Below are 113,415 nucleotides of genomic sequence, written 5' to 3' on the forward strand. Positions count from 1 at the left end.
GCCGTACCAGCCGGCGACGATTGCCGCAGGGGTTGCCGAACTTCTGGCATCTTCTGTGAATCGGGCCACCCGACCGAGGCGGAAATGCCGGGGCGATCCGTACGGCGTAGCCTGGGACTCGTCTGTCCGTTCTCCTTGATCGGCGTGACGGACACCGCGTGACACACAAACCCGCGTGAAAGAGGCGATTACCGGCCGTGTCGACCCAGCAGACTTCGCAGGAGAACCCACTGGCGGGTTTCGGCCCGAACGAGTGGATCGTCGAGGAGATGTACCAGCGGTACCTCGCCGACCCCACGAGCGTCGATTCAGCCTGGCACGACTTCTTCGCCGACTATCGACCAGCGCCCGGCGCCGCCACACCGCGCCCGGAGAGCGCCGGCAAGCCGGCCGCCGCCCCCGAGCCGGACGGCCAGCCGGAGGCCGCGGCCAAGGTGACCCAGCCCTCCGCCACGAAGCCGGCCACTGCCGCGCCGGCCAAGCCGGCTGCCGCCGCGCCCGCCCCGGCCAAGAGCGCCCCGGCGCCGGCCATCCAGGCCCCGGCCAAGCCGGCCGCGAAGGCGCCCGCGCCGACCGCCGACGGCCCGCAGACCACGCCGCTACGGGGTGTCGCCGCGAAGATCGTCCAGAACATGGACGCCTCGCTGAGCGTGCCGACCGCGACCAGCGTGCGCGCGGTCCCGGCGAAGCTGCTGGTCGACAACCGCATCGTGATCAACAACCACCTCGCCCGCGGTCGGGGCGGCAAGGTCAGCTTCACCCACCTCGTCGGCTACGCGATGGTCCGCGCGCTGGTCGAGCACCCCGAGATGAACAACTCGTTCGCCGAGGCCAACGGCAAGCCGGCCGTGGTCCGCCCGGCGCACGTCAACCTCGGCATCGCCATCGACCTGGCCAAGCCGGACGGCACCCGCAACCTGGTGGTCCCCTCCATCAAGGGTTGCGAGCAGATGGACTTCCGGCAGTTCTGGCAGGCGTACGAGGACGTCGTCCGACGTGCGCGGCGCAACGAGCTGACCATGGAGGACTACGCCGGCACCACGATCTCGCTGACCAACCCGGGCGGCATCGGCACCGTGCACTCGATGCCGCGGCTCATGCAGGGGCAGAGCGCGATCATCGGCGTCGGCGCGATGGAGTACCCGGCCCCCTACCAGGGCATGTCCGAGGCCACCCTCGCCGAGCTGGCGGTCAGCAAGGTCATCACGCTGACCAGCACGTACGACCACCGGATCATCCAGGGCGCGCAGTCCGGCGAGTTCCTCAAGGTGATGCACGAGCTGATCCTCGGCGAGCGCGGCTTCTACGACCAGATCTTCACCTCGCTGCGCATCCCGTACGAGCCGGTGCGCTGGATGCGGGACGTCGCCGTCAACTCCGAGGGTCAGATCAACAAGACCGCCCGGGTGCACGAGCTGATCCACGCGTACCGCGTGCGCGGTCACCTGATGGCCGACACCGACCCGCTCGAGTTCAAGATCCGCAAGCACCCCGACCTGGACGTCCTCCAGCACGGGCTGACCCTGTGGGACCTGGACCGCGAGTTCCCGGTCAACGGCTTCGCCGGCCGGCAGCGGATGAAGCTGCGCGAGATCCTCGGCGTGCTGCGCGACTCGTACTGCCGCCGGGTGGGCATCGAGTACATGCACATCCAGGACCCGGAGGAGCGGCGCTGGATCCAGGAGCGGATCGAGCGCAAGTACGAGAAGCCGTCCGCCGACGAGCAGAAGCACGTGCTCAACCGGCTCAACGCGGCCGAGGCGTTCGAGACCTTCCTACAGACCAAGTACGTGGGCCAGAAGCGCTTCTCGCTGGAGGGCGGCGAGTCGTTGATCCCGCTGCTCGGCGAGGTGCTGGAGTCCTCCGCCGAGAACGGCCTGGACGAGGTCGTCATCGGCATGGCCCACCGGGGTCGCCTCAACGTGCTGGCCAACATCGTCGGCAAGCCGTACGAGAAGATCTTCTCGGAGTTCGAGGGCCACCTGGACCCGCGCTCCACGCAGGGCTCGGGCGACGTGAAGTACCACCTGGGCCAGAACGGCAAGTTCACCACCCCGGACGGCGAGCACGCGGTCAAGGTGTCGGTGGTGGCGAACCCGTCGCACCTGGAGGCCGTCGACCCGGTGCTGGAGGGCATCGTCCGGGCCAAGCAGGACCGGATCGACCTCAAGCTGGAGGGCTACACCGTGCTGCCGCTGGCGGTGCACGGTGACGCCGCGTTCGCCGGGCAGGGCGTGGTCGCCGAGACGCTCAACCTGTCGCAGCTGCGCGGCTACCGCACCGGCGGCACCGTGCACGTGGTGGTCAACAACCAGGTCGGCTTCACCACCGCCCCGGAGTACAGCCGGTCCAGCCTCTACAGCACCGATGTGGCCCGGATGATCCAGGCGCCGATCTTCCACGTCAACGGTGACGACCCGGAGGCCGTGGTCCGGGTGGCCCGGCTGGCCTTCGAGTACCGGCAGACGTTCAACAAGGACGTCGTGATCGACATGGTCTGCTACCGCCGGCGCGGCCACAACGAGGGCGACGACCCGTCGATGTCCAACCCTCAGATGTACAAGATCATCGACTCGAAGCGCTCGGTGCGCAAGCTCTACACCGAGGAGCTGATCGGTCGCGGCGACATCACCGTGGAGGACGCGGAGGAGTTGCTGCGCGACTACCAGGCGCAACTGGAGAAGGTCTTCAAGGCCACCCGGGACGCCGCCGCCGCGCCGCGCCAGCTCAACCGGCCGCGCCGCGAGGAGGAGCCGGAGCCGGCCGTCGACACCGCCACCGACGCCGCCGTCGTCAAGGCGATCGGCGAGGCGCACGTCAACCTGCCGGAGGGCTTCACCCCGCACAAGCGCATCCAGCAGCTGCTCGACCGGCGGGCCAAGATGTCCGTCGAGGGCAACATCGACTGGGGGTACGGCGAGATCATCGCGTTCGGGGCGCTGCTGCACGACGGGGTGACCGTCCGCCTCGCCGGTCAGGACTCGCGTCGCGGCACCTTCGTCCAGCGGCACGCGTCGGTCGTCGACTCCCGCACCGGGGACGACTATCTGCCGCTCAAGTCACTCACCGGCGACGGCGAGCGCTCCCGGTTCTTCGTGCACGACTCGCTGCTCAGCGAGTACGCGGCGATGGGCTTCGAGTACGGCTACTCGGTGGAGAACATCAACGCGCTGGTCGCCTGGGAGGCCCAGTTCGGTGACTTCGTCAACGGCGCCCAGTCGGTGATCGACGAGTTCATCTCGTCCGGCGAGGTGAAGTGGGGTCAGCGCTCCGCGGTGACCCTGCTGCTGCCGCACGGCCACGAGGGCCAGGGCCCGGACCACACCTCCGGTCGCCCGGAGCGGTTCCTGCAGATGTGCGCCGAGGACAACATGCGGGTCGCCATCCCGACGACCCCGGCGAACTACTTCCACCTGCTGCGCCGCCAGGCCCTGTCGCCCAAGCGCAAGCCGCTGGTGGTGTTCACGCCCAAGTCGCTGCTGCGGCACAAGCTCTGCGTCTCCTCCGTGGAGGACTTCACCACCGGCACCTTCCAGCCGGTGCTGCGCGACACGGCGGCGCCGGCGCCGGAGGCGGTGAAGCGGGTGCTGCTCTGCTCCGGCAAGGTCTACTACGACCTGTTCCAGGCCCGGCAGGAGCGCGGCGTCACCGACACCGCGATCCTCCGGATCGAGCAGCTCTACCCGCTGCCGGTCGAGGAGATCCGCGCCGCCTTGGCGCAGTACCCGAACGCGGAGGACTTCGCCTGGGTGCAGGAGGAGCCGGCCAACCAGGGCGCCTGGTCGTTCGTGGCGCTCAACCTGCTGGAGCACCTCACCGACGTCCGGCTGCGGCGGATCTCCCGCCCGGCCGCGGCGGCCCCGGCGGTCGGCTCGGCCAAGACCCACGAGGTCGAGCAGACCGCGCTCATCGAGGCGGCACTCCCCCGCCCGTGATCTGACCGTATCCGCGAGCCGGGGCAGGGCCGTTTCCCGACGGTCCCTGCCCCGGCTCGTGTCGGCCCACCGCCCGGCCCGCGCCGGGTCGAGCGGCCGGAACAACCCGATCCAGCCGCCCGGCCCGCGCCGGGCTGGGCCGAGCAGAGGACGTACGCCGTGTACTTCACCGACCGTGGCATCGAGGAACTGGTCGAACGCCGGGGCGACGAGCAGGTGACCCTGGAGTGGCTGGGCGAGCGCCTGCGCGACTTCGTCGACCTCAACCCGGAGTTCGAAACCCCCATTGAGCGCCTGGCAACCTACCTGGCCCGCCTGGACGACCCCGACGACGAAGACGCCTGACAGTACGAAGACCCCGCGGCCGTCGGCGGGGACGGGCTCGACGCCGCCGGCGGGGGGCACCTGCGACTTTCCTCCTTTGCTCTGCTTCAGCGGAGGAAACAGCGAGCGTCCGATATCCGGACACCGGGTGTTGCGCGGGTTGAAGCAGAGCAAAGGGCGACCTCAACACCCTCACCGCCCGGCCGACCAAACGCGCGATCCCGGGTTCCCTTCTCGGCCCACGAGGCTCGATCCACTCGCGATCTTCTAGGGTGGGGCTGTGGCTCGCAGCGTGTACCTGACCAGCGTGGGTTCGGGCGGGGGTAAGTCGACCATCGCTCTCGGGCTGGCCGAACTGCTGTCGCGGCAGGTGGGGCGGATCGGCGTGTTCCGGCCGCTGGTCGCCGACACCGGCCCCGATTCGATCCTCGCCCTGCTCAGCGAGCGGTACCGGGTCGAGGTGCCGGTCGCCGAGCTGGCCGGGGCAACCTACGCCGAGGCGGCCGCGCTGGTGGCCGACGGCCGGCGTGAAGACCTGATCTCCGCGATCGTGGAGCGCTACCGGGCGGTCGAGCGGCAGTGCCCGGCGGTGGTCGTGGTGGGCAGTGACTTCGACGAGCCGGGTGACCCGGCGCACCCCCGCGAGCTGGCCTTCAATGCCCGGCTGGCCACCGAGTTCGGCAGCGTGGTGGTCCCGGTGGTGGACGGCTACGAGCAGGAGCCGGCGGCCGTCGCGGCGGCCATGCGCGGGGCGTACCACGACCTGGCCGACCTCGGTGCGACAGTGCTCGCGGTGATCGCCAACCGGGTGCCCGGGCCGATGACGCTGCCCGAACTGCCGGTGCCCGCGTACGCCATCCCGGAGGTGCCGAGCGTGTCGGCGCCGACGGTGGCCGAGGTGGCGGCGGCGCTCGGCGCCACCCTGCTGGCCGGAGACGACGCCGCGCTCGGGCGGGACGTGCTGGACTTCGTGGTCGGCGCGGCGCACGTGCCGACCCTGTTGGGCCACCTCACCGAGGGGGCGCTGGTGATCACCCCCGGCGACCGGGCCGATCTGCTCGTCGCCGCCAGCGCGGCCCACGTGGCCGGACAGGTGTCGGTGGCCGGGTTGGTGCTCACCCTGGGCGAGCAGCCCGATCCCCGGGTCATGCGGCTGGTGGAGGGGTTGAACACCGGCCTGGCGGTGCTGTCCGTGAGCAGCGACAGCTACGACACCGTCGAGGCGTCCAGCCGGATCGAGGGGCGGCCCAGCGTGGCCAACCCGCGCAAGGTGGAGGCCGCGCTGGGCGCGTTCGAGCGCTGCGTGGACACCGACGACCTGGCCCGCCGGCTCCGGGTGAGCCGCTCGACGCGGGTCACCCCGCTGATGTTCGAGAACGAACTGATCGACCGGGCCCGCTCGCAGCGCCGCCACCTGGTGCTTCCCGAGGGCACCGACGACCGGATCCTGCGGGCGGCGGAGATCCTGCTGCGCCGGGGCGTGGCCGACCTGACGCTGCTCGGCCGTCCCGACGACATCGCCCGGCGCACCCGCGAGCTGGGCATCGACCTCGGCGACGCGCGGCTCGTCGACCCGACGAGCAGTGGGTGGCACGACGAGTTCGCCGCCGAGTACGCGCGCCTGCGCGCCCACCGGGGCGTCACCGCCGAGCTGGCGTACGACATCGTGGCCCAGCCCAACTACTTCGGCACGCTCATGGTGGCCACCGGGCACGCCGACGGCATGGTCTCCGGCGCCACGCACACGACCGCCGCCACCATCCGACCCGCCTTCGAGATCATCCGTACCGTCCCGGACGTCTCGGTGGCCTCCAGCGTCTTCTTCATGCTGCTGCGGGACCGGGTGCTGGTCTACGGCGACTGCGCGGTGAACCGCGACCCGGACGCCGCCCAACTCGCCGACATCGCGATCTCGTCGGCCGACACCGCCGCCCGGTTCGGCATCGAGCCCCGGGTGGCCATGCTGTCGTACTCCACCGGCAGCTCCGGCGCGGGCGCCGACGTGGAGAAGGTCGCCGCGGCCACCGCGCTCGTCCGGGAACGCCGGCCCGACCTGCTGGTCGAGGGGCCGATCCAGTACGACGCGGCGATCGACCCGGCGGTGGCGGCGACCAAACTGCCGGAGAGCAAGGTCGCGGGGCACGCCACGGTCTTCATCTTCCCGGACCTCAACACGGGCAACAACACGTACAAGGCGGTGCAGCGCTCGGCCGGGGCGGTCGCCGTCGGGCCGGTGATGCAGGGCCTGCGCCGGCCGGTGAACGACCTGTCCCGGGGCGCGCTGGTACCGGACATCGTGAACACGGTGGCGATCACCGCCATCCAGGCGGCCGCCGGGGAGGCGTCATGAGTCGGGTTCTGGTGCTCAACTGCGGGTCGTCGTCGGTGAAGTGGCGGCTCTACGACGGGGACCGCACGCTCGGGCAGGGCACCGTCGAGCGGGTCGGCGAGGCCGGCGGCGGCCCGGCGGACCACGCCAGCGCGGTCCGGCAGATCCTGGACGGGCTGGACCTGAACGGGCTGACGGCCGTCGGGCACCGCGTGGTGCACGGCGGCCGGACGTTCAGCGCCCCGACGCTCGTCGACGACGCGGTGCTGGCCGCGATCCGCGACCTGGTCCCGCTCGCCCCGCTGCACAATCCGGCCAACCTGGCCGGCATCGAGATGGCCCGGACGGCCCTGCCGGACGTGCCGCAGGTCGCCGTCTTCGACACGGCGTTCCACCACACCCTGCCCGAGGCCGCCGCGACCTACGCGATCGACCGGGACACCGCCGAGCGGTACGACATCCGCCGGTACGGCTTCCACGGCACCTCACACGCGTACGTCTCCCGGCGTACCGCCGAGCTGCTGGACCGCCCGTACGAGCAGCTCAACACGATCACCCTGCACCTGGGCAACGGGGCCAGCGCCTGCGCGGTGGCCGGCGGCCGCAGCGTTGCCACCTCGATGGGGATGTCGCCCCTTCAGGGGCTCGTGATGGGCACCCGCAGCGGCGACCTCGACCCGACGGTGATCTTCCACCTGCGGCGCGAGGGCGGACTATCGGTCGACGAGATCGACGACCTGCTCAACCACCGCAGCGGCCTGCTCGGCCTGACCGGCGCGAACGACATGCGCGAGGTGCTGCACCGCCGGGCCGACGGCGACCCGGCCGCCGCCCTGGCGTTCGACGTCTACTGCCGGCGGATCACCGGGTACGTCGGGGCGTACTACGCGCTGCTCGGCCGCGTCGACGCGATCGCGTTCACGGCAGGGGTGGGCGAGCACGCCGCCGACGTGCGGGCTGCCGCGCTGGCCGGCCTGGACCGGCTCGGCATCAGCGTGGACGACACCCGCAACGACGGCCAGGGTGACCGGGTGATCTCACCCGACGGCGCCGAGGTGAGCGTCTGCGTCATCCGCACCGACGAGGAACGGGAGATCGCCCGGCAGACCCGGGACGTGGTGGGGAAGGCCTAGGCGAGCCAGACGACCAGGGCCACCAGCAGCACCACGACCACCGCCGCGCCGACGATGAGGGGCAGCCGGGACGGCGCGTCGGCCGGGCCGGTGGCCTCCGGCGTCTGGGTGAAGGCACGGAACGCCTCGGTGTTGCCGCTGGGGTCGGTGTAGTTCTCAGCCATGCCGGTGACCCTAGCGAAGCGCCGGCCGACGCACCGCCCCCACCTCCCGCAGTCGCGTCGGGTCGGGCCGGGCGGCGGAGGCGACCCGACCGGGTGGCGGGCAGAGGCAGGCCGGACGGCGGGGTCGTCGCGCAGGTCCCGACGCCTACGGTGAGACAGTGGGGGCGGGACGGCTGGTCGCCGTACTGGTGACAGCGCTGCTGGCGGGGTGCGCGCCGGCCTCCGCCGTGGCTGGCGGGTCCACCGGGCCACCGGCCGCGCGCCGAGCGCCCGAGGGGTCGTACACCGTCGGCGTGCGTACGCTCACCCTCGATCCGCGCTCGGCGCGCCCCCTGCCGGTGACCGTCTGGTATCCGGCGGGCACCGACGGTGTGGCCGCCGGGCGATTCCCGGTTGTCATCTACAGCCATGGGCTGCACAGCCGGCCCGAACTGCACGCCGGGTTGACCACCCGCTGGGCGGCGGCCGGGTTCGTGGTGGCCGCGCCGGCGTACCCGCACACCCGTTCGGACGCCGCGCGCTTCACCCGGGCGGACGTCCGCAACCAGCCCGCCGACGGTTGGCGGCTGATCCGGCACCTGGGACGCCTCGACCGCGACCCGGGTGATCCGCTCGCCGGCCACCTGGATCTCGCGTCGGTCGCCGCCGCCGGTCACTCGGCGGGAGGCTTCACCACCTCCGGCATGTTCACCGAGGGCCACCCGACCCGGCTGCGCGCGGGCATCGTGATCGCCGGCGGCGGACTGCCCGGTAGTTTCGCCGGACCGACCGCCCCGGTGCTGTTCGTGCACGGCACGGCCGACCCGGTGGTGCCGGTGACGGTCGGGCGGGCGGCGTACGCGCGCACCCGGGGTCCGGCTGCCTTCCTCAGCGTCGTCGGGCAGGGGCACGGCGAGTACCTCACGCCGGACCGTCCCGGGTTCGCACCGGTGCTGACCACGACGACCGACTTCCTGCGCTGGACCCTCTACGGCGACAGCGCGGCCGGCGCACGCCTCCCCCTCGACGCCCGCACGGCGCTGACCCGCTACGAGTCACGCCCGGCCCGCTGAGGGACACGAACGGGACGTACCGTGGCCCGATGGACGACCTCGCGCGGCGTCAGTTGGCGAGCATCGCCGAGCTGGTCGAGGTGAGCACGTCGGCTGGTGTCGCGGTGTGGCTGCGCGGCGGCTGGGCGATGGACTTCCACCTCGGCGCGGTGACCCGCCCGCACGTCGACGTCGACTGGTACTGCTGGCGCGAGGACGCGCCGCGACTCGCCGCACTGCTGCTGGCCCGGGGCTGGCGTCCCGACCCGAGGATGCCGGCGGAGCTACAGCTCGAACTGTTCACCCGTGACGTGGAGGTCAGCGTCGCGTACCTGGGCCGGGACGACGGCGGTCGGCCGACCGTGGGCGCCGGCCCCTGGGCGGGCACCCTCCTGCCGGCCGGGATGCTGGACGCGCCGCCCGGCCGGATCGGCGCGTTGGTCGTACCGGCGATCTCGGTGGCGGCCCAGATCGAGTTCAAGCAGATGTACCCGGTGTGGATGCCGGAGCGTCCCCGCCGTCCGAAGGACGCGGCCGACCTGGCTCGACTGCGCGCTGGGCCTCGTCGAGCAGATCCTCGTACAACCCGACCTTGAAGCCGATCAGGTCCAGGCACTGCGTGAGCCTGCCGATCTGGCTGGTGACGTGCTCGCGGTGCTCGCGCAGAAGCGCGAGCCGTTCCTCCTCGTTGCCGACGCCCGCCCGGACGAGGTCGGCGTACCGCCGGAGCGCGGGCAACGGCATGCCCGAGGCACGGAGAATGATGCAGACGGTCAGCCAGTCGACGTCGTTCTGGCTGCACACGCGACGCCCACCGGGCCCTCGGCGTACCGGATCGACGAAGACGCCCTCCTGCTCGTAGAAGCGGAGGGCGTGCACGCTCAGGCCGGTGCGTTCGGCGACCTGCCCGATGCTCAGACTCGCGATGTCCTCGGCCATGTCGAGCAGGGTAGCGAGGCTTGACCTAGAGCCGACTCGAGCTCCTAGGGTCCCCCTGATCGTTACGACACCGCCAGGGGAGCATCGGCATGCGCTACCGCACGCTCGGCGGCACCGGCATCGAGGTGAGCACCCACTGCCTCGGAACCATGATGTTCGGTGCCGTCGGAAACCCGGACCACGACGAGTGCGTCCGCATCATCCACACCGCGATCGACAGCGGCATCAACGCCGTCGACACCGCCGACATGTACGGCCGGGGTGAGTCCGAGCAGATCGTGGGGAAGGCACTGCGGGGGCGTCGCGACGACGTCGTCCTCGCCACCAAGGTCCACTTTCCGATGGGCGAGGGGCCAAACCAGGGCGGCAACTCGCGGCGGTGGATCCTCAAGGCGGTCGAGGGGAGCCTCCGGCGTCTGGGTACCGACTGGATCGATCTCTACCAGGTCCACCGCCCCGACCCCTCGACGGACATCGAGGAGACACTTTCGGTGCTCACCGACCTGGTGAGCCAGGGAAAGATCCGCGCCTTCGGATGTTCGACGTTTCCCGCCGAGGAGATCGTCGAGGCACACCAGGTGTCCGAGCGTCGCGGCCTCGGCCGGCTGCGCACCGAGCAGCCGCCGTACTCGATCCTCGCCCGTGGGGTGGAGACTTCGGTTCTTCCGGTCTGCCAGCGCTACGGCATGGGGGTGCTGGTCTGGAGTCCGCTCGCCTTCGGTTTCCTCAGCGGCAGGTACCGCAAGGGCCGGGACGTCGACCTGTCGACCGGGCGGGCGGTTCTCCGGCCGGCGCAGTTCGATCCCACGATCGCGGAGAACGCGGCCAAGCTCGACATCGTCGAGCAACTCGTCGACCTCGCGGCGGACATCGGGTGCACGCTGCCACAACTCGCCATCGCCTTCACCGTGGCCCATCCGGCGGTCACCTCGGCGATCATCGGACCACGGACCATGCAGCACCTGGACGACCTGCTCAAGGGCGCGAGCCTCGCCCTGGACGACGCGACCCTCGACCGGATCGACGAGATCGTGCCGCCCGGGACCAACCGGTACGAGCCCAACGCCGCCTTCCGCCCGCGCTCCCTGACCGACCCGGCGCGACGGCGGCGTCCGCTCTCCGAACGCGCGGCGGCCTGAGACGACCGGTGACAGCGTGGGCCGGACCGCCCCGAGCCACCGGCGCGGCACGGCACAATTGAGGCCATGTCGCGTCGTGTCACCCCCACGCTGCTGGCCAGCGCCCTGCTCCTGGCCGGTCTGGTCGGCTGCTCCACGGACGCCCCGAAGAAGGAGACCGCGCCGGTCGCCGTCGAACCGCCGCCGGCCGCCACGCCGACACCGCGGGTACCCGCCGGGTCCGCGCCCGAGAAGGCCTTCGGTGTCGGCGTACGGCAGCTCAAGCTGAACCGGGACGGCCGCGCGCTGCCGGTGACCCTCTGGTATCCGGCGGCCGGGAAGGCCGGCGGCGCGGCCCGGCGGTCCGTGGCGGCGGCGGACGGCCGGTTTCCGGTGGTGATGTTCAGCCACGGCCTCGGCGGGCGGCCGGAGGACTACGCCGCGCTGCTGACCCGGTGGGCGGCGGCGGGCTTCGTGGTGGCCGCGCCGGCCTTCCCGCACACCTCCAAGGGCGGCGACGGCAACGTCCTCGACGTGCTCAACCAACCGGCCGACGTGTCGTACGCGCTGACCCAGGTGCTGGCGCTCGATGGCAAGGCCGGCGACGGGCTGCGCGGCCGATTGGCGACCGACCGGGTGGCTGCGGCGGGGCACTCGGCCGGCGGGGTGACCACCATCGGCCTGTTCACCGCGAGCCGGGACGAACGGCTGGACGCCGGCGTGGTGTTCGCCGGTACCGCCGTCGGCGTGGGTACGGCGTTCGCGGGCGCGACCGCGCCGCAGTTGTTCGTGCACGGCGAGTTGGACGAGGTGGTCGACTACGCGGCGGGCAAGGCGGCGTACGACAAGGTGCCGTGGCCGAAGGCGCTGCTGAGCCTGCCCAAGGGCGACCACGGCCGGGCGCTGCTCGGCGACGCCGCGTCACTGCGGGTCGTCTCGGACACGTCCGTCGAGTTCCTGCGCTGGTCGCTGTACGGCGACCCGAAGGCCAAGAAGCGCATCGCCACGGACGCGACCCGCGACGACATCGCCACCTTCGACGATCACCTCTGAGCGTCGCCCCCTCCCCTGCGCGATCTTGCACTTACTGTCGCGGCATAGCGGGACATTTTTCGCGAGACGACAACAGAAAGTGCAAGATCGCGGGGCGGGCGCGGGGCGCGGGGGCGGGCGCGGGGGCGGGGTCAGGCCGTGTGGTCGATGACGACCTTGCCGAAGGCCTCGCCGGAGTGGAGGCGGGTGAAGGCTTCCTCGACGCGGCTGAACGGGACCACGCTGTCCACCACCGGGCGGACCTCGTTCTCGGCGCAGAACGCCAGCAGCTCGTACAGCTCCCCGGGGGTGCCCATCGACGTGCCGAGGATCTCCAACTGCATGGCGAAGACCCGGCGGAGGTTGACCGTCGGCTGGTGGCCGGCGGTGGCGCCGGAGACCACGATCCGGGCCATCGGGGCGGCCGACTTCATCGAGTGCTCGAAGGTCGCCGCGCCGACCGTCTCGATCACCACGTCGACCCGCTCCGGCAGCCGGGCGCCGGGCTCCACGGCGGTGGCCCCGAGAGCCGCTATCCGCTCGCGCTTGGCGGCGTCGCGGCTGGTCGCGTACACCCGCTTGCCCATCGCGACGGCGAGCGCGACGGCCGCCGTCGCGACGCCGCCGCCCGCGCCCTGCACCAGCACGCTGTCGGCGTCCGCGACGCGGCCCTTGGTGGTCAGCATCCGCCACGCGGTCAGCCAGGCCGTGGGCAGGCACGCGGCGTCGGTCGCCGCCATGCCGTCGGGCAGCGGGACCAGGTTCGACCGGGGTACGGCGACCCGCTCGGCGAGGGTTCCGGCGAAGTGTTCGGAGAGGATGGAGACACCGCGCGGGTCACCGGGAGTGACGACGACCGGGTAGACGACCACGTCGTTGCCCTCGGGGTCCACGCCCACCGCATCGCAGCCGAGGATCATCGGCAGCTGCGCCTCGGTGAGCCCCACCCCGCGCAGCGACCACAGGTCGTGGTGGTTGAGCGAGGTGGCGCGCACCCGCACGGTCACCCAGTCGTCCTCCGGGTGGGTCGGCTCGGGTCGCTCACCGACGGTGAGGGCGGTGAGCGGATCGGCGTCGTCGAAGCGGGAGACGAAGGCAGCACGCATGATCGGCACCGTAACAAGCTGAGCGCTCGTTAAGAAGGGCCGGCCGCCGGGCCACGCCGGTCACGCCGTCGCGGTCACCACGCCGGGCGCGGCGTCGCGGTCACCGCCGGGCCACCCCGTCACGGCGGGCGGCCTCGGCCACCGCCTCGGCGACGGCCGGAGCGACACGCGGGTCCAGCGGCGACGGGACGATCGCCTCGGGAGTCAACGACTCGGCCACCACCCCGGCGATGGCGTCCGCCGCGGCGACCTTCATCGCCTCGGTGATCCGGGTGGCGCCGGCGTCCAGCGCGCCCCGGAACACCCCGGGGAACGCCAGCACGTTGTTGATCTGGTTGGGGTAGTCGCTGCGGCCCGTGGCGACCACCGCGACGTGCCGGGCGGCCACCTCCGGGTGCACCTCCGGGGTGGGATTGGCCAGCGCGAACACGATCCCACCGGGCGCCATACCGGCGATGGCGGCCTCCGGGATCTCGCCTCCGGAGACGCCGATCAGCACGTCCGCGTCGCGCAGCGCCTCGGTGATGTCGCCGTGGCGGCCGTCCGCGTTGGTGCTCGCCGCCAGCTCGGCCTTGCCACCGGTCAGCTCGGTGCGGTGCGCGCCGATGATCCCCTTCGAGTCGCAGACGACGACCTGGTCGGGGTTGACGCCACCGGCGATGAGCATCTTCGTCACGGCCACGCCCGCCGCGCCCGCGCCGCTCACCGCGACCCGCAGGTCGCCGAGCTTGCGGTTGAGCAGGGTGGCGGCGTTACGCAGCGCCGCGAGCACCACGATGGCGGTGCCGTGCTGGTCGTCGTGGAAGACCGGGATGTCCAGCGCCTCGTCGAGTCGCCGCTCGATCTCGAAGCAGCGCGGCGCGCTGATGTCCTCCAGGTTGATCCCGCCGAACGAGGGGGCCAGCGCCCGCACCACCGCGACGATCTCGTCCACGTCCTGGGTGTCCAGGCAGATCGGCACCGCGTCCACCCCCGCGAACTGCTTGAACAGCACCGCCTTGCCCTCCATCACCGGCAGGGCGGCCCGCGGGCCGATGTTGCCGAGACCCAGCACGGCCGAGCCGTCGGTCACCACCGCGACAGCGTGCGACGCCCAGGTGTACTCATCGGCCAGGGCGGGGTCGGCGGCGATCGCCTCGCACACCCGGGCGACCCCCGGGGTGTACGCGAGGGAGAGGTCCTCGCGGCTGGTGAGCGGCACCGTCGAGGCGACGGCCATCTTGCCGCCGACGTGCAGTTGGAAGACGGGATCAGCGGGGTCCACGGTGGATGAAGACATGGCGGTGACTCCAGGATCTGTCGAGCAGATGTGAGGCGGCGGGCCCGGCCGCGAGGTGGGCGGCGAGCGATGGCACGCGGCGCGGGGGGTCACCCGGCACTTTCCGAGCATAGTGTCGACCCTGCCCCTCGGATGTGAGCAGGGTCATATAACCCGACGAGGCACCCGTCCGGGGCGCGGCCAGTAGCGAGCCACCACCCGACCGCGCACGTCGGCCACGCCGTACGCCCGGGAGTCGTCGGTGATCAACTCGTTGTCACCGCGCAGCCACCAGCCGCCATCCTGCGGCCGGACCGCCCGCTTGACGACCAGCAGTTCCGGCCGTGTCCGGAAGACCGCGACCACCACGTCGCCGGGTCGGATGGGACGCCCGCCCGAGCGGACCAGCACCGCGTCGCCGTGCCGCAGCGTCGGCGCCATGGACGGGCCGGCCACCGCGACCGCCGTCAGCGGGCCGCGCAGACGAGGCGGCCCACTCGGGTGATCGGCGCGCACCGGTTTCACCTCCACCCGGTTCGGGGAGCATTCCCAGGAGTAATGTCGCCTTTGATCATCGCAAACTTCCCATGGAGGATCCCGATGCGACTTCCACGCATCCTTGCGCCCCGCGTCACCGCGAGCGCTCACTGCGACCTGCCGTGCGGCGTCTACGACCCGGCCCAGGCCCGGATCGAGGCCGAGTCGGTCAAAATGATCTGCGAGAAGTACCAGGCGAACACCGACCCGGAGTTCCGCACCCGGGCGGTCATCATCAAGGAGCAGCGCGCCGAGCTGGTCAAGCACCACCTGTGGGTGCTCTGGACCGACTACTTCAAGGCGCCGCACTTCGAGAAGTACCCGAACCTGCACACCCTGTTCAACGAGGCCACCAAGCTCGCCGGCGCCAGCGGCGTCAAGGGCAGCCTCGACCCGGCCACGGCCGACCAGCTCCTCGCGAAGATCGACGAGATCGCGAAGATCTTCTGGGAGACCAAGAAGGCGTGACCAACCCGGTCACCCCGACGATCCGGCCGGTACGTCCCGCGGACGTACCGGCCGTCGTCGCCATGGTGCACGAACTGGCGGCGTACGAACGCGCCCCCGAACAGTGCCACCTCACCGCCGACCAACTCTCCTCGGCGCTGTTCGGGACTGCTCCAGGTCAGGGCGCGGTGTCAGAGGCGCCGAGCTGGAGCAGTCGTCCGACCGCCCCGGCGCTCTTCGGTCACGTCGCGGTCGACGAGCACGACGCGCCGGTCGGCTTCGCCCTGTGGTTCCTCAACTTCTCCACCTGGTCCGGCGTGCACGGCATCTACCTGGAGGATCTCTACGTCTCCCCGGCGGCCCGGGGCACCGGCGCGGGTCGACTACTGCTCGCCACGCTGGCCGGCATCTGCGTACGTCGGGGTTATCGCCGGCTGGAGTGGTGGATGCTCGAGTGGAATCCGGCCGCCGGCTTCTACGCCTCGATCGGTGCCGAGCAGCTGAACGAGTGGGTCCCGTACCGGCTCAGCGGTGACGCCCTACGGGTTCTGGCCGCTCAGGCGGAGGCCGCCGACACGCGCTCGGGCGACTGACCGGGTAGAGTCCCCGACCGGGGGGATGAGCGTGACTCAACTGACCGGCCAGCCAACGACCGACGACGACGTGGTGCACCTAACGGTGCCCGCCGACGGCGGTTACCTCGGCGTGCTCCGTACCGCCACCGCAGGTCTCGCGGCCCGGCTGCAGTTCGCGCTCGACGAGATCGAGGATCTGCGGATCGCGGTCGACGAGGCGTGCGCCATGCTGCTCGCCATCGCCACCCGGGACGCCGAGTTGGAGTGTCGGTTCGCTGTCACCAACGACGCGCTGACCGTCGAGGTGACCGTGCCGACCGTCCGCGGCGCCACGCTGCCCGCCGAGTCGTCCTTCGCCTGGAAGGTGCTCACCGCGCTGACCACGTCGGCGTCTGCCACGGCCAGCGACGGCCGGGCGACCATCTCGTTGCTGACCCGCCGCTCCGGCGGTTACTGACCGGCAACGCCCCGCCGGGCCGCGAGGCGCCGGGCGGCGAGGCACGGCGTCGCGGGCGGGGCCGCCGCTCACAACAGCGTGTCGCGACGGGCTGAACCGCGCCCGCCGGTCGACGTCACTCGAAGCCGAGGGCCTTCGTCGTGGGCGGGCTGACGAGCAGCCAGCCGACGCCCAGGCCGAGCGCCATCAGTGGAATGCCCAGCCAGCCCATCCCGCCCTGGATCATGAACCAGCCGATCGGCAGCAGCATCAGCTGAAGGACGATCGCGGGGGCCCGTGCGCCGGCCCGGCGGCGCAGCAGCGCGCGGCCCAGAGCCCACAGCGCGACGGCCGCCCCGATGGCGAACGCGGTCACCAGCAACGCCGACGCGAGATCGGTGGTGTCGGCGGTCAGGTCGGCCCAGACCAACCAGACCGCGATCAGCCCGACGGCGACCGCCTCCGCCCACAGCAGCCGCACACCCCAGCGAAGCGTGCTGGGAATCCGGGCCGAGTCGATGGTCACGCGCGCCACGATACCCGTGCTACCGAGAGGTACAGTGCCGCCCATGCGGGCCGTCCTGGTGGTCAATCCGAAGGCCACCACCACCAGCGAACGCAGCCGAGACGTGCTTGTCCGTGCGCTGCGCAGCGAAGTCGACCTCAGTGTGCGCTACACCCGCCGCCGGGGGCACGCCATGGCGTTGGCCCGGGAGGCCGCCGCCGAGGGCGTCGATCTCGTCGTCACCCTGGGTGGTGACGGCACCGTGAACGAGGTGGTGAACGGCCTGATGACGGCCGAGCCACCGGCCGGCGTCGGTGACGCGTCGATGGCGCAGCGGCTGCCCGCGTTGGCCACCGTTCCGGGCGGTTCGACGAACGTGTTCGCCCGCGCGTTGGGTCTGCCCCGGGAGTGGCCGGACGCCACCAGCATGATCCTGGAAGGGCTGCGGCTGGGCCGTCAGCGCACGGTCGGGCTGGGCCGCGCGGACGACCGCTACTTCACCTTCTGCGCCGGGTTCGGGCTGGACGCCGCCGTGATCCACCGGGTGGAGCAGGCCCGGCGCAAGGGGCGGGTCTCGACGCCCGGGCTCTACTTCCGCTCGATCATGAGCCAGTACTTCTTCGCCTCGGACCGGCGGCATCCGGCGATCAGTCTGGAGCGACCGGGTGAGGAGCCGGAGGGCGAGCTGGCCACCGTCATCATCCAGAACACCGCCCCGTGGACGTACCTGGGTGATCGGGAGGTCAACCCGAATCCGGAGGCGTCGTTCGACCTGGGCCTCGACGTGCTGGCGCTGCGTCAGCTCCGGGTGGCTAGCACAACACGGACAGTCACTCAATTCATAGGTCGGCGGCCGGATCCGAACGGACGTCAGGTGTTACGCCTCCATGACACTGCGGAGTTCACCCTGGTCTCAAGCCGCCCGCAGGCGTTCCAGCTCGACGGCGACTATCTTGGCGAGCGGGAGAAGGTCAGATTCACCTCCATTCCGGCCGCACTGAGAGTAATCTGCTAGGTCTCGGGTACTGCCCTTGGTCGACGCGGCGCCGCAACCGCTTCGGCTGGCGCCGCCACACCGAGGGGCAGGTGCCGGAAATGTCAGCAATGTCACGCGGACTGTACTATATTGATCCTCGACTGTGGCACGGCGGGTAACCAGGAAGGCACTGGAACCCGGACAAATGGGTTGTGGGCTTGCTCACCGCGCGGAGTTTTTCCGAGCGTCACCCTTGACATCGCGAGCGTTCGTGAAAGTATTCACAAGCGAACTTGAGTTACCGGGACATTGCCTGGATATGCTCGTCAGGTTGAGCTGTTCCAGCAGGTCCCCGGGGCTGACTGCCTGCTCACGCACTGCCGAATGGTCAGACGCGAACGGTCACCATAGGTACTGCGGATGCATATAGGAAAAGCACTACCCGCAATAAATTGCCACCCATCCAGAATGAGGAGTGTTGCCGCCATGGACTGGCGTCACCATGCTGTCTGCCGCGACGAGGACCCGGAGCTGTTCTTCCCGATTGGGACGTCCGGACCGGCTCTCCTTCAGGTCGAGCAGGCCAAGGCCGTCTGCCGGCGCTGCTCCGTCACCGACCAGTGCCTCCAGTGGGCGCTCGAGTCGGGTCAGGACGCCGGCGTCTGGGGCGGGATGAGCGAGGAGGAGCGGCGCGCTGTCAAGCGGCGCGGCGGCCTCCGGGTGCTGCGCGCTCACTCCGCCTGATCCCCCAACGACACACCAGTACGCCCCGGCGGGTCCGCCTGCCGGGGCGTACTGCTGTCCAGCAACGACCGGGGCGGACGAGCGGTCAGGCCGGCTCGTCGACCCGGTTGAGCACCAGCTCTGCCAGCTCGGGCGCATCCGTCAACGGGGCCGCCACCGCCACCGCGCCGGCCGCCCGCGCCGAGGCGGTCACCGCGTCGTGGAACAGGCCCGGCGCGAGGAAGTACGCGGACACCGCGACCCGACGCGCGCCCGCCGACCTCAGCCGCGTCACCGCCACACCCGTCGCCGGTGGAGCCGCCGAGGCGTACGACACCCGGCAGGGCACCCCGAACTCGACGCCGAGCGCGTCGGCCACCCGCCCCACGGAACCGCGCGCACGCGCGTCCCGGGTGCCCGCGGCGGCCAGCACCAGGGCGTCGAAGCGGCCCGGAGCGACCTCCGCGAGCCGACGGCGCAGCCCCGCCAGCAGGGTTGGCGCCACCGTCCCGTCCGCCGGGCCGAGCACGTCGGTCACCCGTACCGTCAGCGCTGCTCCGGCCGTCGTCGCGGCGGTCACCGCCGCCGGAATGTCCACCCGACGGTGGTACGCGGCGGTCAGTAGCAGCGGCACCACCACCGCGCGCCGGTGCCCCGCCTGGGCCAGCGTGCGCAGCACCTCGGTCGGCCCCGGCTCGGTGTGGTCCAGCCAACTCGCCCACACCGACAGGCCGGGCCGGGCGGCCGACACCGCCCGGGCCAGCGCCCGGGTGGCCTCGGCGGCTCGTGGATCCCGGCTGCCGTGCGCCACCAGCACCACCGGGGCCGCCCCGCCGGCCACACCGGGGCCGGTCGGGGTCGTCGACGACGAGGTCAGACGTGCAGCCCGCACTCGGTCTTCTCGAACATGGCCCAGCGGCCGGCGCGCGGATCCTCGCCGGCCTTCGTCCGGCGGGTGCACGGCCAGCAGCCGATCGAGCCGTACCCCTGCTTGAACAGCTCGTTGACCGGCACGTTCCAGCGGGCGATGTAGGCGTCCACGTCCCCCTGCGACCAGGCCGCGATCGGGTTGACCTTGACCTTGCCGCGCCGCGCGTCGAACGTCACCACCGGCGTGTTGGCCCGGGTGGGCGACTCGTCCCGACGCAGACCGGCGGCCCAGGCGTCGTACCCGGACAGGGCCCGCTCCAACGGCTCCACCTTGCGCAACTGGCAGCAGTCGTCCGGCGACTTGTTGAACAGTCGCGGACCGTACTGGCCGTCCTGCTGCCCCACGGTGAGCCGCGGTCGGATCGACCGGACGTTCACCGGCAGCGTACGGGCGACCTCGTCGCGTACGCGGAGCGTCTCGGGGAAGTGCAGACCGGTGTCGAGGAAGACCACGTCCACGCCCGGGGCGACCCGGGACACCAGGTGGGCCAGGACGGCGTCGGCCATCGAACTGGTGACGCAGAACCGGTCGCCGAAGGTCTGCGCCGCCCAGCGCGCGATCTCCAGCGCGGGAGCGCCCTCCAGATCCCGGCCGGCGTCCTCGGCCAGCGCGCGCAGCTCGTCCGGGCTACGCAGGGACGCGTCAGCGGGCTTCGGACCACCCGGGCCGACCAGGCGCAGGCTTGCGGCGGAGACGAGGCTCATCGGGTCACCGTCCGGGAGAGCAGCCCGGTGAACTTCACCGAGAAGACCCGGGCGCAGGCGTGGCACTCCCAGGCGCCGTGCCCCGCCTCGTGCGGCCGCAGGTCCTCCTCGCCGCAGTACGGGCAGTACAGGGGTGCCGCTCGGTTCTCGCTGCTCACCGCAGTTCCTCCTCGTCGACTCTGATCACCCAGTTGGCGAACGTCTCGCCCTCGCCCCGCCCGGCCAGGTAGCGGCGGGCCAGCCGTTCCACGTACTCCGGAAGCTCGTCAGCGGTGGTCTTCAGACCCCGCAGCTTGCGGCCGAAACCGGCGGTCTGGCCCTGCGCCATGCCGAGGCCGCCGCCCAGGTGCACCTGGAAGCCCTCGACCTGCCGACCGTCCGGGCCGACCACCAGCTGGCCCTTGAGACCGATGTCGGCCACCTGGGTGCGGGCGCAGGCGTTCGGGCAGCCGTTGATGTGGATCGAGATGTCCGCGTCGAAGTCGCGCAGCCGCTGCTCCAGCCGGGCCACCAGCTCCTCGCCCCGGGCCTTGGTCTCGACGATGGCCAGCTTGCAGTACTCGATGCCGGTGCACGCCATGGTGCCGCGCCGCCAGGCCGACGGCCGGGCCTCCAGGCCGATGCCGCGCAGCGCGTCGACGAGCGACTCCGTCCGCTCCGACGGCACGTCGAGCACCAGCAGCTTCTGGTACGGGGTGAGCCGCACCCGGTCGCTGCCGTGCGCCTCGACCACGTCGGCCAGTTGGCTGAGCTGCGCGCCGGAGACCCGCCCCACCACCGGGGCGGCACCCACGTAGTGCCGCCCGTCGGCCTGCTCGTGCACGCCCACGTGGTCGACCGGCTTCGACGGCAGGGTCGGCGCGGGACCGTCGAGCAGCGTACGACCGAGGTAGTCCTTCTCCAGGACCTCGCGGAAGCGCTCGACGCCCCAGTCCGCGACCAGGAACTTCAGCCGGGCCCGGTTACGCAGCCGGCGGTAGCCGTAGTCACGGAAGATGCCGACCACCCCGGCCCACACGTCCGGTACCTCGGCCAGCGGCACCCAGACGCCGAGCCGCTTGGCGAGCATCGGGTTGGTGGAGAGACCCCCGCCCACCCAGACGTCGAAGCCAGGCCCGTGCTCGGGGTGGTCGACACCGAGGAACGCGATGTCGTTCGACTCGTACGGGGTGTCGACCAGCCAGGAGATCGACGTCTTGAACTTGCGGGGCAGGTTGGAGAACTGCTTGTCACCCACGTACCGGGCGACGATCTCGTCGATCGCCGGGGTCGGGTCGAGCAGCTCGTCGCGGGCCACCCCGGCGACCGGGCTGCCGAGCACGATGCGCGGGCAGTCGCCGCACGCCTCGGTGGTCTGCAGGCCGACCGACTCGAGCCGACGCCAGATCTCCGGCATGTCCTCGACGCGGATCCAGTGGTACTGGATGTTCTGCCGGTCGGTGATGTCGGCGGTGTCCCGGGCGAACTCCCGGGAGATGTCCGCGATGACCCGCAATTGGGCCAGGCTGAGCTGGCCGCCGTCGATGCGGACACGGAGCATGAAGAACTCGTCCTCCAGCTCGTGCGGCTCCAGCACGGCGGTGCGCCCGCCGTCGATGCCCGCCTTGCGCTGGGTGTAGAGGCCCCACCAGCGGAACCGGCCGCGCAGGTCCTGCGGGTCGATGGAGGCGAAGCCACGGTGCGCGTAGATGTTCTCGATCCGGGCCCGAACGTTGAGCGGGTCGTCGTCCTTCTTGATCCGCTCGTTGGGGTTGAGCGGCTCACGGTGCCCGAGCGCCCACTGGCCCTCGCCCCGGGGCCGGCGCGGCGGCCGGGCGGGCCGGGCCGTCGGGTCCTCGGGCCGGGCCGGGATGCTGCTGACCGCCATCGCGGCGTCCTCCGTTGTCTGCTGTGCCTCGGGGCACGCGCGGGGCGCGACGGCCGGCCCGACGAAGCGGGCGGGACAACGGTGTCTTCAGACAGCCGGCGCGGAGCGCGCCCGAGACAGATTGGTCGGGCGTCGTCAGTGAGCCGGACAGATGGCGCTGCGCACGCGGCCGTAGTCGACGTGGCGACGAGCCACGAAGCGGCGGACGACAGCGGCGGTCATGCGCCCATGCTGCCACACCGCGTAGGGCCCGGCCAATGTCCACGTGCGGCATCCCACATCACGGGCCAACCCGCCCCCCTCCCCGCGATCTTGCACTTTCTGTTGCGACACAAGGGGCACCGCGCCCATATTGGCGACCGAAACTGCAAGATCGACGCGGGTTGGCGTGGCCAGGTCAGCGCGGCACTTCGCCGGGTGGGCCCGGAGGCCTTGGCAGCGTGGCAGGCTCGGGGCTGTGGGCGGATGGTCCGGGAAGGCGATCGGGGTCGCGCGGGGCGTGCCCGTCTGGCTGCTTCCGGCGCTGCTGACCCTGGCGATCACGCTGACCGGGATCGGCTCGGCCCAGCTCTGGCGCGACGAGCTGGCGACCTGGAGCGCCGCCACCCGGTCGACGGGCGAACTCGCTCGACTGGCCGGGACCATCGACGCCGCCACCGGACCGTACTACCTGTTCATGCACGTCTGGGTCCTGGCCGTCGGCGACTCCACGGTCGCCCTGCGGGTGCCTGCCGCGCTCGCCATGACCGTCGCCGCGGGGCTGCTGGCCGTGCTCGGGGCGCACCTCGTCGACCGGCGCGCGGGTCTCCTCGCCGGGCTGCTGTTCGCGGTGCTGCCCAGCACCTCCCGGTACGGGCAGGAGGCCCGCCCGTACGCCCTGGCCACTGCCCTCGCGGTACTCGCCACGCTGTTGCTGGTGGCCGCGCTGCGCCGGCCGGGTTGGGCCCGCTGGACCGGGTACGGCGTCGCCGTGGTCGCGCTCGGGCTCACCCACCTGATCGCGCTCACCCTGTTGGCCGCGCACGCGCTGGTCGTGCTGATCTGCTGGTGGAGAGGTCCCGCCGTGGGGGGCATCGCCGAGCCCGGCGGTCGGGATCGGCGGGTGTGGCGCTGGGCGGTCGCGCTGGTGCCGGCGGTGCTGGTGGTGACCCCGCTGCTGCTGCATGCCCGTGGGCAACGCTCCGAGCAGTTGAACTGGGTCGACCCGGCTCGGCTGGACGACCTGAGCGCGCTGCCGGGCGGCGTGGCCCAGAGCAGCGTGGTGGGCGGCCTGCTGGTCGGGGTGGCGGCGCTCGGCGCGGCCCGACTCCGACGGCGCGCCCTGCTACCGCTGAGCGCGGTGCTGCTGCCGGTCCTGCTGCTCTTCGGGGCCGGCGCGGTCGTACCCCTGTGGGTTCCCCGGTACCTGGTGTTCGTGGTGCCGTTCGCCTGTCTGCTGGCCGGCGCGGCGCTGGGGTCGGTGCCCGCGCCGGCCGCGCTCGCCGTGGTGGTCCTGGCCGGGCTTCTCGGCCTCCCCGACCAGGCCGCGTTGCGGCGGACCCACGAGTGGCCGCGCAGCGCGCCGGTGGACTACGCGGGCGTGACCCGGGTGATCGCCGACGGTCAGCGCCCCGGGGACGCCGTGGTCTACTCCCCCCGGCACAGTTGGCTCTTCCTCGATCTGGGCATCGAGTACCACCTCGACGACCCGCCACGGGACGTGCTCGTCACCGAGGACGAGGTCGCCCGGGGCGATCTGTGGGCCGCCGAGTGCCCGCGACCGGCGCAGTGCCTGGCCGGCACGGCACGGGTCTGGCTCGTGGTGGCCGGCCGGCACGCCGAGCCGCTGGCCTCCGTGCCGGACGCCAAGGGCGACGCGCTGCGCGCGCAGTTCACCGTCGCCCAGGTCTGGCAACGCCCCGGCCTGACCGTCGCCCTGCTGACCCGCCGCTGACCGACCGGCCACCGCGCGGAGCCGCAAGTCGACCGTCGGCCTGATCGCTCCCAGCGAGGCCGACCACGCGAGGTCGACCGCGGGCCCGACCGTCCAGCAGGCGAGCGGAACCACGGGCGTCGGCTGACGACCTCATCGCCCAAGAGGCGTGGCCGGCCCACTGCGATGAGCGTGATGCCGGTGAGTCATCAAGATGACTCACCGGCATCACGCTCATTCACATATCCGCTCCCCGGAAGGGCCCGCGGGCAGCGGACGGCTCAACCCTGGGAGCGGCCGTCCGAGGCGCTACGGCCGAGTGGGACGACCAGCAACGCCTCGGTGCCTCCGTTGACGCCCGCGCGCAACTCGATGGTGCCGCGCAACTCCCCCGTGACCAGTGCCCGGACGATCTGGAGGCCGAGTCGGCTGCCGCGTTCGGCGTCGAACTCGGGCGGCAGCCCGCGTCCGTTGTCGGTCACCGAGACGTGCAGCATCTTGCGGAACCGGTGCGCCGAGACGACCACCTCGGGTCGCAGCGACGGATCGACCTCGGGTGCGGCCACCGGCACCAGGCCCGAGGCGGCCGCGCTCGCGACTGGCTCCTCCGCCTCCTCCGCCTCGTCCGCCGGCGGGAAGCCGTGCTCGACGGCATTGAGCAGCAGTTCGTTGAGCACCATCACCAGCGACGTGGCGATCTCGGCCGGCAGTACTCCGAAGCTGCCCTGGCGGCGCATCCCGACGCTCACCTCGGTCGCCGCGACCTCGGTCGCCGCGCTGGCGACCCGGTCGACGATGCCGTCGAACTCGACCGCCTCGTCACTGGACATCGACAGCGTCTCGTGCACGAGGGCGATCGAGGCGACCCGGCGGACGGACTCCTCCAGGGCCACCCGGGCCTCCGGCATGGCCACCCGGCGGGCCTGCAAGCGCAGCAACGCGGCCACCGTCTGAAGGTTGTTCTTGACCCGGTGGTGGATCTCCCGGATGGTGGCGTCCTTGGTGATCAGCGCCCGATCCCGGCGGCGGACCTCGGTGATGTCCCGCACCAGCACCAGCGCGCCGATCGGTACGCCGGCGGGCATCAACGGCAGCGCCCGGGTGAGCATCGTGGCCCCGCGCGCGTCGATCTCCCGGCGGGGCGGGGCCTCGCCACGCAGCGCGGCCAGGATCCCGGTCGCCGCCTCGGTGCCGTCGAGCGGGTCGCCGGCCAGTCGGCGGTGCAACGCCGCCAGGTCCTCACCCACCAGGTGCGAGGCGTAACCCAACCGCCGGTACGCCGACTGGGCGTTCGGGCTCGCGTAGGTGACCTTGCCCCCGGCGTCGAGGCGTACCAGGCCGTCACCGACGCGGGGCGCGGACGTTGTCTCGCCCGGGTGCCGGGGCGGCGGGAAGGTGCCGTCCGCGATCATCTGGGCGAGGTCGTCGGCCGTGGTCAGGTAGTTGAGTTCGAGCTGGCTGGGCGTTCGCGCGGTGGAGAGGTTGGTGTCCCGGCCGACCACGCCGATCACCTCGCCGGCCTCACCGTCGGCGGTGCGCAGCCGGACCGGGATCGCCTCGTGCCGGGCGGGCACGTCGCCGTACCAGACCGGGTCGCCCTCGCGCCAGATCCGCCCCTGGGAGTAGGCGACCGCCAGGTGGGCCACCTCCGAGCCGCCGATGATCCGGCCCACCTGGTCGTCCTGGTACGCGGTCGGCGCGGTGGTGGGGCGCACCTGGGCGACGCAGAGGAACGTGCCCTCGGCGTCGACGGGCACCCAGAGCAGCAGGTCGGCGAAGGACAGGTCGGAGAGCAACTGCCAGTCACCGGCGATCCGGTGCAGGTGGTCGATGTCGGCCGGACGGAGGTGGGTGTGCTCCTCGGCGAGGTCGCGCAGCGTGGACACGGTGACCAGGGTGCCACGCCGCGCCGCGCCTCACATCGTCGCGGTGACCTTCTTCAGGCCGCGCGGCGCGTCCGGGTCCTCGCCGCGGGTCAGCGCCAACGCCAGCGCCAGGCGCTGCAACGGCAGAATGTCCAGCAGCGGGGCGTACCGCTCGTCGACCTCGGGGACGGCGAGCCGCGCGGTGCCCGGCACGTCGGCGGAGCCGACCACCACCACGTCGGCGCGGCGCTCGCCGAGCCGGGGAAGCACCTCGCCCATCGACCGGCCGCCGGGGCCGGAGCCGACCACGGCGAGGACCGGGACCTCCGGATCGGTCATCGCGAGCGGGCCGTGCAGCAGGTCGGCGCCGGAGAAGGCGAGCGCCGGCAGGTACGAGGTCTCCATCAATTTCAGCGCCGCCTCGCGGGCGGTCGGGTAGGCGTACCCCCGGCCGGTGGTGACGAGTTGGCGGGCGAAGCGGTAACGCGGTGCGAGCTGGGCCGGGGTGTCGTCGGCAAGGGTGCGGGCGGCCAGGTCGGGCAGCGCGGCGAGCGCCTCGCGCTCGGCCGTGGGGAGTACGCCGTCGCCGGCCCGGATGCCCTCCACCAGCATCAGCAGGGCGAGCAGCTCGGCGGTGTACGTCTTCGTCGCCGCCACCGCGCGCTCGTGCCCGGCGGCGATGTCGATGCTCAGCTCGGCCGTCTCGACGAGCGGGGAGTCGGGGGCGTTGGTCACCGCGAGGGTGAGCGCGCCGGAGGCCCGCGCGGCGCGCAGCACCTCGGCCAGGTCGGGCGAGCCACCGCTCTGGCTGACCCCGACGACGAGGGCGTCGGACAGGTCGGGGCGTGCGCCGAAGAGGGTGACCACGCTCGGCGAGGCGAGCCCGGCGGGCAGGCCGAGCCGGATCTCGGTCAGGTACGCCCCGTAGAGGGCGGCGTGGTCGGAGGTGCCCCGGGCGGTGAAGACGACGTGCCGAGGTCGACGCTCGGCGACGGCGGCGGCCACCCGGGCGATCGCCGCCGCGTTGGCGGTGTCGAGCAGGCGCGCGTAACCGGCCGGCTGCTCGTCGATGTCGGCGGCCATTCCGGACCCTGCACGTGACACGGACACTCCCCTCCTGCGCGATTGCCGCGCGTTTCCTGCTCAGTCTTGCACCCTTCTGCTGACCAGAGCAATTATTCGAGCACGAGTGCGCAGTTGATCACTTGATCATCTCAATATCAACTACGCTGGCCCCGCCGAGAAACTGCGACGAGAGGACACCGTGCCCGAGGGAAGGGACAACCCCGCGCTCTCCGCGACGGAGGAGCTGGCCCTGGCCCGGCTGGCACTTGACGAGGGTGACCTCCACCACGCCGCCCGCCACCTCGCTGGCGCGTTGGCACGAGCGCCCACCCTGCCCGAGGTGCACGAGACGCTTGCCCGCCTCGCCACGGCCGACGGAGGAGGCCTCGATCTCTTTCCGATCAACCACCACACCTTCGTGGGCGCGGTCGTCGCCCGTGCGCACCTCCTGGCCGCCGCCGGCCGCCCCGCCGAAGGGCTGGAGCTGCTCGCCGCCGCGACCAGCCACGCTCCCGGCGCCGAGTGGGCGGGCGTGCCCTGGGTGACCGCTCCCGAACTGGCCGAACGGCTGGACCCGGACCGCCTGGCCCGCGTCCTCATGCAGGTCTGCGCGGCGCTCGGCGACCCCGTGCCGCGCGCCGGCCGGGCCGCCCTCACGCCGTACCTCACGCTGGCCCGCAACGCCGTCACCGTCCATCCGGAGAACGGGACGCTGCTGGGCGCGGCGTCCGCGCTGGCCCGGCGTCTCGGCGAGGTCGCGCTGGCGATCCGCTGGGCCAACCGAGGGGTACGGAGCCAGCCGTCGAAGATGGGCGAGGTCTGGCTCGGGTACGCGTACCGCAGCGCGGGCCGGACCCGAGACGCCCTCGCGGCCCTGTACCGGGCGGTCGACCTGGACCCCGACGACCTGGCCGTCTATGCCGACATCGCCGGCACCCTGGCCGACATCGGCCGGCTCGACGACGCGCTGGAGTGGACCGAGCGGGCGCTGGCCCGGGACCCGACGTTCGACTGCGCGGTGCACACGACGCACCGCCTGCGGCACCTGCGCGACGGCGACGTGTCCCACCTGGTCGCGCTCGCCGACTTCATCCGTGACCACCCGGACGACAGTCACGAGCACGGCGACCTGGCCCAGTGCTGTCGTGCGCGGCCCTGGCTCGGGCAACTGACGCCGGCCGGCGGGCCCCTGCTGGACGCGCTGCGCCAGGCGGTCGCCGACGACGACAACGGCATCGGCGGCGTCGTACACCTCACGGCGGCAGCCCCACCGAGCGCCCTGCGGACGGTGACGTCCGTGGCGCCCGGGCTGCGCGTCGAGGTGGAGGGCGCGGTCGAGCCGGACCCGCGCGAGCCCCGACGCGCGTCCGCGCGGCGGCTCTGGACCTTCACGGGTCACCTGCCGACGCCAGCGCTTCCCGGGCCCTCGGCGGTGGCGGTCGAGCGGATCGGTCAGGTGGCCCAGCCGGCGTGGCCGCACCCACCGGCCGCCTACGACGCGGCGGTCGGCCTGGCCGGTCTCGACGTGGACGACCTGCTCGGGCTGCTGGTGCGTCCGCCCGCCGCGCCGGCCAACGCGCTGGGCCGGTTGCTGGCCGCGCAGGATCCGTCGATCTGGGTACGCGCCGTTCAGGTGTGGGCCTGCCTGGGGCTGCTGCACCAGCGCACCGACGAGCCCTGGGACGGCTCGACGAGACGACAGGTGCTGCTCGACCTGGTCTGGGGCGTGGAGGACTGGGTCACCGAGGCGGCGCTGTTCGCCCTGGTCACCGCCGCCTGGGTGGACCCGGCGGCGCGGTCGGACGTGGCCCGGGTGGTGGCGGAGCGGTTGGCCGACGTGGCGACGGTGGCCCAGACGCGGCCGGTGCCGATCGCGACCTCGCTGGCCCACCTCGCGCTGGCCGCCCCCGCCGTCGATCCGGCCACCACGGCCCTGGCCACCCGGATGCTCGGCGAGCGGGCCCCCCGACTTCCGCGCCCACGCAACCCGCTACGCCGTCTCTGGCAGCGCCTGACCCACGGACGCTGAGTTTCCCGCGCCCACGCGAGAAGCGCCCCGCCGAGGATCGGCGGGGCGCTTCTTCGGGGGAGGGTCAGGCCACCGGGGCCTTGCCGAGGGCGACCTCGGCCTCTTCCTCCGGTGTCGCCTGCGCCGGCGCCTCGTTGGCGGTGCGCAGCGGAATCTCCTTGATGAACCAGGCGAGCACCGGGATCGCCACGGTGAACAGCACGGCCCAGAGGAACACGTGCGAGATCGCGTCGGCGAGGCCACTGAGGACCAGCTCCTGCGCCTGGGCGGGGAGCTGCTTGAGCTTCTCCAGGTCCATCCCACCGCCGCTGGACTCGCCGCCGAAGGCCGCGCCGGCGGCGGAGTCGGCCAGCCGGTTGGCGAAGATCGCGCCGAACAGCGAGATGCCGAACGAGCCGCCGATCGACCGGAAGAACGTGGCCGCGCCACTCGCCGCGCCCAGGTCCTTCTGCTCCACGCTGTTCTGCGCGATCAGCATCGAGGTCTGCATGAGGAAGCCCATGCCGACGCCGAGCACGACCATGTAGAGCGAGGACGTCAGCTTGCTGGTGTTGGTGTCGAGCATGGACAGCAGCGCCATGCCGCCGGCCATCACCACACCACCGACGATCGGGTACGCGCGGTACTTGCCGTTCTTGGTGATCGCCCGGCCGACGGCGAGCGAGACGACGAGCATGCCGAACATCAGTGGCAGCAGCAGCAGACCGCTGTTGGTGGCCGAGGCCCCCTGGACGGTCTGCTGGTACAGCGGCAGGAAGTTCATGGCACCGAACATCGCGAAGCCGAGCAGGAAACCGACCACCGAGATCAGCGCGAAGTTGCGGTTGGCGAAGAGCGTCAACGGCAGGATCGGCTCCGGGACCCGACGCTCCACCAGGCCGAACGCCACTAGCGACACCAGCGCCAACGCGGCGAGGCCGAAGATCTGCGGCGAGGTCCAGTCGTACTCGTTGCCGCCCCACGTGGTGATCAGGACGATCGCGGTGATGCCCACCGAGAGCAGCCCGGCACCGAGCCAGTCGATCCGGTGCTCGGTCCGGTACTTCGGCAGGTGCATGGTGGTGATGAGTACGAGCAGCGCGATGCCACCCAGCGGCAGGTTGACGTAGAACGCCCACCGCCAGGAGAGGTTGTCGGTGATGAAGCCGCCGACCAGCGGGCCGGCCACCATGGCGATGGCCATGATGCCGGCGATCATGCCCTGGTAGCGCCCGCGCTCGCGGGGCGGGACCAGGTCGCCGATGATCGCCATGACGCCGACCATCAGGCCGCCCGCGCCCAGGCCCTGCACGGCCCGGAAGGCGATGAGCTGCACCATGCCGTCCCCGGGCCCGCCGAAAATCCCGGAGCCGGCCATGCCGCAGAGCGCCGAGCCGACGAGGAAGATGACGACCGAGGTCAGGAAGACCGACTTGCGGCCGTAGAGGTCACCGAGCTTGCCCCAGATCGGGGTGGAGACGGTGGTACCCAGGACGTACGCGGTGACCACCCAGGTGAAGTGGTTGAGCCCGCCGAACTCGCCGACGATCCGCGGCAGCGCGGTGCTGACGATCATGTTGTCGAGCATCGCGAGCATCATCGCGATCATCAGCCCGAACAGCACGACCCGTACATTGGGTCGCACGTCGGCCTGGGTTGCCTGAGTCATGGGTAAGCTCCCCCCGAGGTTTGTCGTACTTACTTGCCGCCCGGCTAGTCACCTTACTAGCCGCACGGTAAGTTGGATACCGGCACGCGGTCAAACGAATTGGAGGGCGTGGGTGAGGGAGAGCACAGGCGGCACCCGGGAGCGGATCAAGGCCGTCGCGTTGGAGCTCTTCACCGAGCAGGGGTACGAGAAGACCTCGCTGCGGGAGATCGCCGAACGCCTCAACGTCACGAAGGCCGCGCTCTACTACCACTTCAAGAGCAAGGACGACATCGTCGCCAGCTTCGTGGAGGATCGGCTCGACCAGATGGACGCGCTGACCACCTGGGGCGAGTCACAGCCGGCGACCCTGGAGACTCGGCGCGAGCTGATCTCCCGCTACGCCGACACGATGTTCGGCGGCGACATGCCCTCGGTGATGCGCTTCTTCGAGCAGAACCAGACCGTGCTCAAGAGCCTCTCCTCCGGCCAACAGATGCGCGGCCGGATGATGCAGCTCGCCAACGCGCTCTGCCGCGGCGACGACTCCCCCGCCGCCCAACTCCGCGCCGCGCTGTCCCTCTTCGCCGTGCACACGAGCTGGTTCGCCGTACGGGCGCCGGGCATCACCGACGAGGAACGCCGCCGGCTCGCGCTGGAGGTCGCCGACGAGTTGCTGGCTGCGATCGGCACTCCGCGAGACGGGGACGCCACCCCGACCAGCCCGGCCACCGCTCGCGGCTGACGGGCCGACGGTCAGCCGCGGGGCAGCTCCAACCGCAGGCCGAGCAGGGCCACCCCGGCCGCCGGCGACCAGTCCTTCTCCGGCGTCCGCACGAAGCCGAGACGCTCGTAGAGCCGGTGGGCCGACACGGCCATCCCCGCGCGGACGCAGATCACGACGGCTGTGCAACCCAGCTCGGCGGCCCGGTCGACGCACGCGCGCGCCAGCGCCGCGCCGACACCCCGCCCCTGGGCGGCCGGGTCGACGGCCAGCATGCGGAACTCCGCCTCGCCCGGCCCGGACAGCTCGGCGAACGGGGTGCCCGGCAGCACGAAGGTCACCGAGCCGAGCACCGCGCCGGTCGCCTCGTCCACCGCGACCAGCACCTCGCCGGCGGCGGCCCGGGTCGACACGTCGGCCAGCACCGCCGCGTACCCGTGCTCGCCCTTGAGCTGACCATCCGCCTCGTACGAGGCCACGGTCAGGCGGGCGATCGCCGGGAAGTCGGCCGGGCCGGCGAGCCGGACCAGCGGGCCGGTCAACCGATCACCGCGATCAGGTCGCCGTCCTGCACGACGTCGCCCTCGTGGACGGCGAGCTGCTGGACCACGCCGTCGGCCTCCGCGACGACCGGGATCTCCATCTTCATCGACTCGAGGATCACCAGGGTGTCGCCCTCGGACACGGTGTCGCCCGCCGACGCGACGACCTTCCAGACGTTCGCCACCATCTCGGCGCGGATCTCCTCGGCCATGTCCACGGCCCTCCCTTTTCGCGATGTACCTGCCGACGTATCCAATCACGCGAGGCTGGGGCATGGGTGCGCAGCGGCGCGGATCGGCCCCGGCGGCAGGGACGGGGGGTCGGTCGCACTACCATCAGCGGGTCGGACCCGACGCCGGGCGGCGGCGTGGGTGCAACCGGCGCGAGGCCGCGCGCGAGACGGATCCGACCCATCACGAGGAGGTCAGCATGGCGAAGAAGGCCCGGAAGAAGAAGGCCCGGAAGAAGAGCAGCGCGAACCACGGTAAGCGCCCCAACTCCTGAACGTGCCGACGGGCCGACAGCCCGTCGACGGTCAGCTCAGCCCGGCCGAGGCCGGGTACACCGGTGGCCCAGGTCGGTATCGACCCGGGCCACCGGCGTGTGTGCTTCGTGCTTGGTACGCCGACGCTCAGTCGGCCAGTTCGCGGGAATCGCTCGTCTCGAAGACCACCAGCTCGGTGAGCTTCACCCGAAGCCGCTCACGCAGCTGGTCCGGCGCGGTCTCGTTGCCGCAGCAACGCGCGACCAGCGCCCGCACCTCCTGCTCGAGCCCGTACTCGCGCAGGCACGGCCCGCACTCGTCGAGGTGGTGCCGGATCAGCGCGCGCCGCTCGTCGGCGCACTCGAGATCCAGGTAGAGGTAGACCTCCGCGAGCACCTCGCGGCAGTCCGTCTCGTGCGGCTCTCCACAGCTCACGTCACACCTCCCGGCTGGCAGCGGCAGCGGTCGAGCCCTTCGCGGACCGGGCCGGGCTGAAGCCCCGCTCCGCGGCGTACTGCTCGAGCAGCTTGCGCAGATTACGACGGCCGCGGTGCAGACGCGACATCACGGTGCCGATCGGCGTGCCCATGATGTCGGCGACCTCCTTGTAGGAGAAGCCCTCGACGTCGGTGAGGTAGACAGCCAGGCGGAACTCCTCCGGCAACTGCTGGAGGGCTTCCTTGACGTCGCTGTCCGGCAGCCGGTCCAGAGCCTCGGTCTCGGCCGAACGCAGACCGCTGGAGGTGTGCGACTCGGCCTCGGCGAGCTGCCAGTCGGTGATCTCCTCGGTCGGCGCCTGGATCGGCTGGCGCTGCCGCTTGCGGTAGGAGTTGATGTAGGTGTTGGTCAGGATCCGGTAGAGCCAGGCCTTCAGGTTCGTGCCCTGCTCGAACTGGTGGAAGGCGGCGTACGCCTTCAGGTACGTCTCCTGGACCAGGTCTTCGGCATCCGCCGGGTTACGCGTCATGCGCAGCCCAGCAGCGTAGAGCTGATCGACGAATGGCATCGCGTCCCGTTCGAACCGGGCCCTGCGCTCGTCCGTCTTCTCGGTGGTCAACCGCACATCCCCTCGCGTCGGATGCTTTCCCGCCGAGGATACGCGCACGGACCTGCCCACAGATTCACTTCCGGCCGGTGTGCTCGTGCTCACCGCACCCACCCCGCCCGGTCCCGCTGTCACGGGCCAGTCCGGGCCATCCAGCAGCCGCCGTAGCTGCCGGGCGTCCCGCTCGTCCCGTTCCAGGCTTCGTGTCTCGGTCGGCACCGGTCACCCCCCTCGCAGAAAAGTCGTCCGGGGTTAGTAACGCGAGATGACCACTGGGGCATTCCGTCCGGCTCTCCCGTTCCTGGTCCCGGCGCCGGTGACGCCGGCGCTGGGACCAGGAAGGGCCTGGGAGGACTGGTGACACCTGTCCGGTTCGGGCGGGCGGCACCATCGGATGCAACGACCCGCGCCCAGCAGCGGAAACGGTCCCCGAGGTCAGTCGGCCGTCCAACCGTGGGAGCGCAGCCAGTCCCGGACGACCACCGCCGTCCCGGCCGGGTCGCGTCGCAGGTCGTGCGTCTCCCCCGGCCGGGTCACGACCTGTACGCCCGGCCCGGACCCGGGCACGCCGAACGGATCCCGGTCGCCGTTGACGACGAGCGTCGGCAGGCCGGTGGCGAGTTCGGCCGCCCGGGACCGCTCCGGCTTGCCGGGTGGGTGCAGCGGAAAGGCCAGCGCGAGGACGCCGGCCGCGCCGACCGCGCCGGCCGTCCGGCAGGCGACCCGCGCGCCACTGGAACGGCCACCGACCAGGATGGTGGGTACGTCGGTGTGCCGCTCGCGCAGCGCGGTCAGCACCGCCGTCCACGCCTCGTCGAGGTGCCCGGCGGGGGCCGGCGCGCGACGGCCGGCGACGCGGTAGGGCTGCGTCACCCGGATCACCGTCAGGCCGGCGGTGACCGCCGCGTCCCGAACCGCGAGCAGGTCGGGGCGTCCACGCTGCCGCCCGCCCCGTGGCCGAGCACCAACAGGGCGGCCGGGGCGCGAGCCGGCGCGACGCCGACCGCCCGGCCCGGCGCAACGGTCGGACCGGCCGGTGGGTCGGTGTCGATCCGCGCCGGACCGCGCGGGGTGTCGATCTCTTCGCTGGGCAGCACCGGCCCATTCTGCGCCGACCGGGCCGGTCACCGGGATCGGTTCGCCGCGCTGGTCGGCTCAGCTCAGCGGCACGCCATGGTCAGCTCAGCGGCACCAGCGTGAGCAGGCGGTCGCGGACCGGAGGGCCGGCGTCGTCGACCGCGTCCGGGTCGGGTTCGACCTCGCCGCGCCACGCGACGAGCATCGCCCGCCGCTCGCGCGGTGTGGTCGCCCCCCAGACGCCGTGACAGTCACCGACCTCCAACGCCCACGCCAGGCAGGAGCCCTGCACGTCGCAACTGCGGCAGAGTGCGACGGCGGCGTCCGCCGGTTCGTTAGGTGCCGGAAAGAACGTCTCCGGATCGACGCTCTGGCACGTTCCTCTGGTGCGCCACGCTTCGTCCTGTCGACGTTCTCGTAGGGCCCTGAGCAGCCGCGGATCTCTACGTGCCGCAGCCACCTCGTGCGGGCGGGGCATACGCGCCCGTGTCATTTCACCCACCTCCCCCGTGGGACCGGCAGGATCGGTGAAGTCGTCCGCCCCGTGCGAACCGACAGCCACTACCGGCGCTGTGTTGTATCGCACTTTCGGACACCGGGACAAGGGGCTTTCAAGAACATGGCTGAACGGCCAGGCGACGAATCGATCAGAACCTGGCAAATCGGCGCTCGACGATGCCTCTCATTCTCAGAACAGGGTCAACTCCGGTGGGGACGAGATTGACGAAACAGACACGCGAGCGGTCAACTCCGGGCCGTCGTTGCGCACGTCGCCCACCGCCGGCCCGACCGGACGGATCTCCAAGCCGGCGAGAAGGTCGGACGACGCGGGCGCGAGCAGACGCTCCGGCTCGTCGCACGGCGTCAGCCACGACGACCACCGCTCGGGGGCCAGCAGCACCGGCATCCGGTCGTGCACCTCGGCCAGATCGCCGAGCGCCGCGGTGGTGAGCACGCTGAAGGTGAGCCGGCTTTCCACCCCGGACTCCCAGAACGACCAGATCCCGGCCAGGGCGAGCACCGATCCGTCGGCCGGGGTCATGAAGTACGCCTGCCGGCCGCCATCGGGCCGACGGACCCACTCGTACCAGCCGTCCGCCGGGACGAGGCACCGGCGGCGGGCGAACGAGCCGGCGTACGCCCGGCTGGTCGCCACCGTCTCGGCCCGTGCGTTGATCATGCGGGCGGCGCCGGCGGCGGACCGCGACCAGTGCGGCAGCAGACCCCAGCGGGCGACGCAGAGACTGCGGTGCTCCTCGGGGCTGAGCCGGACCAGCGGGACGCGATCGGTGGGCGCGACGTTGTGATCCGGCCGGAGCACCCCGTCGGTGTCGTCGGACGACTCGAACAGGGCGCTCAGCTCACCGGCGCCCCGGGTCGTCGCGTACCTGCCGCACATGCGCTCACGCTAACCCGCCGAGGGCCCCGCCTGCTGTCCCGCCAACCGGGAGTACGCAAGCCGGCCGACGTCAGCCACCCGCCGACAGGGCAGAATGTGACCGTGGGGAATCTGACCGCGACCCGGCCGCCACAGCCGTGGGCCGCACCGACCGCGTCCGATCCGGTGGTGGCGACGCTGCGCCTACCCGGCTCCAAGTCGATGACCGCACGCGCCCTGGTGCTCAGCGCCCTGGCCGCCGGGCCGTCGACCCTGGCCGAGCCACTGCGCGCCCGGGACACCGAGCTGATGTCCGCCGGTCTGCGCGCGATGGGCGCGCACGTCTCGATCAGTGACGACGAGCGCTGGCTGGTCCGGCCGCACCCGCTGGTCGGCCCCGCCCACGTGGACGTGGGGCTGGCCGGCACCGTGATGCGGTTCCTGCCGCCGGTGGCCGGCCTGACCGACGGGCAGGTCACCTTCGACGGTGACCCGTACGTCCGGACCCGGCCGCTCGGCCGACTGGTCGACGCGCTGCGCTCGCTGGGCGTCCGGATCGACGTCGCCGGCACCGGCAGCCTGCCGCTGACCGTGCTCGGCACCGGTCGGGTCACCGGCGGCGAGGTGACGATCGACGCGTCCGTGTCCAGCCAGTTCGTCTCCGCGTTGTTGCTGGCCGCCCCGCGCTTCGACCGGGGCGTGGTGGTACGCCATGTCGGCCCGCCCGTGCCCTCCGCGCCGCACCTGCGGATGACCGTGCAGATGCTGCGGGCCGCCGGCGCCGCCGTCGACGACAGCACCCCCGACGTGTGGACCGTCGAGCCCGGCCCCCTCACCGGGCGCGGCTGGGACATCGAGCCGGACCTCTCCGGAGCGATGCCGTTCTTCGCCGCCGCCCTGGTCACCGGCGGTGAGGTGACGCTCCAGGGCTGGCCGCACCGCAGCGCGCAGCCGGTCGAGCAACTCCGCTCGCTGTTGCAGCGGATGGGCGGCGAGGTCACCCTCTCCACCGACGGGCTGACCGTCCGGGGCACCGGGGTGGTGCACGGCCTGACCGCCGACCTCTCCGACGTCAGCGAGCTGACCCCGGTGCTGACCGCGCTGGCCATGCTCGCCGACTCGCCCTCGGTCCTCACCGGCGTCGAGCACATCCGCGGCCACGAGACCGACCGGCTCGCCGCCCTCGCGCAGGAGTTCACCGCGCTCGGGGCCGACGTCACCGAGACGCCGGACGGTCTGGCGATCCGGCCCCGGCCGCTGCGCGGCGGGGTCTTCCGCACCTACCACGACCACCGCATGGCGCACGCCGCGGCGGTGGCCGGGCTCGCCGTACCGGGCATCGAGGTGGACGACGTCGGCTGTACCTCCAAGACCATGCCCGAGTTCCCGGCACTATGGTCTGCGATGGTGACCGGAAAGTGAGCGTCCCGGACGCTCACTGAGAGCTGACGCGAGAAGGGGACGGGTCCTGGCGACCAAGCGGCGGGAGTACGACGAGGACGACGTACGGGTACGGCCCGGGAAGTCGTCGCGTCCGCGTACGCGCACCCGGCCCCGGCACTCCGACGCGGTGGACGGCTTCGTCATCGCCGTCGACCGGGGGCGCTACCAGTGTGTGCTGTCCGGCGCCGAACGGGGGGCGGTCGGCGCCGAGCTGCCGACGGTGACCGCGATGCGGGCCCGGGAGCTGGGCCGCAAGTCGGTGGTCGTGGGTGACCGGGTCAGCCTCGTCGGCGACACCTCCGGCGCGCAGGGCGCTCTCGCCCGCATCGTCCGGATCGCCGAGCGCCGCTCGGTGCTGCGCCGCACGGCCGACGACGACGAGACCACCGCCGAGGGCCGGTTGGAACGTGTCGTCGTGGCCAACGCGGACCAGTTGGTGATCGTCAGCGCGTTGGCCGACCCGCCGCCGCGCACCGGGTTCATCGACCGCTGCCTGGTGGCCGCGTACGACGCGGACGTCGACCCGCTGCTCTGCCTCACCAAGGCCGACCTGGCCGGGCCGGAGGAGGTGCTGGGCTACTACACGGAGCTGGAGCTGCCGTACGTGCTCAACCGTCCCGACTCCGACCTGGGCGCGCTGCGCGCGCTGCTGAGCGGCAAGGTGTCGGTGCTGGTCGGGCACTCCGGAGTGGGCAAGTCGACCTTGGTGAACCGCCTCGTCCCGGACGCCGCGCGCGCGGTCGGGGTGGTCAGCGCCATCGGTCGCGGTCGGCACACCTCCACCAGCGCGGTGGCGCTGCGGCTGCCACCGGTGCCCGGCGTCGACACCGATCCGGGCTGGATCATCGACACCCCGGGCATCCGTAGTTTCGGGCTGGCGCACGTCTCCGCCGACAGCCTGCTGCACGGGTTCCCCGACCTGGTGGAGGGCACCGTCGACTGCCCGCCCAACTGCCCGCACACGGCCGACGAGGCCGACTGCGGGCTGGACGCCTGGGTGGCCGCGGGCAAGGCCGACCCACGCCGGCTGGCGTCGTACCGCCGGTTGCTCGCCTCCCGGGCCGGCGACGGCGACGCCCGCGGCGACAGCGACCAACGCGGACCCGGCGAGGGTGACCGGCGCGGGCCCGACGAGTGACGCGGCGGGCGTCGGCTAGGTTGCCGGCATGACCGGGTACGCCGACGACCTCGCCCTCGCCCACCTGCTCGCCGACCGCGCCGACGCCATCGCCACGGCCCGGTTCCGGGCGCTCGACCTGCGGGTGGACACGAAGCCGGACCTGACACCGGTCTCCGACGCGGACACCGCCGTCGAGCGGGAGATCCGCGCGCTGCTGACCGAGCACCGGCCCGCCGACGGGCTGCTCGGTGAGGAGTACGGCGCGCAGCCGGCCGCCGAGCCGGGTGGCCGCCGGTGGATCGTCGACCCGATCGACGGCACCAAGAACTTCGTCCGTGGGGTGCCGGTGTGGGCCAGCCTCATCGCGCTGTACGACGGTGACCGGCCGGCGGTCGGCGTGGTGTCCGCGCCCGCGTTGGGACGGCGCTGGTGGGCGAGCGCGGGCGCGGGCGCGTACGCCGGTCCCGGTCCCGACGCGGGCGAGCGGATCGGCGTCTCGGCGGTACGCGACGTCGGCGACGCGAGCGTCTGCTACTCGTCGCTGACCGGCTGGGAGGACGCCGGGCGGCTCGACGCGCTGCTCGACCTGCTGCGGGCCGGCTGGCGCAGCCGGGCGTACGGCGACTTCTACGGCTACATGCTGTTGGCCGAGGGCGCGTTGGAGGTGATGGTCGAGCCGGAACTGTCCCTGTGGGACGTGGCGGCGCTGGTGCCGATCGTCACCGAGGCGGGCGGCACGATCACCGATCTGACCGGTCGACCCGCGCCGGCGGGCGAGCCCGGCACCGAGAGCAGCGTGGTGGCCACCAACGGTGTGCTGCACGCCGACATCCTCGCCCGTCTGGATCGACCAGCCGAGCGCTGACTGCCGACAACCTCTATCCTCGCCAGGTGGTCTCCTCCGGCTGGTGCTTCCTCGCGGCGATGATCGTCGCGTACGGCTTCGCCAACCTTCTCCAGTCGGTGGCCGCGGCGCGCACCACGGTGCACCACACCTTCGATCCGGGTCTGCTGCTGAGACTGGCCGGGCACCGGACGTACCTGGTCGGGCTGATCTGTCAGATCGGCGGTTTCGTGCTCGCCTTCCTGGCCCGGCGCGATCTGCCCCTGTTCCTGGTGCAGGCGAGCGTGGCGGCCGGGCTCGGGGTGACCGCGATCATCGGTGTGCTCGTGTTGAAGTGGCGGTTGCCGATGGCCGAGGTGGCCCTGCTGGCCCTGCTCTTCGCCGGGATCACCGCGCTGGTGCTGGCCGCGCGGCCGGCGCCGTCGAAGCAGCTCGGCACCGCCGGCTCGATAGCCCTGCTGGTGGCGCTCGGGGTCATCGCCGTGCTCGGCTTCTTCGCCGTCCGACTGCACGGCGCCCCCGGTTCGGTGGCGCTGGGCTCGCTGGCCGGTCTGGCGTTCTCGTCGGCTGCCGTCGCGGCCCGACCGCTGGCCTCCGCGCCGTCGGCCGAGGCGTTCCTCGCCGACCCGCTGTTCTATCTGCTGATCGGCCACTCGATCGTCGGCCAACTGCTGCTCGGCCTGGCCATGCAGCGCGGTTCGACGACCGCGGCGGTCGCCGCCATGGACGCCGCCGGAGCGGTGCCCGCGGCGATCGTCGGCCTGCTGCTGCTCAACGACAAGATCTGGCCGGGGCGGGAGTGGCTGGCCGCCGCCGGTTTCCTGGTCACCCTGGCGGCCGTGATCGGCCTGACCCGGTACGCCCAGCCGCAGCAGCAGCGCGCGGCGGCCCGCCGCAGTAACCGGGACATGGTCGCCGCCGGCCGAGCCGCCTGAGACGAGAGCCCACGCCGTGTCCCGCGGACGCGGCGTGGGCTCTGCCGTCTCTCAGGCGGCTCGACGGGCTTGCGACTTTCAGGCCTCGACGGGCTTGCGGCGGCTCGCGACCCGCTCGTAGAGGCGTTCCAGCGCGGCGGCGGTCCGTTCCCAGGTGTAGCTGCTACGGACCCGGTCCACGGCGGCGTGACCGTAGGCGAACCGGCCGGCGTTGTCGGCGAGCAGCCGGCGCAGGGTCAGCCCCAGCGTCCGGACGTCACCGGGTGGCACGAGGCGGCCGGTGACCTCGTCGACGACGGCGTCCGCCAGGCCGCCCATCGCGTAGCCGACCACCGGTACCCCGCACGCCATCGCCTCCAGGGAGACGCGTCCGGCCGAGGAGTAGTGCGGAGTGCAGGCCACCACGTCGGCCGAGCGGTACCAGGTCGCCATCTGGTCGTGCGGTACCGCTCCGACGAGGCGTACCTGCTCGGCGACCCCGGCGCGCTCGGCCAGTTCGCGCAGGCGGCGTGCCTCGGTGTGGTGGGACAGTTGGTCGGCCGGTGGGCCACCGGCGATCACCAACTCGGCGTCACCGACCAGCCGCATCGCCCGGATCAGGTCGTCCTGGCCGTGGCCCGGGGACAGCCCGCCGACGGAGAGGATCCGGGACCGCTGTTCGCGCGGAGCCGCCTCGCCGTCCGGGTGGAACTGCGCGGTGTCCACCCCGGCCGGCACCATCGCCACGGATGTCCGTTGCAGACCCATCCGGGTCAACTCGTCGACCTCGTCGTTGGACTGGGCCACGGCGATGTCCACCGCCCGGGTCAACGCCCGTTCCAGCGGGATGCGCTCCCCCGGGCCGTCGTACCCGCCGCCGAGGTGGCGCAGCTGCTCCACACCGAGCGAGTGGAAGGTCTGTACGACCGGAATGTCGGTCTCCCGAACGGCGTGCGCGGCAGCCAGCCCACCGATCCAGTAGTGCCCGTGCACCACCTCGGGGCGCCAGGCGCCGCCCCACTCGTCGGTCAGCCAGCGCCCGAACTCGGTGACGTGCGGGACGAGTCCGGCCGTGGGCAGGGCGGTCGGCGGACCGACGGGCACCCGGTGCACCCGGTAGCCGTCGACGTCCAGCGTCGCCGGCAGCTCCGGGTCGTCCCGGCGCTCGTAGATCCGGACATCATGGCCTCTACCAGCCAACTCGGCGGCGACCCGCGCAATGTGTTGTCGAGTGCCGACCGGCGGGCCGTCGGCGTGCCGGTACGAACTGCTGTGCGCGCAGACGAGGCCGACGCGCATGGGTCACCTCCCTGCGATCTTTTCCTCGGCGGTCCCGGTCAGAGCGTCCCATTAACCTGCGGGCGCCGAGTCGAAACCTGGCAGATCGGGAACAGTCACCGCGAGTGCCACCGACACTTGCGCCACGGCAATCACAGCGGCCCCGAATCGGAACCTCGCCGGTCGTTGGTATGACCGGCCCCGACCCGGGGTACCGCTGGGAGATGCCGCTGACCCGGAGCCTCGACGACTCGACCGTGGTGATCACCGGCGCGTCCAGCGGGATCGGCACGGCCACCGCGTACGCGTTGGCGCGGCGTGGTGCCGCCGTGGTCCTCGCCGCGCGCAGCGAGCAGGCGCTACAGCAGGTCGCGCAGCGCTGCCGGCAACTGGGCGGCCGCGCGCTGGCCGTACCCACCGACGTGACCGACCTCGACTCCGTGCAGCGCCTGGCCGAGCGCGCGGTGGTCGAATTCGGCCGCGTCGACGCCTGGGTGAACAACGCCGCGGTGAGCGCGGTGGGTCTGTTCGACGAGATCCCGGTCGCCGAGTTCCGGCGGGTGCTGGAGGTCAACCTGCTGGGCACGGTGCACGGCATCAAGGCCGCGCTGCCGCACCTGGAAGCGGCCGGCGGGGGCGTCCTGGTCAACAACGCCTCGGTGCTGGCCGAGGTGGCGATGCCGTACCAGTCGGCGTACAACGCCGCCAAACACGGCATCCGCGGCCTGGCCGACACCGTCCGGCAGGAACTGCGGGTCACCGGTCGGGGGCAGATATCCGTCTGCACCGTGCTGCCGGCCACCATCGACACCCCGTTCTTCCGGCACGCGGCCAACCACAGCGGTCGGGAGCTGGTGCCGCCCCCGCCGGTCTACCCGCCGGAGGTCGTCGCCCAGACGATCGTGCGGTTGCTGCGCCGGCCACGCCGGGAGGCGTACGCCGGTGGGGCCGCCCGGCTGATCGGCCTCCAGTGGCGGCTGGCGCCGGCGTTGGTCGAGCGGACCCTCGGCTGGTACACCCACCGCACCCAGTTCGGCCCGGGCGCCCGGCTGGACAGCACGGGCAACGTGTTCCACGCCGACGGGCAGGCCAGCCGCGACGGCGGTTGGCACGGCCGACGGCGTCAGTTGGTGCGGATGACTGCCGCGTTCGGTCTCGCCGCGGCGGGCACGGCCGTCGGCACGATGGCGGCGATCAACCGCCGCTCCCGGTCGCTCCGCTGATGACGGGCCCTGCCCCGGTTACGGCGGGAGGGCAGCGGGTAGTGATCAGACATGCGCGACAACGAGTTCCCGACCCCCGTGTCCGACACCGAGGCGGAGGGTCTGCCCGACACCGCCGACGACGACTCGACCGCCTACGACGACGTCCTGACCGGGCGTGAGGCGGACGGTCCGGAGCCGGCCCAGATCCCCGGCGACCGTACGCCGGTGGCGGTGGACCGCTTCGGGACGACCGCCGAGGAGCAGCTGGACGGGGAGTCGTTGGACTACAAGCTCGACCGGGAGGTCTACGAACGCCCGGTGGACGACCCGCTCGCCGGCCCGGTCGACCCGAAGATCGCCTTCGAGGCGGAGAACGAGGCCGCCGCGGCGGAGGCCCAGCTCGACGCCGACGTGATGGACCCCGGTCCCACGTCGGACCCCAACTCGCCGGTCTCCCTCTACGACCACGGTCGACTCGGCACGGTCGCCGACGCCACCGTGGGCCGGCTGGTGGAACCGGACGAGGGGGCGCACACCGACCAGGAGACCGACTCCGTGGCGTACGACGCGGGCTCGGCCGGCGGCGGGGCTACCGCGGAGGAGCTGGCCATCCACGAGACCGAGCCGCCGCGCTCGGTCTGAGGCCCGGTCAGTCGTCCAGGCCACGCTCGATGGCGTAGCGGGTCAACTCGACACGGTTGTGCAGGTGCAGCTTGCCCAACGTGTTCTGCACGTGGTTCTGCACCGTACGGTGGGACAGGCCGAGCCGCTCGGCGATCTGCTTGTACGACAGCCCCTTCGCCACCAGACGCAGCACCTCCGTCTCCCGGGTGGTGAGCCGGGGCGTCCCCGGCTCACCGTCGTCGGCCGTGCCGGCCTCCGGCCCGGCGGCCAACCGGCGGTACTCCCCCAGCACCAGCCCCGCCAGGCCGGGCGTGAAGACCGGGTCGCCGTTGGCGGTACGACGTACCGCGTCGAGGAACTCGCCGGGCGCCGTCGACTTCACCAGGTAGCCGGTGGCACCCGCCTTGACGGCGTCGAGCACGCTCTGCTCCTCGCCACTGGCACTGAGCATGAGCACCCGCACGGCGGGCAGGACGGCGCGCAGCCCGACGACGACCTCGACCCCGGAGATGTCCGGTAGTTGCAGGTCGAGCACGACCACGTCGGGTCGGGCGGCGGCGCCGATCCGGATCGCCTGCCGCCCCTCGCCGCTGGTCGCCACGACCAGGAAGCCGGCCTCCGCCAGGTCCCGGGCCACGCCCTCGCGCCACATTGGATGGTCGTCGACCACCATCACCCGAACGGCGTTCACGGCCGCGTCCTCGGCACGGTCAGCTCGATCTCGGTGCCGGCGTCGGGGCTCGACATGATCCGGACCGTCCCGCCCAGGTCGGTCACCCGGCCGCGGATCGACTGGGCGACACCGAGCCGCCCCTGCGCGGCGGCCTCGGCCAGTCGGCCCTCTTCGATGCCCGGCCCCTCGTCACGGATCGACACGGTCACGGTCTCCCCCTCGTCCTCGACCAGCACCCAGGCCCGTCCCCCGGCGTGGCGGCCGACATTGTCCAGGGCCGCGCCGGTGGCGGCCGCCAACTCACCAGCCACCTGCCGGGGCAGGGTCACCGCTGTGGCGGGCGCCGAGAGCGACACCACCGTCGAGGCGTACCGGCCGAGCAGGTCCCGCAGGTCCACCGCGTCCGTCCCGGTGACTCCGGCGGGCGTGGTGCCGGCGATCAGAGCGCGCAGCGCGGCCTCCTGCTCACCGGCGAGCCGGGCCAACTCCCCGGCCTCACCGGGCAGGTGCGCGCCGCGCCGCTGCACCAACGCCAGCACCTGCAGGACCGAGTCGTGGATGCCGCGGGCCAACCGCTCCCGCTCCCGGGTGGCCGCCTCCAACTCCACCGCGTGTTGCAGGCGTTCCTCGGCGCGCACGGCGAGCCGGGCGACGTGCCCGACCACCACCCCGGCGAGCAGCAGCAGGATCACCCCGGTGAAGGAGGACTGGCCGATCCGCTCCCGGGTGGCCAGGTCCGCGCCGGCCACCAGCAGCGCGGCCACCGTGCCGCGCCGCCGGCCGCCGGAGACGGCCCAGGCCAGCACCGGGCCGGCCATCCAGGCCACCCCGAGAGTGGGTACGCCGTGCCCGAGCGCCTGCCGCCCCACCGCCCACGGGCTGGACAGCACGATGGCGATCACCACGCCGAGGTCGACCAGCAGCAGTGGCCAGCGACGCCAGGCCGGTCGGGCGTACGCGACGGCGGCCACCCCGGTCCAGATGACCATCACCAGCACCAGTGCGCCGACGATGATCGGGTGGGCGTACCGGTCGGCGTCGCGTACGGCGAGTACGCCGACGTACGCGAGGGAGGCCAGCCGGAAGACGGTGAGCGCCCGCCAGAGCGGCACCTCGAAACCACCTGGCGGCGACGGCATGGCGGTCAGGATGCCACAGCCGGGTCGGTGGCGCGGGGGCCACGTGGTGCGGTCCGGGAAACCCTGACGTACGGTTGAAAAGCCGCGAAATATTCCGAGATCCGCCGCCGGGACAGGGCCATGACGAATGCAGATCCGCACGCACCGCGTACGGTTGTGCCCATCGAACCCTCCCTCCTGATCGCCGAGGCCTTCGACCAGGCCCAGGTGACCGAGATTCGACACTCGGTCACCTCCTGCGCGCACGCCTGCGGGCTCGACGGCCAACGGCTGGACGACTTCGTGCTCGCCGTCAACGAACTGATCACCAACGCGGTGCGTCACGGCGGCGGGCGCGGGTGGCTCCGGCTCTGGCAGGAGCCCGGCGAGCTGCTCTGCGAGGTGGCGGACCACGGGCACGGCATCACCCCGCAGCGCCTCGGCGACCGGAGCCGTCCCGCCGCGGAGACCGCCGGCGGATGGGGCCTCTGGCTGGCCCGCGAGCTGACCGACGCGATGGAGATCGCCACCAGCTCGGCCGGCACCACCGTCCGAATCACCACCACCCTCCGCACCCCCTAACCCACCCCACCCCACCCCCGCCGCGCCCCGCCCCCGCCGCGTCGATCTTGCACTTTCGGTGGCGACGAAGCGGTCCCAAGGCGACATTTGGGCAGCACAAAGTGCAAGATCGGCGAGGCGAGGCGAGGCGAGGGGCGGGGCGGGGTGGTGGGGTCAGCCGAAGAGGGCGGAGACCGACTCGCCGTTGTGGATCCGGCGCATCGCCTCGGCCAGAGCCGGGGCGACCGAGAGGACCTGGAGCTTCGCCACCCGCTTCTCGGCCGGGATGGGGACCGTGTTGGTGCAGACGATCTCCAATACGCCGTCCTGGTCGCTGAGCCGGCGCAGCGCGTCGCCGGAGAACAGGCCGTGCGTACAGGCCAGCCGGATCGAGCGGACCTTCAGGTCGCGCAGGTGCTCCATCAGCTCGATCACGGTGCTGCCCTTGGCGATCTCGTCGTCCAGCACGATGACGTCCCGGTCGGCCACCTCACCGATCACCGCGCTGATCTTGACCAGGTCGTCGCTGAACCGCTGCTTCGCGCCGGCCGCGACGGGCGTGCCGAGCAGCCGGGCGAAGGCGGCGGCCTCCTTGGCGTTACCCAGGTCGGGCGAGACCACCACGGTGTTGCTCAGGTCGTACCGCCGGAAGTGCGTGGCGAGCTCCCGCAGCGCGTGCAGGTGGTCGACGGGGACGCTGAAGAAGCCGTGCACCTGCGGCGAGTGCAGGGTCAGCGCCAGCACGCGGTCCGCTCCCGCCGAGGTCAGCAGGTCGGCGACGAGCCGGGCGCCGATCGAGATCCGTGGCGCGTCCTTCTTGTCCGAGCGGGCGTACGCGTAGTGCGGGAGCACCACCGTGATCCGGCCGGCGGACGCGCCGCGCGCCGCGTCGATCATCAGCAGCAGCTCGACCAGATTTTCCTGCACGGGTGGCACCAGCGGCTGGATCAGGAAGACGTCCCGCTCCCGGCAGTTGGCCTGCAACTGCACCTCGAGACAGTCGTTGGCGAACCGGGAGACCCGTACCGGATGCAGCGGCACCCCCAGGTGGGCGCAGATCTCGGCGGCGAGGTCGGGATGGGCAGTTCCACTGAAAACGGCGATGTCACGCACGTTCGCACATCGTAGGCGACGCCGGGCCGACGTGACGCGTGTCGCACCATGCCGCCACTGCGGGTACGGTGCTGCCGTGACCCCCCAGTACGTCGCCGCCATCGACCAGGGCACCACCTCCTCGCGGTGCATCGTGTTCGACGCCGCCGGGGACGTCGTCGCAGCGGCCCAGCGCGAGCACCGGCAGATCTTTCCCCGGCCCGGGTGGGTGGAGCACGACGCCGAGGAGATCTGGGACAACGTCCAGCAGGTGGTCGCCGAGGCGCTGCGGTCCGCCGGCGTCACTCCGTCGGGACTCGCCGCCGTGGGCATCACCAACCAGCGGGAGACCACCGTCGTCTGGGACCGGGCCACCGGCCGGCCGATAGCCAACGCCGTGGTCTGGCAGGACACCCGCACCGGCCCGCTGCTGCGCGAGCTGGCCTCGGCGTACGGCGAGGACTGGTTCCGGGCCCGTACGGGTCTTCCGTTGGCCACCTACTTCGCCGGCCCGAAGCTGCGATGGCTGCTCGACGAGGTCGACGGCCTACGCGAGCGCGCGGAACGCGGCGAGGTGCTGTTCGGCACGATGGACAGTTGGCTGATCTGGAAGCTCACCGGTGAGCACGTCACCGACGTGACCAACGCCAGCCGGACCCTGCTGATGGACCTCACCACCCTCGACTGGGCTCCGGAACTGCTGGACGCGCTGGGCGTGCCGGCCGCGATGCTGCCCGAGATCCGCTGCTCGGCCGAGGTGTACGGGACGGCCCGCGGAGTGCTCGCCGGGGTGCCGGTGGCCAGCGCGCTCGGCGACCAGCAGGCCGCCCTGTTCGGGCAGACCTGCTTCCAGCCCGGCGAGGCCAAGTGCACCTACGGCACCGGCAGCTTCCTCCTGCTCAACACGGGCGCCACCCCGGTGCCGTCCACGCACGGCCTGCTCACCACGGTCGCCTACCGGATCAAGGACCAACCACCGGCGTACGCCCTGGAGGGCGCCATCGCGGTCACCGGATCGCTGGTGCAGTGGCTGCGGGACAACCTCGGGTTGATCTCCTCCGCGGCCGAGGTGGAGGACCTGGCCCGCACCGTGGACGACAACGGCGGCTGCTACATCGTGCCGGCGTTCTCGGGTCTCTTCGCCCCGCACTGGCGCAGCGACGCGCGCGGGGTGATCGCCGGCCTGACGGGCTACATCACCAAGGGACACCTGGCCCGGGCGGCGCTGGAGGCGTCGGCGTGGCAGACCCGCGAGGTGGTCGACGCGATGGACGCCGACTCCGACGTGGCGCTGCGTCGACTCCGGGTGGACGGCGGGATGACCGCCAACACGTTGCTCATGCAGTTCCTCGCCGACGTGCTCGACGTCCCGGTGGTCCGCTCCCGGATCACCGAGACCACCTGCCTGGGCGCCGCGTACGCCGCGGGCCTGGCGGTGGGCTTCTGGCCCGACCTCACCACCCTGCGCGCGCAGTGGCGCTCCGATGCGCAGTGGGAATCGACGATGGCCGCCGAGCTGCGCGAGCGGGAGTTGCGTCAGTGGCGCAAGGCCGTCCAGCGCACGCTCGACTGGGAGGAGTGAGTCATGCCGCAGGTGGTCCTGGCGATCCTGGCGGGCCTCGGCCTGGCCGGAATGGCGTACGCCCTCGTGCGCTTCCGGCGCGACCTCGGTCTGCTGCGCCGGGGCGTACGGACGCCGGGTGAGGTGGTGGAGCTGCGTCCGGTCACCCGGGGGAACGGGCCCCGCACCTACTACCCCGTGGTGCGGTACCGACTGGCCGACGGGACCGAGGTGACCGCGACGCCGGGGCGCTTCCGGCAGACCCCGCTCTCGGCCGCGCCCGGGCCGGTCACCGTGGTGTACGAACCCGAGCGTCCGAACCGGATCCTCGTCGAGTCACCGAGCATCGTCGGAAGGTCCTCGGTGCTCGTCCCGTTCGTCTCGCTGCTCACCGTCAGCGTGACCGTGCTGCTGGTCGGCGTCGGGATCTTCGTGAGCCTGGGCTGATCCGCGCTCCACAGTGGTCTGCCCCCCATGGGTGGACCGTGGTGGGTACCGTCGGCCGGTCACATCGACGACAGCGGGAGGGACACGATGAGCGGGCCCATCGGCGGCACACCGAATCCGGACGTGATGGCGCAACTGTCGGCGCGGATGCGCGAGCAGTTGAGCCGCGGCGAGGAGCTGCGCGAACGGTTGACCGGGTTGACCGGTCACGCCGAGAGCGAGAACGGGTTGGTGCGCGTCACCTGCACCGCCGACGACCCGGCCCGGGAACTACACATCGACCCACGGGCCCTGCGGCTGCCCGCCGCCGAGTTGTCGGAGCTGGTCGCCGGCCTCCTGCGCGAGGCGCGGGCCGACCTGGCACGGGCGACCAACGAGGTGATGCGTGAGGTGGGTGGTCCGGCCGGCCCCGCGGCGGTGCTCCACGACCCGGCGGCAGCGCAGGCGAAGCTGGCGCAGCTCAACGACATGGTCAGCGGGCCGCTCCGGGAGAGCACGGAGATGCTGGAACGACTGCGGCGCCAACTGGGGGTCTGAGGGGCGCCGGCCCGGGAGCGGGTCAGCGGCCGCGCCGCACCCGCTGCACGCCCGCCCGCAGGAAGACGACGGCGAGCGCCACCGTCACCGCCAACAGGACCGCGCCCACCATCAGCGGGGCGATGAGCCAGGCCATCAGGCTGGCGGTGGCCCGGTCGCCGTTGGCCCAGCCGTCGACCCGGTCGCCGGTGTGAAACGAGCCGCCGCCCACCGGGCCGCTGACCACCCTGCCGTCGGACATGTTCCAGGTGCCCCGGCACCGCTGGGTCCCCTTGGGACCACCGTTGTCACAGGACTCGACCTGGATGCTCACCCGCTCGGCGCCGATCAGGTTGCGGCCGAGGCCGATGGGCAGCACCAGGAGGACCAGGAGCATGAGGATCGGCACCATAACCCGCTGCCAGCGCGGTCGGCGGGCCATCCGGGTCAGATAGTCCTCGGGGGGCGTCGACGCGGAACGTCCGGCTGCCATGGTTCGCAGGTTACCAGCGACGGGCACTCACGCCCATCCATGATCCTGTTAGGCTGTCCGCGCTCCGGCACCATGAACATCGATCACGTACACGGGGAGAGTCGATGATCGAGGTTGACCCGCCGGCGATCCGTGCGCTCGGCGAGACGATCGAGCGCGAGGTCGGCCCGCCTCTCGACGCCTGCGCCGAGCTGCTGGAGTCCGCCCGCGCCATCGAACACAGCAACTTCACGTCGGTGGTGCCGCAGCTCGCGGTCGCCTACGTGGGCGCCGTCGAGTTCGTCGAGGAGCAGTTGCGCGCCAAGCGCGAGCACCTCGCTGAGGTCCGGTCCCGGTTGGGCCGTACGGCGGACAACTGGGAGGCCGCCGAGACCGCCAGCACCATCGCTCCCCGCTGAGGACGCCGGAGACCGACATGGCAGACCCCACCTACCCCGCAGCCGCCGCGAAACTCGCGATGACGGAGATCAGCCTGGCCGCCGCGGTCATCCCCGCCGCCTGGCCGATCGCCCAGATCGTCTACTTCAACCAGTGCGACCCCGAGACGATCATGCGCAAGGGCGGCGACTGGTTGGCCATGTACGACCAACTCGGCACCGCCCACGGCAACCTCGACGACGCCCTCGCGACCCTGACCGCGGCCCAGTGGAGCGGCAAGGACCGCGAAGCGTTCGGGGTGCACATCAACGCGTACGGAACGCAGATCGTCGGCACCCAGGTTCTCACGGTCACCGTAGGCGTCACCATGCTCTGCGTCGGAGCCGCCCTACTCTGCCTCGTCGTGGCGTACGCGGTGGTGTCCACCATCCTGGCGGTCTTCGCCGCCTTCATCGCGGCGGCCGGGGCAACCGTCGTCGGCGCACCGGCTGCGGCGTCCGCCCTGGCGACGGCGAACTCGTTCGCCGCCTCGGCGCTCAGCTTCCTCAAGGGGATCGAGACGATGGCCGAGGCGGTCGCCACCGGCGGTGCGGCGGCCATCGCGGGCGCGGCCGCGTTCGACGTCGGCGCCCACCTGGGCAGCGGTGATGTCGGAGTGCTGAAGGACCTGGTCCAGGCCAGCGTCGACGGGCTCGACAACGTGGCCGCCGGGTTCCTGTCCAAGTGGGAGCGCGACTTCGTGGGGTACGGCATCCACAGCGGCGCCCGGCACTCGGCCGGTTCCCCGACCGGCCCGGGCTACCTGGTCTACGGAGGCGGCACCCAGGTCGCGCCCGCCGGCACGGACGGCGACGGGGACACCGTCTACGGCACTTCGGGCGTGGTCGACAACCTGTGGTCGCGGTTGTTCGGGAACGACGCCTGGAACCACTGAGGGCCCCAGGCCGAGCGGTCACTCCCAGCGGTTGCCGGTGAGCTTCTCGTACACCTCGACGTAGCGGGCCCGGGTCGCCTCGACGACCTCGGCGGGTACGTCCGGCGCGGGCGGCAGCTTGTTCCAGCCGCTACCGGTGGCCCAGTCCCGCACGTACTGCTTGTCGTAGGAGAACTGCACGCGGCCCGGCTGGTACGACTCGGCGGGCCAGAACCGCGACGAGTCGGAGGTCAGCAGCTCGTCGGCGAGCACCAGGGTGCCGTCCGGCGCCCAGCCCAGTTCGATCTTGGTGTCGGCGATCAGGATGCCCCGGTCGGCGGCCAGTTCGGCCCCGCGCCGGTAGATGTCGAGGGTGATCTGCCGCAGCCGCTCGGCGGTCTCCTGGCCCACCTTGGCCACCACGTCGTCGTACGTGATCGGCTCGTCGTGCTCGCCGGCCGGCGCCTTGCTCGACGGGGTGAAGATCGGCTCGGGCAGGATCGACGCCTCGACGAGCCCCCGGGGCAGCGGTACGCCGGAGACCGTTCCGGTGCGCTCGTACTCGCGCAGGCCGCCGCCGGTGAGGTAGCCGCGGGCGACACACTCGACGGGGACCATGTCGAGCCGCTGGCAGCGGATCGCCCGGCCGGCGAACTCGGCCGGCACGTCGGTGGCCGAGATGACGTGGTTCGGCACCAGGTCGGCGAGCTGCTCGAACCACCACAACGAGAGCGCGGTGAGCAGTCGACCCTTGTCCGGGATCGGTGTCGGCAACGGCACGTCGTAGATCGAGATGCGATCCGACGCGACCAGGATCAGGTCGTCGCCGTCGGCGTACACGTCCCGGACCTTGCCCGAGTGCAGAAGTTCCACGTGCCCTAGTACACCACGTGACGCCGCCGGGTCGGTCCGGCCACCCCTGGGCCCACGGGCCGGCCGGGGTGACCGGACGGACGTTGACACCCTCCTGCGCCGCCTGCGTGAATGGTCCGACCCCGTCCGTCGGTGCCAGGAGACCCCGTGCCCGCTGTTCGTCCCCCGATCGACCGGTTTGGCGCCGACCCGGGCCGACGCCGGGTGCTCACCGCGCTGTTCGGCGCTCCCCTGTTGGCCACCGGTGGACTGGCCGGGTGCAGCGACGGCGCCGACACCTCGACCGGGAACGGCCCGGTCGAACTGTCGGTCTTCTGGTGGGGCGGGGCGAAGCGGGCCGAGCTGACGGAGAAGGTCCTCCGGCTGTACTCCGAGCGCAACCCGGGGGTCACCTTCCGGGTGACCTGGCAGGGCGCCGACGGCTACTACGAGCGGCTGGCCACCCAGGCGGCCGGCGGGAACGTCCCGGACCTGATCCAGCTCGACGACTCGATGCTGGCCGAGTACACCCAACGCCAGATCACGCTCGACCTGAGCCAGCCGATCGCCGATCACCGACTGGACCTGCGTGGCCTGCCGGAGGGTCTGGTCCGGTACGGCACGGTGGACGGGCGGACGACGGGGGTCGCGGCCGGGCAGACCCTCGCCGCCGTGGTCTTCAACCGGGACCTGCTGCGCGAGCTGCAGGTGCCCGAACCGCGCGGCGGAATGTCCTGGGCGGACTACATCGCGTGGGCACAGCTGGTCACCGAGGCCAGCGACGGCCAGGTGGCCGGCACAATGGACGCGTCCGGCGACTACCGCGCCCTCTGGCTCTGGCTCCGGTCCCAGGGTGGCGAGTTCTACCGGGATCGCGAGCTGGGCTTCGGCGCCGACGAGCTGATCGCCTGGTTCGAGCTGTGGCAGCGGGCCCGCGCCGGTCGGGCGACGCCGGGCGCGGCCCTCGTCGAGCAGGCCGACAGCGGGGAGCCGTCCCGGCAGCCGGTGGTCACCGGGTTGACGGCCGCGTCCTTCGCCTGGTCCCACCAACTGCCGGAGCTGCAACGACTCACCGACTCCGAGCTGGGCGTGGTGGGCTTCCCGGGGCCGCCGGGTGCCCAGTGGGCCCGCGCGTCGATGTACTGGGCCGGCTTCCGGGGCACCCGTCACGCGGACACCGTGGCCGACGTGATCAACTTTTTGACCACCAACGGCGAGGCCGGCACGGTCCTCGGCCACGAGCGGGGCCTCAACCCCAGCCTCGCCGTTCGCCGGTACACCCAGGGCAGCATCACCGACCCGGCCCAGCAGCGCGCCGCCGCTCTCGGCGAGAGCCTGGCCGACCAGCTCGGACCGGCGCCGTCACCGCCGCCGAGGGGCCACGCCAAGGTACGCACCCTGCTGGTCACCGCCGCCGAGCGGGTCCGGGTGAAGCGGGACGGCACCCGGGAGGCCACCGCCCGCTTCCTGTCCCAGGCCATCGGCGCCCTGGCGGGCTGAGCCCGGGTCGTCAGCGCGACGGGCCGCGCCTCGACCCGTGGGCGCGACGGATCAGCGCGGCGGGCCGCCGCGACGGTTACGTGTGAGACGCAGCACCAGGAACACGATGATCGCCACCACCACGAGGCAGCAGAGCAGACCGAGGAAGCCGAAGCCGCCGCCGCCCCGGCGCCGCCGCGCCGCCTCCATCACGACCTCGCCGGTCCCCGTGGACGCCCAGGCCGCGACCGGCACGAAGACCGCCAGGACGACCGCACCGAGGACCGCGCTGAGCCGGCCCCACCACTTGCCGAAGGAAGACATGCGCCCATCCTCGCCGAAGGGCGCAACCTCGGCACGGCGGTAAACGCCAAATTCACGGGACCGGGCACGGCTGGCCGCGCAATGCGCCCGCAACCACACGGTAAAAGAGATGATCTTTACATCGATCCATCCGGATGATCGGATTCGGCAACTGGTCATCTCAGGAGGCACCGTGCGGCTCTCTCTCACCCGAAGATCTGCGACAGCAGCGGTAGGCGTCACCCTCGTCGCCGCTCTCGTCACCCCGACGACGGCCCACGGCGCTCCGGCGTTCCCACCCCCGACGGCGCCGCCGGGCCGGGCGGCTGACGCCCCGGCGGCACCCGTGACGGTCACGCTCGTCACCGGTGACCGGGTGACTCTGACCCCCGGGCGCGACGGCACGACGCCCACGGTGGACGTCGTCCGCGCCCCGGGCGCCACCGGCGCCGTACGCATCGCCACCGAGGGCGGCGACACCTACGTGTACCCGGACGAGGCGTTGCCGTACCTGGCCACGGGTCGCCTCGACAAGCAGCTCTTCGACGTCACCCAACTCGTCGCCCAGGGCTTCGACGACGCGCGAGCTGACGCGCTCCCCCTGGTCGTCACCCGCACCGCGGGCTCGGCGGCGCTGCGGAGCCGCACCGACCTGCCGGGCGCGGAGACCACGTTGGACCTGCCCTCCGTCCGTGGCCAGGCGATCCGCGCCCACCGCCCCCGGGCCGCCGACTTCTGGTCGGCCCTCACCGGCGGCCGCCAGTCCGGCGGGACCGCGTCGACGGCCCGCGCCGCCGACACCGCGACGCCCTCCTTCACGGCCGGCATCGACAAGGTGTGGCTCGATGGCAGGGCGAAGGCCGCCCTCGCCGACACCACCGCTCAGATCGGCGCTCCGGCAGCCTGGGCCGCCGGCGGGACGGGCGCCGGCGTACGGGTGGCCGTGCTGGACACCGGAGTGGACACGACCCACCCGGACCTGGTGAACCGGATCGTGGCGTCCCGAAGCTTCATCCCTGGCCAGGATGTCATCGACCGTAACGGGCACGGCACCCACACGGCCTCCACGGTCGCCGGGACGGGCGCCGCGTCGGATGGTCGGGAGCGGGGCGTCGCCCCCGACGCCGACCTGGTGATCGGCAAGGTCCTCGACGACTTCGGAAGCGGCTCGATCTCCGGGATCATCGCCGGCATGGAGTGGGCGGCACGGACCGAACACGCCAAGGTGATCAACATGAGCCTGGGCGTCAGCGCGTGGCACAGCCAGGACGATCCACTGAGCCAGTCCGTCAACCAACTGACCGCCGAGACCGGCGCGCTCTTCGTCGTCTCGGCCGGCAACAGCGGCCCGGTCCCGTACACCCTGGGCGCGCCCGGGACCGCGGACGCCGCGCTCACCATCGGCGCGGTGGACGCCACCGACCACCTGGCCGACTTCTCCAGCGCCGGGCCCCGGATGATCGACGACGGCCTCAAGCCCGACCTGACCGCCCCCGGCGTCGACGTGCTGGCGGCGCGCTCGCAGCACATCGAGTGGGGCGAGGGCTTCTACCGTCTGGACAGCGGCACCTCGATGGCGGCGCCGCACGTCGCCGGAGCCGCCGCCCTGCTGGCGCAGAAGCACCCCGCCTGGAGCGCCGGCCAGATCAAGGACGCCCTCATGGGCACCAGCGTGCCCACGCCCGACTACAGCGCCTACCGGGCCGGTAGTGGTCGGGTGAACGTGGCCGCCGCCTACCACCAGGACCAGATCATCGCGACCGGGTCGGTCGACGCCGGACTCGTCCCGTGGTCGCCCGGCGCCCAGCCGAAGCCGATCACCCGGAAGATCACCTACACCAACACCACGGACAGCGCCATCACCTTGGCGCTCGCCGTCGAGGGTGCCGACGCCCCCGCCACGACGTTCGCGGTCGGTGCCGGCCAGGTGACGGTGCCGGCGGGGGGCACCTCGACGGTCGACGTCGTGGTGGACCCGAAGGCGCTGACCGCCGGCCGGTACTCCGCCCGGGTCACCGCCCGCCACGCGGCCGGCGTCGTGCACACGGCCGTCGGGATCGCGGTGGAGTCCAGGAAGTACGACCTCACGATCCACCTGAGGGACCGCGACGGCCGGCCGATGAGCGGCGAGGTCGAGATCGTCAGCGCCGACGGCGTCTCCACCTTCATGTGGGTACGGGATGGCAAACTCGTCAGCCGATGGGCCCCCGGCTCCTACACCGTGGTCGGCGCGGTCGACGTCGAGGGCCTGCACGGCGACGGCTCCCTCGGCCTCGCGATGCTGACCGTGCCCGAGGTCGAGCTGACGACCAACCGGGTCGTCGTACTCGACGCCTCGGCGGCCCGTCAGGTGAAGGTGGCGACAGCGCAGCCGACCGCCGTCACCAACAGCCGCATCGACGTCTACCGCTCGTTCACCTCGCGCGAGCCGACGCCCAGCGACTCGAGCGCCCTGCGCGAGACGTTCTGGCCCGGCGCCACCTACGACAGTCTGTGGGCGCTCCCCACCAGGGGCGCGGTGCGGCAGGGCAGCTTCGTCTTCACCACCCGGATCCGGGCGGAGCAGACGCCACTGGAGATCAGCCACGACGGCCGTCGTACCGGTGACCCACTCGCCCAGCCGGGCGCCCGCCCGCTGACCGACGGCACCACGCGCCTGGACGCCGTCTTCGCCGGCACCGGCGCGACGGCGGACTACGCCGGGGTCCCGGCCCGCGGCAAGGCCGTCGTCGTCCGGCGCGACGACGCCGTCTCCCCGTCGGACCGGGTCAAGGCGGCGACCGCCGCCGGCGCGGCGCTGCTCCTGGTCGTCAACGACGGCGAGGGCCGCGCCAGCGAGTGGTATGGCGAATCCGACGGTACGACGAACGGGCCGCTCCCGGTCGCGTCACTGATCGGGGGCGAGGGCGAGAGCCTGATCGGCAAGATCACCGCCGCCGGCCGCAAGGGGGTACGCCTCACCGTCACCGCCCACCCCGCGTCGCGATACCTCTACGACCTGGTCGACTACCACCGTGGCGGCGTACCCGTCGACCCGTCGCCCAAGACCGACCCGAAACACCTCGCCCGGATCGACCTGGTGTTCGCCCCGCCGCCCGGGCAGCAGGCCGCCGAGACCCGGACGGACTTCCCGCCGTACGAGTGGGCGGCCGCTCGCGGGTTCCGCTTCCAGCCGGTGGCCCCGGGACCGCGTACCGACTGGGTCTCCGCCGGCGACGGCGTCCGGTGGAAGCAGTTCGCTGATGTGCTCGACTGGGGGCGGTCGTACACGGATGAGATCGCCTACCGGCCGGGCAGCGTGCAGAAGGACCGCTGGTTCGGGCCCATCACGCGGCCACGCCTGCTGACGTACGACATCCCGTTCCGGGGCGAGTTCGGGATCAGCGCCTACATCCAGGGGTTCGGCGACGGAGGATCCGCGCACAGCGGCGGGGCCGCCATGCTGCAACGAATCTCGTTCTACCAGGGCGACCGGCAACTGGTGCAGTTCGAGAACTGGCCGGAGCTGTTCGCCGGTGATCTGCCGGCGGAGCGGTCACCGTACCGGCTGGTCGTCGAGACGGAGACCAAGCCGGAGTTCAGCCCGTACTCGTCGAGCACGCGTACCGACTGGACCTTCTTCTCCGGCGCTGTCACTGGCACGGACGTACAGGCGATGCCGCTGGTCCAGTTGGACTACGGCACGGACGTGGACCTCGCGGGTCGCGCGCCGCGCCGGAACGACCTGACCATCACCCCGGTGGTGGTCGGCAGCACGGCCGCGAAGGACGGCGTCTCCTCGCTCGGCCTCGAGGTGTCGTACGACGACGGACGCACCTGGCAACGGCAGAGCCTCAAGGAGCGCGAGGGCGCCTGGACGGCGGCCCTGAACGCGCCGGGCCGGGCCGGGTACGTGTCGATCCGGGTCACCGCCAAGCAGCGCAACGGCGGTGGCGTCACCCAGACCGTCATGCGGGCCTTCGGCCTGCGGTGACATGTGCGCGGGGGCCGGTTCGCGCCGGCCCCCGCCCGCGCTGGCGGCGACGTCGACCGGAACGACAGAACCCGGTCCCCTCAGGGGACCGGGTTCTTGACGTACCTCGTGGTAGCGGGGACAGGATTTGAACCTGCGACCTCTGGGTTATGAGCCCAGCGAGCTACCGAGCTGCTCCACCCCGCGTCGGCTGTTAAAGCTTAACCCACGCGTCCCGGCGATGATCAGCGGGGGTCACCGCCGGGCCATCGCGCGAGCGGACGCGCCGATGACGAAAGCCCGCCTCCGGAAGATCGGAGACGGGCTTTCTCTCTCGTAGCGGGGACAGGATTTGAACCTGCGACCTCTGGGTTATGAGCCCAGCGAGCTACCGAGCTGCTCCACCCCGCGTCGGCTCGCTAACCGTAGCGCACCGACCCGGGGCACCGCAAAGCGACTCCGATACCGCCGTCAGCCCAGCCAGTTCTCGATCGCCGCCACCGCACGCCGACTGTCGGCGTCCACCTGGGCGCGCTCGGCGGCGGTGTACTCCCAGCCCTGCTCCCAGAGCACCGTCACCACGTCGTCGACCCGGACCATCCGGACCAGCCGCACCTCGTACGCGCCCGGGTCACCCATGCCCGTCGGGTACGGGGCGCGCAGCTCGAACAGCACCGACTCGTCGCCGTACGCCCCCGGGTCCAGGAGTCGCTGCCGCCAGACCCTGGTGTCGTCGGGCATCTTCTGCTCGGGGCAGGCGCGCACGGCCTGCCGCAGCTCCCGCAGCGCGTCGTCGGCGCGGCCCGGACGGTAGATGGTGATGCTGTGCCGGTAACTGCCGTCCGGCACGTGCCCCGCCGGGGTCTCCGGCCGCTTGTAGGCGATCGACCGGGCGCGGCGCTGCACCACCGCCGACTCGCTGGCGTACCGGGTGCCGCACAGCGTCGGCAGGACCGGCCCGGCGGCGGTCGATTCCAGACCGGTCCGGTTGGCGGCCGCCAGGACGAAGAAGGCCCGGTCCGGGATCGAGGTGGGCGCGTGGGCGGTCGCCTGGCCGGTGGGCGCGACCGGCCGCGTACCCGCTGCGGTGGTGTGCGACGGCGTCGGAGACGACGATTGCGGCGTGGGCGGCGCGGACGCCGACGGCGTGGGCGTGGAACTGCCCGCGACCGACGGCGGGCCCGGCGTGTCGGCCGGTGGCGGCAGCGGCGCGGATCCGTCCACGGGAAACACCAGGCGTCCACCGACGGCGGCTCCACCGAGCAGCACCGCGACCGCCAGCGCGCTACCTGCGGCTCGCACGCGGGCCCGCCGGTCGGCGTGCCGCCGGACCACCTCGGGATGTGCCACCGTCATGTCGTCAGCGGCGACGGTGAGCGATCGGTACAGGTCGGAGAGTTCAGCGGACATCGTTCGCCTCCAGTTCGTCGATGTGGACGTCGGGCAGCAGGACGGCCAGCCGGCACCGGCCGCGGGACAACCAGGACTTGACGGTGCCGACCGGCACGTCGGCCTCCCGGGCGATCTCCTCGACCGACATGTCGAAGAGGTAGTGCAGAGCCAGCGCCTGTCGCTGCGCGGCCGGCAGTTGGCGGAGCGCGCCCACGAGCAGCACCCCGTCCTCGCCCGGAGGGGGCGCGGTCGGCGGCGGACCGCTGCGGCTCAGCAGGAGCCGCCGACGGTGCAGGTGCCGCCACCGGTCGTTCGCCAACCGGGAGACCACCAGTCGCAGCCACGCCTCGGGCGCCGGGTGCTCGGCGAGCCGCCCCCACTGCCGCCACGCCCGCGCGAACGCCTCCTGCACGACGTCCTGCGCCTCGGTGTGGTCACCGGTCACCGCGTAGCCGTAGCGGATCATCCGCCGGACGGTGCCCCGGTAGAAATCGTCGAAGCTCTGTGCGTCCCTCACGACTGCCCCCTTGTCCGCGCCCCGATGCATCAAGGACGGCAGGGGGCCGGCCGGGGTTGCGGGCCGGCTGGACAAAACGTGTCGGAGAGGCGACAGGCCGGCATTCGGAACGGATGCGACGGAGCCCCCGACGTCCGGACCCGGGGGTCCGACGTCGAGGGCTCCGGTGTGCCGGACGAGCGGCTGGTCAGCCGCCCGGCGTGGCGCTCGGGGTGCCGGACGGCGGGGCGCGCCGCCGCTCGCCTGCTGCGCCTGCTGGAACGCGGTCAACGCCTCGTCCAACGCCTTGAGCGCGCGGCCGTACCGCTCGAAGTCCCCGGAGGTCTGCGCGGCGCGGACCTCCGTGATGGCGGACTGCACCCGGTCCGCGGCGACGGCCAGATCGCCGGCCGGCGGGGCGGTGCCGCCCGGCGTCGGGGTCGCGCTCGGGGTCGCACTCGGCGTCGCGCCCGGCGACGGGCTGGTCGGGTTGCCACCCGTGGTGGGCGGCGGCGAGGTGCCCTGCCCGGCCTTCTTACCCTGATCGACCAACTGCTTGATGCCGTCGTTGATGTTGTCGGCGAGCGCCACGAACGAGCCGCCGTCACCGTAGGAGAGCAGCACCTTCTGCAACAGCGGGTACGCGTCCTGCTGGTTGCTCTTCACGTAGACCGGCTCGACGTAGAGCATCCCGTCGGCGAAGGGCAGCGACAGCAGGTTGCCGTACTGCACCTGCGCCTGATTGCTGGAGAGCAGGTTGAGCTGCTGACGGATGTTCGCGTTGTTGGTCATCTGCTGGTGCACCTGCACCGGCCCGGAGATCCGGGTCTGGTCCGGCAACTCCAGCACCTCGAGTCGGGGTTTCCCGTCGACGTACGACCCGGAGATCAGCGCGGCCAGGTTCTGCCGGCCGTTCGGGGTGACCGCCGAGGTGAGCTGGAACCGGGGGCTCTCCTGCCCGGGGAACTGGGTGAACAGGTAGTACGGCGGCTGCTTCTGCCCACTGTCCGGCGCGTCCGGCACGTTCGGCACCTGCCAGAAGTCCTGCGCGGAGTAGAAGTCACCCGGGTTGGTCACGTGGAACTTGGTGAGCAGGTTGCGCTGCACCTTGAACATGTCCGCCGGGTAGCGCAGGTGCTCGGTCAACTCGACCGGGATGTCCGCCTTCGGCTTGATCAGGTCACCGCCGAACGCCTTGTTCCACGCCTTGAGCACCGGGTCGGTGTCGTCGTACTCGTAGAGCGTCACGGTGCCGTCGTACGCGTCGACGGTGGCCTTCACCGAGTTGCGCATGTAGTTGACGTTCTCCCGGGCCAGTTGGAAGGTGCCCCGGTTGGTCAGCTCGTCGGTCGTCTCGACCTGAAGGTTGACGCGCTCGGCGTACGGGAAGGTGGCGGCCGTCGTGTAGCCGTCGACGATCCACTGCACCCGACCGTCGACCACCGCCGGGTACGGGTCACCGTCCAGCGTGAGGAAGGGCGCGACCTTCTCGACCCGGTCCCGCGGGTTGCGCACGTACAGCAGCTTGGAGTCCTTGTTGACCGCCTCGGAGAGCAGGAAGTTCGACTCCTGCTCCTTGATGGCGTAGAGGAGCCGTCGCGAGAAGGAATCGAGCTTGACGCCGCCCTCGCCGGTGTAGGTGTAGGACTCGCCGCCGCCCTCACCGACGGGCCTGTCGAACTCGGCCTTCTTGTTCGGGTCGGACTGCCCGACGATCGCGTAGTCGTCGGCGGCCATCCGCTCGCCGTAGTAGATGCGCGGCTGCTTGGCGGGGATCTGCTCGGTCTGCGAGGAGCACGCCTCCTGGGTCCGCTCGCCGAGGAAGCCGGAGACGAAGAACGGCTGCCCGCCGCACACCACCTGGTTCGCCGGGGCGGCCACCAGGCCGTACCCGTGGGTGTAGACGGTGTGCCGGTTGATCCAGGTGTTCTGCTGGTCGGTCAACTCGCCGTAGTTGATCTCGCGGACGCCGACGACGTAGTCGGACGTCTTGCCGTTCACCCCGTACCGGTCGATGTCCAGCTTGGGGCCGAAGTCGTAGAAGCCCCGGACCTGCTGGAGCTGGGTGTACGTCTCGCTGACCAACTGCGGGTCGAGCAGGCGCACGTTGGACACGACTGACGTGTCGGTGGCCAGGTTCGCCGGTGGGGTGAGGTTGCTCGCCGCGTACGGGGTGGTCTCGGTGTTGCCCAACCCGAACGCCGCCCGCGTCGCGTCGATGCTGCGCTGGATGTACGGCGCCTCCTTGTCCTTGGCGCTCGGCTTCACCTCGAAGGTCTGCACCGCCCAGGGGTAGATGCCGCCGATCGCCACCGCGGAGACGCCCAGCAGGGCGAGCGAGATGCCCGGCCACACCAGGTTGCGCATCCAGGCGTTGGAGAACACGACGATCGCGATGGCCACGACGACCGAGATGTACGCCAGGATCTCCTTCGCCGTCAGCAGCGCGTTGACGTCCGCGTAGCCGGCGCCGTACAGCTTGGCGCCCTCGTTGTACTCGAGCAGCATCGCCCGCCGGTCCAGCACGTACGCGAGGGCCTTGAGCAGGACGAACACCGCGACGAGACTGCTCAGGTGCGCCCGCGCCGCGTTGCTCATGCGGTCCCCGACGCCCTGGAGGCGGACCCCGCCGAAGAGGTAGTGCACCGCCAGCGCGCCGATCAGCGCCAGCACCACGGCGGTGAAGCCGACACCGAGCAGGTAGCGCCAGAACGGGAGCTGGAAGACGTAGAAGCCGATGTCCACCCCGAACTCCGGGTCGACGGCACCGAAGTCACCACCGTTGCGGAACAGCAGCCACTGGTCCCACCGACTCTGGGCGGACAGCCCGGCGAAGAGGCCGATCACGGCGGCGATCAACGCGATCCAGGTGCCGAGACGCGGGCTGAGCGCCATCCGGTAGCGCTCCAGCGTGGCCTGCTCCGCCGAATGCGGTCGCAGTCGCGGTCGCAGCCGGTACGCCAGCCACAGGTTGCCGCCGACGACCACCGCCATGCCGAGGCCGATGACGGCGAAGAGCAGCAGCCGGGTGACGAGCACACCGGTGAAGACCTCGGTGTAGCGCACCTCGTCGAACCAGAGCCAGTCGGTCCAGGCCTGGACGCCCCAACCGAGCAGGGTGAAGAGCACGAACACCCCGACCAGGACGGCGATGGTGACCCGGCCGCGCCGGCTCATCCTCGGCAGAGGGCTGCTGCTACGCATTACCACTGTTGGCTCCGCACGCTCGATGTGATCGGCTCCGATCAGGCACCCAGAGTACGGGGTGTTCCTGAGCGTGTCGGGGCACGGTCACACGGGTCAGCAGCGGGTCGGCTGACCACCCGCGCGCAGCGTCTCCAACGCGGTCAGTGCCTCGTCCAGCGAACCCACCTTCAGCAACGGCAGGTCGGGCTGCGGGTTACGGACCGCCTCGGCGCAGTTGTCGGCCGGCACCAGGAAGACCTTGGCCCCCGCCCGCTTCGCGCCGACCAGCTTCTGGGCGATTCCGCCGATCGGACCGACCGTGCCCTCGTCGTCGATGGTGCCGGTGCCCGCGATGACCTTTCCGCCGGTGAGGTCGGCCGGGGTCAGCTTGTCCACGATGCCCAGGGCGAACATCAGACCGGCGCTCGGCCCGCCGATGTCCTCCAGGTCGATGCCGAGCGTGAACGGGTGCGGCTGCTGCTGGTCGATCTCGACACCGATCCGCGGCCGACCGTCCTGCTCCCGGCTGGTCACCGTCGCGGTGGCCGGCGTGCCGTCGCGGGTGTAACCGATGGTCAGCGCCGTACCCGCCGGCTTGGCCCGGATCAACTCGGTGACCTTGGCGGCCACCGGCACCGGCTGACCGTCGACCGAGGTGACCACGTCGCCGACCTTGAGCGCCCCGGCGGACGGGCCGTCCGCCGCGACCGTCTTGATCACCACCTGCACCGGGAAGCCCAGTTCCCGCAGCGCGGCGGTCTCGGCGCTGGTCTGCGACACCTTGAAGTCCTCGGCGTTGCGCTGCTCGACCTGCTCGGTCGACTCCCCCGGCGGGTAGACCAGCTCGCGCGGCACCACCGCCTCGTCGTCGGAGAACCAGCCGGCGATCGCCGAGCGGAGCCGCACCGTCGGCTGCACCCCCACCGTCGTCAGCCGCAGCTGGCCCGCCGACGTGGAGGTATCCCGACCGGTGACCTGGATGACCTCCTTACCGTCGGCCGTGCCGAGGGTGTTGACGGTCGGGCCCGGGCCGAGCACCACGTACGGAATCGGCACCCGGAGCACCCCGATACTCAGCAGGGCGGTGAACAGGGCACCGAGCAGGACCGTCAGGCCACGACGTCTCATGCGCCAGAGCGTACCGATCGCCACCGGCCGGTCCGACGGATGCGTCACACGACTTCGCCCTCAGCGCAACGCCAGCGGCGACTACCTGGGGCGCGGCCCGCGTACCGTAGAGGTCGTGCCTGATATTCCGTTCGGTTTCGCGCTCCCGGGTGGGCAACCACCAGACCCCAACGATCCCGCGCAGATGCAGCAGTTCATGTCGCAGTTGCAGCACCTGCTCTCGGCGCCGGGCAGCGGTCCGGTCAACTGGGACCTGGCCCGGCAGGTAGCGGCCAGCCAGCTCGCCGCCGCCGGTGATCCGGCCGTGTCGCCGTACGAGCGCAACGCCGTCGAGGAGGCGTTGCGCCTGGCCGACCTGTGGTTGGAGCCGGCCACGTCGTGGCCGTCCGGCATCCAGTCCCCGGTCGCCTGGAACCGCAACGAGTGGATCTTCAAGACGCTCGACGTGTGGCGCAAGCTCTGCGACCCGGTGGCCAGCCGGATGGTCGGCGCGATGGGTGACCTGGTGCCGCCGGAGGCGCGCGCCCAGCTCGGCCCGATGCAGTCGATGGTGGCCACCCTCGGTGGCGCGCTCTTCGGCGGCCAGCTCGGGCAGGCCCTCGGCTCGCTCGCCGCGGAGGTGCTCTCCGCCGGCGACATCGGGCTGCCGCTCGGCCCGGCCGGCACGGCCGCGCTGATTCCGGCCAACATCCGCGCGTACGGCGAGGGCCTGGAACTTCCCGAGGACGAGGTACGCCTCTACGTGGCGCTGCGTGAGGCCGCCCACCAGCGGCTGTTCCAGCACGTTCCGTGGCTGCGCGGGCACGTGCTCAGCGCCGTGGAGATGTACGCCTCGGGCATCCGGGTCAACCGGGAGGCGATCGAGGAGGCGATGGGCCGGGTCGACCCGACCGACCCGGAGTCGATGCAGGCGATCGCCCTGGAAGGCATCTTCACCCCCGAGGACAGCCCGGCCCAGAAGGCCTCACTGGCCCGCCTGGAGACCGCATTGGCCCTGGTCGAGGGCTGGGTGTGCCACGTGGTGGACAGCGCCGCCAGCGACCGGCTGCCCAACGTCGTACGGCTGGGCGAGGCGTTCCGCCGCCGCCGGGCCGCCGGTGGCCCGGCCGAGCAGACCTTCGCGGCGCTCGTCGGCCTGGAGCTGCGCCCCCGCCGGCTACGCGAGGCGGCGGCCCTGTGGGCGGCGCTCACCCAGCACCGCGGCATCGAGGGCCGGGACGCCGTCTGGGGTCACCCGGATCTCCTCCCCTCGGACGACGACTTCGCCGACCCGGTGGCGTTCGCGATGAACGACATGGACCTGAGCGAGCTGGACAGCTTCGACTTCACCGCCCCGGGCGGCGCGCACGAGAAGGCGCCGGGCGAGTCCGACGACGACAGCGGCACGGACGACGACAGCGACGGCGGGACGGACGGCGGCGCCAAGAGCTGACGCGGCCAGGCCGGGCGTCCGGCACGGCCAGGGCGTCCGGCACGCGCCCGGCGCGGCTCGGACATCCGGCGCGGCTCGGGCATCCGGCACGCGCCCGGCGCGGCTCGGGCATCCGGCGCGGCTCGGGCGTCCGGCACGCGCCCGGCGCGGCTCGGGCATCCGGCGCGGCTCGGGCGTCCGGCACACGCCCGGCGCGGCTCGGGCATCCGGCGCGGCTCGGGCGTCCGGCACACGCCCGGCGCGGCTCGGGCATCCGGCACGCGCCCGGCGCGGCTTGATGATCCACTCGGCTTCCCGGAAGGCGGGCTGTCCGCACGGGCTGGACGCCGCGCTTTCCGGGAACCCGAGTGGATCACGCCCGCGACAGCCCCGCGGGGCGGCCGACGCGTCGACAGCGCGGCGACTAGGCGGGGCAACCAGGCACGGCGACGGCGGGCCGACCAGGCGGGCCGACCAGCAGGCCGATCAGGCGGGGCGGCCTGAGCCCGACAGCAGCGAGCGGGTGGCCTCCCAGCCTTCGAAGGCCGGGTCCAGCGCGGCGAGGTCGGCCGGGCCACGCTGGCGTCGCCAGCCGGCCGTGACGGCGACGTCCCCTGCCTGGGGGCGCCGACCCGGGCGTCGGCCGGCACTGCGGTGTCAAAGTCGAGCGGGGGCAACCACTGCGGCACGGGCAGCCGTACGGCCACTCCGAGCAGACCCGGGCCGCCGCCCTCGGCAGGGGCGACGGCGACCGACCGGGTGGTGAGCGGGCGCAACAGCTTGCCGACGGTCAGCGCGGGCAGGTCGGGCACGTCACCCACGAGCACCGCCGCCTGGTCGTAGCCGTCCAGCGTGGCGAACACCGCGTTCGGCGTCGGCTCGGGCACCTCGTGGACGGCGGTGCCGGGCCAGACCAGCGCGTCCGCCAGCGGACGGTCTGCCGGGGTCACGGCGACGGCCACGTCCACCTCGTTGAGGGTCGCGACCAGGTCGATGACATCCTCGGCGAGCGCCGCCCGCCACTCCGCCAGGTCGATCCCCGGCGGCGACCACCGCACCGGCCCGAACATGACCACCACCACCCGCCGCGCCATGACCCGACCCTAGCGCCCCGACCCACCGCCTGACCCACCCCGCCGGGCCCACCTGACCGGGCCCGCCGAGCCCACCTCGCCGAGCCCCACGCACGCCGAGCCCCACGCCTCAGACCCGCCGCACCGCGCCAGCCCAGACGGGCCAGTCAGCCGGCAGGCCCGGTGATCGACTCCACATCGGCGATGTCGGGGCATCCCGACGCCAGGACACCCCAACATCGGCGATGTGGAGTCGATCAAGGCCGAGCAAGCCCCCCCAGGCCGGGCAAGCCCCGCCGGCCAGGCAAGCCCCCCAGGCCGGGCAAGCCCCCCAGGCCGGGCAAGCCTCCCAGGCCGGGGCAGGGTCACCGGCTGGGCTGGGCCCGGGGGGCGGGGTCAGCTGGGGACGGGGGCGCAGGATGCGGCGGCGACGCCCTCCAGGTAGCCGCGTGCACGCTCCGACTTGGGGTACCGGCCGACGAGCGCCCAGAACCGGGCGTTGTGGCTGGGCACGATGAGGTGGGTCAACTCGTGCAGCAGCACGTAATCGATCACCCAGTCGGGCATGTCCTGCACGCGGTGTGAGATGCGGATGCTGCGGTCGGCGGGGGTGCACGAGCCCCAGCGGCCGTTCTGGTTGGTGACCCATCGGACGCTGGCCGGCACGGCCTTCTCGCCGTAACCGCCGAGGTAGAGGTCGATCAACCGGTTGGCCCGAGCGACGAGTTCGTCGTCGGAGCGGGCGAGTCGACCCTCGCGGGCGGCGAGCCGGGCCAACATGCGGTCGACCCACTCGCTCTCCTCGGCCCGGGAGAACTGGTCCGGGATGAGAACGACGACACGCTCACCGTCACGGTACGCAGACACCGTGCGTCGCCGACGCTGGCTGCGCCGTACCTCGACGACCGGCTTACGCGTCCCCGCCATCACTGGGCCGCGCAGCCTCGGCTACGTGTCACGAGGGAAAGCTAATGCGTACTGACCAGGGGTCCGCAAGAGTCAACCGCGCGACACGCGCCCAAAAAATGGTGATTGGTCGCCCGGCGTCCCGAAAATTTCTTGACCGGACCACCGCCGAAGTGCCATCAAGCCGTCTCGTCACCCACCGTGTACGCCGACGGCGGCACCGCGCGTTCCGCCCCTCCACCGTAGGTGATCACCGCGCTCGACGCTGCCGCGGGGGCACCCGCAGGGGTGGCTGTGAGGGTTTGGTCGGCGTGTCCCCGCCAAACTGACTTATCCGACCTAATTCGCCATGCACACTCTCGACGTCGACTTGCTCACAGTGACGATGCACAGCTGACATGGAACTGCCCAGACCTGGGTAGGGTCCGCGAACCAGCGGTCACGAAGGTGGCCGTGGAGTAAGCCCCAGCGCCGGCGCCCCGCGAGGTCCGCCGCCGGGCATTCCGCCGGAACCGTATTGACCGGCGGACGAGACGAGGAGGGCACCGTGGCCGACCAGGCCCAGACCTACAACGGTTACTGCGTGAAGTGCAAGGAGAAGCGGGACTTCGAGGGGCACGTGGAGGTCTCGAAGACCGGCATGAACATGGCCAAGGGCAAGTGTCCGGTATGCGGCACAACAGTGAACCGGATTCTCGGCAAGGCGAAGGTCTGACCCGTACGGATCTGCGGGGGCGGGACGGCCACACGGCCGTCCCGCCCCCGTTGCCGTCCCGGACGTAGGCGACTCTGTCGGGTGACCGACAGCACGCGCAGTGGCCTGTGGATAACCCCGCAGATCCTGTGGACAAGGCTGGATGCGGCCCCGGCCGCCTGTGGACAACGATCGACCGAGCGCATGGATGCGGTCACGATTCGTCACCATGAGTCGTACGCCGTTGCCGCGCCCCACCCTGCTACCCGGCCTCAATCGGCTCTGGCGGGATCGGCACACTTTGCAGATCGGCCTCGGCCCCGGGCCCGCCGTGCTGGTGGAGCTGACCAATCCGCGCACCGCTCACCTGCTTGATCTGCTCGACGGCACCCGCAGCGAGCGGGACGTGCTGACCGAGGCCGGTGCCGCCCAGGTCGCCGCCGACGACGCTCGTACGCTGCTGGACGCCCTGCGCGCGGCGGGCCTGCTGGTGCCGGCGCACACCCTGCTCCCCGCGACCTGGCCGGCCCGGTCCGGGCCCGGCTCTCCGCCGAGGCCGGGGCGTTGGCGCTGGCGGCAGCCCGGTTGCCCGGCACTCCGGCACAGGTCCTGCGCCGCCGGCGGGCGGCCCGGGTGCTGCTCACCGGCGGCGGGGCCCTCGGCGGACCGCTGGCGCTGGCGCTGGCCCAGGCCGGCGTCGGCCAGGTGATCCCGCACCTCAGCGGCCCGGTACGACCGATCGACCTGATCGGGACGGGCATTCCCGCTACCGAGTTGGGCCGCCCACTGGCCCCGGCGATTCGGGCGGCGGTCGATCGTGCCGCACCGGGCACCGGCACCCACCCGGTCCGGGCCGCCCGGATGGATCTGGTGATCCAGTTCGGCGCGGACCGTCCGCCCGCGCTGCTCGCCGCCGGTCTCGCCCAGCGCCGCCAACCGCACCTCATGGTGACGGTCCGCGAGGGCGTACCGGTGATCGGGCCGCTGGTCCGCCCGCCCGCCGGGCCGTGTCTGCGCTGCGTCGAGCTGCACCGGGCCGACCGCGACCCGGCCTGGCCGGGGCTCGCCGCTCAACTGGCCGCGGCGCGGCCGGTGACCGCCGGCGCGACCGGCACACTGTTCGCGGCGATCGGATACGCGGTGGCGGAGGCCCTGGCGCACCTCGACGGCGGGCAGCCCGAGACGCTGGGGGCGCTGTGGAGATCTCCGGCGCGGGCCGGTTCCGGCGCCGGGGCTGGCCGCCGCACCCGGCTTGCGAGTGTTCGCGGAGCCGGCGTACGCACCAGCCCGGCCGCACGGCAGCAGCGGGGCCCTCCGGTCGGTAACAATGGCGAAGTGACCGATATCCCGCGCCGGGCCGTTACCCGGACCGCCAAGCTCGCCGCTCTGCCGCTCGGCTTCGCCGGTCGGACCGTCCTCGGCATGGGTAAGCGCGTCACCGGGCTCGCCTCCGACGTCATCTCGGCAGAGATCCAGCAGCGCACCGCCGAGCAGTTGTTCAGCGTGTTGGGGCAGCTCAAGGGCGGGGCGATGAAGTTCGGCCAGGCGTTGTCGGTCTTCGAGGCGGCCCTTCCGGAGGAGATCGCCGCGCCCTACCGGCAGGCGCTGACCAAGCTCCAGGAGGCTGCGCCGCCGCTGCCCGCCGCGAGCGTGCACAAGGTGCTGGCCGAGCAGCTCGGCCCGGACTGGCGCGACCGGTTCGTCGAGTTCAACGACACCCCGGCCGCCGCGGCGAGCATCGGGCAGGTGCACCGGGCACGGTGGCGGGAGCCGGGGTACGGCCCGTCCGGCGAGCCGAACAGCCGCGACGTGGCGGTCAAGATCCAGTACCCGGGGGCCGGTGACGCGCTCCTCGCCGACCTCAAGCAGCTCTCCCGCCTCGGCGGGATGTTCCGGGCCATCCAACCGGGCCTCGACGTCAAGCCGCTCCTCGTCGAGCTACGCGAGCGGATCACCGAGGAGTTGGACTACGAACTGGAGGCCGAGTCGCAGCGCGCCTTCGCCGCCGCGTACGCCGACGACGACGAGATCTACATCCCGGGGGTCGTCTCCGCGTCCCCCCGGGTGCTGGTCACCGAGTGGGTGACGGGCACACCGCTCGCCGACATCATTCGGGACGGCAGCGAGGAGCAGCGGGACGAGGCCGGCCGACTGATGGCCACGCTGCACCTGTCCGCACCGCAGCGGGCGGGTCTGCTGCACGCCGACCCGCACCCCGGCAACTTCCGGCTCCTGCCGGACGGCCGGCTCGGGGTGATCGACTTCGGCGCGGTGGCCCGGATGCCGGAAGGCACGCCGGAGCCGATCGGCCTTATCGCCGGGCGGGCGTTGCGCGGGGACGCGGACGGCGTGGTGGCGGGGCTGCGGGACGAGGGGTTCATCGGGGCCACTGACGAGATCGACGCCGAGGGGGTGCTCGACTTCCTCCGCCCGATGCTGGAGCCCATCGCCGCCGACGGGTTCCGGTTCACCCGGGCCTGGCTACGCGCCGAGGCAGCCCGGCTGGCCAGCCCCCGATCCCCCACGTACCAGTTGAGCCGGAAGCTCAACCTGCCGCCGTCGTACCTGCTCATCCACCGGGTGACGCTCGGGTCGATCGGGGTGCTCTGCCAGTTGGAGGCCAAGGCCCCGTACCGGAGCATCCTGGAACGCTGGCTGCCCGGCTTCGCGCCGGTCGCCTGAGGACGTGAGGAAGGGCGGGTGCCGGTCGGCACCCGCCCTTCTGCGTGGGGTGGTACTAGAGAATGCCCAGGTCGCGCGCCGACTGGCGACGGCTGTTCATGGCGACGGTACGGGCGGATCGGGTTGCCTCAGTGCTCGTGGTGGTACGACCGGCCTGAGGCCGGCGCATTCGAGCCCTGGTCAGCGCTTCGTGGAGTAGTTGCATCTCGTAGGCGCCACTCGGAACGTTCAACATCGTCTTCTCACTCACTGCCGGTGTGACACCGGCGTCGTTGGAACGGGTCGGGAACATGTCAGGCTGCCAGCCGGACCGCGCCTCGCACCTCGGACAGCCCACTGGCCGCCAGGCGCGCCTCGGCCTCGACCCGGAGCGCGGCGTCACGAGCGACGTCCTCCTTGCGCGGACGGCCACGGGGCCGCTTGCGCGGGACGACCGCGCCACGCTCGAAGATCTCGCCGCCCCAGACGCCCCACGGCTCCGCTCGCTCCACCGCCCCGGCCAGGCACTCGACGCGCAGCGGGCAGTCCCCGCAGAGCGACTTGGCCAGCTCGAGCTCGGCAGGCGAGTCGGAGAACCACAGGTCGGGGTCGAACTTCCGGCAGGGCAGGTTCGCCTCCAACTCGACGCTCACGTCGATGGGGGCCAACGCCAGACTCATCTCCCGGTCACCTCTCTCTCACTTCGATCTCGTGGATCGCATTCCGACGTACTTACGGCGGGGCAAAAAACTGAGGCCGCGGATCCCGGTAATCGGGTTCCGCGGCCTCGAGGTGAGCCGGTGTCTGAGATTCAGACCGGTCTACCTCGAGGTGGAACGCCGCGGACATCCGTACGCTTCTTGGCGCCATCGATGCCCATGCCCGTGAAGCCACTGGTCCCCTGGACTCCGGCATTCGGCGCAACGGTCAGGTTCAGCTCGGTCTGAACCTGGTGCACCTGCGAAGCCCACGGTCGGGTGGCCACGAGAGCCACCCGGACAGTCGACAGCGGAGCGCAGACAGACGGCATCGCCGTCAGACGCTCATAGGTGAAGATCTTCACGGGTGCCACCTCCCTCACGTTCCTCGGATCGACTGGACCAACCCCCGTGAGCAGCCGGAATGGCGCCGCTCGCGTGGTGTGTTCTGAGGTTATTCCTCGCCTGGGCGCGAGGGCAAACGAATTTACGACGAGATTTCGAAAGTTTTCTCCGGGCAGACGTCGTCCACCCCCGCGCCCCCCACGAGCGCCAGCACCGACTCGCCGTAGAGGCCGAGTTTGCGGGGGCCGATGCCGGCGATCGCGATCAACTCCTCCGGCCGGCCGGGCCGCCGCTCCGCCAGCGCGGTCAACGTGGCGTCGGTGAACACCACGTACGCCGGGACCTTCTGCGCGCCGGCCACCCGCTGCCGCCACTCGCGCAGGCGTTCGTGCAGCTCGTCGTCGATGTCGGATGGGCAGGTGGGGCAGCGGCCGAGTTTGCGGTCCGGGCCGGCCAGCAGGGTGGCGCCGCAGATCCGGCAGGACACGATCTGCGTCCGACGCCGCTCGGGCCGCCGGGCCCCGCCCGTGGAGGCGCCGGCCCGCTCGGTGCCTCCGGAGCGGTCCAACTGGGGCAGGAACCGCGAGGGCCGCCGGGCCCGTCCGCCCGGCGACCGCGCGGCGGCGTACGACAGCCAGAGCCACTGCCGGGCCCGGGTGATTCCGACGTACAGCAGGCGGCGTTCCTCCTCCACCTGCTCGACGGTCTTGGCGTACGTGGTGGGCAGGGTGCCCTCGGCGAGGCCGACCAGGAAGACGGCGTCCCACTCCAACCCCTTGGCCGAGTGCAGGGACGCCAGGGTGACCCCGTCCACCGTGGGCACGTGCTGCTGCGCGGCCCGACGGGCCAACTCCTCGGTGAAGTCGGTGAGGGTGACCGGACGCTCCACCGACGCGGCCTCGCCGATCGGCACCAGTTCGGGGGTGGCCGCGTACTCCTCGGCGAGCTGGACCAGCGCGGCCAGCGCTTCCCAACGTTCCCGGGCGGCGCCGCCGGCCGGGGGCGCGTCGGGCGCCCAGCCCACGGCGGTGAGCGCCTCGACGACGGCGGTCGGCAGCGGGGTCTCCCCCGGGATGGACCGGGTGGCCGAGCGCAGGGCGACCATGGCCTGACGGACCTCGGCGCGCTCGAAGAAGCGCTCGGCGCCCTGCACCACGTACGGCACGGCGGCCTCGGTCAGCGCCTTCTCGTACGCCTCGGACTGCGCGTTGGTCCGGAACAGGACGGCGATCTCCTTGGCCGGGGTGCCGGCGTCGATCAGCGACCGGCAGCGCGCGGCCACCGCGTTCGCCTCGGCCGGCTCGTCGGTGAAGATCCGCAGGTCGGGTTCCGGCCCCGGGGGCCGCTGTCCGCTCAACTCCAGTCGCAGCCTCGCCTCGGTGCCGCGCGCCTGCGAGATCACGGCGTTGGCGAGCCCGACGACCTGTGGGGTGGAGCGGTAGTCCCGGACGAGTCGTACGACGGTGGCGTCGCGGTGCCGGCGCGGGAAGTCGACCAGGTAGGCGGAGGTCGCCCCGGTGAACGAGTAGATGGTCTGGCTGGCGTCGCCGACCACGGTCAGGTCGGTACGGCCGCCCAGCCAGGCGTCCAGTAACCGCTGCTGAAGCGGGTTGACGTCCTGGTACTCGTCGACCACGAAGTGCCGGTACTGGCCCCGGACCTGTTCGGCGACGTCCGGGTGTTCCTCGATGCCCCACACCGCGGCCCGCAGCATGTCCTCGAAGTCGATCACCCCGTTGGAGCGCTTGAGCTGCTCGTACGCGGTGAACACCTCGGCGACCTTCGCCGGCTCGTGCGGCGTGTCCCGCAGCGCGCGGGCCGCGGCCACGACGTAGTCCCCCGGCTCGACCAGCGACGACTTGGCCCACTCGATCTCGCCGGCCAGGTCCCGCGCGGCGGCCCGGTCGGCACGCATACCGACCCGCGCGGCGGCGAGGGTGACCAGCCGCACCTTGCTGTCCAGCAGCTCGGGCATGGCGCGACCGGCCAGCAGGCGGGGCGCGAAGTAGCGCACCTGGCGCAGCGCGGCGGCATGGAACGTCCGTGCCTGCACACCCTGCGCCCCGAGCAGCGTGAGACGGTGGCGCATCTCGGCGGCGGCGCGGGCGGTGAAGGTGACGGCGAGCACGTGCCGGGGGGAGATCTCACCGGAGAGCGCGCGGTGGGCGATCCGGGAGGTGATCGCACGGGTCTTGCCGGTGCCGGCCCCGGCCAGGATGCACACCGGGCCGGCCGGCGCGGTCACCGCGGAGCGCTGCTCCGGGTCCAGCCCGGCGAGTACGCCTTCCGACGCTGAGTGAACCCCCACAACCAGGAATCATCTCAGCTCCCCCGGGTGTTGTAGCGGACAGCCTCGGCTTGATCGGCAAGCCGGCGGCCAGAGCGGTTGGAGGATCCGATCATGCTGACGATGTATTCCACTCCCTGGTGCGGCTACTGCCACCGGCTGAAGTCGCAGCTCGACCGGGAAGGCATCGGGTATGAGGTGGTCGACATCGAGCAGGACCCGAAGGCCGCGGACTTCGTGATGAGCGTCAACGGCGGCAACCAGACGGTGCCGACGCTGCGTTTCGATGACGGCAGCGCGCTGACCAACCCGTCGATCACGCAGGTCAAGCAGCACCTGGCGACGCTGGGCGCCTGACTGGCAGGCGTACCGACCCTCGACGAGCGGCCACCCCCGGCGGGTGGCCGCTCGTAGTGTCCGGCCTCGCGTCAACGCCGGAACGGCCGCCGGGTGGCCACGGTCACCGAGCTGTCGATGCCGCCGTCGAGTGGGCGGCGTGGCCCCGGAAGGGTCGGCGGTGTGGGCATCGCCCCGCCGGACGGCGCGCTGAGGTGTCGGCCCCGCCACAGATAGACGCCGGCCGCCAGCGTGGCCACCCCGACCAGCACGAACAGGGCACGGTAGTCCAGGACGCCGACCAGCAGGGCGCCCGCGCCGATGGAGAGCGCCTGCGGCCCGCTGACCAGCGCCTGGGTGGCCGCTGCCACCCGTCCGACCAGGGCGGGGGGCGTACGCCGCTGGATCAGCGTGTGCAGGCCCACCATCGTCAGCGGCAGCGAGACGCCGGCCAGCAGCACCGCCCCGAACCCGAGCGGCAGGTCGGGGTACGCGAGCGCGAGCGCCGCCGGAGCGAAGAACGCCACCCCGGCGGCCAGGGTGCCGACCTCGCCGAATCGCCGGACCAGGGCCGGTGAGCAGATCCCGCCGCACAGTCCGCCGACGCCCTGCACCATCACCAGCACGCCCACGAACGCGGCGTCCCGGTCCAACCCCTGGTCGACGTACGCGAAGATCAGCGACTCGCTGAAGCCCATCACCAGCGACCCGAGCCCGTAGCCGACGAGGGCCCGGCGCAGCGCCGGCTCACCGGTCAGGTGTCGCAGGCCGGCGCCCAGCTCGGCGGGCCACCGCAGCCGTACGGTGGAGGGCGGCTGCGCCGGGCTCGGCACCGCGGTCACCACCACGGCGGCGGTCACGAAGCCGACCATCCCGATGCCGGCCAACGCCCACCCGCCGAGCGCCGCGTAGAGCGCCGCGCCCACCAGGGGGCCGACCAACCGCAACCCCTGGCGTACGGTCTGCAGCACGCCGTTCGCCTCGGCCAGCAGCTCCACGGGCACCAGTTGCCGGATCAGCCCGCTGAGCGCCGCGCCGAGCGTGATGGAGGACAGGCCGTACAGGGCGGCGACCAGGTAGACGCGCCACACGTCGCCCGCGTCGCGGACGGTGAACAGCGGTACGAGCAGCACCGCGGTGACCACGTTCGCGGCCACGAAGAAGGGCCGGCGCGGGTACCTGTCGACGAACCACCCGACCAGCGGCGCCATTGTCATCGGGGCGACGACGGCGAAGATGATGCCGCCGGCCAGCCCGTCGGAGCCCGTCAGGTCCTTGACCCAGATGGCGAGCGCGAGTAGCAGGATCGACTCGGCGGTCATGCTGGCCAGTAGGCCGCCGAACAGGAGACGGAAGTCGGGGCGGCGCAGGACGGTGCGCATGGGTCCCTCCGGCAGGGTGGTGTGCCCGGCTGGGCGCGGTCGACGAGGCTGGGACCGTGGGTCCGTCATCGTCCGGCGTACCCGTGGTCCATTTTTGGCAAGACACGCCCTCGCCGGAACCTCCGACACCGGTCGCGCCGTCCATACTGACCGTGGGGGGCGAATTTCATACAGTTACCGTCGCGTCTGCGGCGGACGACGGGAAAGAGGACACTGTGCCTCCTGCCGCACCCAGCCCAATCATGCGTCGTCGACGGTTGGGCGTCGAACTGCGCAGTCTGCGTGAGATCGCAGGACTCACCGGCGACCAGGTCATCGAGCGGATCGGCTGGGCGTCCGCGTCCAAACTGTCCCGCCTGGAGAACGGCCGCAGTAGACCGGACCCGCAGGACGTCAGCGTCCTGCTGGACCTGTACGGCGCCGACGCCGCCGCGCGCGAGGAGTTGCTCGGGATCGCCGGTGAGGCCGGCGACATGCGCGGCTGGTTGAAGAACTTCCCGGTGATGACGCAGCAGCAGCGGAGCTGGGCCGAGTTGGAGGCGGGCTGCGCGGAGATCTCCGAGTACAACCCGGTGCTGGTGCCGGGCCTGCTGCAGACCGCCGGATACGCGCGGGTCCGACTCCAGTCGGCCCGTCGGGTGAGCGAGCGGGCCGGTGAACCGGAGCCGGCCGACGAGCTGGAGACCGAGGTCAAGGCGCGGCTGGCCCGTCAGACGCTGCTGACGCGCGAGCCGCACGCGCCGACCTACACGGCCGTGCTGGAGGAGGCCGCCCTCGGCCGTCGGTCCGGGCCGCCCGAGGTGCTACAGGAGCAGTTGCACCAACTCTGCGAGCTGGCCCTGCTACCGAACGTGACATTGCACGTGCTTCCGCGGGACATTCAGGTGGGCGATTGGTACCTTCCGCCGACCGCCTTCTCCCTCTATCGGTTCGCCGATCCGCTCGATCCGGAGACATTGGCCATCGAAGGGGGGTTCGTCGACGTCATGTCGACCGAGTCAATCACGCTAAATCGCTATAAAGTAGTGTTCGAGTGGCTATGCACGGCGGCACTAGACGCTTCGGACACCCTCTCCTGGCTGATCGAGGCGACGGGACGGCCGACCGGGGCGGCACCCGCATCCACAGTGGCGTTCGGGCCGGCAACGGCGCCGACCCAACGTCGCCGTGATTCGGGACGACTGACGGACCGGTGATCCACGGGGGACCTTCCGTCGGGGCGTGCGGCACCACTCGTCCCATCGGATCGGTTCACATCAGGAGCAGAACCATGAACGACATCCACCAGACGCCGTCCGTCTCCGCCAGCTCCCTGGCGGACGCCCCGTGGCGTACCAGCACACGTAGCCAGACCTCCAACTGCGTGGAGGTCGCGCCGCTGGGCACCGGCCCCTCGGCGGTCGCGCTGCGCGACAGCAAGGACCGGGGCGGCCCGGTGCTGATGTTCAACCGGGCCGGCTGGCTCGGCTTCATCGCCGGGGCAAAGACGGGCCAGTTCGATCTGAACTGATCCTCCACCGTGGGGCGGGGCCGTCGGCACAGTGCCGGCGGCCCCGTCGTCGTATCCGCCGACGACCCCGCTGACCAGGGATCCGCCGATCGGACGAGGCTCGAAACCAATAGGCGCGTTTCACTTGCTGGGATGAACACGGGGCGTAACATGACCCACGAGAACGTGGAACTTCCACACACCGGCTCATCCGTCGCGGTTCATCCGGAGACCCTCATGCGGTTCCTGATCGTTCGCACCGACATCCGCACCGTCGCCGACGGTGACATCGCCGCCGCCTGGGCGGACGGGCACCGCCTCCGCGACGAGACCACCACGCCCGAGCCGCGCCGGCAGACCGTGCACGCCGAGGACCGGGACGCCGCGCTGGTGCTGGCCCGGGCCCTGTCCACCGTCGGCGCGGTGCGGGCCGGCAAGCAACGGGTCAAGGTTCTGCCGCTCAACGAGCCACAGCCCGCCTTCCGGCGCAGACCCGGCCGCACCGGCACCTGACCCACCAGACGTCCGCCGTGGTCGGCTCGGCTCCCCCGCCGCGTCATACCGCTCCCACCGACCACGGCGGCCCGTGTTCCCGGCCCGTGACCGTCGCGGCAACGGCGGCCACGGGCCGGGACCGTGCTCACCGCCCGGCGTCCACCCACCCGTCCAACCAGCGGTGGATGAGGAACAACGCGATCGACGACGGCGGCGGCAGGATCAGCTGAGCCCCGTCCCCCACGTCCACGGCCCGCCCCGCGCACGCCGCCCCGATCTCCTCCCGGGTGAACCACCGGGCGTACGCGATCTCGGACGGGTCGACCCGCACCGGGTCGGACGGGTCGGCGGTGGCCAGGAAGCCCAACATCAGCGAGCCCGGGAACGGCCAGGCCTGGCTGCCGACGTACCCGATCCGCTCGACCGCGATGCCCACCTCCTCGCGGACCTCGCGCAGCACGGCCGCCTCCGCCGACTCCCCCGGCTCGACGTAACCGGCCAGGCAGGAGTAGCGCCGCCCGCCCGGGGTGCCCGGCCAGCCGGCGTTGTTGCCAAGCAGGCAGCGGCCTTCGGGGCCGTCGACGCCGTCGTGCACCAGCACGATCATCGCCGGGTCGGTACGCGGCCAGATCCGCCCGCCGTTGCGATCCACCCGCGACCAGCCGGCCTCGTCCATGACGGTGGGCGCGCCGGTCGCCGACGAGTAGCCGTGCCGGGTGTGCCAGTTCAGCAGCGCGAGCGCGGTCGTGAAGAGGCCCGCCTCCCGATCACCCAGCAGGTGGCCCACCTCCCGCAGGTTGACCGCCCGGGTGCCCGGCAGCGCCGGCAACGGGGCGTCGACCGCGAACACCGGCACCCCGTCCGGTTCGACACCGAGGAACATCGCCGTCGACTCGGCGCCGGCCGGCGCGTCGGCCGCGCCGAACAGCACCAGCGTCGGAGGCGACACGTCGGTACGCGCGAGCGTCCGCCCGTCGTTGGTCGAGTCGAGCAGCAGCACCCGGCCGCGCAGCCACGCCTCGGTCAACCACTGCGCGTCCCCCGGCGGTGCGCGGCCCGATCCAGCGTCGAGCGCGCCAGCGGTGGCGCGCCCTCGCCGCTCACGGCTGCACCGGCTCGGTGTGCACGGGCGTCAGCGCGGTCAGCCCCGGGGTGATCCGCTCGGCGTCGCCGAGCACGACGACCACCGCCCGGGCGGGCGCGAGGTAGTGGGCGGCGGCCCGGGCGACGTCGTCGACGGTCGCCCTCGCGAGGCGGGACGCGTACTCGGCCAGGAAGTCCAGGCGCAGGCCATTGCCGGCGTACGCGCTGGTCAGCGCCGCCAGACCGGCCTGGGTGGACATTCCGAGCTGGAGGGTGCCCAGGGCGTACTGGCGGGCCTGCTCCAACTCCTCGGGCTTCGGCGGCAGCGAGGCCAGCCGACCCAGCTCGTACGTGGTCTCCAGGAGCGCCGGACCGGTGACCTCGGTGGCCACCTCGGCGCCGGCGACGAGCACCGATCCGGCCACCGAGTGCTCGATCACCGAATGTGGGCCGTACGTGTAGCCCTTGTCCTCGCGGATGTTCTCCACCCAGCGGGACGAGAAGTAGCCGCCGAAGATCAGGTTGGCCAGTTGCAGCGGTGCGTGGTCGGGATCGGTACGCGGCACGGCGGGTAGCGCGACACGCAGCGAGGACTGCACCGAGCCGGGCCGGTCGACCAGCAGCAGCGGCCCCGGCGTCAGCGGCGGGGTGGCCGGCAGGGTGGCCGTACGCCCGGCCCCGGCCCACCCGGCGAGCGCCCGCTCGGCCGCGTCGAGGGCCTTCTCCGGCTGCACGTCGCCGACCACCACCAGCTGCGCCCCGGCGGGGTGCACCCGCTCGGCGTGCAGGCTGCGCAGCGCCGCCGGTCGTACGGCACGGAGCTGGGCCGGCTCCGGGGTCTGCGTGGCGTACGGGTGCCGCCCGTAGATCCTCTTCAGGAGCGCCTCGCGGGCCAGGTGCGACGGCTGGCTCTGCGCGACCTGGATCCGGTCGATGAGCCGGTCCCGCTCGGCGGCCACCTCGTCGTTCGGGTAGCTGGCGCCGGTCAGCACGTCGGCCAGCAACTCCAGCATCCGGTCCAGGCCGGTGACCAGCCCCGCGCCGGAGATCATCAGCCGGTCCGGGTCGACGCCGGCGGAGAGCCCACCGCCGACCTTCTGCAGCTCGGCGGCGAGCTGCACGCTGGTCATCGACTCGGTGCCGGAGAGCATGGTCTGGGAGAGCATCGCGCCGCGCGCGAGGTGGGCACGGCCGAACGGCACCCAGAGCCGCAGCTCGACCAGGGGCACGGCGGGCCGGCGTACCGCGATGACGGTGAGCCCGTTGCCCAGCGTCCGCTCGGCCGCCTTGGGCACCTTCAGCTTGCGGGTGGGTCCGAGCGGGGGGAGCGTACGCGGCCCGACGGTGGCGGTGGTCGTGGTCGTCACTGTGTCACCTTCGTTCGCGACTGCGGGGCTCGCAAAACCGGCTCACTCCTCGCGCTCACCGACCACCTCCGGGGATGACCTCGACGCTCGCGCGGCGTTCCGGGCGCAGGGTGGCCGCGGCGGCCCGGACCTGCTCCTCGGTGACGTCGCCGACCAGTCGGGGCAGGTCGTTGAGCAAACCCGGCTCGCCGCGTTGCTGCTCGAGGACGGCCATCCGCAGCGCCCGGCCGAGGACCGCGTCGGTGTCGCGGAGCAGGTGGGTGGCCATCCGAGCCTGGGTGCGGGCCAGCTCGCCGTCGGTCAGCCCGTCGGTGGCCAGCCGGTCCAGCTCCTCGTCCACGGTGCGCAGCACCTTGTCCACGTCGCCGCCGGGCGGCAGGTGCGCCTGCAACAGCAGCGCCGTGGGGTCGCGGACGTCGAACGGGTCGCCCATGAAGCCGAGGTAGCCGCCCAGGCTGGTCACCGTGCGGTCGCGCTGCACGAGGCGTTCGACCAGGCGGGACGCTTCGCCGTCGGTGAGCACCTCGGCCAGCACCACGTACGGCAGGTAGCCGGCGAAGTCGCCGATCGGGTCGGGTACCCGCCACGCGCCGGCCACGGCCGGCAACGGCGCCAGGGCATCCGTGTACGAGCTGCGCCGCTCGGCGGTCAGGTCGGGCTCGGTGAAGTCGGGTCGTCGTGGCGCGGGGCGGGCCGGCACGTCCCCGAAGTGCCGGGTGACCAGCTCGGTCGCCTCGGCCACGTCGATGTCCCCGCTGACCGCCAGGACCGCGTTGCCGCTGGCGTAGTAGCGACGGAAGAAGTCGGCGGCGTCGGCGACGGTGGCCGACTCCAGGTCGTCGAAGGAGCCGTAGCCGTCGTGCGCGTTCGCAAAGGTGTCGAACATGACCGGCGGCAGGGTCAGCCAGGGGAAACCACCGTACGGCCGGCTGAGCACGTTGACCCGGATCTCCTCCTTCACGACGTCGACCTGGTTGCGCAGGTTCTCCTCGGTCAGTCGGGGCGCCCGCATCCGGTCCGCCTCGAGGAACAGGGCGCGTTCCAGGGCGTTGCTGGGCAGCGTCTCGAAGTAGTCGGTGTAGTCCAGGTGGGTGGAGCCGTTGAACGTGCCGCCGGCGCCCTGCACGTGCCGGAAGTGGGCCAGCTTCTCCAGGTTCTCCGAGCCCTGGAACATCAGATGCTCGAAGAGGTGGGCGAAGCCGGTACGCCCCTGGGGTTCGGAGCGGATGCCGACGTCGTAGACCACCGCCACCCCGATCACCGGGGCGCTGCGATCGGGGGTGAGGACCACCCGCAGGCCGTTGTCGAGGGTGAACCGCTCGACCGGATACTTCGTCGCTGGAATTCTGGATCTCCGCGCCGCCACGGGATCGACCCTAGCGCGTCGGCACCCCCGCCACCGGCGACCTCCGCGCAGCCGCTGCCACCGGCTTGGGAGGCCGACCATTTACCACAGCAAGACAGTAGGAAATGCCGACATAACTGAGACGCCCCTTCCCGGCATGTGGATGCCCCTTGACGCTGCCCACAGCCTGGCCCAGTCTTCCTACCAACTAAGTAGGAATACTGCGGATTGGATGGACGATGAGACGCCTCCCCCTGCGCCGGTTGGTCACCCTGGCCACCCTCACCGCTCTCGGCGCGGCGACCCTGGGCAGCACCGCCGCGTGCGGCGACGACAGCGAGGGCGCGGGGGGCGGCTCCGGCCCGGTGACCCTGCGGCTCGGCTACTTCCCCAACATCACCCACGCGCCGGCCGTCGTCGGCGTGGAAAAGGGCATCTTCGCCGAGAAGCTCGGCGCCGACGTCAAGCTGGAGCCGAAGACCTTCAACGCCGGCCCGGCCGCCATCGAGGCCGTCTTCTCCGGCGCGCTGGACGCGACCTACATCGGCCCGAACCCCACCGTCAACGCGTTCTCCAAGTCCAAGGGTGAGGCGGTCCGGGTCGTCTCGGGCGCGGCCTCCGGAGGCGTGGCGCTGGTCGTCAAGCCCGGCATCAACGGCCCACAGGACCTCAAGGGCAAGAAGGTCGCCACCCCGCAGCTCGGCAACACCCAGGACGTGGCCGTCCGCTACTGGCTCAAGCAGCAGGGGCTGACCACCACCAAGGAGGGTGGCGGCGACGTGAAGATCGTGCCGCAGGAGAACGCCCAGACGGTGGAGACCTTCAACTCCGGCGCGATCGACGCCGCCTGGGTGCCCGAGCCGTTCGTGTCCCGGCTGGTCAACGCCGGCGGCAAGGTGCTCGTCGACGAGCGGGACCTGTGGCCGGACAAGAAGTTCGTCATCACCAACCTGCTGGTCAGCACCAAGTTCCTCAAGGCGCACCCGGACGTCGTGCAGAAGCTGGTCGACGGCCAGGTCGCCGCGAACGACTTCGTCAACAGCAAGCCGGACGAGGCCCAGCAGGCCATCTCCGACGCAATCGGCAAGATCACCGGCAAGCCGCTGGACCTCAAGCTGATCAAGCAGGCCTGGCCGACGTTGGAGTTCACCAACGACCCGATCGCCACCTCGCTCAAGGCCGGGCTCGACCACGCCGTCGAGGTCAAGCTCACCGAGCCGGTCGACCTCAAGGGCCTGTACGACCTGACGTACCTCAACAAGTCGCTCAAGGCCGCCGGCAAGCCCGAGGTCACCCAGCCATGACGTCGACCACGACGACGCCGCAGAGCGCGACCACCGCGGTCGCGCTCTCCGGCGTGACGAAGGTGTACGGGCGCGGCGCGAACGCCGTACTGGCCCTGGACGGGGTCTCCCTCGACGTCGCGCCGGGCGAGTTCGTCTGCCTGGTCGGCGCGTCCGGCTGCGGCAAGAGCACCCTGCTCAACCTGGTCGCCGGTCTGGACCGACCGAGCGGCGGCACGATCGGCATCGCCGGAGACGCCAACCCGGGCCTGATGTTCCAGGAGCCGGCACTGTTCCCGTGGCTGACCGTCGAGGCCAACGTGGAGGTGCCGCTGAAGCTGCGGGGCCTCTCCCGCGCCGAACGCCGCGACCGGGTAGCCGAGCTGCTGCGCACCGTGCACCTCGCCGACTTCGGCCGCAAACGCCCGCACGAACTGTCCGGCGGAATGCGCCAGCGGGTCGCGCTGGCCCGCACCCTGGCCCTGGACACGCCGGTACTGCTGATGGACGAGCCGTTCGGCGCGCTGGACGCCATGACCCGCGACATCCTGCACGACGAGTTGGAACGCATCTGGTCCGAGCGCCGGCTCTCGGTCCTGTTCGTCACGCACAACGTGCGCGAGGCCGCCCGGCTGGCCGATCGCATCATCCTGCTCTCCAGCCGCCCCGGCCGGATCATCTACTCCACCGAGGTGGACATCCCACGGCCACGACGGATCGACTCGCCCGAGGTCGCCGCCATCGCCGCCGAGGTCACCGAACGACTCCGTACGGAGGTGGGCCGCCATGGCCAGTGACACCCTCACCAGCTCGGCGCGTACCGACGCGGAGATCACCGGACTGGACGCGCTGGAGATCGCCGGTCGGGAGAAGGAGGTCTCCCGGGGCACCCGGCTCTGGGCGTCCACCTGGCCGAAGCTCGCCGCGCTGGCCATCGCCATCCTCGCCTGGCAGGTGGTGGTCTGGTCGGGCTGGAAGCCGCCGTACTCCCTGCCCGGGCCGCTGGTCGTCGGCCGTGAGCTGATCAGCCAGGCCCAGACCCCGCAGCTCTGGGACGGCCTGCTCACGACGCTGCGCCGAGCGGCCCTCGGGTACGTCTTCTCGGTCGCGGTCGGCCTGCTGCTGGGGCTCGCGGTGGCCCGGTCCACGGTGCTGCGCGCCGCCATCGGCTCGATGATCACCGCCTTGCAGACCATGCCGTCGATCGCCTGGTTCCCGCTGGCCATCCTGCTGTTCGAGCTGAGCGAGAAGGCCATCTTCTTCGTGGTGGTGCTCGGCGCGGCGCCGTCCATCGCCAACGGCGTGATCTCCGGCGTGGACTACGTGCCACCATTGCTGCTGCGCGCCGGCCGCAACCTGGGCGCCCGTGGGCTCAACCTCTACCGGTACGTGATCGCGCCGGCCGCGCTGCCGGCGATCGTCGCGGGTCTCAAGCAGGGCTGGGCGTTCTCCTGGCGCAGTCTGATGGCCGGCGAGTTGCTCGTCGTCGGCATCTCGCAGACCTCGCTCGGCGCGCAGCTCACCTACTCCCGGGAACTGTCCGACGCGCCGTGGCTGCTCTCCACGATGATCGTCATCCTGGTGGTCGGCCTGGTCGTGGACGCCGCGTTCGGCGCGGCGGACAAGGCGATCCGACGTCGCTGGGGCGTGCTCGACCAGGCGGGCAACTGAGCGGTGTACGTCTCCGCGCGCAGCGACTACGCGCTCCGGGCGATGCTCGCCGTCGCCGCCGCCGCACCGGGCGGCGACGGTGTCGGCGAGCTGGTGAAGGCGGGCAGCCTGGCCGAGGTGCAGGAGATCCCGCTCAGCTTCCTCCAGGGCATCCTGCTCGACCTGCGCCGCGCCGGCCTGCTGCACAGCCATCGCGGTGCCGATGGCGGGTACGCGCTGACCAGGCCGGCCACCGAGATCACGGTCGGGGACGTGCTGCGCGCGGTCGGTGGGTCGCTGACCACCGTGCGCGGCCTACCGGCCGAGCGGGCCGGCTACCACGGGGTGGCCGCCGGGCTCACCGACGTCTGGCTGGCGGTGCACGGGGCGATCGCCACCGTCGTCGACAGCACCACCCTGGCAAACCTGCTGGCCAACAACCAAACCCGAACCGCCCCCTGACCTGACCCCGCCCGCGCCCGCGCCCGCGCCCGCGCCCGCGCCCGCGCCCGCGCCCGCACCCGCACCCGCACCCGCACCCGCACCCGCACCCGCACCCGCACCCGCGATCTTGCGCTTTCTGCGGCGACAAAAGGGACGTAAAACAGCGAATCAACAACAGAAACTGCAAGATCGGCGCGATGGGGGCGCGGCGGTGTGGTCGGGCCGGTGCCCCGCCGGCCCGACCACACCTCGTACCGATCCTGACCGGGCCTGCCCCTCCGCCGGCACCGGTCGGCCGGTCGCTGCTCAGCCCCGGTGCTCGACCGTCGGGCCGGAGCCCGGGTCGCCGGGACTGCGCAGCTCCACCAGACCGGCGGGAGCGTTGCCCGCCGTGGTGGCATGCCAGGGGCCGAAGGCCGCGAGCATGGCGAGGAGCAACCCGGCGAGCCCGACCACGACCACCAGGATCAGTTCACGCACCGCCCCCGAGCCGGCTTCGCCCACCATTGCTGCTCCTCCCCCGCGCCGGACCTCCGCCCGGCTCCCCCGCTGGTCAGCTTCGACCACCCGGAAGCGGGACACAGTCGGCCAGCCGACCCAAGGGAGGCTGATTACCGATTCAACCGAACGGTCAAGTGGCGGGAAGCGGCACGGAACGAACCGACCCGCCCAGCCGAAGCGGGGCGGGTCGGTGTCGTGCGGAGAAGATCAGACCGTACGCGGGCGGCGCGGGCGGCGGGACCGGCCCGACGCGCGGTGCGCGGAGCGGGGCGCGCCGTCCGTGGCTGCCGAGCCACCTGCGGCCCGTCCCCGGTTGGCGGCCACCGGCGGCGCGGCGATGGTGACCGGCACACCGGAGGGCTCACGCGCCCCGGTGACCCGGGCCAGCGCCTCGTCACCCGAGCGCACCTGGACCGACTGCGGCCGGATGCCGGCGGTGGCCATCAGCCGGGACACGTCGCGGCGCTGCTCCGGCAGGACCAGCGTCACCACCGAGCCGGACTCGCCGGCGCGCGCCGTCCGACCGCCCCGGTGCAGGTAGTCCTTCGCCTCGGTCGGCGGGTCCACGTTGACGACCATGTCGAGGCCGTCCACGTGGATGCCGCGCGCCGCCACGTCCGTGGCGACCAGGGCGGTCACCTGACCGTTGCGGAACTGCTCCAGGATGCGGGTGCGCTGCGGCTGGGACTTGCCGCCGTGCAGCGCGGCGGCGCGTACACCCTTGGAGAGCAACTGGCGGGCGAGCCGGTCGGCGCGGTGCTTGGTGCCCATGAACAGGATGGTGCGACCCTCGCGGGCGGCGATCCGGGTCAACGCGTCGGGCTTGTCGAGCGCGTCGACGTGCAGCACGTGGTGGGTCATCGCGGTGACCGTGGCGGTGCCCGGGTCGACCGAGTGGGTGACCGGGCTGCTCAGGAAGCGGCGGACCAGCCGGTCCACGCCGCCGTCCAGCGTGGCGGAGAAGAGCATCCGCTGGCCCTGCGGGGCGACCTGCTCCAGCAGCTTGGTCACCTGCGGCAGGAAGCCCATGTCGGCCATCTGGTCGGCCTCGTCCAGCACGGTGATCTCGACCTGGTCGAGCCGGGCGTCACCGCGGTTGATCAGGTCGTGCAGCCGGCCGGGGGTCGCCACGACCACCTCGGCGCCGGCACGCAGCGCGTCGGCCTGGCGCTGCAACGACAGCCCGCCGACGACGGTGGCGCAGCGCAGCCCGACGGCGCGGGCGTACGGGGCCAGCGCGGTGGTCACCTGCTGGGCCAGCTCACGGGTCGGCACCAGCACCAGGGCCAGCGGGCGACCCGGCCGGGCCTTGCGGCCGGCGGTACGCGAAAGCAGGGGGAGCCCGAAGGCGAGCGTCTTACCGGAGCCGGTACGACCCCGGCCGAGCACGTCCCGACCGGCGAGCGAGTCGGGCAGCGTCGCCGACTGGATCGGGAACGGCTCGGTGATGCCCTGCGCGGTCAGGGCGCTCAGCAGCGCCGGCGCCAGACCGGTATGGGCAAAAGACGGGATAACTGTGGTCACGCAGAAGCCTTCCTCGACGCGGCACGTGTCGAGGGAGGGCGCCGAACCCGGCGCTGTCACCGGCGGAACAAGGCCGCCAGGACTCACAAGCACGAACCGATTAGGGTACGGGCCGGCCCGCCGCCGAGCCGCCGCCCGCGTTACGCGGGTCGACAGCGGGGCGGGCCGGTCCCGTCACCGTCACACCCGGAGGGGGCGACGGGTACTACGAACCGATCCGAAGATCAGAGCGGACGGATGTTCTCCGCCTGCGGGCCCTTCTGGCCCTGGGTCACCTCGAACTCGACCCGCTGGTTCTCGTCCAGGCTCCGGTAGCCGGAGGACTGGATCGCCGAGAAGTGGGCGAAGACGTCAGCGCCGCCGCCGTCCGGGGTGATGAAGCCGAAGCCCTTGTCAGCGTTGAACCACTTCACGGTGCCAATAGCCATGTGTTTCGTCTCCTTGACGGAACGTCGGACGCGCACTTGTTGCGCGCCCGAAGAGGAGCGCTCCGCGCGGGGATGCGCGAATCGCCTGTCGCTTCTGGTCGCCCCGCCCGGAGAACTCCGGACACAACAAAGAGCGCCTGGGGCCACAATCCCGCCAGGCGCACACAGAGTCTCTGGTAACCAAAACTGCAACCCGGTCAACCTACCACGGATTTCCCCGTGGTGGTCAAACTTGGCCGGAATCCACGGGCAAGTGAGCGATCATGGCGGTGAGCCCGGTCACGTCCAGCAGATCGGTCGGACGGACGGTCGCCCCGTCCCGCACATAGTGGAACGCCGCGCCCACCCGCTCGACGTCGACACCGGCCAGCTCGGCCCAGGCCAGCCGGTACACGGCCAACTGGACCGCCGCCACATCCGCCGCCGGGCCGGTGGGACGCGCGCCGGTCTTCCAGTCGACCACGTCGAACCGCCCGCCCGGGCGGGCGAAGACCGCGTCCATCCGCCCCCGGACCACCACCCCCGCGATCACCGTGGCGAACGGCACCTCCACCTCGACCGGCACCCGGTCGGCCCACTCGCTGGCCAGGAAGCGCTCCTGGAGCTCGACCAGGGCTTCGTCCGGCGCGGCGTCCGCATCCGCCGCGCCGGGCAGCTCGTCCACGTCGAGCAACCGGTCGGCGCCGAAACGCTGCTCCAGCCACGCGTGGAAGGCGGTGCCCCGGCGGGCGTACGGATTCGGCTCGGTGGGCACCGGGCGGCGCAGCGTACGGGCCAGCGCCGCCGGGTCACGCCGCAACGCCACCAACTGGGTGACGCTGAGCTGCCCCGGCAGGGCCACCTCGACCGCGCCGGAGAGCCGGGTCAGCTCGGCCCGCTCGGCCAGCAGCAGGTCCGCCTCCTGCCGCCAGCGCGCCACCTCCGGGTCTGCGGTCTCGACCGTCTCGGCGTCCGACCCGGTCGACGGCAGCGCACCGGCGACCGCCGGCCCGACCGGCCCCGGCAGCGCCGACGCCGGACCGTCGCTCATCAGCCGGCGGACCAGTCCGGCCGCCTCGGCCAACGCCGGCCGGCGGCCGCCCAGCGGGTCGGCCGGCCACTCCGCGCGGAGCACCACCTCGGCCGTCGGGTTAGTGGCGTCCGGGGTGGGCTCCGGCGTCCACGTGTCGACCAGGTGCCCGGGGCCGCCGTCCAGGCAGGCGTCGTACACCTCGCGCAGGAAGACCGACGGACCCCGCGGTCGCTTCGTACCCTCGCCCCACCAGTAGCCGGAGCAGAGCAGCAGCCGGCGCGGCCGGGTGACCGCGACGTACGTCAGCCGGCGCTCCTCCCGCTCGTCGTGGGCCCGCCAGGCATCGGTGAAGTCGGCCACCGCCCGGGCCACGGCACGTTGGTCGGCAGCCTCGTCGAGCGCCAGCTCGGGCAGCCCGTCGGCATCCCCCCGCAACGGGAACGGCAGCACGCCCAGACCGCCCAGCCAGTGGTCGGAGTTGCGGACCGGACCGGGCCACGAGCCACGGCACAGACCCGCCACCGCCACCACGTCCCACTCCAGGCCCTTGGCGGCGTGTGCGGTGACCACCTGCACCGCGCCCTCCACGACCTCGACCTCGCCCGGGGCGAGGCCGCGCTCCTCGTCCTCGGCGGCGGCCAGGTAGGACAGGAAGCCGGAGAGCGTCGCGCCGGGCGTCTCACCGCTGAAGCGGGCCGCCACGTCGGCCAGGGCGTCCAGGTGACCCCGCGCCAGGCCGGCGTCGCCCGCGCCGTCGCGGCCGGCGCGCACCGCGACCTCCACGTCCAGGCCGATGGTCCGCTCGATGTCCGCGATCAGGTCCGGCAGTGCCTGGTCCAGGCGGTAGCGCAGCAACGCCAGCTCGGTGCCGTACGCCCGCAGCCGCGCGAACCCCTCCGCCGAGTACGCCTGCGCCGGCCCCAGATCGGCCAACGCCTCCACCAGGGTCGCCTCGTCCAGCAGGTCGGGGCTGATGTCCGAGTCCTCGTCGGCGGCCACCTGTTGGCGGGCCTTCGCGATGCCCCGCGCCCGTCGGTGCAGCGCCACCAGGTCCCGCGGCCCGATCCGCCACCGGGCGCCGGTGAGCAACCGCAGCAGCGCGGCACCGTCGGTCGGGTCGGCCAACACCCGCAGCGTGCACACCACGTCGCGGACCTCGGGAGTGTCCAGCAGGCCACCCAGCCCGACCACCTCGACCGGTAGGCCACGCTCGCGCAGCGCCGACTCGATCGCCGGGATCTGGCTGCGGACCCGGACCAGCACGGCCGTCGTCGGCCGCTGCGCCACCGGGATGTGCTCCGGTGCCGCACCGGGCATCCGGGCCGCGCCACGCCACGCGGCGAGCACGCTGTCGGCGATCCAGGCGGCCTCGTCGGCGTACGTGTGCAGCAGCGCGCAGTGCACCGTGCCACCGGCCGCCCCACCGGGGCTGCGGTGCGGAATCGGGTCCCGGACGGTCAGCGCGGAGCGCAGCTCCGGAACCCGGGCGCCGGCCGCCCGCAACGGCGTGGACAGCGCGTTCGCCACTCGCAGGATCTCCGGGCGGTTACGCCAACTGGTGGTCAACCCCAACGCCCGCGCGGGCTCCCCGTCGACCCTGGCGAACTCGGTGGGGAACCGGTCCAGGGTGCCGGCGCTGGCGCCCCGCCAGCCGTAGATGGACTGGCACGGATCGCCCACCGCGGTCACCGGGTGACCGGCCCCGAACAGCGCGTTGAGCAGCACCACCTGCGCGTGGCTGGTGTCCTGGTACTCGTCGAGCAGCACCACCCGGAAGCGGTCCCGCTCGATCTCGCCGACCGCCGGGTGATCCCGCGCCACCCGGGCCGCCCGGGCGAGCTGGTCGGCGAAGTCCATCGCCTCGAAGTCCAGCTTGCGCCGGGCGTACGCCCGCACCAACGGCAGCAGGCGCAGCCGGGTCTGTTGCAGGGTGAGCGCCTTGCGCACGTCGGCGTAGACCCGGCCCGGTCGCGACTGCACCTCGGCGAAGAACCGACCGGTCCAGGCCGCCAACTCGTCCGGGCCGACCAGGTGCTCGTCCAGCTCCCCGGCGAGCGCCAGCACCGCGTCGGTGATGGTGCTCGGCATCCGGTCCACCTCGGACATGTCGCCGTCGTAGTTGCGTACCAGCAGGTCGACCAACTGCCAGCGGGACGCCTCGGTGAGCAGCCGGGTCGACGGCTCGTAGCCGGCCCGCAGACCGTGCTCGGTGACGATCCGCCCGGCGTACGAGTGGTAGGTGGAGACGGTTGGCTCACCGGCGAGCGGGTCGTCGAGCCGGTCGCGGTCCTGCCGGCCGACCCGGCGGATCAGTTGGTCGAGCCGGGTACGGACCCGGTGCGCCAGCTCACCGGCCGCCTTGCGGGTGAAGGTCAGCCCCAGGATCTGCTCCGGGCGCACGTACGAGTTGGCCACCAGCCAGACCACCCGCGCGGCCATCGTCTCCGTCTTGCCGGACCCGGCGCCCGCGACCACCAGCAGCGGCTCCACCGGGGCGGCGATGATCGCGGCCTGTTCCCGGGTGGGCGCCGGCAGCCGCAGCAACTTGGCCAGCTCCACCGGCGTGTAGCGGGGTCCGGAGTCCGCGAGCCGGGGTGTCGGCGCGGGACCCGCGCCGAACAGGGTGGGCTGGGTCATGAATTCTCCGGGGGACGGACGGTCGGCGGCTCGACCACCTGGCGTCCCTGCCCGGAGACTGGACAGCTGGTCCGCACCGGGCAGACCCGGCACTTCGAGTTGGCGACCGCCGCGAACGTGGCGGCTGCCATCGTATCGGCGGTCCGCCGGACCAGCGCCGTCGCCCAGCCGGCCGCCGGGCCCTCCCCCGCGGCGGGCTGGTTCTGCTCCCGGGCGTCCTTGGCGGAGGTGCCGAGCTGCACCAGCGCCGCGCCACCGGACTCGTCGCCGAACTCGGCGAACGCCCCCGCCTCCACCGCGGCCTGGTACGCGCCGAGCTGCGGGTGCTCGGCCAGTTCGCTGCCGGTGACCGCGGTGGACTTGCCGGTCTTGAGGTCGATCACCACGAGCCGGCCGGCCTCGTCGACCTCCAGCCGGTCGACCCGCCCGGTCAGGTCGACCGGGCGCTGCGGATCGTCCAGGCGCACCGCGAACTCGTGCTCGATGGCGAGCAGCCGACGCGGGTTGGTGGCCAGCCAGCGGAGCAGCTTGTCGACCATCGCCTCGGCGCGCTCCCGCTCGGGGCCGGCCATCCACCGGGCGGCCAGCTCGATCGCGTCGAATCGGGCGGCCACGTAGTCGAGCAGTGCGCCCCGGTCGGCGCTGGCGTCCTCGGCGAGCATCGCGGCGGCGTGCACCAGGTTGCCGACGCCCTGCGCGGTGCTGGTCGGGCCGCTGCCGCCGTGCCGTTCCAGCAGCCAGCGCAGGCTGCACCGCAGCGCGCTCTCCATCGCCGAGGGCGTGACCCGCACCGGCGCCCCGTCGTCGACCAACGGCCGGTCGTCGGAGAGCGCCCGCAGCCCCCACCAGTCGTCCGGGTGCGCGCCGGGCACTCCGGCGGCGGCGAGCCGCGCCAACTCGGCCGCCGCCGCGCGCCGCCGGGCCGCCGGCGCGGCCGGGTCGATGATGGCGGTACGCAGCTCGGCGACCAGCGCCGGCAGGGTGAGCGCCCGTGGCGGCCGGGTGACCGGTAGCGCACCGGGCTGGTCCGGCTCGTCGTCCTCGTCGCTTACCGCAGCGCTGTCGCCGGCCGGGCCGGTTCGCGGGCCGGGCGGGCTCGGCGGCGCGCTCGGCGGGTCGGGCGGGCCCGGCGTGTCCGGCGGCGCGGTCGGCGGGCTCGGCGGAGCGATTGGGCCCAGCTCGTGCAGGAACCGGCTGGGCTGCTCCTCGTGGTCGTCGCCGCCGACCGCCGCCGACGCCACCGCGCTGACCAGCAGGCGGTGTCGGGCCCGGCTGATGGCGACGTGGAACAGCCGGCGCTCCTCGTCGAGCAGCGCCGAGGTCTGACCCACGACGTTGGCGGCCCGGGCGCCGCCGACGGACCGGCCGGCCAGGACGTCGACCAGCCGTTCCGACCCGAGCAGGCTGCCACGCAGGCGCAGGTCCGGCCAGATGCCCTCCTGCACGCCGGCGATCGCCACCAGGTCCCACTCCAGGCCCTTCGCGGCGTGCGCGGTGAGCAGCCGTACCGCCGCGCCCCGGTCGGCGGTCGGCGCGATGGTGTCCGCCGGCAGGTCCTGGGCGAGCACGTGGTCGAGGAAGACCTCGGTGCGCGCGCCCGGTAGCCGGTCGGTGAAGCGGGCCGCCGCGTCGAAGAGCACGAGCACGGCGTCCAGGTCGCGGTCGGCCGCCTCGGCCCGCCGACGCCGGGCCAGGTCGCCCTCGCCGGCCACCGGCCGCCCCTGGGCGATCGCGCCGGCCCAGCGTTCGGCCAGGCCGCTGGCGTCCCACACCTCCCAGAGGACGGTCTCGGCGGTGGCGCCCGGTTGGGCGGCGGCGTCCCGGGCGGTGGCGAGCAGCCCGGCCACCGCCTGGGCCGGCTCCGCCCACCGCCGGTCGATGGTGGCCAGCTCCGTCGGGTCACGCAACGCCTCGACGATCAGCTCGCCGGACGGGCGGCGGTCGCCCCGGCCAACGCCAGGGCGCGCAGCCCCTGCCGCAGCCGTCGTTCGGCCAGCGGGTCAGCGCCGCCCAGCGGCGAGTGCAGCAGCGCGACCGCGGCCTCCTCGTCGAGCCGGTCCGGTTCGAGGGCGCACCGCAGCAGCAGCAACAGCGGTGCCACCGCGGGTTGCAGGTGCAGCGCAAGGTCCTCGCCGTGCACCACGGTCGGGACGCCGGCCGCGTGCAGCGCGCGTCGCAGGGTCGGCAGTTGCAGGGCGGTGGACCGCACCAGCACCGCCATCCGCGACCATGGCACGCCGTCCAGCAGGTGGGCCGAGCGCAGCATGTGGGCCAGCCAGGCGGCCTCGCTGGTCGCCGACCGGAAGGTGTGCACCTCGACCACGCCGGCCGGGGCGTCCGGCAGCGGACGCAGCCGGCGGTACGCCGTCGGACCACGGAGCCGGCGGCCCAGCCGGGCCACCGCGTCGAGCAGAACCGGCCCGGCCCGGTACGACGTGCTCAGCAGCACCTGCGCGGCCGGCGCTCCGGAGGCCGTCCGGAAACGGTGCCGGAAGGTGGACACCCCAGCCGGGTCGGCACCCCGGAAGGCGTACGTGGAGGAGTCGGGGTCGGCGAAGGCGACGAGCGGCTTGCCGCCACCGGCGATGACCGAGAGCAGTTCGAGCTGGGCGGGGTCGGTGTCGGCCAGCTCGTCGACGTACACGTGGGCGAGGCGGTGACGCTCGGCGGCCAGCAACTCCTCGTCGTCGCGCAGCAGACCGGTGGCGGCCCGGACCAGTTCGGCGGGGTCGTACGCGATCGAGCCCCGGTTGCTGACGTCGCGCAGCGCGAGCACCTCGACGTACTCCCGCAGGAAGCGCGCGGCGGCCGGCCAGTCGGCGCGACCGAGCTTCTCGCCCAGCCGGGCCAGGTCGCCCGGACCCACCCCGCGTTCGGCGGCGCGCATGAGCAGGTCACGCAGTTGACCGGCGAAGGCCCGGGTGCGCAGTGCCGGCCGCAGGTCGGTGGGCCAGCCGACCGGGTCGTCCTCGGGCGCCTCGCCCACCACGTCGAGCAGCTCGCGGATGATCAGATCCTGCTCGGGGCCGGTCAGCAGGCGGGGTGACGGCTCGCCGCGCTCGGCGGCGGCGCGACGCAGCAGCCCGAAGGCGTACGCCGGGAAGGTACGCACCAGCGGCTCCCGCAGCACCCGGTAGCCGTCCTGCGCGACCCGGGCCTCGATGCGCTGGCGCAGTGCGGTGGCGCCGCGGCGGCCGAAGGTCAGCACGAGGATCCGTTCGGGGTCGACCCCCTCGGCGATCCGGGCGGCGACCGCCTCGACGAGGGTGCTGGTCTTGCCGGTGCCGGGGCCGCCGACGACGAGCATCGGCCCCTCGCTGTGCCCGACGACCTCGGCCTGGACGGGATCGGCGTGCCAGCGCGGACCCGCCGCCCCGGTCGTGTCGGCCGCGACGGCGAGGACACCACCGTCCCCCGGTGCGGTCCCGTCACCCAGCGCCGGCCCCCCGGGCCGCCGCACCAACCGGTACGACTGCATCACCAAATCCCATCACCTCCCTACGACAGCAACCCCATCCCACGCCGCCACGCCGATCGTGAAGGTGACGGCACGACACGCCGACGGCCCTGCCGCCACCCTCACGACCGACGAGGTGGCCCGGAGTCAGGGTAGGTGGGACTCCAGCGCCTTCAGGGCCTCGGGGACCGTGGTGACCACGGTCAGCAGGTCGAGGCCGGCCGGTTTGAGGAAGTGCTGGTCGGTGATGGTGTGCAACCAGTCCAGCAGGGGGCGGTAGAAGCCGTCGGCGTCGATCAGCACCATCGGCTTGGCATGCAGCGCCAGGGTGGCGGTGGTCCAGACCTCGAACAGCTCGTCCAGCGTGCCGAGACCGCCGGGCAGGGCGAGGAACGCGTCCGACCGGTCGATCATCAGGGTCTTGCGATCGGCCATCGAGTCGGTCACCAGCAGCTCGTCCGAGGCCAGGTCGGCGACCTCCAGGTCGACGAGCGCCTGCGGGATGACACCCACCGTGCGTCCACCGGCGGACCGGGCGCCGTCGACCACCGCGCCCATCATGCCGACGCAGCCGCCGCCGCTGACCAGGACGTGCCCGCGCCGGGCCAGCTCCGCACCGGTCTCGGTGGCGAGGTCGAGCCAGCGTTGGTCGAGGGTACGGGAGGAGGCGCAGAAGACGCAGACGGCCGCCATCAGTCCTCCCGGTGCCGGTCGGCGGCCTGCTCGGCGGCGGCCTGCTGGTCGGCGCCGGTACGCGCCACGGCCTCGTCGCGGACCGCGTCCTGCTCGGCCGAGAGCGCCGCCTCGGCCTCGACGATGTGGCGGACGGCGGCGTTGACGTCGTCGGTGAGGCAGATCAGGTCCAGGTCCACCGGGCCGATCTTGCCGTTGGCGGCCATCGTGTCGCGCAGCCAGTCGAGCAGCCCCTGCCAGTAGGCCACCCCCATCAGCACGACCGGGAACCGGGTGACCTTGCCGGTCTGCACCAGGGTCAGCGCCTCGAAGAGCTCGTCCATGGTGCCGAACCCACCGGGCAGCACCACGAACGCCTGGGCGTACTTGACGAACATGGTCTTGCGGGCGAAGAAGTAGCGGAAGTCGATGGCCAGGTCGACCCAGTCGTTGATGCCCTGCTCGAACGGAAGCTCGATGCCGAGCCCGACGGAGAGCCCGCCGGCCTCGGTGGCGCCCCGGTTGGCGGCCTCCATCACGCCCGGCCCGCCGCCGGTGATCACCGCGTAGCCCGCGCGGGCCAGCGCGCCGCCCACCTCCTCGGCCAGCCGGCACTCGGCGGTGTCCGGACCGCTGCGCGCCGAGCCGAACACGCTGACGGCCGGCGGCAGGTCGGCGAGGGTGTCGAAGCCCTCGACGAACTCGGAGAGGATCCGCAGCGCCCGCCAGGCGTCCCTGGTCTTCCAGTCCTCGCGCCCGCGCGAGTCCAGCAGCCGCTGGTCGGCGGTGCTGTTCGGGATCGCCCCCCGGCGCAGCGTGACGGCGCCCCGGTGCCGCTCCCGCCCCGGGCTGCGGCCGGCCTCCCGCCCGTTGTTCTGGCTCATGCAGCAACCGTAGTGGAGCGGCACACCGTCGGGGTCCGGGGCGGGGAGCCGGAGAAATAGTTCGCGATCAAGGGCAACTATTTGGCTTCCCCGTACGTCTTACTATTCGCATACCGGGTATGCCCCGGCGCGCGCCTTCGGGGGAGGAGACAGCGTGATCAGCAACAGCGAGATGATCCGGATCCGTCGACAGATGCAGCGACGGATCCGGGACGTGGTGGCCGAGCGCCGTCGCATCCGCGCCCTCGATCCCGCCATCTCGCCTGCCGCCGCTGGATCCGGAGCCGACCAAGAGGTTCGCGCCGCCGACAACGGGCCAGGCTGACGCGAACCTCTTGGTCACCGGCAACGGGGTGACCGGGGGTCAGGCCGGCGCGAGCCAGCGGTGCAGCGTCGCCGCGCCGTCCCGGATCTTGCTGATCTCGACGTGCTCGTCCGGGTGGTGGGCGAGGTTCGGGTCGCCCGGGCCGAAGTTCAGCGCGGGAATCCCCATGGCCGCGAACCGGGCCACGTCCGTCCAACCCAGCTTGCCGATCGGGGCGGCGCCGACCGCCGCCAGGAACTCCTTCGCCGGGGCGGCGCTGAGCCCGGGCGGGGCACCCGCGATCGAGTCGGTGACCCGCACCTCGAAACCGGCGAACACCTCACGCACGTGTGCCTCCGCCTCGGCCGGGGTCCGGTCGGGGGCGAACCGGTAGTTGACCTCGACCTCGCAGAGGTCCGGGATGACGTTGCCGGCCACCCCACCGTTGATCCGTACCGCGTTCATGCCCTCGCGGTAGTCGCAGCCGTCGATGGTGACCCGACGTGCCTCGTACGTCTGGAGGCGGCGCAGCACCTCCCCGGCGCCGTGGATGGCGTTGACGCCGTGCCAGGAGCGCGCCGAGTGGGCGCGTACGCCTCTGGTGGTGACGACCGAACGCATGGTGCCCTGGCAGCCCGCCTCGACGATGCCGTACGTCGGCTCCAGCAGCACCGCGAAGTCCGCCTCCAGCCACTCCGGGAACGCCTGGGCGACCAGGTTCAGCCCGTTGTAGCGGGACTCGATCTCCTCGGCCTCGTAGAAGAAGTACGTGACGTCGTAGCGCGGCTCGGGCAGCGTCACCGCCAGGTGCAGCGCGTACGCCGTGCCGGACTTCATGTCGGAGGTTCCGCAGCCGTACATCAGGTCGCCGCGCATGGTCGACGGGAAGTTGTTGTTCAGCGGCACGGTGTCGAGGTGCCCGGCCAGCACGACGCGCTGCGAGCGGCCCAGGTCGGTACGGGCCATCACCGTGTTGCCGTGCCGGTGGGTGGACAGGTGCGGTACGCCCCGCAGCACCTCCTCGACGCAGTCGGCGATCGCCTTCTCGTTGAGGGACACGGACTCTATGTCAACCAGTACGCGGGTCAGCTGCACCGGATCGGCGAGGACCTCGGGGGTCAGCGGGTTCTCCATGGTTCGCACGGTACCTTCAGGTCTGTCAGCGCGAGGAGCGAGCCGAGGCCGGCGTGGCCGCGACCGAGAGGGTTAACAGTGACGTCCGCAGATTCCGCTTGGGGCATCGGCCTGGCCACCGTCACCGCCGACGGGCAGGTGCTCGACACCTGGTACCCGACCGGCAAGCTGGGCCTGGGTGAGCTGCCGCTGATCGCCGGCGAGGGCAAGTCGGACGTGCTGGACCTGCCACCGGGCGCGCTGGGCGACCGGCCGCTGCCTGGTCTGCGTACCGTGCAGGTGGTCACCGTCATCGGCTCGCTGGACGACCCCATCAAGGACGCCTCCGACGCGTACCTCCGGTTGCACCTGCTCTCCCACCGCCTGGTGCGGCCCAACCAGCTCAACCTCGACGGCGTCTTCGGCAAGCTGGCGAACGTGGCCTGGACGTCCGCCGGGCCGTGCCCCCCGGAGCGGGTGGACGAGCTGCGGGTGATCGAGCGGGCCGCCGGCCGCCACCTGTCGGTGTACGGGGTCGACAAGTTCCCTCGGATGACCGACTACGTGGTGCCCTCGGGTGTGCGGATCGCCGACGCCGACCGGGTGCGCCTCGGCGCGCACCTGGCCGCCGGCACGACGGTGATGCACGAGGGCTTCGTCAACTTCAACGCCGGCACGGTGGGCACCTCGATGGTCGAGGGGCGGATCGTGCAGGGGGTGCTGGTCGGCGACGGCTCCGACATCGGCGGTGGCGCCTCGATCATGGGCACCCTCTCCGGCGGCGGCACCGAGAAGGTGAGCATCGGCGAGCGGAGTCTGATCGGCGCGAACGCGGGCGTGGGCATCTCCCTCGGCGACGACTGCGTGGTCGAGGCCGGCTGCTACATCACCGCCGCCTCCAAGATCACATTGCCGGACGGCCGGGTGGTCAAGGGCCGGGAGCTGTCCGGCGTCGACGGCCTGCTGTTCTGGCGCAACTCGGTGACCGGCGCGCTGGAGGCCCGGCCGCGCACCGGCCGGGGCATCGAGCTGAACGCCGCCCTGCACGCGAACGACTGACGTACCCGCCGGGTCCGCGGCGCTCGGCCGCGGACCCGACGGGAGTACGCCTCAGCGCAGGCGGTACGCCTGGACGATCCGCTGCGTCACCGTGTTGCCGGCGGCGTCCCGGGCGGTGGCCCGCAACGACACGTGGCCCTTGCCGGCCGGATGCCGCAACAGTGCCGACCAACCATCGGCCGAGGTGCGGACCAGCTTCGCCTTGTCCCAGGTCTTTCCCCCGTCGTACGAGACGTCGACGGTGAGCCCCTCCACCGGGGAGGCCGGAGCGCCCGGCTGACGCTGCACCCGCACCGGTACGACGAAGCTCCGCCCGGCCGGTGCGCTGCCGTCGACGCGCAGCGGCGGCGCGAAGCGCACCGCCATCAGCGGCAGGCGGGCCGGCGTGTCACCGGCTACGTGCCGGGACCGGAAGGTCCAGCTCGACTCCACCTCGGTGCTCAGGTCGGTGAAGCTCCGCTTCGACGACGTGACGAGCCGGTAGTCCGCCGCGGCCGGCGGCACGGTGAACTCCCCGTAGCCGGCGTACTCGCTCTCGCCGACCAGCTTGCCGTCGCGCCAGAGCTTGGTGTGCTCGCTGTCGCTCAACGAGCCGCCCGGGTGACCGGCCGCGTCGCTGAAGATCGGCAGGTCGACAACGATGTTGTCGCCGGCCCGGGTGACGCTCTGGTGCGGCCAGCGCGGGTTCGGGAAGGACGGCCCGAACGGCGCCTGGTTCCAGATCTCCTGGGCCGTCCGCCCGGCCCGGTACGCGGTCGGGACGGAGAGGAGCACGGCCTGCGGGTTCAGCCACCCCCCTTCGTCGTCCCGGGTGCCGAAGTAGATGTCCGACTCCCACTGCACGCCCCGGGTGTTGTAGTACTCGACCCGCTGACCGGGCACGCTCGTGGGCAGGACCAGCGTGGAGCCGCCGACGTTGTACTCCAACACGGGGTACACGGAGCGCTCGGCCTCCATGCCCGCGTAGGCACCGAGGAACCGGTGCACGACGGCGGCCAGGTCGCTCCGGCGGTAGTCGCGGACGAAGCCGGTTGGCATTCGGCCAGGGATCGCTTCGGCCAGCGCGTACAGGTACGGGCTGTCGGGCGTCTCCGGCTTGATCCACTGGCTGCTGACGGTGGAGACGAACTGGTCGGCGGAGACCGTCCTGCCGAGCTGACCGCTGGTCAGACCGGTGAAGGTGTCCGCCCAGAGTCCGATGCCGTATCCACTGCCGTCGGCAGCCGTGAAGTTGCCGCTGACGTCGATCAGTTCCGGGGCGGCGTTACGGTCCGGAATGGTGGTCCGGACCGGTTTGGCCCGGCGGGCGTCCACGACGATCCGGGTGTCCCGCTCGATCGTCAACACGGGCTGCATCAACAGCGACATCCCGCGCTGCTCGTCCTCCGGCCCCGGCTCGAAGACCAGGCCGCTGAGGCCGTAGTGCCCCTTGGGCACCCGCACGGTGGCCACCCCGTCGGTGCTGAAGAGGTCCCAGAAGCCGAAGGTGTCCATCCCGACCAGCGCGGACCAGTGGTCGGCGGTACGCGCGCCCGCGCGGTTCAGGTGTTCCACGGTCAGCGTGTAGCTCTCCACCTCCCGGTTCACGGCCAGCGGCGTGACGGCGACCGCCGACCCCGCCCGGGCCACGATCCGGCCGGTCCAGTAGCCGTCGGCGTCACCGATCCGGGTGTCCGTGGTGACGGTCGTGGCGGCCGTGCCACCCGCCGGCACGGTGAGCTGGCTGGCGCCCAACTGGAAGAGACCGGCCGGCAGCGCTCGGCCGCCGGGGCCGGCGCCCTCGACGCTCAGGTCCACGGTGACCGGGGCCGGACCATCGTTACGCCAGGTCACCGTACGGGTGATCGGGGTGTCGTCGTTGTGCGGCCAGAGCGTACGCCCGAAGGAGACGCTCACCGGGTCGGTGGTGATCTGCTGGGTGATCGCGTGGGCGACGTCGACGCGCCCGGCGCCCTGCTGGTAGGCGGTCTGCTCCGGGTGCGGCTTCGCGGCAGCCATCAGGGTGGCCTTGAGCCGGTCGGCCCGCCATCCCGGGTGCTGCTGGGCCAGCAACGCGGCCGAACCGGCGACGTGCGGGGTGGCCATCGAGGTGCCGGAGAGCGTGACGTACCGGTCCCCCACCGGATCACCGATGACGCCGTTGGCGGACTTCGCGGCGACGATGTCGACGCCGGGTGCGGTGATGTCGGGCTTCAGCGCGTCGTCACCGATCCGGGGACCCCGGCTGGAGAACTCGGCCAACTCGTCGTCGCGATCCACCGCGCCCACGGCGAGTCCGGCGTCGGCGCTGGCCGGGGAGCCGACCGAGCCGTCCGAACCGTCGTTTCCGGCGGCGAGGACGAACAGCGTCCCGGTCTGCGCGGTCAGGGTCTGCACCGCCTCTTCGAGCGGGTCGACCTCCGGCGTGTCCCAGCCACCGAGGCTCATGTTGATGACGGCGGCCTTCTTCTCCACGGCGGCCCACTGCATGCCGGCGAGGATCGCCGAGTCGGGGCAGCCCTGGTCCTCACAGACCTTGCCGTCCAGCAGCGTCGCGTCCGGCGCCACACCCCGGTAGCGGCCGTCGGAGGCCGCGCCGGAACCGGCGATGGTCGAGGCCACGTGCGTGCCGTGGCCGACGGTGTCCCGGGCGTCGGCGACCTCGGTGAAGTTGCGCGCCTCGGCCACCTTGCCGGCCAGGTCCGGGTGGGTCGCGTCGACGCCGGTGTCCAGCACGGCCACGGACACGCCCTTGCCGGTGAACCCGGCCGACCAGGCGGCGGGTGCCCCGATCTGCGGCACGCTGTGGTCGAGGGCCACCCGTCGACGGCCGTCCAACCAGATTCGCTCGACGCCCCCGCCGCGCCGAGTCGAGCCGCGCTGGAGCCGGTGCTGACCGCCGCCCAGACCGCGCCGAGGGAGGACTTGTCGCTGCTGAGTGCGGCGCCCTCGATCGCCGGTAGGTCGCGGATCACCCGGGTGCCGGGCAGCGCGGCCGGGGCTCGCCGGGCGGCATCCGTCGAGCCGTACGACACCAGCAGCGGCAGCGTCTTGCGGTTGGCGTCGTCGTAACCCGCCTCGATCAGCCCGGTGACGTCGAAGAGTCGTCGGTCCACCCGACCGGAGCGCAACAACGGCAGCGCGTCCGTCGGCAGCACCGAGAGGCGTCCTCTCTCGCGCTGGACCAGGAACTGCACGTCTTTACGGCCGGGGCCGGGCTGGGCCGAGGCGCCGGATGCGGTGACGGTGACGCGGTCACCGGTGATCAGCGTGACGGTCGTCGAGCGTTCGGGGCTGGTTCCGAGCGCGGTGGACTGTCGGTCGGTGCCGGCAGGTGGGGCGGGCGCGGCGGGCGCGGCGGGCGCGGCTGAGGCGGGGGCCGGCGCGGCGAGCGCCAGCACCGACACGAGGCCGAGAGCGGCCAATCTTCTTCCCTGGTGCAACGTTTCCTCCTGGTCGTGCGTCGTGATTGATAGGAGTCGCATTGACAACCCAGAATTGCATACCGAGTATGCAAAAAGAAGTCGAAAATACGACGAACCTGCCACGGGACACCGCTCCCCGACGGCATCATCGACCGGGTGACCTCCATGAAGGACCGGATGCTGGCGGGTGAGCCCTACCTCGCCGACGATCCGGAACTCGTCGCCGACCTGGACCGGGCCGCCCGCCTGATGGAACGCTTCAACACCAGCTCAGCGGCCGACCCGGCGGCCCGGCTCGCGGCGCTGCGCGACCTGCTCGGCGACCTGGGCGACGACACCTGGGTCCGTCCGCCGTTCTACTGCGACTACGGCTGGAACATCCGGATCGGGCCGCGCAGCTTCGTCAACTACCACGCGGTCTTCCTCGACGTCGCCCCGATCACCCTCGGCGCGGACGTCCAGGTCGGACCGAACGTGCAACTGCTCACCCCGACCCACCCGGTGCAGCCCGGCCCGCGCCGTGACAAGTGGGAGGCCGCCAAGCCGATCACCATCGGCGACAACGCCTGGCTCGGCGGCGGCGCGATCGTCCTGGCCGGGGTCGCGGTCGGCGCGAACACCGTGGTCGGTGCGGGCGCCGTGGTCACCCGGGACCTACCCGCCAACGTCGTCGCCGTCGGCAACCCGGCCCGGCCGGTCCGCGAGCTGGACTAGTCGAGCAGGCGGACCACCAGGTCGGCGTGCACGGCCGTGGGGGTGATGAGAGCCGCGTTGGCCTCGTCGCTGCCCAGCGCCCAGGCCCGGGCCTCGTCCGGCGAACGCCCGTACGCCTCGTGCCGGGCGGTCAACCGACGCTGGCGCAACTCGGCGTCCAGGTCGAGGAACCACACCTCGTGCAGCAACGTCCGAGCCTCCTCCCAGGGGGAGTCCGGCACCAGCAGGTAGTTGCCCTCGGTCACCACGAGACGAACCGACGGCGGCACCTCGATGGCCCCGGCCACCGGCTCCTCCACCTCCCGGCGGAACTCCGGCGCGTACACCGAGGTCGGCTCCAGCCGACGCAACCGGCGCAGCAGCGACACGTACCCGTTGGCGTCGAAGGTGTCGATCGCGCCCTTGCGGTCGGCGCGGCCCAGCCGTTCCAACTGCGTCTGGGCCAGGTGGAAACCGTCCATGGGCACCAGCCGCGCGCTCGCCCCGACCTCGGCGACGATCCGCTCGGCCAGGGTGGACTTCCCCGCACCGGGCGCCCCGGTGATGCCGAGCAGTTGCCGCGGGCCGGCGTCGGCCAGTGACCGCGCCCGCGCCACCAGCTCGTCGATGGCCAGCAGCCGGGCCGGCGGCATCAGCCGAGCACCGGTTCGCTGATCGTGAACCGCGCCTGCACCGCCGCCTGCACGGTCTGCGGTTGCGGATCCAACTCCAGCTCGGGAACACCGCCGCCGGCACCACCCCCGGCGTACGCCGCGCGGGCGAACATCGGCCGGTCGGCCGGACCGGCGTCGGCCAGCTCGATGAGGGCGGTGACCCGGGCGCCCAGCGCCTCGGCGTACTCCCGGGCGCGCAGCAGCGCGTCGCCGATCGCGGCGTGCCGCGCCTCGCGGTACGCCGGACTGTCCGGGCGCAGCTCCCAAAAGGGGCCGGACACCTCGACCTGATCCTGGTCGGCGAGCCGGAGCATCAGCTCACCGAGCGCGGTGAAGTCGGTGACCGTCACGTTGGTGGTGACGCTGCCGAGCCAGCCCACCACGCGTTCGCCCGAGCGCTTGGTCTGCGGCCGGACCCACAGGTCGCCGGTCTCCCGCCGGGCCACCGCCGGCTCGGAGCCGTCCAGCAGTACCCGGACGGCGGCTGCCCCCTCGGCCAACTGGGTGAGCGTCGCCTCCCGGTCCTGGCCACGGGCTGTCACGGTGACCCCGAACCGGGCCAGCTCGGGCGGCACCTCCCGGGTCGCCTCGCCGCGCACCTGCACCACCGGGCCGTCCGTCGCCATGCCTGTCAGCCTAGTCAGCGAGCGGCAGCAGTGCCGGGTAGGAGACGACGTCCGGACCGACCCGGCAGCCGGTCAGATGGCCGCCGGCAACACCCAGTTCGCGCAGCCAGGCCACCTCGACGGTGTGGTCGCCGTCGGCCGGGAACTCCCGGTCCGCCGCGGCGAACCGCCGATCCCGCAGCGCCGACCGCGCCGCGCCGGCCTGCGCGTACCGGGCGGTCAACCCCGTCGCGTCGGCGGACCGCAGCGCCTCCGCCAGCTCATCCAGGAGTACGCGCACCTCGGCCAACTCGTCCAGCACCCGCGCACGGTTGCCGAGCAGCATGTTGGCCGTCCGCTCGGCCGGCGTCCCGGCGACCCGGGTGCCATCGGAGAAGCTGCCCGCGGCCAGGGCCAACACCGCGTCGCGCAGCGGCGACCGCTGCGTCGCACCGGCCAACGCGCCGGCCAGCAGGTGTGGAACGTGCGAGGCGAGCGCGGCCACCGAGTCGTGCGCGGCCGGGGACATCGGCACCACCCGGGCGCCGAACAGCTCCACCAGGAGCCCGGTGAGCCAGCGGAAGGCGGGCGTCGCCGCGCCCGGCGCCGGGCAGAGCACCCAGGCGGCGCCGGCGAGCAGCGTCGGAGAGGCCGCCGCCAGGCCGGCGGACTCCGCGCCCGCCATCGGATGCCCGGGTACGAAACGATCGGTGAGCCCGAGCCGGTGGGCGGCCTCGGCCACCTCGACCTTGGTGCTGCCCACGTCGGTGAGCACGCAACCCGGCGCGGTCAGCTCGGCCACCTGCGCCAACGTCCGGGCAAGGGTGGGCAGCGGGCCGCAGAGGAAGACCAGATTCCGACCGGCGACGGCCTCCTCGACGGTGTCCGGGGCTGACACACCGCACGACCGCATGTGCTCCCGGGTGGCCGGATCGGGATCCCAGCCCGTCACGTCGAGGCCCGCGTCGCGCAGCCGCAACAGCACCGAACCGCCGATCAGACCGGTGCCGACGACCGCCACCCGCGTCCGGGCGTACGCCCCGCCGGCCGCAGGATTCCGGTCGTGCACCTCCGGCCCTGACCCGGCGGCCTCGCGGCGCTGGTCGCCCGCCTCGCGGCGCTGGTCGCCCGCCTCGCGGCGTTGGTCGCCCGCGGGCGTGGCGGCACCGGCGTCCGGCGTCGGGACGGTCGTGCCGTCGGTCATCGCCGGACGCCCCGGTCAGGCCCGCAGCCGGCCGGCGACTGCGGCGACGTGCTCGTCGGACTCGGTGAGCGCCACCCGCACGTACCGTTGGGCGGTGGGGCCGTAGAACGCGCCGGCCGCGACCAGGATGCCTCGCCGGGCCAGCCAGTCGACGGTCTGCCAGCAGTCCTCGTCGCGGGTGAGCCAGAGGTAGAGGCCCGCCTCCGAGTGCTCGATCGTGAAACCGGCCTCGGTGAACGCGGCGCTCAGCACCTCGCGCCGGGCACGGTAGCGCTCCCGCTGTTCGACGGCGTGCTCCTCGTCCTGCAGGGCGGCCACCATCGCGGCCTGCACCGGTGCGGGCACGATCATTCCGGCGTGCTTACGGACCTTCAGCAGCTCGGCGACGAGGGCCGGATCGCCGGCCACGAACCCGGCTCGGTAACCGGCGAGGTTGGACCGCTTGGAGAGCGAGTGCACGGCCAGCACACCGGTGTGGTCGCCACCGCAGACCTGCGGGGACAGCACCGAGACCGGCTCGGCCGACCAGCCCAGCGGCAGGTAACACTCGTCGCTGGCGACCACCGCGCCACGCTCGCGGGCCCAGTCGACGACCTTGCGCAGGTGCGCCGCGGGCAGCACCCGGCCGGTCGGGTTACCGGGCGAGTTGATCCAGACCAACCGGACCCGCGAGGTCGGCCCGACCGAGGTGAGCGAATCGGCGCGGACCACGGTCGCGCCGGCCAGCCGGGCACCGTCCTCGTACGTCGGGTAGGCGATCGACGGCACGACGACCACGTCGCCCGGGCCGATGCCGAGCAGGGTGGGCAGCCAGGCGACGAGCTCCTTGGAGCCGATGGTCGGCAGCACACCGAGACCGTCGACGCCCGCGCCACAGGCCCGGGCCACCCATGCGGCGATCGCGTCGCGGAGCGCCGGGGTGCCGGCGGTCAGCGGGTAGCCCGGCGCGTCGGACGCGTCAGCCAGTGCCTGACGGATCACCGCCGGGACCGGATCGACCGGCGTACCCATGGAGAGGTTGATCAGGCCCTCCGGATGCGCCGCGGCCAGGGTGGCCGCGGCGTCCAGGGTGTCCCAGGTGAACTCGGGTAGCCGTGCCGAGACCGGCGCGGGCCGGTTCAGTGGCCCTCGCCGCGCGGCGGCTGCGCGGCGACGAAGGTCGCGTCCTTCTCCACCTTGCCGATCTTCGAGGCGCCTCCGGGCGAGCCCAGGTCCTCGAAGAACTCGTAGTTCGCGCCGGTGTAGTCCTTCCACTGCTCCGGGACGTCGTCCTCGTAGAAGATCGCCTCCACCGGGCAGACGGGCTCACAGGCACCACAGTCGACGCACTCGTCGGGGTGGATGTAGAGCATCCGGTTGCCCTCGTAAATGCAGTCGACCGGGCATTCCTCGATGCATGCCTTGTCGAGCACATCCACGCACGGCTCGGCGATGATGTAGGTCACCGGTCTTCTCCTCCGCAAGACGCGCCGCGATCTCCCGCGACGGTAAGAGCCTAGTATCTCGCCGGGGAGGGGGTCGATCGTGCTCCGACAGCAGGATGTGGGACATCGGATCGTGGTACGCCGGATTGTGGGGATTCGCGAAGGCCGCCCGCTGTTCTCCGACGCCCTCGGCGAGCTGGTCGAGCTGAGCGAGACCCATCTCACCCTCGCGACGGCGCAAGGTCCGCTGCGCGTCCCGGTGGCGCAGGTGCACCGGGCGAAGCGCGTACCGCCGACCCGCCGGCCGACGGCCGCGGCGGTGGTGGCGCTGGAACGGGCCGCCAACGAGGCGTGGCCCGCCCCGACCCGAGGCCGACTCGGTGACTGGCTGCTGCGCTCGGCCGAGGGCTGGACCGGCCGGGCCAACTCGGCCCTGCCCATCGGCGATCCCGACCGGCCGTTGCCGGCGGCCGTGGACGCGGTGGAGCGCTGGTACGCCGAACGGGGTCAGCCCGCGATGATCAACACACCGCTGCCGCTCGCCGCGCCGGTCGGTGCTGAGCTGGACGAGCGCGGCTGGACCACCCGCCCACCGACCCTCGTCCAGACCGCGCCCCTGCCCCTGCCAGCCCTCACGGTCGCCGCTGCCCCCGCCGTCGACGCGGTCCTGGAGCTGGTGACCGTGCCGAGCGAGGACTGGCTCGCCATCGCGGCCGGCCGCAAGGGCGGCCTACCGGATGCCGCCCGGCACGTGCTCACCGCCGTGGACCAGGTCCGCTTCGCCCACGGGTACGTCGACGGCGCGCTGGCGGCCATCGGGCGGGCAACGGTGACCGGCCAGGGCCGGTGGCTGGGCCTCAGCCTGATCGAGGTGGTACCGGCCGCCCGCCGGCAGGGGCTGGCCCGCCGCGTGATCGGCGAGCTGGCCGCCTGGGGCGTGTCGGCGGGCGCGACCCACGCGTTCCTCCAGGTGGAGCAGCGCAACACGCCAGCCATCGCCCTCTACCGAACGCTGAACTTCACCACCCACCACACCTACCTGACGCGCGTCGCCCCGAGCTGACCCCCGCTCGTCGATCTTGCACTTTCTGCGGCGACACACGTGGGCATTGCGCTCATACCGACAGCCGAAAGTGCAAGATCGACGCGAGGTTCTGGCTGGCGCGAGGTGCTGGCGTCAGCGGCGGACTACGCGGCGGGGCTTGGCGGCCTTGACCTCGGCGTACCGCTTGAGCTGCTGCGAGCGGTAGTCGAGACCGAGGGCGGTCGCCACCAGGTAGCCGCCCAGCGCGCCGAGGCCCGTGGCCAGCAGGTAGAGCCAGATCTGGGCGAAGAACGTCCCCGCGCCACCGGCGAACGGGCTGTGGCCGACGAGCAGCGGCCCGACCAACACGGTCAGGGCCATGGCGATCAACACCACGACCGTCACGTCGCCCGCCCAGACGGCCAGCGGCCGGGCGCGTCCCCAGCGGAAGGCGACCACGGCCAGGGTCAACCCGATCACCACGAACATCACCAGTGTGACCCGGTCGGCCGCAGCGTCGTCGCTGTCGAAACCGAAGCGGGTGATCAGCCGGGCAACCACGTTGACCGCGAACAACGCTCCCGCGAGCACCCCGACATCACGCCACCGTCTGTCCATCGCACGACCTCCTGCCGTACACCCCTTCGCGGGGACGCTTCCCTGGCAGGAATATCTACCACTCGTAGCTGTGTGACGTCACCAGCCGCCGAGCGTGGACGGCGGGGCGAGGACCTGCCGGAAGCCCATCACGGCGAACGTCATCGCGCCGGCCACGATCATCGCCAGGCCGACCCAGTTGTCGCCGGCCAGCAGCAGGTCGCCCTCGGTGGTGCGGATGGCCGCCACCGCCATCAGGGCGAACCACGGCACCGCCGGCAGCGCCACCGCCCAGCGACGGCCGACCACCTCGTGCGCGAACCAGCTCAGCAGGATGTTCGCGCCGACGGCGAGCAGCGCCGAGAAGCCGATGAGCTGCCCGCCGACCCGGACGGTGGCGAGCAGCAACTCCAACACCCCCGTCACCACACCGGCCACCACCACGACGATCGCGCCGGCCACCCGTAGGCCCAGGTCCAGCAGACGCGGCGGCGGCCCCGCCGGCGGCGGAGCGTCCTGGTCGTTCACGACCGACATCGGCGCGGCGGGCAACGTCACCGGAGACCGGCCGCCGCGACCGGGGAGCGGTCCGCGTCGGCCACGTCCGGCAGCCCGGCGAAGAGGTCGTCCTCCCAGCCGTACGGGCCGAAACCCGGACCCTTCGCGCCGACGGCGAGGGTGAAGAACTCCACACCCATGAACTCGCCGCCGAAGTTGCCCGCGATCGAGTAGAGCCACGAGGTGGCCGGGATCTGGGTGCCGTGCGCCCGCATCGCCGCCTCCTTGGCCGCGTGCTGGTCGGTGCCGTCGATCCGGGCGGCGATCTGCTCGTCCGGAGTGCCGAAGGGCAGCTCGGCCAGGTCCTGGATGCCGGCGAACGGATTGTCCGAAGATTCGGCGAAGTGCGACATGCCGGCCTCCAGCACGCTCAGCGGCATGGCCGTCCAGTAGACCTTGGCCGGGGCGCAGCCCTCGAGGGCGGCCAGCTCGACGGCGCGCATCGCCACCCGGTGCGCCTGGATGTGGTCGGGGTGGCCGTAGAAGCCGTTCGGGTCGTAGGTGATCAGCACCTGCGGGCGTACCTCTCGCATGATCTCCACCAGGTGCCCGGCGGCCTCGTCGAGGTCGGCCTGCCAGAAGGCCCGGGGGTGCTCGTTCGTCGCGAGGCCCATCATCCCCGAGTCGCGGTAACGACCGGCGCCGCCCAGAAAGCGGTGGTCGGCGACGCCGAGCGCCGCGCAGGCGGCCGCCAGCTCCGCGATCCGGTACCCGCCGAGCTGGTCGGCCTCGGCGGCGGCGAGCTGCGCGAGCGCCGGTACGTGGATCTCGCCCTCCTCGCCGAGCGTGCAGGTCACCAACGTGACGTGCGCGCCGACGGCGGCATAGTGGGCCATGGTCGAGCCGGTGCCGATCGACTCGTCGTCGGGGTGCGCGTGGACCAGCAGCAGGCGGCGGTCGGGCAGCGTCGTCACGACGGTCACTCTAACCGGCGGTACGGCCCGGGAGTCGTTGGACGCGTCCGCCCAGGTCGGCCACATCACGCCCGGCGCGGCTCTACGATTTGGCCTGTGGACTTTCCGGAGCTGGCCGCCCGTACCCGCCGGTTCAGCCACGGCGCGCCCCGGGCTGTCTCCGTGGCCGCGGACGGCTCCCGGGTGATCTTCCTGCGCTCGGCCGGTCCGGAGGATCCGGCGGACGCGCTCTGGCTGCTGGACGTGGCGACCGGCGAGGAACGGCTGGTGGCCGATCCGGCGGCCCTGCTGGGCGACGACGGCGACGTACGGGCGCTCACCCCGGCGAGCGGGCGCTGCGGGAACGGCTCCGGCTCAGCGCCGCCGGCATCGGCTCGTACGCGTTGGACGCCGCCGGCCGGGTGGCCGTGTTCGCGCTGGCCGGCCGCCTGTTCCGGGCGGATCTGGTGCACGGCGACGTGGTGGAGGTGGCCACCGTCGGTCCGGTGCTGGACCCCCGACCCGATCCGACCGGCGAGCGCCTGGCCTACGTGACCGACGCGGCCGAGGGCGTACGCCGGGGTGAGCTGCGGGTGATCGACGCCGACGGCGCCGACACGCTGCTGGCCGGCGAGGACGCGGGCGTGAGCTGGGGGTTGGCCGAGCACATCGCGGCCGAGGAGTTCGGCCGGTACCGGGGCTACTGGTGGGCCCCGGACGGGCGCATGGTGCTCGCCGCGCGGGTGGACGAGTCCCGGCTGGAACGCTGGCACCTGCACGACCCGGCCGAGCCGGGCAGTCCGCCGACCGCCGTCGCGTATCCCCGGGCCGGCGGCCCGAACGCCGAGGTGAGCCTGCACCTGCTGGACCTCGACGACGGCTGGGTCGACGTGCACTGGGACCGCGAGACCTACCCGTACCTGACCGGGGTGAGCTGGGGTGAGGGCAGTCCGCTGATCACCGTGCTGCGCCGCTCGCAGCAGCACGGGCTGGTCCTCGCGGTGGACCCGCGTACCGGTGAGACCCAGGTCCACGCCGAGCTGGCCGACCCGCGCTGGGTGGAGCCGATCGCCGGTACCCCGGCGCACCTGCCCGACGGCCGGGTGCTGGTCGGGGGCGAGTTGGCCCACGACGGGTACGACGCGCGGTGCCTGTTCGCCGACGGCACGCTGCTCACCCCACCCTCGCTGTACGTGCGGCGGGTCGTCGGTCGGCTGCCGGCCGTCAGCGGTCCCGCCGACCTGCTGGTGGAGGCGAGCGACGGCGAGCCCAGCGAGCGGCACCTGTTCCGGGTCCGTACGACGATCGGCGGCGGGGTGGACGCCCGGCGTATCACCACCGACTCGGGCTGGCACACGGCGGCCGTGGGCGGGGACGTGTTGGTGGTTGGGACGGCGTCGCTGGACCACGCCGGGGTGCGCTGGACGGTGTCGCGCGGCGGCCAGGAGCTGACCGAGCTGCGGTCGTTGGCCGCCGAGCCGCCGTACTCGCCACTGCCGTTGCTGGAACGGGTGACCGACCGGCGGCTGCCGGCCGCGGTGCTCTACCCGGACAACCATGTGACCGGCCGGCGGCTGCCGGTGCTGCTGGACATCTACGGCGGCCCGGGGCACCAGGAGGTGGTGGCGGCGCGGGCCGCGTGGTTGGAGCGGCAGTGGTGGGCCGACGCCGGGTTCGCGGTGGTCACGATCGACAACCGGGGTACGCCGGGAGTGGCACCCTCGTTCGAGAAGGCGATCCACCGCCGGCTGGCCGACGTGATCCTGACCGACCAGATCGACGCGTTGACCGCGCTCGCCGGCAAGCACCCTGACCTGGACCTCGGTCGGGTGGCCATCCGCGGCTGGTCGTTCGGCGGGTGGCTGGCCGGGTTGGCGGTGCTGCGGCACCCGGAGCTGTTCAAGTGCGGCATCGCCGGCGCCCCGGTGACCGACTGGACGCTGTACGACACCGCGTACACCGAGCGGTATCTCGGCCTGCCGGAGGACGGCATGGACGTGTACGCGCACCACTCGCTCGTCGAGTTGGCCGCCGAGCCGGTCACCGGCCCGGACCAGGCCCGCCCGCTGCTGCTGGTGCACGGCCTGGTCGACGACAACGTGGTGGCCGCGCACACGCTGCGGCTGTCGGCGGCGCTGCTGTCCACCGGCCGGCCGCACGCCGTGCTGCCGCTGACCGGCGCCACCCACATGGCCGCGAACGGCACCGCCGAGCGGCTGCTCCCGCTGGAACTGGAATTCCTGCGTACGCATCTGCGCTGAGCGGCATTCCGCACATCGAGCCCACGGCCGCATGCCATGCTGATCGAAGGCGGGACCCGACGGCGCAATTTCCGGGGTGATACCGCGTTTCGCTATCCCGAAAGGAATCCAGGATGGTTGGCATCGCCCAGAAACCCTCGGTCGCCGCCGTCCAGGAGGGCGAATTTCCCGTCACGCACTTCCACACCACGACCGTGAACGGGATCGACATCTTCTACCGCGAGGCCGGGCCGGCCGACGGTCCCGCGGTCCTGCTGCTACACGGCTTTCCCACGGCGTCCTCGCAGTTCCGCCACCTGATTCCCCTGCTCGCGGACCGGTACCGGGTGATCGCGCCGGACCTCCCGGGTTTCGGCCACAGCGCCAGCCCGGACCGGTCGACGTTCGACTACACGTTCGCCAACTTCGCCGACCTGATGCACGGCCTGATCGACCAGCTCGGCGTGGACCATTACGCGCTCTACTGTTTCGACTACGGAGCGCCGACCGGATACCGGCTGGCTCTCAAAGGGCCCGAGCGGGTCAGCGCGCTCATCGTGCAGAACGGCAACGCGTACGAGGAGGGCCTGAGCGAATTCTGGAATCCGATCAAGGCCTACTGGGCGGAGAAGACCGACGAACGCCGACAGGCGATCGCGTTCATCCTCAGTTCCGACGCGGTGCGGTCGCAGTACACCCAGGGGGTGCGGGACCTCAGCCGGCTCGACCCCGACAGGTGGATCCACGACGAGACGCAGCTCGCCCGCCCCGGGAACGCGGACATCCAACTCGACCTGTTCTACGACTACGGCAGCAACGTCGCGCTGTACCCCGAGTTCCAGGCCTTCTTCCGCGACCACCAGCCGCCGACGCTGGTGATCTGGGGCCAGAACGACATCGTCTTCCCGCCCGATGGCGCCCACCCCTATCAGCGTGACCTGCCGTCGGCCGAGTTCCACCTGATCGACACCGGCCACTTCCTGCTGGAGGACAAGCTCGACGTCGCCGCGCCGATGATCCACGACTTCCTCGACCGCTCGATCGGTCGCTCCTGACCCGGAGTGGCGACGACGCCGCAGGGCCCCTTTTAGACAGCGCTGTCTAGAAGGGGCCCTGCCCGCTCATCAGTGGATCCGCGCGGGTGGTGGCGCGGACTGCGGTCAGCCCTTGGGGCTGGGGCCGAAACGGTTCCCACCCGGCGTGCTGTCCTGCACGAAGAACACGATCAGGACGATGGCGCCGATGAGCGGGATCAGGGCGATCAGCAGCCACCACCCCGTCTTGTCGGTGTCGTGCAGCCGTCGTACCGCGACGGCCAGCGTCGGCAGTAGCAGCGCCAGGGAGACGACGAGGCCGATGAAGCCGCTCGACGAACCGTCCACGAAGTTCAGTCCCAGCGCGCTGTCCAGGACGGAGGTGACAATGCTGACAAGGACAGTGAACAGGGCGAACCACCAGTACTCGGACCGGCGGGCCCGACCCGCGAAGCCGACGTACTGACTGAGAACCGATTTGATCGCGGTACCGAAGGACACAGCTATCTCCCGTTGTGTGAGGGGCTTTCAAGCTCCAGGCGGAGGCAGCCAAGCAGATCGATCGGGCGGGGGCAACGGCCGAGCGGCCGAACAGCGATGGCTACAGCGCCTGACCCTCGGCGGTATCGGCGGCTACAGGCTCCCCGACTCCGGCCAGTGGGACCAGTGTGTGTTCGGGTGCGCTCTCGGCGCGTAGAGCGTGCGATCGCCGGTCGTCAGGACATCGGCGATCTGGCG

Annotated in this window: 102 protein-coding genes, 2 tRNA genes and 7 pseudogenes (1 of these 111 only partly in view); 49 read left to right on the forward strand and 62 right to left on the reverse strand. The window is 72.4% G+C overall.

Translation table 11 applies throughout. The annotated features are described in order from the left end of the window. The first annotated feature begins 197 nt into the window (after window positions 1–197). From ACQP0N_RS27710 to ACQP0N_RS27725, 4 genes are all read left to right on the forward strand, one after another. Window positions 198–3,935, forward strand: a complete 3,738-nt coding sequence (locus ACQP0N_RS27710; RefSeq protein ID WP_433115237.1) for a multifunctional oxoglutarate decarboxylase/oxoglutarate dehydrogenase thiamine pyrophosphate-binding subunit/dihydrolipoyllysine-residue succinyltransferase subunit — start codon at window positions 198–200, stop codon at window positions 3,933–3,935. 159 nt (window positions 3,936–4,094) lie between these two features. Next, entirely contained in the window at window positions 4,095–4,280 is a 186-nt protein-coding gene (locus ACQP0N_RS27715) for a DUF6104 family protein (RefSeq protein WP_139582193.1), read from the forward strand. Between the two features lie 259 nt (window positions 4,281–4,539). Next, window positions 4,540–6,609: a phosphate acetyltransferase gene (gene pta, locus ACQP0N_RS27720; RefSeq protein ID WP_433115239.1), complete on the forward strand. Its 2,070-nt coding sequence runs from the start codon at window positions 4,540–4,542 to the stop codon at window positions 6,607–6,609. Beyond that, the gene (locus ACQP0N_RS27725; protein WP_433115241.1) at window positions 6,606–7,721 is read left to right on the forward strand and encodes an acetate/propionate family kinase; all 1,116 of its coding nucleotides are present in this window, start codon (window positions 6,606–6,608) and stop codon (window positions 7,719–7,721) included. Before pta ends, ACQP0N_RS27725 begins: the two co-directional genes overlap by 4 nt. Here the strand turns inward: ACQP0N_RS27725 and ACQP0N_RS27730 are convergent. Continuing rightward, a complete protein-coding gene (locus tag ACQP0N_RS27730; RefSeq protein ID WP_355050513.1) occupies window positions 7,718–7,885 on the reverse strand; it encodes a hypothetical protein in 168 nt (55 codons plus the stop codon). The genes ACQP0N_RS27725 and ACQP0N_RS27730 overlap by 4 nt on opposite strands. A 158-nt stretch (window positions 7,886–8,043) precedes the next feature. Here ACQP0N_RS27730 and ACQP0N_RS27735 point away from each other — a divergent pair, with 158 nt between their 5' ends. Both ACQP0N_RS27735 and ACQP0N_RS27740 read left to right on the forward strand, forming a co-directional pair. Further along, window positions 8,044–8,937 carry an alpha/beta hydrolase family protein gene (locus ACQP0N_RS27735; protein WP_433115244.1) on the forward strand — a complete coding sequence of 298 codons (894 nt, stop codon included), beginning with the start codon at window positions 8,044–8,046 and terminating at the stop codon, window positions 8,935–8,937. A 29-nt stretch (window positions 8,938–8,966) separates the two neighbouring features. Then, window positions 8,967–9,512 carry a nucleotidyltransferase domain-containing protein gene (locus ACQP0N_RS27740; protein ID WP_433115246.1) on the forward strand — a complete coding sequence of 182 codons (546 nt, stop codon included), beginning with the start codon at window positions 8,967–8,969 and terminating at the stop codon, window positions 9,510–9,512. Here the strand turns inward: ACQP0N_RS27740 and ACQP0N_RS27745 are convergent. Continuing rightward, a complete protein-coding gene (locus tag ACQP0N_RS27745) occupies window positions 9,394–9,855 on the reverse strand; it encodes a MerR family transcriptional regulator (protein ID WP_433115248.1) in 462 nt (153 codons plus the stop codon). The genes ACQP0N_RS27740 and ACQP0N_RS27745 overlap by 119 nt on opposite strands. 89 nt (window positions 9,856–9,944) lie before the next feature. On the opposite strand from ACQP0N_RS27745, the gene ACQP0N_RS27750 reads away from it, so the two are divergent. Both ACQP0N_RS27750 and ACQP0N_RS27755 read left to right on the forward strand, forming a co-directional pair. After that, window positions 9,945–10,994 carry an aldo/keto reductase gene (locus ACQP0N_RS27750; protein ID WP_433115250.1) on the forward strand — a complete coding sequence of 350 codons (1,050 nt, stop codon included), beginning with the start codon at window positions 9,945–9,947 and terminating at the stop codon, window positions 10,992–10,994. Between the two features lie 66 nt (window positions 10,995–11,060). Further along, complete coding sequence (locus ACQP0N_RS27755; protein ID WP_433115251.1) at window positions 11,061–12,026, forward strand: alpha/beta hydrolase family protein; 966 nt, start codon at window positions 11,061–11,063, stop codon at window positions 12,024–12,026. Between the two features lie 131 nt (window positions 12,027–12,157). Here the strand turns inward: ACQP0N_RS27755 and ACQP0N_RS27760 are convergent, their stop codons facing one another. From ACQP0N_RS27760 to ACQP0N_RS27770, 3 genes are all read right to left on the reverse strand, one after another. Further along, the gene (locus ACQP0N_RS27760) at window positions 12,158–13,120 is read right to left on the reverse strand and encodes a zinc-binding dehydrogenase (RefSeq protein ID WP_433115253.1); all 963 of its coding nucleotides are present in this window, start codon (window positions 13,118–13,120) and stop codon (window positions 12,158–12,160) included. Window positions 13,121–13,211: 91 nt separating this feature from the next. Next, window positions 13,212–14,390 (reverse strand): NAD(P)-dependent malic enzyme, encoded by a 1,179-nt coding sequence (locus tag ACQP0N_RS27765; protein ID WP_355050522.1) that lies wholly within the window; start codon window positions 14,388–14,390, stop codon window positions 13,212–13,214. 144 nt (window positions 14,391–14,534) lie between these two features. After that, entirely contained in the window at window positions 14,535–14,885 is a 351-nt protein-coding gene (locus tag ACQP0N_RS27770) for a S24/S26 family peptidase (protein WP_433115255.1), read from the reverse strand. An 84-nt stretch (window positions 14,886–14,969) separates the two neighbouring features. Here ACQP0N_RS27770 and sodN point away from each other — a divergent pair, with 84 nt between their 5' ends. Genes sodN through ACQP0N_RS27785 form a run of 3 tightly spaced genes read left to right on the forward strand, consistent with a single transcriptional unit; the run spans window position 14,970 to window position 16,385 of the window. Then, window positions 14,970–15,374 carry a superoxide dismutase, Ni gene (sodN, locus tag ACQP0N_RS27775; RefSeq protein ID WP_355050524.1) on the forward strand — a complete coding sequence of 135 codons (405 nt, stop codon included), beginning with the start codon at window positions 14,970–14,972 and terminating at the stop codon, window positions 15,372–15,374. Then, complete coding sequence (locus tag ACQP0N_RS27780) at window positions 15,371–15,946, forward strand: N-acetyltransferase family protein (RefSeq protein WP_433115257.1); 576 nt, start codon at window positions 15,371–15,373, stop codon at window positions 15,944–15,946. The genes sodN and ACQP0N_RS27780 overlap by 4 nt, the downstream gene beginning before the upstream one ends. Before the next feature lie 31 nt (window positions 15,947–15,977). Further along, the gene (locus tag ACQP0N_RS27785) at window positions 15,978–16,385 is read left to right on the forward strand and encodes an ATP-binding protein (protein WP_355050772.1); all 408 of its coding nucleotides are present in this window, start codon (window positions 15,978–15,980) and stop codon (window positions 16,383–16,385) included. Window positions 16,386–16,500: 115 nt separating this feature from the next. On the opposite strand, the gene ACQP0N_RS27790 is transcribed toward ACQP0N_RS27785, so the two are convergent. Next, window positions 16,501–16,890, reverse strand: coding sequence for a hypothetical protein (locus ACQP0N_RS27790; RefSeq protein WP_433115259.1), 390 nt, complete (start codon window positions 16,888–16,890; stop codon window positions 16,501–16,503). 43 nt (window positions 16,891–16,933) lie between these two features. Between ACQP0N_RS27790 and ACQP0N_RS27795 the strand changes: the two genes are divergently transcribed. Next, window positions 16,934–17,884: a diacylglycerol/lipid kinase family protein gene (locus tag ACQP0N_RS27795; protein WP_355050527.1), complete on the forward strand. Its 951-nt coding sequence runs from the start codon at window positions 16,934–16,936 to the stop codon at window positions 17,882–17,884. A 447-nt stretch (window positions 17,885–18,331) separates the two neighbouring features. Continuing rightward, on the forward strand, window positions 18,332–18,589 hold the full coding sequence (locus ACQP0N_RS27800) for a WhiB family transcriptional regulator (RefSeq protein ID WP_007072794.1): 258 nt from the start codon (window positions 18,332–18,334) through the stop codon (window positions 18,587–18,589). A gap of 85 nt (window positions 18,590–18,674) precedes the next feature. Here the strand turns inward: ACQP0N_RS27800 and ACQP0N_RS27805 are convergent, their stop codons facing one another. From ACQP0N_RS27805 to ACQP0N_RS27820, 4 genes are read right to left on the reverse strand one after another with little or no spacing between them, the layout of a single operon-like run. Next, window positions 18,675–19,460, reverse strand: a complete 786-nt coding sequence (locus ACQP0N_RS27805; protein WP_433115261.1) for a sirohydrochlorin chelatase — start codon at window positions 19,458–19,460, stop codon at window positions 18,675–18,677. Then, window positions 19,442–20,203 carry a phosphoadenylyl-sulfate reductase gene (locus ACQP0N_RS27810; RefSeq protein ID WP_433115263.1) on the reverse strand — a complete coding sequence of 254 codons (762 nt, stop codon included), beginning with the start codon at window positions 20,201–20,203 and terminating at the stop codon, window positions 19,442–19,444. Before ACQP0N_RS27810 ends, ACQP0N_RS27805 begins: the two co-directional genes overlap by 19 nt. After that, window positions 20,200–20,361: a hypothetical protein gene (locus ACQP0N_RS27815; RefSeq protein WP_355050529.1), complete on the reverse strand. Its 162-nt coding sequence runs from the start codon at window positions 20,359–20,361 to the stop codon at window positions 20,200–20,202. The genes ACQP0N_RS27810 and ACQP0N_RS27815 overlap by 4 nt, the downstream gene beginning before the upstream one ends. Beyond that, a complete protein-coding gene (locus tag ACQP0N_RS27820; protein ID WP_433115265.1) occupies window positions 20,358–22,070 on the reverse strand; it encodes a nitrite/sulfite reductase in 1,713 nt (570 codons plus the stop codon). Before ACQP0N_RS27820 ends, ACQP0N_RS27815 begins: the two co-directional genes overlap by 4 nt. A gap of 457 nt (window positions 22,071–22,527) precedes the next feature. On the opposite strand from ACQP0N_RS27820, the gene ACQP0N_RS27825 reads away from it, so the two are divergent. Further along, entirely contained in the window at window positions 22,528–24,003 is a 1,476-nt protein-coding gene (locus ACQP0N_RS27825; RefSeq protein WP_433115267.1) for a glycosyltransferase family 39 protein, read from the forward strand. 260 nt (window positions 24,004–24,263) lie between these two features. Here the strand turns inward: ACQP0N_RS27825 and ACQP0N_RS27830 are convergent, their stop codons facing one another. Further along, a complete protein-coding gene (locus ACQP0N_RS27830) occupies window positions 24,264–25,868 on the reverse strand; it encodes a histidine kinase N-terminal domain-containing protein (RefSeq protein ID WP_433115269.1) in 1,605 nt (534 codons plus the stop codon). A 30-nt stretch (window positions 25,869–25,898) separates the two neighbouring features. Then, window positions 25,899–26,930, reverse strand: a complete 1,032-nt coding sequence (locus ACQP0N_RS27835) for an SIS domain-containing protein (RefSeq protein ID WP_355050775.1) — start codon at window positions 26,928–26,930, stop codon at window positions 25,899–25,901. A gap of 181 nt (window positions 26,931–27,111) precedes the next feature. Here ACQP0N_RS27835 and ACQP0N_RS27840 point away from each other — a divergent pair, with 181 nt between their 5' ends. Further along, window positions 27,112–28,941, forward strand: coding sequence for a tetratricopeptide repeat protein (locus tag ACQP0N_RS27840; RefSeq protein ID WP_433115271.1), 1,830 nt, complete (start codon window positions 27,112–27,114; stop codon window positions 28,939–28,941). 64 nt (window positions 28,942–29,005) lie between these two features. Here ACQP0N_RS27840 and ACQP0N_RS27845 read toward each other — a convergent pair whose 3' ends face one another. Next, window positions 29,006–30,589 carry an MDR family MFS transporter gene (locus ACQP0N_RS27845; RefSeq protein WP_433115272.1) on the reverse strand — a complete coding sequence of 528 codons (1,584 nt, stop codon included), beginning with the start codon at window positions 30,587–30,589 and terminating at the stop codon, window positions 29,006–29,008. 112 nt (window positions 30,590–30,701) lie between these two features. On the opposite strand from ACQP0N_RS27845, the gene ACQP0N_RS27850 reads away from it, so the two are divergent. Beyond that, a complete protein-coding gene (locus tag ACQP0N_RS27850) occupies window positions 30,702–31,313 on the forward strand; it encodes a TetR/AcrR family transcriptional regulator (RefSeq protein ID WP_433115273.1) in 612 nt (203 codons plus the stop codon). 11 nt (window positions 31,314–31,324) lie between these two features. Here ACQP0N_RS27850 and ACQP0N_RS27855 read toward each other — a convergent pair whose 3' ends face one another. Further along, on the reverse strand, window positions 31,325–31,834 hold the full coding sequence (locus tag ACQP0N_RS27855; protein ID WP_433115275.1) for a GNAT family N-acetyltransferase: 510 nt from the start codon (window positions 31,832–31,834) through the stop codon (window positions 31,325–31,327). Next, window positions 31,831–32,052, reverse strand: coding sequence for a biotin/lipoyl-binding carrier protein (locus tag ACQP0N_RS27860; RefSeq protein ID WP_007464729.1), 222 nt, complete (start codon window positions 32,050–32,052; stop codon window positions 31,831–31,833). The genes ACQP0N_RS27855 and ACQP0N_RS27860 overlap by 4 nt, the downstream gene beginning before the upstream one ends. A 212-nt stretch (window positions 32,053–32,264) precedes the next feature. Here ACQP0N_RS27860 and ACQP0N_RS27865 point away from each other — a divergent pair, with 212 nt between their 5' ends. Next, a complete protein-coding gene (locus ACQP0N_RS27865; protein WP_369752275.1) occupies window positions 32,265–32,339 on the forward strand; it encodes a 50S ribosomal protein bL37 in 75 nt (24 codons plus the stop codon). 127 nt (window positions 32,340–32,466) lie between these two features. Here ACQP0N_RS27865 and rsrA read toward each other — a convergent pair whose 3' ends face one another. The 5 genes and pseudogenes from rsrA to ACQP0N_RS27890 form a co-directional block, all read right to left on the reverse strand. Then, entirely contained in the window at window positions 32,467–32,754 is a 288-nt protein-coding gene (gene rsrA, locus ACQP0N_RS27870) for a mycothiol system anti-sigma-R factor (protein ID WP_355050536.1), read from the reverse strand. A 1-nt stretch (window position 32,755) separates the two neighbouring features. After that, a complete protein-coding gene (locus tag ACQP0N_RS27875) occupies window positions 32,756–33,583 on the reverse strand; it encodes a sigma-70 family RNA polymerase sigma factor (RefSeq protein WP_355050537.1) in 828 nt (275 codons plus the stop codon). A gap of 216 nt (window positions 33,584–33,799) precedes the next feature. After that, a pseudogene (locus tag ACQP0N_RS27880) lies at window positions 33,800–34,461 on the reverse strand (alpha/beta hydrolase family protein). Window positions 34,462–34,541: 80 nt separating this feature from the next. Then, window positions 34,542–34,934: a WhiB family transcriptional regulator gene (locus tag ACQP0N_RS27885; RefSeq protein WP_355050539.1), complete on the reverse strand. Its 393-nt coding sequence runs from the start codon at window positions 34,932–34,934 to the stop codon at window positions 34,542–34,544. Between the two features lie 195 nt (window positions 34,935–35,129). Then, window positions 35,130–35,840 carry an SOS response-associated peptidase gene (locus tag ACQP0N_RS27890; protein ID WP_433115279.1) on the reverse strand — a complete coding sequence of 237 codons (711 nt, stop codon included), beginning with the start codon at window positions 35,838–35,840 and terminating at the stop codon, window positions 35,130–35,132. Window positions 35,841–35,942: 102 nt separating this feature from the next. Between ACQP0N_RS27890 and aroA the strand changes: the two genes are divergently transcribed. The 4 genes from aroA to ACQP0N_RS27910 all read left to right on the forward strand — a co-directional run bounded on the left by aroA (window position 35,943) and on the right by ACQP0N_RS27910 (window position 40,161). Then, window positions 35,943–37,241, forward strand: coding sequence for a 3-phosphoshikimate 1-carboxyvinyltransferase (aroA, locus tag ACQP0N_RS27895; protein ID WP_433115281.1), 1,299 nt, complete (start codon window positions 35,943–35,945; stop codon window positions 37,239–37,241). A 148-nt stretch (window positions 37,242–37,389) separates the two neighbouring features. Next, window positions 37,390–38,400 carry a ribosome small subunit-dependent GTPase A gene (gene rsgA / locus ACQP0N_RS27900; protein ID WP_433115283.1) on the forward strand — a complete coding sequence of 337 codons (1,011 nt, stop codon included), beginning with the start codon at window positions 37,390–37,392 and terminating at the stop codon, window positions 38,398–38,400. A 28-nt stretch (window positions 38,401–38,428) separates the two neighbouring features. Then, entirely contained in the window at window positions 38,429–39,247 is an 819-nt protein-coding gene (gene hisN, locus ACQP0N_RS27905; protein ID WP_433115285.1) for a histidinol-phosphatase, read from the forward strand. A 59-nt stretch (window positions 39,248–39,306) separates the two neighbouring features. Beyond that, window positions 39,307–40,161, forward strand: coding sequence for a hypothetical protein (locus ACQP0N_RS27910; protein WP_355050776.1), 855 nt, complete (start codon window positions 39,307–39,309; stop codon window positions 40,159–40,161). 78 nt (window positions 40,162–40,239) lie between these two features. On the opposite strand, the gene ACQP0N_RS27915 is transcribed toward ACQP0N_RS27910, so the two are convergent. Beyond that, entirely contained in the window at window positions 40,240–41,439 is a 1,200-nt protein-coding gene (locus tag ACQP0N_RS27915) for a glycosyltransferase (protein WP_355050544.1), read from the reverse strand. Window positions 41,440–41,609: 170 nt separating this feature from the next. On the opposite strand from ACQP0N_RS27915, the gene ACQP0N_RS27920 reads away from it, so the two are divergent. Both ACQP0N_RS27920 and ACQP0N_RS27925 read left to right on the forward strand, forming a co-directional pair. Continuing rightward, window positions 41,610–42,641 (forward strand): SDR family oxidoreductase, encoded by a 1,032-nt coding sequence (locus tag ACQP0N_RS27920; RefSeq protein ID WP_433115287.1) that lies wholly within the window; start codon window positions 41,610–41,612, stop codon window positions 42,639–42,641. Window positions 42,642–42,692: 51 nt separating this feature from the next. After that, a complete protein-coding gene (locus tag ACQP0N_RS27925; RefSeq protein ID WP_433115289.1) occupies window positions 42,693–43,265 on the forward strand; it encodes a DUF5709 domain-containing protein in 573 nt (190 codons plus the stop codon). Window positions 43,266–43,272: 7 nt separating this feature from the next. Here the strand turns inward: ACQP0N_RS27925 and ACQP0N_RS27930 are convergent, their stop codons facing one another. After that, window positions 43,273–43,920, reverse strand: a complete 648-nt coding sequence (locus tag ACQP0N_RS27930) for a response regulator (RefSeq protein WP_433121864.1) — start codon at window positions 43,918–43,920, stop codon at window positions 43,273–43,275. Window positions 43,921–43,934: 14 nt separating this feature from the next. Then, the gene (macS, locus tag ACQP0N_RS27935) at window positions 43,935–45,059 is read right to left on the reverse strand and encodes a MacS family sensor histidine kinase (RefSeq protein ID WP_433115291.1); all 1,125 of its coding nucleotides are present in this window, start codon (window positions 45,057–45,059) and stop codon (window positions 43,935–43,937) included. Window positions 45,060–45,179: 120 nt separating this feature from the next. On the opposite strand from macS, the gene ACQP0N_RS27940 reads away from it, so the two are divergent. Continuing rightward, window positions 45,180–45,620 (forward strand): ATP-binding protein, encoded by a 441-nt coding sequence (locus tag ACQP0N_RS27940; RefSeq protein WP_433115293.1) that lies wholly within the window; start codon window positions 45,180–45,182, stop codon window positions 45,618–45,620. Window positions 45,621–45,773: 153 nt separating this feature from the next. On the opposite strand, the gene ACQP0N_RS27945 is transcribed toward ACQP0N_RS27940, so the two are convergent. Further along, window positions 45,774–46,712 carry a ribose-phosphate diphosphokinase gene (locus tag ACQP0N_RS27945; RefSeq protein WP_357125905.1) on the reverse strand — a complete coding sequence of 313 codons (939 nt, stop codon included), beginning with the start codon at window positions 46,710–46,712 and terminating at the stop codon, window positions 45,774–45,776. A 76-nt stretch (window positions 46,713–46,788) separates the two neighbouring features. Here ACQP0N_RS27945 and glpK point away from each other — a divergent pair, with 76 nt between their 5' ends. The 3 genes from glpK to ACQP0N_RS27960 all read left to right on the forward strand — a co-directional run bounded on the left by glpK (window position 46,789) and on the right by ACQP0N_RS27960 (window position 49,236). Continuing rightward, on the forward strand, window positions 46,789–48,273 hold the full coding sequence (gene glpK, locus ACQP0N_RS27950; protein WP_433115295.1) for a glycerol kinase GlpK: 1,485 nt from the start codon (window positions 46,789–46,791) through the stop codon (window positions 48,271–48,273). A gap of 3 nt (window positions 48,274–48,276) precedes the next feature. Then, a complete protein-coding gene (locus tag ACQP0N_RS27955; protein ID WP_355050551.1) occupies window positions 48,277–48,699 on the forward strand; it encodes a DUF3592 domain-containing protein in 423 nt (140 codons plus the stop codon). 87 nt (window positions 48,700–48,786) lie between these two features. Then, window positions 48,787–49,236, forward strand: a complete 450-nt coding sequence (locus ACQP0N_RS27960; RefSeq protein ID WP_433115297.1) for a YbaB/EbfC family nucleoid-associated protein — start codon at window positions 48,787–48,789, stop codon at window positions 49,234–49,236. A 22-nt stretch (window positions 49,237–49,258) separates the two neighbouring features. On the opposite strand, the gene ACQP0N_RS27965 is transcribed toward ACQP0N_RS27960, so the two are convergent. Then, entirely contained in the window at window positions 49,259–49,708 is a 450-nt protein-coding gene (locus ACQP0N_RS27965) for a hypothetical protein (protein ID WP_355050553.1), read from the reverse strand. Between the two features lie 104 nt (window positions 49,709–49,812). On the opposite strand from ACQP0N_RS27965, the gene ACQP0N_RS27970 reads away from it, so the two are divergent. Together ACQP0N_RS27970 and ACQP0N_RS27975 are read left to right on the forward strand one after the other, a co-directional pair. Further along, the gene (locus ACQP0N_RS27970; protein WP_355050554.1) at window positions 49,813–50,106 is read left to right on the forward strand and encodes a hypothetical protein; all 294 of its coding nucleotides are present in this window, start codon (window positions 49,813–49,815) and stop codon (window positions 50,104–50,106) included. A 17-nt stretch (window positions 50,107–50,123) separates the two neighbouring features. Further along, window positions 50,124–51,020, forward strand: coding sequence for a hypothetical protein (locus ACQP0N_RS27975; RefSeq protein ID WP_433115299.1), 897 nt, complete (start codon window positions 50,124–50,126; stop codon window positions 51,018–51,020). Between the two features lie 18 nt (window positions 51,021–51,038). Here ACQP0N_RS27975 and ACQP0N_RS27980 read toward each other — a convergent pair whose 3' ends face one another. Beyond that, on the reverse strand, window positions 51,039–51,872 hold the full coding sequence (locus tag ACQP0N_RS27980) for a phosphoribosylaminoimidazolesuccinocarboxamide synthase (RefSeq protein ID WP_355050556.1): 834 nt from the start codon (window positions 51,870–51,872) through the stop codon (window positions 51,039–51,041). A gap of 147 nt (window positions 51,873–52,019) precedes the next feature. Between ACQP0N_RS27980 and ACQP0N_RS27985 the strand changes: the two genes are divergently transcribed. Continuing rightward, entirely contained in the window at window positions 52,020–53,351 is a 1,332-nt protein-coding gene (locus ACQP0N_RS27985) for an ABC transporter substrate-binding protein (RefSeq protein ID WP_433115301.1), read from the forward strand. 51 nt (window positions 53,352–53,402) lie between these two features. On the opposite strand, the gene ACQP0N_RS27990 is transcribed toward ACQP0N_RS27985, so the two are convergent. Next, on the reverse strand, window positions 53,403–53,654 hold the full coding sequence (locus tag ACQP0N_RS27990) for a hypothetical protein (protein ID WP_355050558.1): 252 nt from the start codon (window positions 53,652–53,654) through the stop codon (window positions 53,403–53,405). A gap of 172 nt (window positions 53,655–53,826) precedes the next feature. On the opposite strand from ACQP0N_RS27990, the gene ACQP0N_RS27995 reads away from it, so the two are divergent. After that, window positions 53,827–57,606 carry a S8 family serine peptidase gene (locus ACQP0N_RS27995; RefSeq protein ID WP_433115303.1) on the forward strand — a complete coding sequence of 1,260 codons (3,780 nt, stop codon included), beginning with the start codon at window positions 53,827–53,829 and terminating at the stop codon, window positions 57,604–57,606. 109 nt (window positions 57,607–57,715) lie between these two features. On the opposite strand, the gene ACQP0N_RS28000 is transcribed toward ACQP0N_RS27995, so the two are convergent. The 6 genes and pseudogenes from ACQP0N_RS28000 to ACQP0N_RS28025 form a co-directional block, all read right to left on the reverse strand. Continuing rightward, a tRNA-Met gene (locus ACQP0N_RS28000) sits at window positions 57,716–57,792 on the reverse strand. 130 nt (window positions 57,793–57,922) lie between these two features. Then, window positions 57,923–57,996 (reverse strand) — tRNA-Met (locus ACQP0N_RS28005). A gap of 60 nt (window positions 57,997–58,056) precedes the next feature. Beyond that, complete coding sequence (locus ACQP0N_RS28010) at window positions 58,057–58,995, reverse strand: hypothetical protein (RefSeq protein ID WP_433115305.1); 939 nt, start codon at window positions 58,993–58,995, stop codon at window positions 58,057–58,059. Continuing rightward, entirely contained in the window at window positions 58,985–59,494 is a 510-nt protein-coding gene (locus ACQP0N_RS28015) for a SigE family RNA polymerase sigma factor (RefSeq protein ID WP_355050561.1), read from the reverse strand. The genes ACQP0N_RS28010 and ACQP0N_RS28015 overlap by 11 nt, the downstream gene beginning before the upstream one ends. Window positions 59,495–59,681: 187 nt before the next feature. Next, a pseudogene (locus ACQP0N_RS28020) lies at window positions 59,682–62,677 on the reverse strand (UPF0182 family membrane protein). Window positions 62,678–62,773: 96 nt separating this feature from the next. Further along, window positions 62,774–63,787 (reverse strand): YlbL family protein, encoded by a 1,014-nt coding sequence (locus ACQP0N_RS28025; RefSeq protein ID WP_433115308.1) that lies wholly within the window; start codon window positions 63,785–63,787, stop codon window positions 62,774–62,776. Between the two features lie 115 nt (window positions 63,788–63,902). Between ACQP0N_RS28025 and ACQP0N_RS28030 the strand changes: the two genes are divergently transcribed. Continuing rightward, the gene (locus ACQP0N_RS28030; protein ID WP_433115310.1) at window positions 63,903–65,219 is read left to right on the forward strand and encodes a zinc-dependent metalloprotease; all 1,317 of its coding nucleotides are present in this window, start codon (window positions 63,903–63,905) and stop codon (window positions 65,217–65,219) included. 465 nt (window positions 65,220–65,684) lie between these two features. Here ACQP0N_RS28030 and ACQP0N_RS28035 read toward each other — a convergent pair. Next, window positions 65,685–66,292, reverse strand: a pseudogene (locus ACQP0N_RS28035) (hypothetical protein). Between the two features lie 375 nt (window positions 66,293–66,667). After that, window positions 66,668–67,198: a M48 metallopeptidase family protein gene (locus ACQP0N_RS28040; protein WP_433115312.1), complete on the reverse strand. Its 531-nt coding sequence runs from the start codon at window positions 67,196–67,198 to the stop codon at window positions 66,668–66,670. 526 nt (window positions 67,199–67,724) lie between these two features. On the opposite strand from ACQP0N_RS28040, the gene ACQP0N_RS28045 reads away from it, so the two are divergent. The 3 genes and pseudogenes from ACQP0N_RS28045 to ACQP0N_RS28055 all read left to right on the forward strand — a co-directional run bounded on the left by ACQP0N_RS28045 (window position 67,725) and on the right by ACQP0N_RS28055 (window position 70,553). Beyond that, the gene (locus ACQP0N_RS28045; RefSeq protein ID WP_007464795.1) at window positions 67,725–67,892 is read left to right on the forward strand and encodes a DUF5679 domain-containing protein; all 168 of its coding nucleotides are present in this window, start codon (window positions 67,725–67,727) and stop codon (window positions 67,890–67,892) included. Between the two features lie 208 nt (window positions 67,893–68,100). Beyond that, window positions 68,101–69,196: pseudogene (locus tag ACQP0N_RS28050) on the forward strand (hypothetical protein). Between the two features lie 10 nt (window positions 69,197–69,206). Beyond that, window positions 69,207–70,553, forward strand: coding sequence for an ABC1 kinase family protein (locus ACQP0N_RS28055; protein ID WP_355050568.1), 1,347 nt, complete (start codon window positions 69,207–69,209; stop codon window positions 70,551–70,553). Between the two features lie 293 nt (window positions 70,554–70,846). Here the strand turns inward: ACQP0N_RS28055 and ACQP0N_RS28060 are convergent, their stop codons facing one another. From ACQP0N_RS28060 to ACQP0N_RS28070, 3 genes are all read right to left on the reverse strand, one after another. Next, window positions 70,847–71,212, reverse strand: coding sequence for a WhiB family transcriptional regulator (locus ACQP0N_RS28060; RefSeq protein WP_355050569.1), 366 nt, complete (start codon window positions 71,210–71,212; stop codon window positions 70,847–70,849). Window positions 71,213–71,343: 131 nt separating this feature from the next. Beyond that, on the reverse strand, window positions 71,344–71,595 hold the full coding sequence (locus tag ACQP0N_RS28065; protein ID WP_357125966.1) for a hypothetical protein: 252 nt from the start codon (window positions 71,593–71,595) through the stop codon (window positions 71,344–71,346). 122 nt (window positions 71,596–71,717) lie between these two features. Then, window positions 71,718–73,883 carry an ATP-dependent DNA helicase UvrD2 gene (locus tag ACQP0N_RS28070; protein ID WP_433115313.1) on the reverse strand — a complete coding sequence of 722 codons (2,166 nt, stop codon included), beginning with the start codon at window positions 73,881–73,883 and terminating at the stop codon, window positions 71,718–71,720. 93 nt (window positions 73,884–73,976) lie between these two features. Between ACQP0N_RS28070 and ACQP0N_RS28075 the strand changes: the two genes are divergently transcribed. Beyond that, window positions 73,977–74,219 (forward strand): mycoredoxin, encoded by a 243-nt coding sequence (locus tag ACQP0N_RS28075; protein WP_355050572.1) that lies wholly within the window; start codon window positions 73,977–73,979, stop codon window positions 74,217–74,219. Between the two features lie 71 nt (window positions 74,220–74,290). Here the strand turns inward: ACQP0N_RS28075 and ACQP0N_RS28080 are convergent, their stop codons facing one another. Then, the gene (locus ACQP0N_RS28080; RefSeq protein ID WP_355050573.1) at window positions 74,291–75,580 is read right to left on the reverse strand and encodes an MFS transporter; all 1,290 of its coding nucleotides are present in this window, start codon (window positions 75,578–75,580) and stop codon (window positions 74,291–74,293) included. Window positions 75,581–75,795: 215 nt separating this feature from the next. Here ACQP0N_RS28080 and ACQP0N_RS28085 point away from each other — a divergent pair, with 215 nt between their 5' ends. The 3 genes from ACQP0N_RS28085 (at window position 75,796) to ACQP0N_RS28095 (ending at window position 77,582) form a co-directional block, all read left to right on the forward strand. After that, entirely contained in the window at window positions 75,796–76,776 is a 981-nt protein-coding gene (locus ACQP0N_RS28085; protein ID WP_355050574.1) for a helix-turn-helix domain-containing protein, read from the forward strand. Window positions 76,777–76,850: 74 nt separating this feature from the next. Continuing rightward, a complete protein-coding gene (locus tag ACQP0N_RS28090) occupies window positions 76,851–77,090 on the forward strand; it encodes a DUF397 domain-containing protein (protein ID WP_355050575.1) in 240 nt (79 codons plus the stop codon). 216 nt (window positions 77,091–77,306) lie between these two features. After that, window positions 77,307–77,582 carry a hypothetical protein gene (locus tag ACQP0N_RS28095; protein WP_355050778.1) on the forward strand — a complete coding sequence of 92 codons (276 nt, stop codon included), beginning with the start codon at window positions 77,307–77,309 and terminating at the stop codon, window positions 77,580–77,582. Between the two features lie 127 nt (window positions 77,583–77,709). On the opposite strand, the pseudogene nudC reads toward ACQP0N_RS28095, so the two are convergent. The 3 genes and pseudogenes from nudC to ACQP0N_RS28110 all read right to left on the reverse strand — a co-directional run bounded on the left by nudC (window position 77,710) and on the right by ACQP0N_RS28110 (window position 81,380). Then, a pseudogene (gene nudC / locus ACQP0N_RS28100) lies at window positions 77,710–78,668 on the reverse strand (NAD(+) diphosphatase). Further along, window positions 78,665–80,014, reverse strand: a complete 1,350-nt coding sequence (locus tag ACQP0N_RS28105) for a M16 family metallopeptidase (protein WP_433115316.1) — start codon at window positions 80,012–80,014, stop codon at window positions 78,665–78,667. Before ACQP0N_RS28105 ends, nudC begins: the two are co-directional and overlap by 4 nt. A gap of 55 nt (window positions 80,015–80,069) precedes the next feature. Continuing rightward, window positions 80,070–81,380, reverse strand: a complete 1,311-nt coding sequence (locus ACQP0N_RS28110) for a M16 family metallopeptidase (RefSeq protein ID WP_433115318.1) — start codon at window positions 81,378–81,380, stop codon at window positions 80,070–80,072. A gap of 218 nt (window positions 81,381–81,598) precedes the next feature. Between ACQP0N_RS28110 and ACQP0N_RS28115 the strand changes: the two genes are divergently transcribed. The 4 genes from ACQP0N_RS28115 to ACQP0N_RS28130 are packed head-to-tail and all read left to right on the forward strand — an operon-like array spanning window position 81,599 to window position 84,754. After that, complete coding sequence (locus ACQP0N_RS28115; RefSeq protein ID WP_355050579.1) at window positions 81,599–82,663, forward strand: ABC transporter substrate-binding protein; 1,065 nt, start codon at window positions 81,599–81,601, stop codon at window positions 82,661–82,663. Next, entirely contained in the window at window positions 82,660–83,439 is a 780-nt protein-coding gene (locus tag ACQP0N_RS28120; RefSeq protein ID WP_355050580.1) for an ABC transporter ATP-binding protein, read from the forward strand. The genes ACQP0N_RS28115 and ACQP0N_RS28120 overlap by 4 nt, the downstream gene beginning before the upstream one ends. After that, window positions 83,429–84,313, forward strand: a complete 885-nt coding sequence (locus ACQP0N_RS28125) for an ABC transporter permease (protein ID WP_433115322.1) — start codon at window positions 83,429–83,431, stop codon at window positions 84,311–84,313. Before ACQP0N_RS28120 ends, ACQP0N_RS28125 begins: the two co-directional genes overlap by 11 nt. A gap of 3 nt (window positions 84,314–84,316) precedes the next feature. Then, window positions 84,317–84,754 (forward strand): RrF2 family transcriptional regulator, encoded by a 438-nt coding sequence (locus ACQP0N_RS28130; RefSeq protein ID WP_355050582.1) that lies wholly within the window; start codon window positions 84,317–84,319, stop codon window positions 84,752–84,754. 288 nt (window positions 84,755–85,042) lie between these two features. On the opposite strand, the gene ACQP0N_RS28135 is transcribed toward ACQP0N_RS28130, so the two are convergent. The 8 genes from ACQP0N_RS28135 to ACQP0N_RS28170 all read right to left on the reverse strand — a co-directional run bounded on the left by ACQP0N_RS28135 (window position 85,043) and on the right by ACQP0N_RS28170 (window position 95,851). Next, entirely contained in the window at window positions 85,043–85,243 is a 201-nt protein-coding gene (locus ACQP0N_RS28135; protein WP_355050583.1) for a hypothetical protein, read from the reverse strand. Between the two features lie 201 nt (window positions 85,244–85,444). Beyond that, window positions 85,445–86,761, reverse strand: coding sequence for a DEAD/DEAH box helicase (locus ACQP0N_RS28140; RefSeq protein ID WP_355050584.1), 1,317 nt, complete (start codon window positions 86,759–86,761; stop codon window positions 85,445–85,447). Window positions 86,762–86,985: 224 nt separating this feature from the next. Further along, the gene (gene cspE / locus ACQP0N_RS28145) at window positions 86,986–87,189 is read right to left on the reverse strand and encodes a transcription antiterminator/RNA stability regulator CspE (RefSeq protein ID WP_007464836.1); all 204 of its coding nucleotides are present in this window, start codon (window positions 87,187–87,189) and stop codon (window positions 86,986–86,988) included. 226 nt (window positions 87,190–87,415) lie between these two features. Next, window positions 87,416–90,838, reverse strand: coding sequence for an ATP-dependent helicase (locus tag ACQP0N_RS28150; RefSeq protein ID WP_433115325.1), 3,423 nt, complete (start codon window positions 90,836–90,838; stop codon window positions 87,416–87,418). Further along, the gene (locus tag ACQP0N_RS28155; RefSeq protein ID WP_433115326.1) at window positions 90,835–92,745 is read right to left on the reverse strand and encodes a PD-(D/E)XK nuclease family protein; all 1,911 of its coding nucleotides are present in this window, start codon (window positions 92,743–92,745) and stop codon (window positions 90,835–90,837) included. Before ACQP0N_RS28155 ends, ACQP0N_RS28150 begins: the two co-directional genes overlap by 4 nt. 11 nt (window positions 92,746–92,756) lie before the next feature. Then, complete coding sequence (locus tag ACQP0N_RS28160) at window positions 92,757–94,316, reverse strand: ATP-dependent helicase (RefSeq protein WP_433115328.1); 1,560 nt, start codon at window positions 94,314–94,316, stop codon at window positions 92,757–92,759. Between the two features lie 126 nt (window positions 94,317–94,442). After that, window positions 94,443–94,988: a TIGR00730 family Rossman fold protein gene (locus tag ACQP0N_RS28165; RefSeq protein WP_355050586.1), complete on the reverse strand. Its 546-nt coding sequence runs from the start codon at window positions 94,986–94,988 to the stop codon at window positions 94,443–94,445. Continuing rightward, complete coding sequence (locus tag ACQP0N_RS28170) at window positions 94,988–95,851, reverse strand: TIGR00730 family Rossman fold protein (protein WP_433115331.1); 864 nt, start codon at window positions 95,849–95,851, stop codon at window positions 94,988–94,990. The genes ACQP0N_RS28165 and ACQP0N_RS28170 overlap by 1 nt, the downstream gene beginning before the upstream one ends. A 154-nt stretch (window positions 95,852–96,005) precedes the next feature. Here ACQP0N_RS28170 and ACQP0N_RS28175 point away from each other — a divergent pair, with 154 nt between their 5' ends. Beyond that, window positions 96,006–96,176, forward strand: a complete 171-nt coding sequence (locus tag ACQP0N_RS28175) for a hypothetical protein (protein ID WP_433115333.1) — start codon at window positions 96,006–96,008, stop codon at window positions 96,174–96,176. Window positions 96,177–96,215: 39 nt separating this feature from the next. On the opposite strand, the gene dapE is transcribed toward ACQP0N_RS28175, so the two are convergent. Beyond that, window positions 96,216–97,289 carry a succinyl-diaminopimelate desuccinylase gene (dapE, locus tag ACQP0N_RS28180; RefSeq protein ID WP_433115335.1) on the reverse strand — a complete coding sequence of 358 codons (1,074 nt, stop codon included), beginning with the start codon at window positions 97,287–97,289 and terminating at the stop codon, window positions 96,216–96,218. A 78-nt stretch (window positions 97,290–97,367) separates the two neighbouring features. On the opposite strand from dapE, the gene dapD reads away from it, so the two are divergent. Next, entirely contained in the window at window positions 97,368–98,327 is a 960-nt protein-coding gene (gene dapD, locus ACQP0N_RS28185) for a 2,3,4,5-tetrahydropyridine-2,6-dicarboxylate N-succinyltransferase (RefSeq protein ID WP_433115336.1), read from the forward strand. Window positions 98,328–98,378: 51 nt separating this feature from the next. Here the strand turns inward: dapD and ACQP0N_RS28190 are convergent. After that, window positions 98,379–101,791 (reverse strand): annotated as a pseudogene (locus tag ACQP0N_RS28190) (S8 family serine peptidase). Between the two features lie 96 nt (window positions 101,792–101,887). Between ACQP0N_RS28190 and ACQP0N_RS28195 the strand changes: the two are divergent. Then, a complete protein-coding gene (locus ACQP0N_RS28195; protein WP_355050592.1) occupies window positions 101,888–102,445 on the forward strand; it encodes a sugar O-acetyltransferase in 558 nt (185 codons plus the stop codon). Here the strand turns inward: ACQP0N_RS28195 and ACQP0N_RS28200 are convergent. From ACQP0N_RS28200 to fdxA, 5 genes are read right to left on the reverse strand one after another with little or no spacing between them, the layout of a single operon-like run. Then, a complete protein-coding gene (locus tag ACQP0N_RS28200; protein WP_433115338.1) occupies window positions 102,442–103,077 on the reverse strand; it encodes a nucleoside/nucleotide kinase family protein in 636 nt (211 codons plus the stop codon). The two genes, ACQP0N_RS28195 and ACQP0N_RS28200, sit on opposite strands and share 4 nt — an antisense overlap. Then, window positions 103,077–103,724: an SIMPL domain-containing protein gene (locus ACQP0N_RS28205; RefSeq protein WP_433115340.1), complete on the reverse strand. Its 648-nt coding sequence runs from the start codon at window positions 103,722–103,724 to the stop codon at window positions 103,077–103,079. The genes ACQP0N_RS28200 and ACQP0N_RS28205 overlap by 1 nt, the downstream gene beginning before the upstream one ends. A gap of 10 nt (window positions 103,725–103,734) precedes the next feature. Continuing rightward, window positions 103,735–104,907 (reverse strand): prephenate dehydrogenase, encoded by a 1,173-nt coding sequence (locus tag ACQP0N_RS28210; protein ID WP_433115342.1) that lies wholly within the window; start codon window positions 104,905–104,907, stop codon window positions 103,735–103,737. Window positions 104,908–104,922: 15 nt separating this feature from the next. Further along, on the reverse strand, window positions 104,923–106,029 hold the full coding sequence (gene dapC, locus ACQP0N_RS28215) for a succinyldiaminopimelate transaminase (RefSeq protein ID WP_433121867.1): 1,107 nt from the start codon (window positions 106,027–106,029) through the stop codon (window positions 104,923–104,925). Further along, on the reverse strand, window positions 106,026–106,352 hold the full coding sequence (gene fdxA, locus ACQP0N_RS28220; protein ID WP_007464872.1) for a ferredoxin: 327 nt from the start codon (window positions 106,350–106,352) through the stop codon (window positions 106,026–106,028). The genes dapC and fdxA overlap by 4 nt, the downstream gene beginning before the upstream one ends. A gap of 79 nt (window positions 106,353–106,431) precedes the next feature. Between fdxA and ACQP0N_RS28225 the strand changes: the two genes are divergently transcribed. Further along, complete coding sequence (locus ACQP0N_RS28225; protein WP_433115344.1) at window positions 106,432–107,394, forward strand: GNAT family N-acetyltransferase; 963 nt, start codon at window positions 106,432–106,434, stop codon at window positions 107,392–107,394. Between the two features lie 114 nt (window positions 107,395–107,508). Here the strand turns inward: ACQP0N_RS28225 and ACQP0N_RS28230 are convergent, their stop codons facing one another. The 3 genes from ACQP0N_RS28230 to mshB all read right to left on the reverse strand — a co-directional run bounded on the left by ACQP0N_RS28230 (window position 107,509) and on the right by mshB (window position 109,433). Further along, window positions 107,509–107,973, reverse strand: a complete 465-nt coding sequence (locus tag ACQP0N_RS28230) for a hypothetical protein (protein ID WP_433115346.1) — start codon at window positions 107,971–107,973, stop codon at window positions 107,509–107,511. A gap of 78 nt (window positions 107,974–108,051) precedes the next feature. Beyond that, complete coding sequence (locus ACQP0N_RS28235) at window positions 108,052–108,489, reverse strand: hypothetical protein (RefSeq protein ID WP_355050598.1); 438 nt, start codon at window positions 108,487–108,489, stop codon at window positions 108,052–108,054. Window positions 108,490–108,506: 17 nt separating this feature from the next. Continuing rightward, window positions 108,507–109,433 (reverse strand): N-acetyl-1-D-myo-inositol-2-amino-2-deoxy-alpha-D-glucopyranoside deacetylase, encoded by a 927-nt coding sequence (mshB, locus tag ACQP0N_RS28240; protein ID WP_433115348.1) that lies wholly within the window; start codon window positions 109,431–109,433, stop codon window positions 108,507–108,509. Window positions 109,434–109,520: 87 nt separating this feature from the next. Here mshB and ACQP0N_RS28245 point away from each other — a divergent pair. Further along, window positions 109,521–111,664 (forward strand): annotated as a pseudogene (locus ACQP0N_RS28245) (prolyl oligopeptidase family serine peptidase). Window positions 111,665–111,777: 113 nt separating this feature from the next. Next, window positions 111,778–112,698, forward strand: coding sequence for an alpha/beta fold hydrolase (locus ACQP0N_RS28250; RefSeq protein WP_433115350.1), 921 nt, complete (start codon window positions 111,778–111,780; stop codon window positions 112,696–112,698). Between the two features lie 105 nt (window positions 112,699–112,803). Here ACQP0N_RS28250 and ACQP0N_RS28255 read toward each other — a convergent pair whose 3' ends face one another. Both ACQP0N_RS28255 and ACQP0N_RS28260 read right to left on the reverse strand, forming a co-directional pair. Continuing rightward, the gene (locus tag ACQP0N_RS28255) at window positions 112,804–113,178 is read right to left on the reverse strand and encodes a DUF805 domain-containing protein (protein ID WP_355050602.1); all 375 of its coding nucleotides are present in this window, start codon (window positions 113,176–113,178) and stop codon (window positions 112,804–112,806) included. Window positions 113,179–113,310: 132 nt separating this feature from the next. Next, a protein-coding gene (locus ACQP0N_RS28260) for a DUF7003 family protein (protein WP_433115352.1) crosses the window boundary here: on the reverse strand, window positions 113,311–113,415 show its 3' portion. 537 nt of this gene lie beyond the right edge of the window; the window shows 105 of its 642 coding nt (coding positions 538–642); the start codon falls outside the window, past its right edge; the stop codon is at window positions 113,311–113,313.

Source organism: Micromonospora sp. CA-246542 (assembly GCF_050942905.1).
Taxonomy (GTDB): Bacteria; Actinomycetota; Actinomycetes; order Mycobacteriales; family Micromonosporaceae; genus Micromonospora.

What these genes read in the sequence shown, in the direction of transcription:
- ACQP0N_RS27725 (WP_433115241.1), top strand. Translation starts at nt 6,606, where the DNA reads ATGAGTCGGGTTCTGGTGCTCAACTGCGGGTCGTCGTCGGTGAAGTGG.
- ACQP0N_RS27730 (WP_355050513.1), bottom strand. Translation starts at nt 7,885, where the DNA reads ATGGCTGAGAACTACACCGACCCCAGCGGCAACACCGAGGCGTTCCGT.
- ACQP0N_RS27740 (WP_433115246.1), top strand. Translation starts at nt 8,967, where the DNA reads ATGGACGACCTCGCGCGGCGTCAGTTGGCGAGCATCGCCGAGCTGGTC.
- ACQP0N_RS27745 (WP_433115248.1), bottom strand. Translation starts at nt 9,855, where the DNA reads ATGGCCGAGGACATCGCGAGTCTGAGCATCGGGCAGGTCGCCGAACGC.
- ACQP0N_RS27750 (WP_433115250.1), top strand. Translation starts at nt 9,945, where the DNA reads ATGCGCTACCGCACGCTCGGCGGCACCGGCATCGAGGTGAGCACCCAC.
- ACQP0N_RS27755 (WP_433115251.1), top strand. Translation starts at nt 11,061, where the DNA reads ATGTCGCGTCGTGTCACCCCCACGCTGCTGGCCAGCGCCCTGCTCCTG.
- ACQP0N_RS27765 (WP_355050522.1), bottom strand. Translation starts at nt 14,390, where the DNA reads ATGTCTTCATCCACCGTGGACCCCGCTGATCCCGTCTTCCAACTGCAC.
- sodN (WP_355050524.1), top strand. Translation starts at nt 14,970, where the DNA reads ATGCGACTTCCACGCATCCTTGCGCCCCGCGTCACCGCGAGCGCTCAC.
- ACQP0N_RS27795 (WP_355050527.1), top strand. Translation starts at nt 16,934, where the DNA reads ATGCGGGCCGTCCTGGTGGTCAATCCGAAGGCCACCACCACCAGCGAA.
- ACQP0N_RS27800 (WP_007072794.1), top strand. Translation starts at nt 18,332, where the DNA reads ATGGACTGGCGTCACCATGCTGTCTGCCGCGACGAGGACCCGGAGCTG.
- ACQP0N_RS27810 (WP_433115263.1), bottom strand. Translation starts at nt 20,203, where the DNA reads ATGAGCCTCGTCTCCGCCGCAAGCCTGCGCCTGGTCGGCCCGGGTGGT.
- ACQP0N_RS27820 (WP_433115265.1), bottom strand. Translation starts at nt 22,070, where the DNA reads ATGGCGGTCAGCAGCATCCCGGCCCGGCCCGAGGACCCGACGGCCCGG.
- ACQP0N_RS27835 (WP_355050775.1), bottom strand. Translation starts at nt 26,930, where the DNA reads ATGGCCGCCGACATCGACGAGCAGCCGGCCGGTTACGCGCGCCTGCTC.
- ACQP0N_RS27845 (WP_433115272.1), bottom strand. Translation starts at nt 30,589, where the DNA reads ATGACTCAGGCAACCCAGGCCGACGTGCGACCCAATGTACGGGTCGTG.
- ACQP0N_RS27885 (WP_355050539.1), bottom strand. Translation starts at nt 34,934, where the DNA reads ATGACACGGGCGCGTATGCCCCGCCCGCACGAGGTGGCTGCGGCACGT.
- ACQP0N_RS27890 (WP_433115279.1), bottom strand. Translation starts at nt 35,840, where the DNA reads ATGTGCGGCAGGTACGCGACGACCCGGGGCGCCGGTGAGCTGAGCGCC.
- hisN (WP_433115285.1), top strand. Translation starts at nt 38,429, where the DNA reads ATGACCGGGTACGCCGACGACCTCGCCCTCGCCCACCTGCTCGCCGAC.
- ACQP0N_RS27910 (WP_355050776.1), top strand. Translation starts at nt 39,307, where the DNA reads ATGATCGTCGCGTACGGCTTCGCCAACCTTCTCCAGTCGGTGGCCGCG.
- ACQP0N_RS27915 (WP_355050544.1), bottom strand. Translation starts at nt 41,439, where the DNA reads ATGCGCGTCGGCCTCGTCTGCGCGCACAGCAGTTCGTACCGGCACGCC.
- ACQP0N_RS27920 (WP_433115287.1), top strand. Translation starts at nt 41,610, where the DNA reads ATGACCGGCCCCGACCCGGGGTACCGCTGGGAGATGCCGCTGACCCGG.
- ACQP0N_RS27925 (WP_433115289.1), top strand. Translation starts at nt 42,693, where the DNA reads ATGCGCGACAACGAGTTCCCGACCCCCGTGTCCGACACCGAGGCGGAG.
- ACQP0N_RS27930 (WP_433121864.1), bottom strand. Translation starts at nt 43,920, where the DNA reads ATGGTGGTCGACGACCATCCAATGTGGCGCGAGGGCGTGGCCCGGGAC.
- macS (WP_433115291.1), bottom strand. Translation starts at nt 45,059, where the DNA reads ATGCCGTCGCCGCCAGGTGGTTTCGAGGTGCCGCTCTGGCGGGCGCTC.
- ACQP0N_RS27940 (WP_433115293.1), top strand. Translation starts at nt 45,180, where the DNA reads ATGACGAATGCAGATCCGCACGCACCGCGTACGGTTGTGCCCATCGAA.
- ACQP0N_RS27955 (WP_355050551.1), top strand. Translation starts at nt 48,277, where the DNA reads ATGCCGCAGGTGGTCCTGGCGATCCTGGCGGGCCTCGGCCTGGCCGGA.
- ACQP0N_RS27960 (WP_433115297.1), top strand. Translation starts at nt 48,787, where the DNA reads ATGAGCGGGCCCATCGGCGGCACACCGAATCCGGACGTGATGGCGCAA.
- ACQP0N_RS27965 (WP_355050553.1), bottom strand. Translation starts at nt 49,708, where the DNA reads ATGGCAGCCGGACGTTCCGCGTCGACGCCCCCCGAGGACTATCTGACC.
- ACQP0N_RS27970 (WP_355050554.1), top strand. Translation starts at nt 49,813, where the DNA reads ATGATCGAGGTTGACCCGCCGGCGATCCGTGCGCTCGGCGAGACGATC.
- ACQP0N_RS27975 (WP_433115299.1), top strand. Translation starts at nt 50,124, where the DNA reads ATGGCAGACCCCACCTACCCCGCAGCCGCCGCGAAACTCGCGATGACG.
- ACQP0N_RS27990 (WP_355050558.1), bottom strand. Translation starts at nt 53,654, where the DNA reads ATGTCTTCCTTCGGCAAGTGGTGGGGCCGGCTCAGCGCGGTCCTCGGT.
- ACQP0N_RS28010 (WP_433115305.1), bottom strand. Translation starts at nt 58,995, where the DNA reads ATGTCCGCTGAACTCTCCGACCTGTACCGATCGCTCACCGTCGCCGCT.
- ACQP0N_RS28025 (WP_433115308.1), bottom strand. Translation starts at nt 63,787, where the DNA reads ATGAGACGTCGTGGCCTGACGGTCCTGCTCGGTGCCCTGTTCACCGCC.
- ACQP0N_RS28040 (WP_433115312.1), bottom strand. Translation starts at nt 67,198, where the DNA reads ATGGCGGGGACGCGTAAGCCGGTCGTCGAGGTACGGCGCAGCCAGCGT.
- ACQP0N_RS28060 (WP_355050569.1), bottom strand. Translation starts at nt 71,212, where the DNA reads ATGAGTCTGGCGTTGGCCCCCATCGACGTGAGCGTCGAGTTGGAGGCG.
- ACQP0N_RS28075 (WP_355050572.1), top strand. Translation starts at nt 73,977, where the DNA reads ATGCTGACGATGTATTCCACTCCCTGGTGCGGCTACTGCCACCGGCTG.
- ACQP0N_RS28080 (WP_355050573.1), bottom strand. Translation starts at nt 75,580, where the DNA reads ATGCGCACCGTCCTGCGCCGCCCCGACTTCCGTCTCCTGTTCGGCGGC.
- ACQP0N_RS28090 (WP_355050575.1), top strand. Translation starts at nt 76,851, where the DNA reads ATGAACGACATCCACCAGACGCCGTCCGTCTCCGCCAGCTCCCTGGCG.
- ACQP0N_RS28095 (WP_355050778.1), top strand. Translation starts at nt 77,307, where the DNA reads ATGCGGTTCCTGATCGTTCGCACCGACATCCGCACCGTCGCCGACGGT.
- ACQP0N_RS28115 (WP_355050579.1), top strand. Translation starts at nt 81,599, where the DNA reads ATGAGACGCCTCCCCCTGCGCCGGTTGGTCACCCTGGCCACCCTCACC.
- ACQP0N_RS28120 (WP_355050580.1), top strand. Translation starts at nt 82,660, where the DNA reads ATGACGTCGACCACGACGACGCCGCAGAGCGCGACCACCGCGGTCGCG.
- ACQP0N_RS28125 (WP_433115322.1), top strand. Translation starts at nt 83,429, where the DNA reads ATGGCCAGTGACACCCTCACCAGCTCGGCGCGTACCGACGCGGAGATC.
- ACQP0N_RS28135 (WP_355050583.1), bottom strand. Translation starts at nt 85,243, where the DNA reads ATGGTGGGCGAAGCCGGCTCGGGGGCGGTGCGTGAACTGATCCTGGTG.
- cspE (WP_007464836.1), bottom strand. Translation starts at nt 87,189, where the DNA reads ATGGCTATTGGCACCGTGAAGTGGTTCAACGCTGACAAGGGCTTCGGC.
- ACQP0N_RS28150 (WP_433115325.1), bottom strand. Translation starts at nt 90,838, where the DNA reads ATGACCCAGCCCACCCTGTTCGGCGCGGGTCCCGCGCCGACACCCCGG.
- ACQP0N_RS28160 (WP_433115328.1), bottom strand. Translation starts at nt 94,316, where the DNA reads ATGCAGTCGTACCGGTTGGTGCGGCGGCCCGGGGGGCCGGCGCTGGGT.
- ACQP0N_RS28165 (WP_355050586.1), bottom strand. Translation starts at nt 94,988, where the DNA reads ATGGCGGCCGTCTGCGTCTTCTGCGCCTCCTCCCGTACCCTCGACCAA.
- ACQP0N_RS28170 (WP_433115331.1), bottom strand. Translation starts at nt 95,851, where the DNA reads ATGAGCCAGAACAACGGGCGGGAGGCCGGCCGCAGCCCGGGGCGGGAG.
- dapE (WP_433115335.1), bottom strand. Translation starts at nt 97,289, where the DNA reads ATGGAGAACCCGCTGACCCCCGAGGTCCTCGCCGATCCGGTGCAGCTG.
- ACQP0N_RS28200 (WP_433115338.1), bottom strand. Translation starts at nt 103,077, where the DNA reads ATGCCGCCGGCCCGGCTGCTGGCCATCGACGAGCTGGTGGCGCGGGCG.
- ACQP0N_RS28205 (WP_433115340.1), bottom strand. Translation starts at nt 103,724, where the DNA reads ATGGCGACGGACGGCCCGGTGGTGCAGGTGCGCGGCGAGGCGACCCGG.
- ACQP0N_RS28210 (WP_433115342.1), bottom strand. Translation starts at nt 104,907, where the DNA reads ATGACCGACGGCACGACCGTCCCGACGCCGGACGCCGGTGCCGCCACG.
- ACQP0N_RS28230 (WP_433115346.1), bottom strand. Translation starts at nt 107,973, where the DNA reads ATGGACAGACGGTGGCGTGATGTCGGGGTGCTCGCGGGAGCGTTGTTC.
- ACQP0N_RS28235 (WP_355050598.1), bottom strand. Translation starts at nt 108,489, where the DNA reads ATGTCGGTCGTGAACGACCAGGACGCTCCGCCGCCGGCGGGGCCGCCG.
- ACQP0N_RS28250 (WP_433115350.1), top strand. Translation starts at nt 111,778, where the DNA reads ATGGTTGGCATCGCCCAGAAACCCTCGGTCGCCGCCGTCCAGGAGGGC.